This is a genomic window from Micromonospora sp. NPDC048999 (genome assembly GCF_040649295.1).
In the GTDB taxonomy this organism is placed as follows: domain Bacteria; phylum Actinomycetota; class Actinomycetes; order Mycobacteriales; family Micromonosporaceae; genus Micromonospora.
Genome location: NZ_JBEZFI010000001.1, coordinates 409,899 through 523,515, shown reverse-complemented (window position 1 = coordinate 523,515; position 113,617 = coordinate 409,899). Strand labels below are relative to the sequence as shown.

The following is a 113,617-nucleotide window of genomic DNA, read 5'->3' as shown; positions in this document are numbered from 1 at the left end:
CTGGTTGATCTTTGTTTGGAGTCGCCGGAACGCGCCGTTGGCCAGCAACCTCACCAGGTTGGCGGTGAGCAGGTCGGTCGGGGCGTCCAGGTTCCGTTCGATGAAGTCGGCCCGCTCCCACCGCCACAGGTTCCGGGCGTAGTCGACGAACCGCAGGTAGCCGTCGGCCTCGCGGGGGCCGCAGACCCGGGCGATCTCGGCGGCCATCCGGGTGGTGTCCGTGATGACGTCGAGCGTCGAGCCGTCCGGGTAGTACGCCCGGTACGCCGGGTCCAGCGGGGTCAGGTCGAGCCAGTCGGTCAACTCCTCGCCGACCGCGCCGAACGCCTCGGCGAGCAGATCGGGCATGGTGAGCACGGTCGGGCCGGTGTCGAACTCGTACCCGTCGACGCTGAGCCGCCCGGCCCGCCCGCCCGGCACCGGCTCCCGTTCCAGTACGGTCACCTGCCGGCCGCTGCCGGCCAGGTGCAGCGCGCAGGCCAGCCCGCCCAGGCCGGCGCCGACCACGACCACCCGGTCCGTGCGCCCGGTCACGATCCGCACGTGGCCACCCCCCTCATCCGCTCGTAACGGCGTCGTTGGCCATGGGGGCGAGCGTACCCTAGGGTTACGAGTTGCGTCGATAGCTGCGTCGATCTGAGGGAGGGCCGGTGGCGTACGCCGATCTCACCGCTGCCTATGACCGCTGCCGCGAGCTGCACAGACGCCACGGTCGGAGCTACTATCTCGCCACCCGGCTGCTGCCCGCATGGAAACGGCGGCACGTCCATGCTTTGTATGGATTCACCCGGTACGCCGACGAGATCGTCGACCGGACCGAGGAGATGCCGTCGGCCGAGCGCGCCGCCCGGCTGAAGGACTGGTCCGACCGCTTCGTCGCCGGGCTGCACGGCGGGCCGGTCGACGACCCGCTGCTCCCGGCGGTGCTGCACACCATCGCCGTCTTCGACCTGGACCGCGCCGACTTCGCGTCGTTCCTGCGCAGCATGGCGATGGACCTGACGGTCGCGTCCTACCCGAGCTATGCCGACCTGCTCGACTACATGGAGGGTTCGGCCGCCGTCATCGGCACCATGATGCTGCCGATCCTGGGCAGCTCCGACCCGGCCGCCGCCCGAGAACCGGCCCGGCAGCTCGGTTTCGCGTTCCAGCTCACCAACTTCATCCGGGACGTCGCCGAGGACCTGGACCGGGGGCGGACCTACCTGCCCGACGAGGACCTGGCCAGGTTCGATGTCACCCGGGACGACCTGCTCGCGGCCCGGGCGGCCGGTCACAGCACGCCGGCGATCCGCGAGCTGATCCGGTACGAGGTGGCCCGCGCCCAGACCCACTACGCGGCCGCCGCGCCGGGCATCCCCCTGCTGGCCGACACCTCGCAGTCCTGCATGCGCACCGCGTACGCGCTCTACGGCGGGATCCTCGACGAGGTGGCCGCCCAGGACTACGACGTCTTCGTGCGGCGGGCCCGCGTACCGGGGGGTCGGCGGTTGTCGGTGCTCGGGCGGGCCCTGCTCACCCCGCCCGGCACGCCGGTCGCCCTCCCCGGCCCGGCTGAAAGGAAGGGCCCGCTGCTAACGCCTGGCGTTGTATAGGGGCCCCCTTTAACACTCCATCGGCGGTAGGTGCTGGCTGCTGGCCCACCGGTACGAAATGCTGGCGGGATGGGGGAGCCGGAGCTGGTGGACGTGGTCGTGGTCGGGCTCGGGGTCGGCGGCGAGGAGGTGGCCGGGCGGCTCGCCGAGGCCGGCCTCACCGTTGTCGGGATCGAGCGGGACCTGGTCGGCGGCGAATGCCCCTATTGGGGCTGCGTGCCGAGCAAGATGATGATCCGGGCGGCGAACGCGCTGGCCGAGGCGCATCGGGTCAACGAGCTGGCGGGTTCCGCGCAGGTCCAGCCCGACTGGGCGCCGGTCGCCAAGCGCATCCGCGAGGAGGCCACCGACACCTGGGACGATCGGGTGGCGGTCGAGCGGTTCACCGGCAAGGGCGGCCGGTTCGTCCGGGGCAGCGGCCGGCTCGACGGCCCCGGCCGGGTACGCGTCGGCGATCAGGTTTTCCAGGCCCGGTACGGGATCGTGCTCGGCACCGGGACCCGCCCCTCGATCCCGCCGATCGACGGCCTCGCCGGCACCCCGTACTGGACCAACCACCAGGCGATTGAGGTCGAGGAACTGCCGGGGTCGCTGCTGGTGCTGGGTGGCGGCGCGATCGGGCTGGAGTTGGCCCAGGTCTTCGCCCGGTTCGGCGTCCAGGTGACCGTGATCGAGGCGGCCGAACGGGTACTCGCCATCGAGGAGCCGGAGGCGTCCGAGGTGGCCGCGACGGCGCTGCGCGCCGACGGAGTCGAGATCCACACCGGCGTTCGGGCCGGGCGGGTCGACCACGACGGCGTCACCTTCACCGTGCACGCGGACGGCATCGAGTTCACCGGTGAGAAGCTGCTGGTGGTTACCGGCCGCATGGCGCACCTCGACGAGTTGGGGCTGGACACCGTCGGCGTCGACGCCGCCCAGCGCTACCTGCCGGTGAACGAGCGGATGCACGTCACCGAAGCGGTCTGGGCGGTCGGCGACCTCACCGGCGAGGGCGCGTTCACCCACATCGCCATGTACCAGGCGGCGATCGTCGTCGCCGACGTGCTCGACCACATGCGACGGACCAGGGGCGGCCCGGACGCCAGCGGCACCGCCAGCGTGGTCGGCGGCGCGGCCGGGGTGGCCAGCGCGGTCGGCGGGGCGATGAGCGCCGGCGGGTCGACCGCCACACCCGGCAGCGTCCCGTACGCCGACTATCGGGCGCTGCCCCGGGTCACCTTCACCGACCCTGAGGTGGGCGCGGTCGGACTCACTGAGCAGCAGGCCCGCGAGCGTGGCGTCAACGTCCAGATCGGGTACGCGGACCTGACCTCCTCCGCCCGGGGCTGGATCCACAAGGCCGGCAACGCGGGCTTCATCAAGCTGGTCGCCGACGCCGACCAGGGCGTGCTGATCGGCGCCACCTCGGCCGGCCCGGCCGGCGGCGAGGTGCTGTCCGGGCTGGTGGTGGCGGTGCATGCGGCGATCCCGGTCAGCCAGCTCCGGCACATGATCTACGCGTACCCGACCTTCCACCGCGCCATCGAGGACGCGCTGCGTACGTTGAAGTGAGGTCTATTCCGCGGGCTCGCCGTGGCGGCCGGCGCCGGCGGTGAAGCGGTTGGCGCCCTTCACCCCGTCGGTGATCAGCGACTCGATGCCGAAGGCGAGTTCGGTGGCCATCGCCTCCGGCTCGGGCAGGCCGGCGTTGGTGAGCAGCGCCGCCCGGTCGTTGCGCAGGCAGGTCTGCGGGTGCCGGGCGACATCGGCGGCCAGCCGCTCCGCCGCCGCCCGGGCCTCACCCGGCGCGACCAGCCGGTTGACCAGGCCCATCGCGTACGCCTCCTCGGCGGGGACCGGGCGGCCGGTGAGAATCAGGTCCATGGCCCGGCTCTCGCCGATCAGTCGGGGCAGTCGGACCGTGCCACCATCGATCAGCGGTACGCCCCAGCGTCGGCAGAACACCCCGAGCGTCGCGTCCGACTCGGCGATTCGCAGGTCGCACCAGAGCGCCAACTCCAGGCCGCCGGCCACGGCGTACCCGGAGATCGCGGCGATGACCGGCTTGGACAGGCGCATCCGGGTCGGGCCCATCGGGCCGTCGCCCTCCGGCTCGACCCGGTTGCCGCGCGGCGTACCGATGGCCTTGAGGTCGGCGCCCGAGCAGAACGTGCCGCCGGCTCCCCAGAGCACGGCGACCGCCGCGTCCGGGTCGGCCTCGAAGGCGCGGAAGGCGTCCGCGAGCGCTCGGGCGGTAGGACCGTCGACGGCGTTGCGGGCCTCCGGCCGATCCAGGATCACGGTGGTCACCGGCCCGGCGTGCTCGACGCGTACTCCCATCGGGTCAGCATGCCCTCGACGGTGGCCGGCACGCCAGGCTGCCGGTGCCGGTGCCGGTGCCGGTGCCGGTGCCGCGGGTGGCGGGGTCCGTGCGGTGCGGGCCGTCGCGATACGGCGGGCGCGGCTACCGGTCAGCGCGCGCTGTCGAGCTGATGGCGTGAACGAATCACTCCGCGCGGGGGAGGCCCGCCTCCAGATCTTGGAGAGTTTCCGTCCGCCTCGAACGGTAACTTTCCAAGATCTGAAGAGTTCGGGCCGGGAGGATGGGTCAGGCGCGGGTGGGGGGTTGGGTGAGGAAGGTGCGCCAGGCGGTGGGGGTGAAGGCGAGGGCTGGGCCGGTCGGGTCCTTGGAGTCGCGGACTGCGACCAGGCCGGGGAGGTTGTCGGCGACCGGAACGACGTGGACGCGGATGTGCGGCTCCACGGCCCGGAGGAGGTTCCGCGGTGGCCGCTGATGCACGGATTTCCGCTGGTCACGCGCTTGAGGGTGGCGATGACTCACAGTTGCTGCCGCGACCAGCAATGGCCGCTGGTTAACCCGACACCTTCCGGGAAGTACCCGATGGGGTGATTCGCGGGGGCTGCCCGGTTTGGGACCTCGGATGCCGGGAAGTCGCACCAGGTGCGCGGACTATTGGTGAAACTCGAACAGGCCTCCCGACTCGACGGGATCGGTGACCGCCTTCAGCGGGCCGTCCAGGGCACCCTGCGGGGCCAGCGAATCCGGGACTTCCTGCATGGTGTCTGGCTGGGGCATCCGCTGCACCCGGCGATGGTGCAGCTGCCCGTCGGGGCCTGGATGAGTGCTGCGGTGCTCGACCTGATGCCCGGGCAGCGCCGGGCGGCGGCCACGCTGATCGGGATCGGCACGGTGAGTGCCCTGCCGGCCGTCGCGGCCGGGCTGAACGACTGGGCGGCCCTTTCCCGGGAACAGCGCCGGATCGGCCTGGTGCACGCCGGCGCGAACACCATCGGTCTGGCCTGCTACGCGGGCTCGCTGGTCGCCCGGCGCAACGGCCGGCACGGGCTGGGCAAGGCGCTGGCGTACCTGGGGCTGTCGGCGGTGAGCGGCGGGGCCTACCTGGGCGGGCACCTCGCGTACTCGCAGGGGGCGCAGGTCAGCCAGAGCATCTCGGAGCTGCACCGGATGAGCGAGGGATGGCACCCGCTGGGCGACATGGCCAGCCTGCCGCAGCGCCAGCTCCTCACCCGGGAGATCGATGACGTCGCGGTGATCCTCTACCGGCACGGCGACGACGTCACCGTGATGCTGGAGCGCTGCCCACACCAGAGCGGCCCGCTCGGCCAGGGCCAGGTGCAGGAGATCGACGGCCACGACTGCGTGGTGTGCCCGTGGCACGGCAGCACGTTCCGGCTCAACGGTGGCGAGGTGGTGCACGGGCCGGCCGCCAACGACCAGGTGCTCCTGCCAACCCGGGTCGTCAACGGCCGCCTCGAAGCCCGCCTACCCTGACCCGGGCCGCATCGGGCCGTCGGCCGTGGCGCCCCGTCAGCCTGCCGGGCTGACGTACACCTTGCGTAGCGTCTCGTGCACCGTCCAGGTGGTCCGGGTGCCGGCCTCCAGCACGCACAGGTCGCCCGGGGTCAGCTCCAGCGTCGGGCCGCCCTCGACGGCGACGCTCGCGCGGCCGGAGAGCACCACGAAGACCTCGTCGGCCTCCACGTCGGTGCTCACCCCGGGGCTGTGCTCCCACACCCCGACGTCCAGCCCGGCCACGGCGGGCACCGGGACGGCACCCGTGGTCGGGGTGCCCTCCCGTACCTGGTCGGCGGGGAGCGGCTCGTGCGGTACGTCCAGGCTGGTGGCGCGGACCACGTGCGTCGGCATGGCGACGACGGTAGCCGACCTGCTGGTCAGTCCCTCCGGTGGCGGCCGGCTGTCAGCGTCCGCCCGGCGGTCTGGGGAGCCGGCCGTCGGCGCAGGCCGAGTACCGCGCCGATCTGCGCGCCGACGATGCTCGCCACCGCCAACACCGCCGAGATCGCCAGCGGCCGGTTGAACCCGCCCTCGGCGGTGGCCCCGGACGCGCCAGCCATCGCCGGCGGCCCAGCCGGTTCCGTCGCCGTGGACCCCGATGCCTCGGTCTGTTTTGTAGCCTCCGGCGACGGCTTCGCGGTGGGTGCGGGCCCGATCTCCCCCGCCCCGCCGCCGCCCGGAGCCGTCGCTCCCGGTGTGGCGCCGGACGGAGTGGCAGCCGGCGTACGCGGGGCGGGCGCCGGACGGGGCGCCGGACTGACCAGCCGTCCCGTGGCGTGCCGGCGGACCCCGTCGTCCACCGCGCCCTCGGGAAGTTTGAGCAGTTGGCCGGGGCGGATCCGGTCCGGGTTGGCGAGCTGGTTCAGCCGGGCCACCTCCCGGTAGCGCTCGAAGTCGTCCAGATAGCGCTCGGCCACGTCGCCGAGGTAGTCACCCTTCGCGACCCGGTACACGGCCGGCTCGGCCGACCCCGCCCCGGCCTGGACCGGCGGCGCGGCCACCCGGGCTGCCGAACCGGCGGCTGGCTGCGGGACGGCTACAGCGGGCGCGGCGGCGACCGAGTGCGCGGTGGCGACCGAGTGCGCGGTGGCGACCGAGTGCGCGGTGGCGACCGAGTGCGCGGCGGCGATCGAATGTGGGGCGGTGGCCGGGTGCGGGGTGGCCAGGGCGGCGGCGCTCGCGGCGGCCGGGCTCGCCGCCAGGATCAGCGCCACCGAGCCGACCAGCGCGGCCGCGGCCCGCTGCTGCCGGTGCAGCCCAGGCAGCCGGGGGGCCGGCCGGCGCAGCGCCGCCGCCAGCAATTCCACCAGTACGGAGAACGCGAACGTCGCCCAGCCGAACCAGCCCACCACGGCCAGTGCCCGCAGGAAGAGTTGCCCGTCGTCGCGGCTGGTCAACGCGGTACCCGCCTCGGCGAGGGTGGGCAGATGGTCGGGGAGGGGGTTGCCGGCGAAGGCGAGGAGTGCGATCGGCCCGCCGGCCAGCACCGCGCAGAGCACCACGAGGGCGCCGAGCCCGGTGAGGAGCTGGCCGGTTCGCCGTACGGCGGAACGTCGGGGTGCGGCCATGGCTGCCTTCCCTTCCTACGGTGCCCCGGTGAGCGCCCGTGCGGTGGCCTCACCGGTGACGGTGACGGAATTCTTGAGGCCGAAGAGGCCGAGCAGGTTCCGGCGGTAGGTGATGCGGACGCGTACCTGGATCTGCCGCTCGCCGTTGACGACCGGGAAGCTGACGTCGTGGCCGGCGACCCCACCGGCGGCGCGCAGGTAGCTCGCGACGGCGCTCCGGGCGCTCGCCTCGTCGATCTTCTTCGGGCCGCCCTCGATGGCCTGGGCCCGATCGATCATCTGACCACCGCTGCGGGCCGCCTCGGCGGCGAGGTTGTCGGCGCGCTGCAGCGACCGCAACTGCCCGGCGCCGTCGTAGGCCAGGCTGATGATCACGAGTACGCCGGTCATCGCCACGGCGAGGAAGAGGCTCACCCGGCCGCTCTCCGACGCTCGCCTCCCGGTCATCCACGGCTCCGGTAGGTGTCCAGCGGGGAGGTGAAGCTCGCCGAGACGGTCTTGCTGGCCGGCACTCCGGGCAGCCCCGGCGCCCGTAGGTCGGCGAAGGAGACCTTGCAGGTCAGCGTGACGGTGACGGTCGCCGGCACCCCGGGCGGGCTGCGGTACGCGGCGGCGAAGGTCGTCGCCGTGCCCTGGACCGAGCCGGTGAAGGTCAGTGCCGGCTGGGCGGCGCAGTTCAGCCCCGACCAGTCGAGCTGCCGGCGGGCGGCATTGGTGGCCGCGGTCCGGCCGGTACGCGCGTCCCGCGCGATCGAGGCGGCCCGGGCGGCGTCGTGTGCGGCCGACTCCACCGCCTCGGCGGCCACGGCCGTCCGCCCGGCCACCCCGGCCAGCACCATCAGCATGATGAAGGCCGGGGCGAGCACCGCCACCTCGATCGAGACGGAACCGCGTTCGCGCACCACCCTCACCCCGTCGTCCAGCGCTCTACGGGCCCGTGCGCGGTCTGCCGGACCGAGAAGTTGACCCCCGGGATCACCGACAGGGAGCGCCCGCTGACCGTGCAGGTGACCTCGGTGGCGGTTCTTGTGCAGGTGGGGCCGGGGTTCCGCCAGCCGACCAGCCAGTCACCGCTGGCGCGCAGGAAGCTGGTGGCCCGGTCTCGGCCCGCGCCGGGCGGGGCCTGGAGCGCGCGTTGGGCGTTGACCCCGGACTGCGCCGCGTTGAGGGCGGTGGACCGGGCGACGAACCAGACACCGACCTGGATCGAGCCGAAGAGCAGCACCAGGATCGCCGGCATCACCACCGCCAGCTCGACCGGGTTGGCTCCCCGGTCCGCCCCGCTGGCGGCGAGCCGAGCACGGACGACTGCGCTGATCCGCCCCGGGCCGCGCAGGCCGGTGGACCGGCCGGCGAACGCCGGCCGGCTCCGGTCCGTACGGGCGGGGCGGGGCGTCACTTCGTCGGGTCCTTGTGGTCCGGGACGGCGTCCATCCACTCCTTGGCTTTCCCCGAAGCGGCCAGGGTGACCAACATGGCGACCATGACCAGGCCGAAGATGATCACGGCGGTCGGCACGGGGCTGTCGCCCCGCTCGGGGTCCCGCCGTAGCTGGGCCAAGCGGCTGCGCACTGCGACGTACAGGTAGGTGGAGAGGCGCATCGAGGTTCTCCTTCTCTGAAATGGGCGTCACAGACGGGCTAGGAACGGATAGATGGCGAAGCCGAGCAGGACGAAGACCAGCAACGAGCCCGGGATGTCCAGCCGGCTGGTCACCCCCTCGGCCCGAGCCAGGTTGTCGGTACGGATCTGATCGCGCAGCGAGTCGGCGCGGCTGCGCAACGTCTCGTGCACCTGGGCGCCCTCGCTGCCCGAGGCGCGCATGATCGCCCCCACGTCGCCCAGCTCCGGGATACCGATCCGGTCGGCCAGCTCCTGGAGCTCGTCCCAGGGCGAGTGCATCTGGAGCTGGGCGATTCGCAGCGCCTCCCGGATCCGGTCGAAGACCCAGCCGTCGCAGACCGCCGCCGCGCGTTCCAGCGACTGCACCGGGCCGTGCGCTGCGGAGAGCTGCAACGCGACCAGGTCGAGGTAGGTGCAGACCGCCTGGCGGAACTCCTCCCGCGCGGCGTTCGCCTTCGTCAGCACGTCGCGGTGCGCCATCAGGCCGGCGACCAGCGCCAACCCCAGGCTCCCCAGCACCGGTACGACCACCGGCAGCGAGAACCCGGCCAGGAAGAGCAGGGCCGACACCAGGGCCGGCGTGGCGAACCCGACCAGCGCGGAGAGCAGCACCGACATGGCGTACTGCTCGGGGGTGCGGTCGAGCAGGGCGAGCTGCCGGTGCGGCGGGCGCAGCCAGCGGGAGAAGCCGGCCAACCAGTCCGGCCCGCGCCGACCCGCCACCGCCTGGCCTGGCGGCTGGTGCAGCCGGCGCAGCGCCGGGCCGAGCGCCGGGGTGGCCGGCAGCGCCTCGCGTACCACCAGGAAGAGGCCGAGGCCGACGAAGGCCCCGCCCAGCACGGCGACGACGAGCTCCCAGTTGAGGATCAGGCTCATGCGATCACCTCCTCCGGGTCGGGGGCGGGCAGGAAGCGCGCCGGCCGGGGCGGCTGGCTCATCGAGCGCACCCAGATCAGCAGCCCGACGAACGCGGCACCGAGCACCGCCATCACCAGCTGCCCGAACGGTGTCCGGTACGGCTGGATGTACTCGGTGTTGATCAGCCCGTACGCGAGGGTGGCCAGGGTCATCCCGGTGAGGAAGCGGACCGCGAACCGGGGCTGCGTACGCTTCGCCTCGATCTCCCGCCGGGTGGCCACCTCGGCGGACGCGGCCGAGGCGATCGAGCCGAGCACGTCGCCGAGCCGCTCGCCCCGATCGGTCAGGTGCAGGATCAGCGCGGCCACCACCTGGTCGCAGACCGGGTCGCCGATCTCTTCGGCGAAGGCGAGCAGGGCGGACTTCGCCAGCCAGCCGGCCTGGAGCCGGGCGGCCAGGGTGCGTACCTCCTCCTGGATCTCCTCCGGGGCGGTGGCGATGGTGCCGATGATCGCCTGCTGGAGGCCCTGTCCGGTGCCGCAGATGTCCTTCAGCCGGCGGGTCCACTCGCCGACCGCCTCGATCCGGGCGATGGCCCGCTGCTCGGCCCGGCCGACCGCGAACAGCCACGGCACCCCGGGCACGGCCAGCGCCACCAGCAGCCCGACCACCGGCAGCCCGGTCAGCAGGAACGCCAGCGCCCCGGCCACCACCGCCGCGACGAGCAGCGCCCGGCGATTTCGCTGCTCGTGCTGGCCGGTCCCGGATCCGGTCAAGAGTCGACCCGCACCGGGGCGCGCGCCCGGCGCCGGCCCGGCGGGCCGGCGGGTACCGACCAGCGCGACCACGGTCAGCACGAGCCCGGCCACGAACGCCGCGCCGGAGAAGAGGGCGACCAGCTCGATCATCGACATGGTGGCTACCGCCGTCCGAGCCGGGTGCGCAGGGGCCGGCGCCAGGCGCCGGTGCCGGCCTCGATGAACCGGGTCAGCAGCCGGGCGTCGTAGCCGACCCGCAGCAGCTGAGCGCGGATCCGCTCGGGCAGGTGTCGGGGAACGGCCCGGCCGTCCGGCCCCGGCCCGAAGACCGTGGTGGTGGTGATCCGGTTGCCCTCACCGACCCCGATCACCTCCTCGACGTGGGAGACGAAGCGGTGCTTGCGGCCACCGATCGCGGTCTCGTCCTCGACGTTGACGTAGACGATCAGGTCGAGCGCGTTGCCTGCCATCCGGCGGGCCTGGTCGACCGTCATCTCCCGGCCGTGCGAGAGCGCCAGCTCGATGATTCGTTCGCTCACCCCCGCCGGGGTACGCGCGTGGATGGTGCACATCGACCCGCGGCTGGTGGTCATCGCCTGGAGCATCGGCACGATCTCCCGGGACCGGACCTCGCCGACGATGATCCGCAGCACGCCCATCCGCAGCGAGACCGGGATCAGGTCGGCGATGTTCACCTCGCCGGCCGGGCGGCCGTCCAGCCCGCGTTCGCCGTGCCCCTCCCGGGCCTCGAAGCTCATCACCGCCCGGTGCCGGTGCCCCCGGCGGGCCGGCAGCAGCTCGCGGCTCTCCTCCAACAGCACGTACGGCTCGTCCGCCGGGATCTCGTCCATCAGCGCCCGGATGACCGTGGTCTTGCCCGCCCCGGCCAGCCCGGCGACCATGATGTTCAGCCCGGCCCGCATCGACGCGCGCAGGAAGTCGCGCAGCAGCGGGTCGATCATCTCGTCCAGGTCGGGGCGGCCACCGGCGATGTCCTCCAGGCTCACCGCCAGGGTGTTGTGCTTGCGGATCACCGCGTACGGGCGGTGGCTGACCAGGAACACCGCGGCCAGCCGGCTGCCGTCGGGCAGTTGCAGGTCGAGCGTGGGCTTCGAGGTGGAGAGGGATCGTTCGGTGGCCCCCGCGCGGCGGGCCGCCGCCTGGAGGATCTCCACCAGCTCGTCGTCGCTGTCGGCGATCGGCTCGGACCAGTCGACACCGCCGCCGTGTCGGGTGATGCGTACCTGGTCGCAGCCGAGGATGTGCACCTCCTCGATGGTCTCGTCGACCAGCAGCGTCTGCAGCCGGCCCAGCCCCACCAGCTCGGCGGTCACCTGGTCGAGCAGCAGCCGTTCCTCGTCGGCGGCCATCGGCGTGCCGGACCGGCGCACCGAGTCCGCGTACGCGGAGACCACCGCGACGGCCAGCCGCGCCCGCTCCACCTCCTCGGCGTCCGCGTCGAACTCCCGGCCGCGCTGCCAGAGGGTGAGCCGTTCGCTCAGCTCCCGGCGCAGCTCGCGGACCACGGCGAAGTCCACCCGGGGACGCGGCGGCGGTGGGGGCGCCGGTGGCGCCACGGCCGCAGCCGGCGGGTGATGGCGGCCGTTCGGCGGGGCCAGCGGCGGCGCGGTGGAGGTGGCACCGGGTTGTTGCCCGCGCGGGTCGTGGGAGACCGGCTCAAACCGCACCGGGCACCCCCGGCGCGGCTGCCGTGGTCACCGCCTGCGGCTGCGCCGCTCCCGGCCAGGCCAGCCGGGCCCGCCGCCGATCCAGCAGTGCCCGGACCGGCACCTCCAGGGCGCCGGCCGCGCGCATCAGCGGCCGACCGGCGCGTACGGTGCCGCCGAGGCTGAGCACCGCCGCGGTACGCGGGTCGTGCGGCAGCCGGGCGATCACCGGCAGCCGTAGCGCCTTGCTGATCTCGCTGGAGGGGTGCCCGTCGCCGACCACCAGCAGCCGCAGCGTGCCCGGGGGCACCCGGTGCTCCGTGAGGTCCCGTTCGACGGCCCGGACGGCGGCTCGGGTGGCCGACAGGTCGGGCAGGTGCGCGCGGGTGACCAGCAGCACCACTGCGGCGGCGCGCAGCATCGCCCACGGTGGACTGGGCACCTGCAGCCGGCCACAGTCAATCAGCACGTCGTACGGGGGGATGCCCTTCTCCAGTCCGCCGAAGAAGTCGGCGAACCGCTGCCAGAGCGGGGTCACGCTGCCGGCCTGGGCCGGGTCGACCACGCCCGGCAGCAGCAGTCGCTCCCGCTTCGGCGCGTCCAGGTCGACCAGTTGCGACCAGAAGGCGGTGTCCAGGTTGCCGTCGCGTAGCTCCCCGACGGCCAACTCGCCGATGCCCCGGGGGCCGTCGAGCGCTCCGCCCAGATAGCCGGCGAGGATCGAGCCGCCCGCCGGGTCGCATTCGGCCAGCACCAGCCGCCGGTGCCAGGTCAGCGCGGCGGCCAGCGCGGACGTGGTGACGCCGGGCGAGCCCTTCGCCGAGAGCAGCGCGATGATCGCCATCAGGCCGCCTCGGTGAGCACGAGCGCGATCCGGTCGTCCGCGGCCAGCACCACCACCGCCGGCACGTCGCGTACGGCCAGGACCAGGTAGACCACCACGTCGCTGTTGTCCGGGGTGGCGGTGTCGATCACCGTGGCCTCGAACCGGGTGGCGCTGCCGCGTGCCCCGTCGTCGGCGTTCGCGCTGCGGTCCGGGGTGCTGATCAGCAGGACCTTGTCGCCGGGGTGGAGCGTACGGGCCGGCACCCGGCTCGGCCTGAGCCCGAGCGCGATCTGCTGCTGCCCGGGCCCGAGCAGCGGGGCGTCGGTGAGCTGGGCGTCGGTCAGCAGGGTGCCCGGGGTCAGCCGGACCGCCGCCCGCAGTTCCAGCACCTCGTCCAGCCGGCGGGTCGGTATCGGCCGCAGTTCCTGCCCGCCGGAGACCCGTACCGTGATCAGGTCGTCGGCGGTGAGCTGCTGGCCCACCTCGACGGGCCGGGCCACCGCCAGGTAGCTGCCGGTCGATCGGACCGAGTTGACCGCGAAGGCCGCGCCCAGCCCGCCGAGGGCGATCAGCAGCACCGCCAGGCCGAGCAGGCCGGGGCGTATCCGCCGCTGCCGGACCACCCGGGGCGGCGCCACCGGGGCGTCCGCCGAGATCCCGTTCCGGGTCGCCACACTCACTGTGCCATCTCCGTTCGCGACTGCGGGGCTCGCAAACCCGGCTCACTCCTCGCGCTCACCGGGTCACCACCTGAAGTTCGTTGATCTGCACCGGAACCGTGCCGCTCACCCGGCTCTGCGCGATGTCGCCGCTCGCACCCCCACCGGTGGTCCAGTGCACGGTCCAGTACGTGGTGGCGCTGACCTGGTAGGTGCCGGCCTTGGCATAGCCGCCGTTGTAGCCGCAGTCGGGGGAGGTTTTCCCGGCGCGTGGGCCGTTCGCCACGTACGCGGTGCCGGGCCCGGTGCAGGTGATCCGGGTGCCGTCGCCCATGGTCCACACGATCCGGGTCACCCGGGCGGTGATCCGGACCGTCAGCCCCCGGTCCGAGGCGGAGGCCCGCAGCGGGCCGAAGTACGAGGTCCCGCTGCTGGCCCACATCCAGACCGGCAGGCCGACCAGGCCCGGCCCCTTGCTCCGCCGGGGCGCGACCGCGATCCGGGGCGGCAGCAGCGAGATCGAGGCGAGGGCCCGGCGGGCCAACTCCTCCGGGTCGGGCGGCGTGCCGAACCCGGGTGGCGGGCTGTCCAGCAGGACCTCCGTCAGGGTGCCCAGGTCACCGCCGTTGCAGGTCCGCGTGTACCACTTCATGCCGGGTGGTGCCTCGGGCTGCGGCTCGGACAGCTTGTAGTAGCAGCCGTCGCCGTTGTTGAACCAGCCCAGGTGTTCGTCGTAGCAGGCGATCGCCCGGCCGTTCCACTGGCACTTCGGCGCAGCGCCGGGATCGCCGCCACCGGGGTTGCCGCCGCCCGGCCCGCCCGGTGTGCCCGGGTCGTCGTCCCAGACGTGGCAGTCGTTCTGCCCCGGCGGGCAGTTCCCGCCGCCGCGACCGGCCTGAGCGGGTACGCCGGTCAGCGTGAGCAGCAGCGCCAGGCCGGCCGCGAGCAGCAGCCGACGGAGTGTCCCGGCCCAGGTCGGGACACCCGCTCCTCCCCAGGTCAGCACGGCTGGTCCTGGTGTGCCGCGCCGCCGTTGATCAGCCACCGGCCGTCCGGGTAGCGGGCGGCGGTGGCCGTCGCCAGGTATCGCCCGCCGCCCGTGCCGGGCACCACCCGGTGGTCCTTGGCGTAGACGAGGCGGTAGTCGGTGGCGTCCAGGCAGTCCTGGATCTCCACGGTCGGCGGGTCGGCGACCAGGTCGACCGACACGACCGTGGGATCGGAAACGAGTCGTCCGGTACGCATCGCGCCGTGCTCCTTCGCCGTACGAATTGTCACCCGTACCCGGGTCAGCAGCGGATCGGCCAGGAATCGGGTCAGCTCGGGATGGCCGGGATCGCTCCGCGCGCTCGCCACCCGGGACGCCGCCAGATATCCGGAATAGGCGGCGAGTGCCGCTTTCCCGGCCGCCTGTTCGCTGGCGGTGAAATGTGCGGCCGGTGTGCCACCCGCCCTGATGAGTGGACGGGCGTCGGCCTCCGGCTCGGCGCCGCAGCCGGTGTTGGCTGCCAGCAGGGCCAGGCTGAGCAAGCAGATCAGTCGGCGGGAATGCCGTGTTCGCAACACCGCGCCCTCCTCGGTGGCGACCCGGAGCGGCTGTACCGCGCGTGCTCCGGGCATGCGGCAGCGCCCCCGGATGTCTTCGCCCGGGTCCCCAGTGGCTACCGCCGTATTTACGTCTGCAGATCTTCTGCTAATTCGAAACGTGATGTCTCCGGTCGGCCTCCGACGCCAATTGATCGGGGGTTGCGTCCCACCCAAGGGGCGAGCATAGGCTGACGCGAGCCGATGCAACAGAGGCAATTCAACTGATCACTTTGAGTGATTACAGGTGGTGGTGGCCGGTGGGTGTCCGAACGGCGACGTACGGCCGAGGGTCGGCCGGGCCGATGGCGGGAGTACCCTCGCCCTGTCAAGGGGTCCGGGGGCCCGCTCGGCCACCGCGCGGCGGGGGAATTGACGGCATCGATCCCTCTGGTCCGATCTGTTCCGTCGGCGTCGACGTCCGTCGGGGCCGGTCACGCGGCGGACGTCAACCCGCTGGCCGGGTCGACCGGAACGCCGTTTTCAGCGCCATCCGCTACCCGCCGAGGCGGTCAATCTCACTCTCCGTGTTCCATGTTGGGACCGTCCGCCATCGTGCCGGGGTGCCGGCGTGACCGCCGAACGGCTCCGGGCCGCCCCGAAGGACGCCGCCGTCCGGCGTCCGGTGGTACGCCTGCTGGCCGCCCTGGCGGTCGTACCGCCGATGCGGCTGGCCGTCGCCCGGTACGCCGTACCCCCCGACTCGGTTGACCGGGCCGGGTGCGACGGCTGCGGCGCTCCGATCGGCCTGGACCGGCCGCTGCCGGCGCTCGGGCCGACGGCCCGGTGCCCGGTGTGCCGGGCCCGGGTCGGCGCGGCACCCGGCGTGGTCGAGTTGGCGCTGGTCGCGGCGGTGGCGGTGCTCGCGCTGACCGGCGGCCCGGTCGGCGAGCGGCTGGCGGTGGCCGGGTGGCTCGCATTCGCGGTGCCGCTGGCCCTGATCGACGCCGCGGTGCACCGGCTCCCGGACCGGCTCACCTATCCGGCGGCGGCCGGCGTGTGGGTGCTGCTCGGGGCGGTCGCGCTGGCCGGCGCCGGACCGGCGCCCTGGCTGCGCGCCACCGCGGCCGGGCTCGCCCTCGGCGCGGGCTTCGCGGGGACCACCCTGCTGCTCGGCCGCCGCGGGTTCGGGCTCGGCGACGCCAAGTTGGCGCTGAGCGTCGGCGCGTTGCTCGGCTGGTACGGCTGGCCGGTGCTGGTGGTCGGGCTGATGCTGGCCGTCACCCTCTCCGCCCTGGTCGCCCTGGTGCTGCTGGCGATCGGCCGGGCTCGCTGGTCCAGCCACCTGCCCTTCGGCCCGTTCCTCGTCGTCGCCACCGCGCTGACCCTCGTACTCACTACCTGACCGAGATCCGCTCGACGACCTCCTCCAGCGCCTCGAAGGCGTACGCCCAGTTGTGGCACTTGAAGCTGCGCAGCCCCTCGATCGGAGTGCGGCAGTCGGTGCAGTGCACGCCGGGGATCGCGTCCGGGACCTCGGTGTTGACGTACTTGCGCTCGCCGAGGATCACCCGGGCGATCATCGCCGGGTCGTGCACCCCGTGCACCCCGTGCAGCGCGGAGGCGACGATGTCGTACCAGGTCGCCCGACGGCCGCACTTCCGGCAGTCCGGCTCGTCGCCGCTGACCCACAGCGGCGCGCCGATGCTGCGTGCTGGTATGCCGAGGAGCTTCTCCAACCGGCGTACGTCGTGCTCAGGCGTGGTCCACCGGTGCCGGCCGGGCAGCGAGGCCGGCGAGTCGTAGACGGCACGGAACACGGCCGGATCGACCTCCACGGTCTCCCGCCTGCTGGTCATCAGCTACCTCCTCGCCGTCGGTGCTCCCACCGTCGTACCAGGTGAATGCCGCCGGCAGCGGGATCACGGACCCGAGACGCCGGCGGCGTGTCGCCTGCCCGGGGGCGTGCCAGTGTGGACCTGCCCCCTGGGCGGAGCGAGCGCCGCACGCCGAGCCGGCAGGCGTCGGGTAACCTGATCGGTCGACGGGCCGTTAGCTCAATGGCAGAGCTGAGGACTTTTAATCCTTAGGTTCTGGGTTCGAGTCCCAGGCGGCCCACCAACCTTCCTGATCCTCAGGTGCCGGAAAGCTTACTGTCGGGTTCCCGGGCCGGGCATCCCCGGCGCGTACGCGCCGCTCCCGGCGGCCCAGCCTGCGGGGACCAGCGGGCCCACGGCGGCAACCCCGGTGATCCCGGAGGCATCCGCCACCCCCGAACCCGCTTAGTCCGGGCCGCTGCGGCCCGATCCCGGCCGTCCGCTCAGCAAGGCCCAGGCGCGCCGCCGCCGCGGTCAAGACAGTGCTGCCCAGAGGCTGGACCGCCCGACCTATCACCGACGGTGATCACCGGATCGACCCGCCAGCCTGCCGGCCGTTGGCCGAGGACGCCTACCTCGACCAACTCAACGCTGGACAGCGGGTACGAGAGCGGGCCCGATACACGACGACACCCGGGCCGGTCGGAACCGCCTCGACCGAGGTGGTGGTCGAAGTCCGGTCGCACACGATGCCGGTGCCCCCATCGGTATTGGCCGAAGCCGAGACAGCGCGGCGAACCTGCCCAGCCTTCACCGCCCGCAGCGGGAACAACCCACCAATACGCTTCAACGTCCACGCCGCCACCCCGCCAGCCCTCGGTCAACAGTCCTGGCGCGTGGACTACCACTTCGCTGCGGGCAGTGGGCCGATCCGAATCACCGGCCACTCCAGCTTCCTGATCGTCCGGGTCGGCCACAACCTGGTGACCCTCTACGTCACCGCCATCCGGGAGCCGATCGACGAGAAACTGGTGACAAAGATGGTCCGGGCGGCCGTGACGGCACTCGACACGTGACCTCCCCCGATCCTTCGGATCAGAGTTGGACGACGGCACCCACCGCGGCAGGTCATCGACGGACTGTCACGGATGCGCTGGTCGCGCGCCCGTCCAGGTGGCCGGTCCGCTTGGCGATCACCGTGACGGTGATCCGCTTGTTGCGCATCGAGGCCTTGAGCTTGAGTGACCTGCCGGCCGCACCCTTGATGATCTTGCCGTTCAGTCGCCACTCGTACCGGTAGGACGTGGCCGTGGGTGACCAGGTGCCGGGCGACGCCTGCAGGGTGCGGCCAACCTTCGCCGTACCCGTGATCTTGGGCTTCTTGGTGGCCTTGGGGGCCGAGCCCTTGGCGACGGCGCTGGTCGAGGCGGAGGTCGCGGACGTCGCAGTGTTGCCGGCGCGGGAAGCGGTCACCGTGACGGAGAGCCGCTTGCCGGCCAGCGACGCCGGGATCTTGTACGACGAGCCGGTCGCGCCGCTGATGGCGACGCCGTTCGCGTTCCATCGGTACGTGACCGATGTCGCTGCCGGCGACCAGGTGCCGGCCGTGGCCTGAATGGTGTCGCCGACCTTCACCGAGCCGCTGATCGCCGGTGCCTTCGTGAGCTCCAGCGCAGGCAGCGGTGCGACCGTGATGGCGTCGTTGAGGATTGCGTACAGCGTGCCGCCGTACGGTTTGACGGTCACTGAGGCGCGGCCCGGCGGCACTGCGGCGAAGTCGACCTCCACGACGGTCCGGGAGCCGGCCGGGTCGACGGACCTGATCGTCGCCGGAACGGGCAGCCGACCCGACGGGGTCACCTCGATGACGTCGCGCGGGTGCAGGAACATGCCCTCGATGGTCAGCGTCCGCTTCTCGCCGGTGGTCACTGTGGTCGGCGACACCGAGTCCACGTGGGCGTTCACGACGGCTACGGCGAAGTTCGCCGCCGCGATGCTGGACCGCTTCCCGTCGGCGGTGACGCTACGCACGTACATGGTGTGGCTGCCGGTGCGGTCCGGGGTCCAGGTCAGCGTCGCCTTGCCGTCCGGTCCGGCGGGCAGCGTCGCCCACTCCGGGCCGGTACCCCACTCGAAGGCCGTCGTCCCGGGCAGCCGCGCGGTGAAGGAGAAGTCCCCTGGAGCCTTGCGACCGTATTTGCCGAGCACGCCCAGCGGGAAGTCCGTGGAGGAGATATACGGGAAATCGAGGGCGTGCCAGACCACTTGACCCTTGGCGGTCGTCAGGCCCTTGGCGTTGCGGGCCGTCACGTAGACCCAGTTGGCCCCGGCGCGGGTCGGCGTGACCGAGAAGGTGGCGCTGCCGTCGGCGGCCGGTGTGATGCTCTGCTTCGTCGCCGGTTCGTCGTTGAACGTCACGTCGTACGCCACGACGCCCGGCATTTCCGTGCGAGCGGTGAAGGTCGCCAGCGTCCACACATCCTCACCGCCCGCCCGGGTCAACTGGGGCGCCGCCGGGTCTGGGCTGGCTCCCGCCATGCGGATCTCGGAGAGCTTGCCGTCGACGTCGCGACTCTGTACGAGCAACGCGATCATGCTGGTGTCGTGCATGTACCACTGGACGTCCGCGGTCCCGTCCGCCCGCGCCGGCACGGTCACCGTCTGCTCCGGCCGCTGCCCACCGCCGGTGTACGGCCAGACCAGGTACTCCTCGACGTTCGGCATCCGCGGGGTCAGGTGGAACGTGGGGGTGGCGCCCAGGTACACGATGCCCCCGGGGTCGCGCACGACCACCGGGCCGTCATCTACCAGGAACTCGTAGGCGTACTCGGCGTACTCGGTCCCGTCCCGGCCGACTGTGTGCACGGTGAGGAACTGCCTGCCGGCTCGCCGTGGGGCGATCGTCACGATCGCATCGCGGCCGGCGTCGGCGGAGACGGTCCCGGACTGCCCGTCGTCGGTCCGCCAGGCGAACGAGGCGGCGTCGGCGACGCGGGCGCGCAGTGTGAACACGCCCGGCACGCCGACGTTGTAGTTCAGGTTGGGCTCAAGATAGGGATGGCGGTAGGCGGCGGAGTCGACGATCGGCCGGGTGTCAACGTCGGCGGCCGCCGTGCCGGAGCCCAACGCGGCCGCGCCGGCCACCATCGCTGCGGCGGCAACCAGCGAGATCAAGCGCCGCAGAAGGCGCGGATGTGCAAGCATGCCTGATTTCTCCCCCAGGGCGGACCGTTGTTGATCTCCGCATGGATAAGGTTCGCATGAGAGCGCGGCAAAGTGCGAGCCCGTTGTCCTGCCGGGCCACCCGCCGTGGGCCCTCACCTCAACCCATGGCGGTCTGCTGCGGCAGAAGCGACAGTTCGAATTCGATCGTCTGCACCTGCTGCTCCGGGCTCACCGCTATCGGCTCAGGTCGTCCGGTCTGGTAGCCCTGGGCGAAGTCGACCCCACTGCTCTTCAGGAGTTCAATGGTCTCCTCGTCCTGGACGTACTCAGCAGCAACACGGATACCGAGTGTGTGACACAGCTCCACCAAATTCGACACGACGGCCTGGTCCGCCGGCGACCGGCAGAGATCGATGATGAACATTCCATCGATCTTGACGAGGTCCACCGGTAGGAACTTCAGATGGGCGAGGGCGGCGTATCCGGTACCGAAATCGTCGAGCGCCAGGCGGCAGCCGATCTGCCTGATCCCCGTGGCGAAGGCCAGGGCCTCGTTACGGTTCTCGATGAGAGCGGTCTCGGTTATCTCGAAGGTCAGGCATTCCGGTTTGACGTTGTGCCGATGGATCGCCTCAGTCACGTAAGTGAGCAGGCCAGGGTCGGCGAGGGACTTGCCGGAGATGTTGACCTGGTAGTGGGAAGTCTGCGCCCCCCGGCCGATCAGTTCCAGGGCATGGTCAATGACCCACTGGTCCACCGTGAGGATTTCGCCGACACGCTCGGCCATGTCGAGGAAAGCCCACGGTGCGACGGCATCGCCGGTATCGCTGCGAACTCGCAGCAGGATCTCGTGGCGAGTGACCTGATTGAGGTGAAGGTCCACGATGGGCTGGGCGTAGAGGGCGAACCTGTTGGCCGCGACCGCCCGCCGTACCCGGGACCGGCATCGGTCTGTCCGGTCCTTGTCCGCGACGGGCTGGTCGAGAACGGTGATCGGGGTGGCGTTCCGGCGCGCGTCGCGGGCCGCATGCTCGCCGTCGACGAGCAGGTCGAACCCGGTGGCGAGCACGCCGCTGCCGAAATGCACCAGGCCCGCCCAGGTGCTGAGGCGCATTGTCTTCTGCCGGACGCTGAACAGGTGGCTTCGGAACGTGTCGACGATCCGGGCCGCCAGGGTTTCGGCGGCTTCGGCGTGCTTGTCGGGCGGGGCGAGGAGAACGCCCCACAAGCCGGAGCCGACCAGCCCACAGGTCACCTCGGCTCCGACGATCGTGCGGAGAAGTTGGGCGACCGCCGCCGTCAACTGGTCCTGGTCTTCGTCGGTGAGCGCGTCGGGTAGCCGGGTGGCGGGTTCAGTCGCTAGGACGACAAGTGCGCCGCCGGTGCTACGGCGCGCTCGGTCGACCTCATCGGTGAGGTAGCTGCGGGTCGGCAGTCCGGTCACGGTGTCCTGCACGGCCAGGTCGGCACAGAGCATCTCGTCGCGGATGGCGAGTCGGCGGTGCTCTTGCCGGGCGAGCTCGAGCGCGGTGACATCCACTCCCGTGGCGATGATTCCCGACGGCTCGCCCTCGGTGGTGAGTATTTCGAGGTGGCAGTGCACGTGGCGGATGCTGCCGCCCGGTTGGATCACCCGGAAGCCGACCTCGTCGGGACGGCTCTCTTCCCACGCCGCCTTGACGGCCCCCCGAACCATCTCGACGTCTGCGGGATGTACGAGTTGGCCGAGTGCCTCGGGGGTCAGGCGCAGTGTCCCCGGCGCGTGCCCGAAGATTATTGCCATCTCGTCCGACCAGGCGAGGCGTCCGGAACCTTGGGTCTTGCCCCCGCCGGTCGTCCAGGTGATCGTGCCCAACTTCGCCAGCTGCGCGGCGCGCCCGACCCTGGTCGCCTCGTCGACATCGGCGGTCAGTGGGTCAACGAGATCGGTGTCGACAATGATTTCGTACCCCTTGGCGAGTGAGTGGTCGTACTGGCCCTGTGCCGCGCGCGCGACGCGGCGCGCGCGGGCCAGTTCCAGCGGACTGGGCTGGCTTGCCTCGGCCAGCGCCAGAATGTCATCGAGATCCACGACTTCCTCCCTGGCGCGAGCGGTCTTTCGACTCCGTGTAGCCGGCTGCCTCGGCCAGCTCGCGCAGCCGCTTTCTCGCGGCGACCTTGTAGGAGCGGACGCTGTTCTCGGTCAGCCCGAGGACGCGGGCGATCTCCTGGTTGGAGAACCCCTCCCGGGACATCTGGAACACCTCGGCGTGCCGCGACGGGAGCTGGTGCAGCCAGGCCCGTAGCGCCTCCTGCGCGGCCCACACGTCGGCAATGTCCGGGTGCGGCTCTGGCGGCAGGTCTTCCGGCGCCACCGGGGCTTCGCGTTGACGCCGTTCACCGTCCTTGCGAATCTTGTTCCGGGCCGTGGTGATGACCCAGCCGGCCCGCTTGGTGTAGGTGCGGATCTTGGGCCACTGGACTCGCCCGAGCAGGTACGCCTCGTTGAGAGCGTCCTGGACCACCTCACGGTCCCAGCATCCCGCCCTGAGAATGCGCTCCACCGTGTGGTAGGAATCCTCGACGAAATCGGCGAATTCCTGGTCGTGCTCGGCTTTCAGGCGCGCGGCCTCCGCCTTGCGGGCCGCCTCGCTGTCGGCCGGCTCCGGTGTCAGGGCGGCGGTGCCCTCGACCCCGATCACGCGGCTTCCCCGGGGGCATCACAGCTCAGCATGCTGCGGGCACCCAACTCCACCTCGCGATGCCCGTCACGATCACACTCCACGATCCGCACCACGTCGTGGTCGGCCTCGGCGAGCTTTATCAGCCCGGTCACCCGGGCTGCGGTACGTGTCGACGCCTCACGTTCCTCATGTAAGCGTGTCCGGTGCGCCACGTAAGCCCGTACCAACCCTGCCGCCGTTCCCGCGAGGGCTAGAGCCAAGGCCATCACCTGGTAGCCAGAGAGCGGCTCTGCCAGCGCTTCGGTCATCATTCCCCCTCGTCACTCTTGGTTGCCAATTACTATCCGTGGAGAGGAGTGAATGTAGGTGTCTCACCGTCCACAACTTTCGCGGAGATCAATGATCACGGTGTTCGCCTGGTAATACAGCGCAAAGTCGTGGGTGCGGGACGCTGGGCAAAGGGAGAATTGCCGGCGTCGTCACGTAACTTCCCCGCGAAGCTTGGCTACTCCTCGTAATCGATTGACCACTGAGACCCCTTGGTCGCGCCGACTGTCCATCGTCGGCCCGTTGGGTGTCGTACACCCAGCGTTCATGTTCGGTTCTAACGCGGTTCAAAGGCTGCTCTCAGGTTGAGCTGCTTTTGTCTCGTTCGTTCCCTGCCGTCTAGAGATAGGCGACGAGTATGCGATGGACGTTCCGACGCCGTGCCGTGCCGCCGGATCGCACTGCCGGCACCGCACCGCCGGACCCCGATCATCCGGCGTCGTCATCCGAAGAGACGCGAGACCGCAGCGAAGACAGCGGTCACGCGCTGCGGGCACCGAGCAAGCTGCACGCGTTCAACCGCTACGAGATCAAGTATTTGATGCCCAGCACCGCGCTGCCGGCGCTGCGCACCGAACTCGCCCGGCGACTCGACTTCGACAGCAACGGCGTCAGCGGCGGTTACGGAGTCTGGAGCGTCTATTACGACACCCGCGACCTCAGGTTCTACTGGGAAAAGGTCGAGGGGTTGAAGTTCCGCCGCAAGTTGCGGATACGCCACTACGGCGATCGGTCCACCATCGACGACGACACCACGGTGTACGTCGAGATCAAGCAGCGGGTCAACCGGGTCACCCAGAAACGCCGGGTCGCGCTGCCCTACCGCCTGGCCCGGGACCTGTGCGACCGCCGGATCATGGTCGAGCACGACCCGTCGCAGCGGGCGTTCCTGGAAGAGGTCCTGGAGTTGGTCTCCGGGCTGGACCTGCGCCCGGTCGCGATGACCGGCTACCAGCGCGAGGCGTTCGTCGGGCGCGACGCCGACGCCGGCCTGCGCGTCACCGTCGATCAGCGGATCCGCGGCCGGGACCGCGATTTCCACCTCGGCGCGGACGCCGAGAACCGCCTCATCGTCCCGGCCCGGCTCGCGGTGGTGGAGTTCAAGGCCAACGAACGCGTCCCGTACTGGCTCACCGACCTCGCCGCCGAACTCAACATGTCGGTGGTGCGCGTTTCCAAGTACTGCCAGAGCGTCGAGGCGGTCGGCCGCGCTCCCCGATCGATCTTCCACGTTCCCGATGAAGACCCCACCGGTGCCCCGGTACCAGCTTTCGCCGAGAGTGAGGCCTAAACCCCATGCCATTCGACGTTCAGGATCTGTCCGGCACGTTCAGCGTCGGTGACATCGCCATCGCGCTGTCGCTGTCGTTCCTGCTCAGCGCGATGATCGGCTGGGTCTACCGCTTCACGCACCGCAACGTTTCCGCGACGGCGACTACCAGCGGCTGCTCGACGAGCTCTGGCAGGACGGTGAGAAGAGCTTCCTCGAAGCCGATCTCACCATCGACGGCACCGACGTTCCCAGCGTCGGTATCCGCCTGAAGGGCAACTCCACCCTGGCCGGGCTCACGCGTAACGGCGAGGCCCGGTCGGGCGGATTCGGCCAGGGCCGCCCGCCGGGTGCCGGACAGGCCCCGCCGAACGGCGGCGGCCCCGCCGGCGGCTTCCCGGGCCGCGGCGCCCCGGACGGCGCCAGAGCAGGCGCGCCGGGAGGCAACCCGCCGGGCGGGGGTGCGCCGGGCGGGGGCGTGCCGGGCGGCGCCGGACCGGCCGGAGGATTCGGCCAGGCCTCGCTCAAGGCCGAGGAGCCCGAGACGCTGCCGTGGCTGATCCGCTTCGACGAGTTCGTCGACGGTCGCCGATACCAGGGTCACCGCGAACTCGCCGTACGGGTCGCCGGCATGGGAGGTGGCACGACGGTACTCAACGAGGCCGTGTCGCTCAACGTGCTGGCCGCGGCCGGGCTGGCCGCCGAGCGGTACGCGTACGCCGGCTTCACCGTCAACGATCGCCCCACCGTCGCCCGCCTCGTCGTCGAGCACCCCGACGAGGGCTTCGCCGATGCGCTGGGCGGCTCCGGCGTGCTCTACAAGAGCCTGGCCACCAGCCAGTTCACCGACCAGGGCGATGACCCCATCGACTACGCCGACGACTTCAAACAGATCACCAAGAAGGGCAGCCAGGACCTCCAGCCCGTCATCAACCTCATCAGGTGGGTCAACGCCAGCAGCGACGCCGAATTCGACCGTCACCTCGCCGATCACGTGGACGTGCCGGCCCTCGCCCGTTACCTGGCCGCACAGAACCTGCTGCTCAACTTTGACGACATGGCCGGCCCCGGCCGCAACTACTACCTCTGGTACGACCTGAGCACCAAGAAATTCACCGTCGTCGGCTGGGACTACAACCTCACCTTCGCCGGCAGCGCCACCCAAGGCCCCCACGACACAACCACCATGGGCGGCCGTTTCCCCCAGAACGGCGACGGGCCGCCGCAGGGCTTCCAACCACCTGACGGCATGCAACTGCCTGACGGCTTCCAGCCACCTGACGGCTTCCAGCCGCCCGGTGGTGACGACGCCGGCCGGCAGGGCCGGCCAGGCGGCTTCGGCGGAATGGGCGGCAACAAGCTCAAGGAACGCTTCCTCGCCAGCGCCGCGTTCAAGACGGTGTACGAGGACGCCTACCGCGACCTGTACCGCAAGTTCTACGCCAGCGGCACCGCACTGAACAGCCTCGACAGCATCACCGAGGTCCTATCCACCGCAGCCGGATACGACGAGTCAAAAACCACCGCCGACGTCGAACAACTGCGAACCCTGATCCGGCAACGTACCGAACACCTCGCCACGGACAGCGTCATCACCAGCCAGTAAATCCGACGCGGGCGACGAGGCCCCCAGGCGCTACGGCCGGCGGTGTGAGTGAACGTGCACCGCCGGCCACAGCCCGCTCAATCATCGTCGACCCGTCTGTCAGGGGTCGATGTCTGGGCGTGTCTCGGGCGAGGAGGCACCACCCTTGAGACAAATATGCCTCTGAGGCATACCGTCGCGGTCCGCCTCGACGAGCCGCCACGCCCCCTACCGTCATCGATGGGCCGGTAAGCTCCCGCATCGGGCTGTGCTGGTGCGGTGACGACAAGGAGCCACGGTCGGTATGTCATTCGCGTCGTCGCCACCAAGCAGCCGGCACTGGACGTTTACCGCCGTCGCCACCGGCCTCGTCTCACCGGCCCTGGTGTGGGCCGCTGAGCGGTCGTACCGGTCGTGGGACGGGTGTCTTCGCGCCCGCGGGGTCCGGCTCAGCGACCCCGGGGCGGAGATACCCGACGCCTGCCGGGACATCAACGGGCTGTTGGCGCTGGTGATGCTGGCCGCCGTCGTCTACGTCGCCGCGACGGCGATCACCGGCCTGTCCGTGGGGGCGGTGGAGGGACGGCGCCGGCGTGGCTTCGGCCGCCGCCGATGGGTCACCGTGACGGTCGTCGGGATCACCGCTCCGTGGGCGCTGGTGACGTACGCCGCCGGATATGGCATCGGTCGGCTCCTGCCACCCCCGGCCGTCGACAGGGCGTGGGCCGAGGGCCGCGACGCCGCGCTGCGGATCCTCGGGCTCCTCACCGCAGGCGGCCAGCCGAGCACCGTGCTCGCGCCGGGGTTCCTCACCGACGAACCGGTGCACCTGGACGCGCGGCTGCACTACGCGCGCCACTACGGCGCCACGGTCACCTACACCCAAACCTCGGCGGCGGCGGTCGGCTCGGCGGGCTTCGTGGCCGGCGCCATGGTCGCCAACGCCATCGGCAACAGCAGCGCCAAGTCCCGGGCCGAGCGTCTGGCCCGCCCGCAATGGCGCGAGCACCAACTCGCCAGAGTCGTCCTCACACCCACCAGAACCTGGTGCGGTGTCTCCGGGCGGTGGCTATCGTTCGACCACGCCGCCGTCATGGAGTACCACCTCGACAACTACGGTGCGGTGCTCACCTTCGCCGACTCCGAGCCGCTGCGAGTGAACGGGCCTGCGGCCTGGGCGCACGCCGTACTCTTCGGCTATTTCCGCTTCGGTGCCCACGCGTTGGCCACTCTTCCCTTCCTCGAACCGATCCGCGCCGCGCTGTCCGCACCGCCAAGCCCGGTGGATGGCTAGATGCCGAAGGGTTCAGCCGGCGGCGGTGACCGTGGTGGCGGTGACCGTGCCGTCCGCCGCCCGCTCGCCCTGCACGCTGACGGTCTGCCCGGCCTTGAGCTTCGCCAGTTCGCTCTTCCGGCTGGTCTGCACGGTGGTACGGTCGTCGGTCCGCACGGTGACCACGGTGCCGTCGTCCGTCTCCAGGTACAGCACACCGGCGTCGACGAGCTTCACCTTCCCGGTGGTGGCCGCCGCCGCGGCGGCGGTTGGGGCCGACCCACCACCGAACTCCCCGCGACCCGGGCCGCCCCCGGGGAACCCGCTGGGCAGTGCCCCCGGGAAGCCTCCCGTGCGGCCGGGCCATGCCGTCGCCGGGGCATCGCCCCAGCGCTGCTGGACCTGCACCCCGCCGAGGAAGCCGACCAGCACCAGCAGCAGCCCGGAGAGCACAATGGTGCTCCGGTTCCACCAGCGGCGCGGCGCGGCAGCCGCGAGCGCGGCGGAAAGGTCCCGGTCGGTCTCCGCCGGCTGGGTCGGCGACCCAGGTGACTCGTCTTTCACCCGCTCGAAGATGACGGTGTCGGTGGTGTCCATGTCCTCGTCTCTCCGGATGGCTACTCGTACCGCAGGGCGTCGATGGGGCGCAGCCGGGCTGCCCGGGCCGCCGGCAGGCCGCCGAAGAAGAGCCCGATCGCGACCGACACGCCGAGGGCCAGCACGACGGAGCTGGGCACGATCACCGGCCGTACGCCCACGATGGAGAACCGGGATCCGACCAGTGCGGTAGCCACTCCCAGCGCCCCGCCGATCAGGCTGAGCAGGGTCGCCTCCGTCAGGAACTGGACCAGTACGGTGCGGCGCCGGGCGCCCAGCGCCTTGCGGATACCGATCTCCCGGGTCCGCTCGGTGACCGTGACGAGCATGATGTTGGTGATGCCGATGCCGCCGACGAGCAGGCTGATCGCGGCGACCGCGCCGAGCAGGACCGTGAAGGTTTCGGCGGTTTCGGTCTGCGTCTGGAGCAGCTGCGCGGCGTTCTGGATCCGGTACGACGTGCCGCCGGTGCCGGTGCTCGGCAGGCGTTGGTCGAGCACCGTGGTGATCTGCGTCTGGACCGCTTGCACCTGCTCCGGGTTCTTCGCCTCCACCAGGATCGAGCTGAGCGCTCCGTAGCCGGCCAGCACCTCGCGTACCGCGCGCAACGGCGCGATCGCGGTGTCGTTGGCGTCCTGGAAGCCGGTCGTGGACTTCGGGGCCAGCACCCCGACCACGGTGAACAGCGCGCCGCCGACGGTGACCTGCTGCCCGATCGGGTCGACGCCGGGAAACAGCTCATCGGCGACGGTGCGGCCGATGACCACCACCCGGCGGCCCTGCGCCTCGTCGTCGGCGCTGAACGTCGCACCGCTGGCGACCGGCGAGTTCGAGGCGTCGAACCAGCTCGGCCGGGTGCCGACGAACTGGCCGACCTCGTGCTCCGCCCCCTGATAGGTGATGGTGGCGGAGGTGGTGACCAGTGGGGAGACCGATCGTACGTCGGGGGCGAGCACCGGGTCGACGAGCGCGTCGGCCACGTCCAGGGTGAGCCCGCCGGTGCCCGCGCCCCGCCCGGCGCCGGTCACCGTGAGGGTGTTGGTGCCCAGCGCCTCGATCCGGCTCGTGATCGCCTGGGCTGACCCGTTGCCCACCGCGACCAGCAGGATCACCGCGGCGACGCCGATCAGGATGCCGAGCATCGTCAGCGCCGAGCGCAGCTTGTTGGCGGCTATCCCGCGTAGGGCGAAGCGGAGCGTCTCGGCCAGCGTCACCGTGGCACCCCCGCCGCGTGCCGGCCCGGCGCGTCCTGCCGCTCATCGAACCGGACCTGACCGTCGAAGAGTCGCACCAGACGACGCGCCCGGTCACCGACCTCCGTTTCGTGGGTGATCAGCACGATCGTCCGTCCGTCGGCGTTGAGCTGGTCGAAGATGGCCAGGATGTCCTCGGTGGAGCGGCTGTCAAGGTTGCCGGTGGGCTCGTCGGCCAGCAGCAGGGCCGGCTCGGTGACCAGCGCCCGGGCGACGGCGACCCGCTGCTGCTGCCCGCCGGAGAGCTGGTTGGGGTGGTGGTCGGCCCGCTCGGCGAGCCCGACCGCGTCCAGCGCGGCCATCGCCCGCCGCCGTCGCTGCGTCGCCCGAACGCCGGCGTACGCCAGTGGAAGCTCCACGTTGGCCAACGCGCTGGTACGGGGAATCAGGTTGAACGCCTGGAACACGAAGCCGATCAGCCGGTTGCGGACCAGCGCGAGCTGCCGATCGGCGAGGCTGCCCACGTCCACCCCGTCGAGCAGGTATTGCCCGCCCGACGGCACGTCGAGACAGCCGATGATGTTCATCAGGGTGGACTTGCCGGAACCCGACGAACCCATGATCGCCACGTAGTCGCCCGCGTCGACCGAGAGGTCGATGCCGCGCAGCGCGTGCACCGCCGCGGCCCCTTCGCCGTACACCTTTGTCAGCCCGCGGACGTCCAGCACCGGACGGCGCGGCGCGCCTTGGAGGACCATCGGCCGCCTCAGCCTCCGACCCGTCGTACGCCCTGACCGCCGCCGGGGAACCCGCCGCCGCCCGGGAAGCCACCACCGCCGGGGAACCCGCCACCGCCAGGGAAGCCACCACCGCCGGGGAAACCTGCGCCACCCCGCATGCCGCCGCCGTTGCTGCCGGTCCCGGTGCTGGTCTCCGGCAGGACGACCCGGTCGCCCTCGGCCAGCCCGGAGGTGATCTCGTACGCCTGGTTGCCGACGAGCCCGACCTGCACCTGCCGGGTCTCCTGACCGGTCTCGGTGACCACGGTGACGCTGCGCCGGTCGCCGCCGCCGCTGACCGCGGCCGAGTTGACCATCAGTACGTCCTGGGCGGTGCCGGTGACCACGCTGACCGTGACCGTCTGCCCCGGCTTGGCGTCGGTGGGCAGGTCGTCCAGGCTGATCGTCACGCCGTAGGTGACCACGTTGTTGCTGTTGCTGGCCTGGGGGTCGATCGCCACCACCTTTCCGGTGGCCTGGGCACCGGACAGCGCGTTCCAGGTGACGGTGGCTGCCTGCCCGTCCTTGAGCCGGGTGGCGTCCGCCTCACCGACCGCCGCACGGACCTGCAGGTGGGACAGGTCGGCGAGGTCCACGAACCCCGAACTCGCGCTCGACGTGCCACCGCCCCCCTGCTGGCCGCCGGGGCTGCCGGACGACCCACCGCCGGACCCCCCGGACGAGCTGCCCACCGTGCCATTGACGGCGACCACCGTGCCGGCCATTGGTGCGGTGAGCTTCGTCCCGGCCACCGTGGCCTTGGCCTCGTCGACCGCGAGTTCCGCCTGGGTCACCGCGTTCTCGGCGGACGAGGTGTCGCTGTCGGCGGTCCGGGCGCGGTCCAGCGCGTCCTCGGCTGCGTCCAGGTTCGCCTGGGCCACCTTGCGCGCTCGCTCAGCGGCGGCCGGATCCACCGTCGCCAGCAACTGGCCCTTCTTGACGTGCTGGCCGACCCGTACGCGAACGTCGGTGACCGTGCCGGCGGTGACGAAGCTGGCGCTCGCCGTGGTGGCGCTCTCGACCGAGCCGTCCGCCGTGACCGTGGCGGTCACCGTTCCCCTCGACACCTGGACCGTCCGGGTGCCACGAGCCGGCTCCGCCCGAGCGGCGGAGTCGCCGGCCACCGATGACCAGGCCCAGTAGCCGCCGCCGGACAGCAGCAGAGCCAGTGCGGTGTTCACCGCCACGGTAGGTCGGTACAGGACAGCCGGCAGGCGGACTCGCATGGCCGACAGCCTCCACCGGTCGGCTGGGAGGAGGTTCCAGGCAAGCTCAGAGCTGGCTCGGAATTGCCGTCCACGACTCCGGCTGGTCGGCCGGCTCACCGTCGGCGGCGTGGAGCGAAGTGTCGGGACTCCCGGCGGCCCGGTCGGGCGCGGCGGGCAGCAGCACCCGGAAGGTCGTTCCCGTATCCGACGCGGTGTCCAGCTCGATGCAGCCGCCGTGGGCGTGGACGATCGAGGCGGCGATGGAGAGCCCCAGGCCGGAGCCGCCGCCGTTGCCCCGTCCGCGGCTGGGATCCACCCGGTAGAGCCGCTCGAACACCCGGCCGGCGTGCTCCGCCGGTATCCCCGGCCCGTCGTCGTGCACCTCCATCACCGCGAGCCCGCCGCCGGTCGTCGCCGGCGGCGGGGCGGACCGGACGACCGGGTGGGCCGGTGGTGTGGGCAGCCGCCCGACTCGGACGGTGACCCGCACGTCCGGCCCGGTGTGCTGGAGCGCGTTGCCGACCAGGTTCGCCGCGACCTGACGGAGCCGGTGCTCGTCGCCGAGCACACTCGGCGGCTCGAACGAGTCGTCGCGGTCGGTCAGGGGGGTCAGCCGGACAGGCCGCTCCGGCGTGCGGGCGTGCGCGTCGCGGATGGTGTCGGCGGCTATCTCCAGCAGGTCAACCGGGCGTAGCGCCGGAATCCGCTGCTGGTCCAGCCGGGCGAGCAGGAGCAGGTCCTCGACCAGCACACCCATTCGGGCCGCCTCGCCCTCGATGCGGCTCATCGTCTCGTTGAGCAGCGGCCCCGGCGGGGCGCCGCCGCGCCGGTACAACTCGGCGAAGCCCCGGATCGAGGTCAGCGGGGTACGCAGCTCGTGCGAGGCGTCCGCCACGAACTGACGTAGCCGCCGCTCGGAGGCGGCGCGGGCGGTCATCTCGGCGCCGATCCGATCCAGCATCAGGTTCACCGCCGCGCCCAGCCGGCCCGGCTCCGTGTGCGGGTCGGTCCCGTCGACCCGGTGGGTGAGGTCGCCCCCGGTGATACCCGCGACGATGCCCTCCATCCTGGTCAGCGGGCGCAGGCCCAGCCGGACCACCGAGGCAGCGAGCAAGCCCAGCCCGAGCAGCACGGTGCCGGTGACCGCCACATCGATGAGCAGCAACCGGTCGGCGGTCCGGTCCGCCTCGCCGAGTGACACGCCGAGGACCACGACCGCTCCGTCCTGCCCGACCGGCACGGCCAGCACCCGCCACCGGGCCGCGCCGTCACCGCCCGGAACGGTGTACGGCCGTCCGGTCGCCGCCCGCCCCGCCACCTCGGCGAAGGTGCCCGGATCCGGGGCTGTTGCCGTCGGCGTGCTGCTACGTTCGGTGTCCCGGGTGCCGTCCGCGCGGTAGACCAGGAACATCTGGTCCTGACCCAGGCGGGCGAAGCGCCCGGGCATGTCATGGGCGGGTTCCGGTTCCGCCCAGGGAGTCGGGCCCGTGGACGACGCGACGGCCTGCGGGATGGCCGGCGGTGTGGAGCCGCCGGGCCTGGGTGACGTCCCCGGCCTGGGGCCGATGCGTAGCAGGCGGGCCTGGGCGGTCAACTGGTCGTCGATCCGCTCCAGCAGATAGCCGCGGAGCAGGAAGAATCCGGCCGTGTTCGCGCCGATCAGGGCGAGCGTGGTGAGCGCACCGACCACGAGCACGAGCCGGGAACGCAGGGTCCAGTGTGCCCACGGGCGCACTCGCAGCAGGCGGTTCACTCGTCCCCGGTCGGAAGCCGGAGGGTGTACCCCACGCCGCGAACCGTGTGGATGAGGGGAGGGCCGAGCCGATCGATCTTCCGGCGCAGGTAGTACACGTACGACTCGACGATCCGCCCGTCGCCGCCGAAGTCGTAGTTCCACACCCGGTCGAGGATCTGCGCCTTGCTCACCACCCGGCCGGCATTGAGCAGGAGATAGCGCAGCAGCCGGAACTCGGTCGGCGACAGTTCCACCGGCTGGCCCGCCCGGCGTACCTGGTGCGCGCCGTCGTCGAGCTCCAGGTCGGCGTAGCGCAGCGTGGAACTCTCCGGCACCGTCGGCGACTCCGGTCGGCTGCGCCGCAGGATGGCTCGGATCCGCAGCACCACCTCTTCGAGGCTGAACGGCTTGGCGACGTAGTCATCCGCGCCGACGACCAGCCCGGTCACCCGGTCCTCCACCGTGTCCCTGGCGCTCAGGAAGAGCACCGGCACCGGCCGCCCGGCCGCGCGCAGCCGCCGGGCCACCTCGAACCCGTCGAGGTCCGGCAGCATCACGTCGAGAACGACCAGGTGGGGGTCGAACTCCTCGACGCAGGCCAGTGCGGCTCGGCCGGTGGCAGCTACCCGGGTGTCGTAGGTGACCAGGCGCAGCGCGGCGGCCAGCAACGTGGAGATGTTCGGCTCGTCGTCCACCACCAGTACCCGGGCGGTGCCGGTCGGGCCGCCGAGAGCTGGGGCCGGGCCCTCGCCCGGCGGCCGGAGGATGTCGGTTTGCACCGACTCTGCCTACCGGACCTGCCTCGAAGCGACCTGTGTGGAACCTGTGCCTCAGCTGTCACCACGACCGTAGGACGGTGTCGCCGGCCGCCAGCCCGTCGGTGACCTCGGTGTACTGGTCGCCGCGCAGGCCGACGGTGACCGTGCGCAACTCGCCGGCCTCGCCGAACCGCACGGTGCCGCGGCCGTCCGTCACATCGTGCACGGCAGTGGACGGCACGCGCAGCGCGTCGGTGACGGACCCGGTCCGTACGGTTACCGACGCGGTCTGCCCGGTCAGCATGTTCTCCGGGGCGTCGGTGAACGAGAGCACCACGCCGTAGCGGACCATGTTGCCGTCGGCGGTGCCGACCGGGTCCACCTGTACGACGGTCGCCGAAAACGTCTGGCCGGGTCGGTCGGCGAGGCCCACCGTGGCGGGCTGCCCGACGGCGACGGCCCCCGCATCCGCCTCCGGGAACTTCGCCTCGACCTGCATGCCGAAGGTGTCCGCCAGGGTGATGAAGGTGGCGCCTCGGCCGACCGTGCTGCCCACCTTCCCGGCGACGGCCAGGACGGTGCCCCGGATCGGCGCGGTGATGGTGGTGCCGGATTGCGCGCTCTCCGCCTCCGCGACCGCCGCCTCAGCCTGATTGACCCGGCGTTGCGCATCGAGGATCCGGTCACCACCGCCCTGGGGCCCGCGGGAGCAGGTGGTGTCGCCGGGTCCACGAGTCGTGTCGGGGGCCCCGGTCCGTACGGGGGCGGGGCGGGTGGGGGATGCGGGCGGCGTGCCCCCGGGGGGTGCGGGCGACGTACCGGGGGGTGCGGGCGGCGCGCTGCTGGGGGAGGTGGTCGGTGTCGTGGACGCCGACGGTGTCGGGTTCGCCGTCTCGGTGGCCTGCGGCGAGGTCCATGCGACGGGCCGGACGACGGCGGCCGGGCAGCTCGGTGCGGCGTCGGTCGACTCGCGCGCCTTGGCCAGCGCGTCCCGGGCATCCGCCAGATCCCGCTTGGCGCGGTCAACCGCGTCGGCCGCTGCGGCGACGTCCTCGTCGGAGAGCGTGGCGAGCCGCTGCCCGGCCCGCACCACGGTGCCGGGCCGCACGGCGACGGTCGCCACCGTGCCGGAACCGGTGAAGCTCAGCGCCCGGGTGCTCGCCGGCTGGACCGTGCCGATGGTGGCGACGTTGTTCTCGACCGGGCCCCGGTCGACCGCGACGGTGACGGGCCGGGCCGGCACCTCGCCGGCGTCCGCGGTGAACGCCCACGCCCCGGCGGCGCCGAGCACGAGCGCGGCACCAACGCCGGCGGCCCCCCAGCGGACCCGTCGGGTACGCCACAGTCGGGTCTGGCCGTCTTCCATGACGGGTCAGTCTGCCGACCGCTCCTCTCCAGCGGCTCGGTTCCAGCTGGGAGTTGCCTCAAAGCAGTGGGCGGCGCAGGGCCACCGCAGCTCCGAGGCAACTCCCAGCCCGGTCCGAGGCGACCCGGAGCTGTAGCCGGTTACCTGAGCGGGTTCCGCAAACGGCTGAGGAGTCTCCGTGTCGAAGACTGGAAGGGGTCGCCTGCTGGCGGCCGTCCTGACCGCCGCCGCGTCGGCGCTGCTGACCGCCTGCGGCTCGGACAGCACCCCTACCACTGCGGCGTCCGGTGGCGAAGGGAACAACCCCTTCGCCGCGTACCAGGACTGCCTGCGCGACAACGGCATCACCATGCCTTCGGGCGGCCCGTCCGGCTTCCCCGGCGGCCGGCCGTCCGGCTTCCCGGCGGGCCGCCCGTCCGGTTTTCCGACGGATCGCCCGTCCGGTTTTCCGACGGCTCGGCCCTCCGGCTTCCCGACGGATCGGCCGGCCGGTGGTGAGGGTCGGCGGTTCCCGGGGATGGGCCGGCCGGAAGGTGTCGACGAGGCCACCTGGCAGAAGGCGCAGGAGGCCTGTTCATCACTGCAGCCCACCGCATGGCCCGGGGGGCGGGGCGGGCGGCCCGGTGGCCCGGGCGCGCCGGGCGCCGATTCGGGCGACGGGCGTGACATGGCCTACCGCACCTGCCTCAGCGGACGCGGCGTCGATCTCGGCAGCCTTGACCCGTCAGACGCGAAGACGAAGGAGGCGCTGACCGCCTGCGCGGCGGTCAGCCCGGCACCGACGAACTGACGCCGTGTTGGGGCGAGTGCGGGTCAGCGGTGACGACCGGTGTGGGCGAGCGGACGGGTGCGTCGCTGCAGCACTTCGGCGATCGGGCGGGCGGCGAGCGGGGTGAGCAGCGCGCCGACGACGGCGCCGAGCAGCAGGCCGGCGGCCACGTCGTGCGGGTAGTGCACCCCGACGAAGGTGCGGGACGCGGCGGCGAGCACCGCCAACGGGACGGCCACCAGGCCGATCCGGCGGTGCAGCAGCAGGGTGGTGGCGGCCAGCGCCCCGGCGATGGTGGAGTGATTGCTGGGGAACGACCAGTCGCCGACGGGTGGGCAGTGCCCGGCAACGATCGCCAGATCGGCAAGGCCGCGGCAGGGCCGGTCCTCGGCGATCAGGCTTTTGAGCCCCAGGCTGGCGGCGTACGCGAGCAGCACCGTGACCGGCGTAGCCAGGACAAGCGCCCGGCCCCGGACGTCACTCCCGGACAGGCGGGTCACCGCCGCCACCACCAGCAGCACGCCGAGCAGCAGGAGCGCGCCCTCGGTGAAGTACGTGGCAAACCAGTGCACCGACTGCGGCGTGCTGTCGGCGAACTCGACGACATCGTGATACCAGTCGGCGCTGATATCCGGAATGTCGGTCGTAACGGCGTCAGTCATGAATCACCCTACCAACTGTTAATACTCTGTCCATTCGGCGGTTCCCTCAGCGCCACGTCCACGATGATTGTGCCTCGCGGTGGCGTTGCTGACGGCCAAGGCGCGGGAGCCCAGGGGCCCAGCGCGCGGGCGGTCAGGACAGGGTGGTGGCGGTCACGGTGGGCGGGTGGGCGCCGAGGAAGAAGATGCCGGGAAAGCCCCTGGTCTCGAAGCCCCGGCTCGGGTTGCGGCGCAGGGTCGAGTGCTCGATCCGCAGGGTGCCGGTGCGGTCGTTGCTGACGAAGAAGATCGCACCGCCGCCCTCGTTGGCGCGGTTGCCCTCGATGATTGTGCCGGCGATCCGTACCGTGAACTCGTTGCCGTCGCAGTAGATCGCGCCGCCGCTGCCGCCGCCGGAGGTGCCGTCCCGGGCCGGGTTGGCACCCGTGCCGACCGCCCGGTTGTCCCGGAAGACGCTGTTCAGCACGGTCCAGGAGACGCCGATGCTGCTTATCGCCGCGCCGTTGGCGCACACCCCGCCGGTGAAGGTGCTGTTCACCACGTACACCGGCTTGTTCTCGTACTGGCTGAGCACCCGCAGGGCCGCGCCGCCCAGATCCGGCCCGGTCCGGTCGCAGTGGTTGTCGACGAAGCGGGAGTTGACCACCTTGAACCGGCCGCCCCGTACGAAGATCGCACCGCCCCCGCCGCCCTCGGTCCGGTCGCCGGTCGAATCACCGTCGGCGAAGGTCAGGTTCTGCACGGTGAGCTGCGGGTGGTCCTGGTTCTGGCAGTGCGAGGTGGTCCAGCCCTGGGCCTGGTCACAGGTGTTCAGGTAGAGGATCCGGCGCTTGCCGCCGCCGCTCAGGGTGACCTTGCCGCCGCCGTCCAGCACGATTCGCGGCCCGTGTGAGTTGACCACCTTCGCGGTGGCCTTCATCTGGATGGTCACCGGTGCCGGCCCGCAGTCGAAGGTGATGATCCCGCCCGCCGCGACGGCCCTGACCACCGCGTCGGAGGTGCAGCTCGCCGCGGTGCCGGTGCCGACCGTACGGGTGGGGTGCGAGGTGTCCACTGCCCGTGCCTCGGCCGGCACGGCGGCACCCCCGTTCTGGGCGCCGGCGCGGAACGGGGACGCCGATGGTGTGGCGCTCGGTTTCGCGGCACCGAGACCGGTCCGCGCGGACGGCTCGGCCATCGGGGTGACCGCCGGCGCGTCGGCGGATTCGGCCGCGGTGACTGGCGCGGCGGCCGGTGCGGCGGCCGAGCCACACGCGGGCAGCCCGGCAACCCCCACTCCGAGGACGAACAGAAGAACGAGCGAATTCATACGCACCGACCGATGCTAGCCGGGAAGCCGGGCGGGCTCAGAAGTCGGCGAAGAGGTAGGGGAGGGCCCGGGGGAAGAGGCGGCGCAGCTCGGTGGCGGCGTCCGCCGGCACCTCGCCGAGCCCTCGGATGGCGACCTCGGCCGGGTCCAGCACCCCGTACGCCAGGGCGGAGAGCCCAGCGGCGGTGAGCGTCGCGGTGGGGACGGTGCTGACGACGGCGTCCCCTGGCAGCACCTCGAGCCGGCCGGTAGCCCCGTCGAGCAGGTGGGTGCCGGCCAGCCACCGGTCACCGACCAGCTCCACGGCGACCCGGCCGGCTCCGGCCGGTAGGCCGGCGAGCGCGTCCAGGCTGAGCAGCCGGGCCATCGGGGCGGGCGACCCGGGCCGGGACACCCGCGCCTCGACCTGCACCGCGAGGTCGGTGAGCCACAGCTCGGGCAGCTCGTCGGCGGGCAGGTGCAGGCGGATCCGCTCCACCTGGTCGACGTGGCGGGCGAAGAACTGGAGCAGCGAAGCCCGGGCGTACGGGTCGTCGGCGAGCAGGTCGTCGGCGATCAGCTCGCCGCCGTGGTCGTCGATCCGGTAGGTGACCGCGCCGACCGTCTCACCGTCGCGTACGGCGGTGAGCAGCCAGCGGTCGTCCCGGTCGCGCAGGCCGACCGCCCGGAAGTCGGGGAAGACCGCGAACCCGTGCCGCTCGTGCAGGCAACGCTCGGTGTACACGCGCCACGTCTGGTAGCCGGCGCCGACCCGCTCCCAGACCACCTCGCCGGGCAGCTCGGCACGGAGCAGCGGGGCCAGGTCGGCCGGGGAGAAGACCGCGGCACGCCGGGCGGGCAGCCCGACGTAGCCGAAGCGCTCGTAGAACGAGGCGCGGAAGGGATACAGCGCGGTCAGCGTGTGCCCCTCCTCCCGCATCTCGTCGAGGAGCTGGTGCAGCAGGGCCCGGACGTGCCCGCGTCGGCGGGCCAGCGGGTGGGTCGCCACCCCGGCGACGCCGGCCATCGGGAGGACGCGACCGCGCAGGTTCTGCCGCATCGGGATCGCCGTGGCGGCGGCCGCGGTGACGTCGTCCTCCTCGACGACCAGCGTCCGGTTGCCCGCGTGGTACGGCAGGTACGCGCGGAACTCGTCGACCCGGGACGCGGCCATCGGCGATGCCTCGAACGCGTAGGCCTGGAGCGGGAAGCTGTGGGTCAGCCGTTCCTCGGAGGTCAACCGACGGATGATCATCTGACCATCCCAGCCGCGTTCGGTGACCGGCGCAACCGGATTGCCGGATCAGGCCGCGGTGACGTCGGAGACCACGACGGTGACGTTGTCCGGCGCGCCGGCCTGGTGGGCGAGCTTGACCAACTGCTCGCCGCAGAGCTGCCGATCGGAGTACGTGCCGAGCACCGAAGCGATCGCCGCGTCCGCCACGTAGTCGGAGAGGCCGTCACTGCACAGCAGCAGCCGGTCGCCGGGGAAGACGGTGAGCATTCCGATGGCCGGCGGCGTGTCCGAACCCTGCACGGCGCGGGTGACCAGCGAGCGCTGCGGGTGATGCCGGGCCTGGTCGGGGGAGAGCGCGCCCTGGTCGACCAGTGCCTGCACGAAGGTGTCGTCCCGGGTGAGCTGCGTCAGCGCCCCGGCGCGCAGCAGGTAGCAGCGGGAGTCGCCGACCTGGGCGAGGACCAGGGCGTCGCCGGCGAGCAGGCCGGCGGTCAGCGTCGTACCCATGCCGTCGCGAGCCGGGTCCACCGTGATGGCGGCGCGGATGCGCTGGTTGGCGGTGCTCACCACGGCGCGCAGCGCGTCGGCGGCCTCGTCGGGGACGGTCGGCGGGGTCAGCTCGTCCAGGATCCGGATGACGATCTCGCTCGCCACCTCGCCGGCGGGCAGCCCGCCCATGCCGTCGGCCACCGCCACCAGGCGGTCGCCGGCGAGGGCGCAGTCCTCGTTGTTGGTCCGGACGAGGCCGACGTCGTTGCGGATGGCCGAGCGGAGGATGAGCGTCATGGGGTAAAGCTTGCCAAGAAGACCCGCCCCGCGTCTCTACCCACCGGGTATGCGTCCACGATGGTCAGCGGCGCGGGTAGCGCAGCAGCAGGCTGGCGCGTACCTCCTCGTCGCCGAGCGCGGCGTAGCTGTGCGGTACGTCGGAGGTCCAGCGCAGGTGGCCGCCGGCCGCGGCGGTCAGCGGGGCGTCCACCGGCCCGGCGCGCAGCACGCCGGCGAAGACGGTGATGTGCTCGGTCACCCCGGGTTGGTGCGCGGGGGAGAGCTGGCCTGGCCCGGGGGCGACCCGCAGCCGGTACAACTCGTAGGTCGCGTCGGTGTCGGTGAAGACCTCCAGCAGGGTGGCGCTGACCGCCGCGCCGCTGACCGTGGGTGTCGCCGCGGGGCCGGAGAGTACGGCGGTGAGCGGTACGCCGAGCTGCGCGGTGACCGCGTACAGAGTTTCCAGGGTCGGGTTGCGGTTGCCGTTCTCCAGCCCGGAGAGGGTGGCCTTTCCGACGCCGGCCAGCCGGGCCAGCGTGGAGAGGGACATCCCCCGCTCCTCGCGGAGGGCGCGGACCCGCTGTCCGACCGCCTCGGTGCCCGTGTCGGGGGATCGGTCCCGGTCCCGGTCCCGGTTTCGTGAGGCCGCTGCCATCCGGCTATCCTGCTACACCGTGCCGTTCCATAAACGGAACGATGTGGCCGTCGGAACGACGGCGCGGAAGGCAACCCCCCCAGGAGGATGGCATGGCCGGTCGGCTGCAACCCGTGCTGGCCGGGGTCGTGACGGCCCTCGTCGGCTTCGCCAGTTCGTTCACGGTCGTGCTCGCCGGGCTGCGTGCCGTGGGTGCCGACCAGGCACAGGCTGCCTCCGGGCTGCTCGCGCTCTGCGTCGCCACCGGCTGCTGCGCGGTCTGGCTCGGGCTGCGACACCGGCTGCCGCTGGCGATCGCCTGGTCCACGCCCGGCGCGGCGCTGCTGGTCGCCACCGGGCCGGTGCCCGGCGGCTGGCCGGCCGCGGTCGGCGCGTTCCTGCTGACCGGCCTGCTGATCGCCGCCGCCGGGCTGATCCCGGCGCTCGGCCGGGCGGTCGCCGCGATCCCCGCCCCCGTCGCCAGCGCCATGCTCGCCGGGGTGCTGCTGCCGCTCTGCACCGCGCCCGTCCGGGCCCTGGTCGAGGTGCCCCGGCTGGCCGGGCCGGTGGTGCTCGCCTGGCTGCTGCTGCACCGGTTCGCCCGCCGCTGGGCGGTGCCGGGCGCGCTGGCCGTGGCGGCGGTGGCGATCGCGCTGACCACGTCCGGGCCGGTCCGGGCACACCTCGCCCCGACCGTCGCGCTCACCGCGCCGACCTGGACGGTGCCCGCGGTGGTCGGGCTCGCCCTGCCGCTGTTCCTGGTCACCATGGCCGCGCAGAACGTGCCCGGGACGGCCGTCCTCGCCGGCTACGGCTACCGGGCCCCGCTGGGCTCCGCGCTCCGGGTGACCGGGCTCGCCACCGCGCTCGGTGCCCCCGCCGGCGGGCACGCGGTGAACCTGGCCGCGATCACCGCCGCCCTGGCCGCCGGCCCCGACGCCCACCCCGATCCGGAGCGGCGCTGGATCGCCTCGGTCACCGCCGGGATCGGCATGGCGCTGCTCGGCCTGGGCGCCGGCGTGGCGACCGCCCTGGTGCTGCTCTCGCCGCCGGTCCTGGTCGAGGCGGTGGCCGGGCTGGCGCTGCTCGGCGCGCTGGCCGGCGCGGTCTCGGCGGCCGTCGCCGAGCCGGACGCCCGCGAGGCGGCGGTGGTCACCTTCGTGGTGACCGCCTCCGGAGTCAGCCTGCTCGGCGTGGGCGGCGCGTTCTGGGGGCTGGTGGCCGGCTGGCTGATGCTCCTGCTCTTCCGCCGCCGCCCCACGGCCGCCCCGCCCTCGGCGGCCGAGGCCGAACGTGAGCTTGCCGGTTCCCGCCGCGGGCTTTAGTCATCCCCTGACGACGACTAAGTCTTTGAGAGCGATATGCCTCAGGGGCATAAATATGACTCAGAGGCATATCCTTCTTTCGCAATGTGTCGTCCGGACGGGCTTACCGGCTCACTCCTCCTCGGGCAGGTGCGCGGCCGGGACGTCGAGGCGTACCCCGTCGTCGGTGACGGCCGTGATCTGGTCGGCCAGTACGTAGACCGCGCCGGTTCGGGCCAGTTCGGTGGAGACCTTCAGGTAGCCGGTGCGCAGCAGCCGGGCGGCCAGGTCGGCGGGAACGTCCGGCTCCTCGACCGCCGCCGACTCGATCAACTCGTTCAGGCTGCTCCCCGGGTCCACCGGGGCGGGCGCCTGCACGGTCACCGCGTTCGGGTCGCCGCGCTGGACGAGATCCACGGTGCCGACCTCGGCGCCGGTCGAGTCGACCACCCGCATGCCGGTGGTGATCCGGTAAATGACCTGCTGGCTCATGCAGGCAGCGGTTCCCGGGGCGGCGCGGCGCTAAACGGGCGGGGCCCAGCCGCTCGGCGGGCGGGGGGAGAGTTCGCGCCAGGTGTCCGGCCCCTCCAGCAGCGCCCGGACCGTCTCCTCCGCCTCGTCCACGCTGCCGTACTCGTAGAACCGGGAGATCCCCTCGGCGCCGCCGGCGCGCTGCTCGACGTGCCAGCGGTCGCCGTCCACCCGGAGGAAGACGTCCCGCCGGGCCAGCCGCCCCCATTTCCCGTTCCACCAGTGCCTGCGCTGCTCCATGACCGGGACTCTATCGAACAAGTGTTCGAGAGATGCCGCCCCCTGCGGGAATCCCACGGGGGCCGGATGCGGGTGGTGCGTCAGCGCGGGGCGGGCGGCTCCGGCCGGCGGTCCAGCACGTCGTCCAGCGCGCCCCGCTGGGTCGGCGTGCCGTGGTTGCCGGCGAGCAGTGCGTCCCGGATCTCGGTGAGCAGCTTGACCTCCTCGCTCGGGGCCTGCGGCGGCGGCTCCTGGCCGCGCTTGCGCCGCTCGGCGAGCTTGTTCATCGGGTACACCACGAGGAAGTAGAGCACCGCGGCGGTGAGCAGGAAGGTGACCAGTGCGTTGAGGAAGTCGGCCCAGGTGACGAAGTTGCCTTCGCCGATCTCCCAGGAGCCCGCGAACTGATCCGCCCCGCCGCCCATGAACTTGATCAGCGGCTTCAGGAACGAGCTCGTGAAGGTTGTGACCAGGCCGGTGAACGCGGCGCCGATGACGACACCGACCGCCAGATCGACGACGTTGCCGCGCATGATGAAGTCTTTGAAGCCCTTGAGCATCCGTGCTCCCGTGCTGTCCGAATTCCGTCCGGGGCGCGAGCTATGCCCCGCTGGGGGCCTCAAGGAAAGCACCGGCCTCGATCGCCGCCCGCGCCGGGTCGCCGTCCCGGATCGCGTCGACCAGTCGGGCGTGGTCGACGTACCGCTCGGGCTCCAGCGCGCCGCACATCGCCTGGGCGACGGTGCTGCGCAGCGCGGCGCCGACCGACGCGTACAGCTCGGCCAGCATGGTGTTGTGCGCGGCGGCCACCACCGTGCTGTGCAGCGCGGCATCGGCCTCGACGAACTCGTCGACCCGGCCGGAACGCCACGCGGCCTCCCGGGCGGCGAGCGCCTCGTCGAGCGCCGTCAGGTCGGCGGGGGTACGCCGCAGCGCGGCGAGCCGGGCCGCCTCCACCTCGAAGGCGCGGCGGACCTCGACCACCTCGGCCATCCGGTCGTCGGTGAGCCGACGGGCCACCACCGGGGCCAGCTCGTCGGTCGACACGACGTACGTCCCGGAGCCCTGACGGCACTCGAGCACTCCGCCGTGCACGAGTGCGCGGACCGCCTCCCGGACCGTGTTGCGCCCGACGCCGAGCTCGGCGACGAGCTGCGGCTCGGTGGGGATGCGCCCGCCCACCGGCCACTCGCCGCCGAGAATCCGGGCCCGGAGCTGCTCGATGGTCTGCCGTACCCGCTGGCCGCGCGGGGGCACGGCGACCGAATCGAGGGTGGGTGTCATCGGTTACAACTCCTCCCGGAATTCATCCCATGATTGTAGGTTGGAGGTCATGACTTTGCCAGCCACCCGCACCGGACGCGCCCGCCGTCAACCAGCCAGCGGTGGCGCGCTGGTGCTGGTCGGCATGCTGTTGGTCGCGCTCAACCTGCGCGCGGCGGTGACCAGCCTGGGCGCCCTGCTCGACGAGATCCGCACCGGGCTGGGCCTCTCCGGCACCATGGCCGGCTTCGTCACCACCCTGCCCACCATCGCCTTCGCCGGGCTCGGCGCGCTCACCCCGTGGCTGGTCCGCCGCTGGCCGGCCGCCCGGGTGCTGGTGCTGGCCATGCTCGCCCTCGCCATCGGCCAGGTGCTCCGGGTGATCACCGACTCGGCGGCCGTCTTCGTGCTCACCAGTGCGCTCGCCCTGGCCGGCATCGCGATCGCGAACATCCTGCTGCCGATGCTGGTCAAGCAGCACTTTCCGCACCGCACCGGGCTGGTGACCGGGGCGTACACGATGTCGCTGACCATCGGTACGACGGTGGCCGCCGCCTCGGCGGTGCCGGTGGCGCACGCCTTCGGCTCCTGGCGGGCCGGGCTCGGCATCTGGGCCGGGCTGGCCGCCGTGGCCGTACTTCCCTGGGTGCCGCTGGCACTGCGGGCCCGATCGGCGCGGCGGACGGCGAGCCCCGCGGCGGTCGCCGCAGCCCCGGCGCGGGTGCGGCCGGCGCAGACCCGGCTCGGCTGGGCCATGGCCGTCTACTTCGGGGCGCAGTCGCTCAGCGGGTACGCGATCATGGGCTGGCTGGCCCAGCTCTTCCGGGACGCCGGCTACCGCGCCGAGACCGCCGGCCTGCTGCTCGCCGGGGTGACCGCGCTCGGCGTGCCGGTGGCGCTGGCGATGCCGACCCTGGCCGGCCGGCTGCCGACGCTGCGCCCGCTGGTGCTCTCGCTGACCGCCTTCTCCGCGGCCGCGTACGTCGGGCTGGCCGTCGCGCCGCACGGCCTCGCGCCGCTCTGGGTGCTGCTGATGGCCCTCGGTCAGGGCGCGTTCCCGCTGATCCTGACCACCATCGGGCTGCGGGCTCGGACCGCCGAGGGCACCGTCGCGCTGTCGGCCTTCGCGCAGAGCACCGGGTACCTCATCGCCGCGCTCGGTCCGCTGCTGGTCGGCATCCTGTACGAGACGACCGGGGGCTGGACCGCGCCGATCGGCTTCCTGCTGGCGGCCCTCGCGATGCAGACGGCGGCAGGCCTGGTCATCGCCCGTCCCCGCTACATCGAGGACGAGCAGTTGCGTGCCGAGCGTCAGGAGGAGGTCGGCGTGGGGGCGCCCGCTACCGCCTGGTCGACCGTCGGGTAGGTGTTCAGCACCTCGACGAGGCCGCTGACCTCCAGGATGCGAAGCACGCCGCGCTGCGGGGCGGCCAGTCGCACCACACCGCCGGCCTCGTCGCAGCTGTTCTTGGCGCGGACGAACACCGACAGCCCGGTCGAGTCGCAGAACGACAGGGCCGCCAGGTCGAAGACGAGGCGGCTGCGACCCTTGTCCACCAGGTCCGTGATCTGGTCCTGAAGCTGCGGTGCCGTGGCCATGTCCAGCTCGCCCGCGACCGACACGACGACCACGTCGCCACGCTGTTCCGTGTGCACCGTCAGGGACATTCGTCGACCTCCTGTGTTCGATGGAACGGTAACCCACAAAGCGGGTGGTACGCGGAACGGGAGCCGGCAGCGGTGTTGTCGATCATTTCCTTGCTCGGCGACAAGGACCCGGTGATAGAGTCCGCCCGGCCGAGGTTCAGGGGGGTCACCATCCGCAGCGACGAGGACGTGGTGCGGGTCCGGCGGGCCGAACTGCTCGCCGAGCGGCTGGCCGCACTGGCCGACACCACCGTGCAGATGCACGCCGCGCCGAACTTCGTCCGCCTGATCGAGGCGGCGGCGGCCGGTGCCGCGCGGATCTTCAAGAGCCCGGCGATGGTGGTGGCGGAGACCTTCGACGGCGACTGCCTGGCGGGGGCGGCCGCCGGGCCGGACGCGTCGCCGACGGTGGTGCCGTGGACGGTGGACGACGCGGGACTGCCGATCGGCACCACCGTGCGGGTGGACGAGCCGGGCAACTGGGGCCTGGTCGGTTGGCCGGCCGGGGAAAGCGTCACCGTGGCCGCCGCCCGACTGCGCGAGGACCGGGCCCCGCTCTACGTGGTGGTGCCCACCGCCACCCAGACCGTCCGTACGCCGGTGCTGGTGCAGCTCGCCCAGGCCATCGCGTCGGCGGTGGAGGCCCAGCGTTCCTTCGACGAGGAGCACCGGATCGCGGTGACCCTCCAGCGCAGCCTGCTGCCCCGTCGGCTGCCCGAGATCGCCGGCCTCGACCTGGCCGTCCGCTACGAGCCGGCGAGTGCCCGGACCGAGGTGGGTGGCGATTTCTACGAACTGGTGATGCTCGACGGCCAACTGCTGGTGGCGATCGGCGACGTGGCCGGGCACTCGCTGCACGCCGCCACCGTGATGGCCGAGCTGCGGCACGCGATGCGGGCGTACGCGGTCGAGGGGCACCCGCCGGGGGCGATCCTGGACCGGCTCAACGAGTTGATGCACGCCCTGCTGCCGAGCGAGTTGGCCACGATCTGCGTGCTGCTGCTCGACCCGGGCAGCGGGCTGGTCCGGCTGGCCAGCGCGGGGCACCTGCCGGCCCTGATCAGCAGCGCGGGGCGGGTGCGGTTCGTACAGCAGTCCGCCCCACTGCTCGGGGTCCGCGCGTCCCGCCCGCCGGACCTGGAGTTCGTGCTGCCGGCCGGGGCGACGCTGGTCCTCTACACCGACGGGCTGATCGAGCGCCGGGACGCCACGATCGACGAGGGGTTGGCGGCGCTGGGCGCGTTGGCCACCCGGGTGGACGACGACCTCGACCGGTTCTGCCAGCGGCTGCTGGTCGAGCTGGCGCCGCCGGAGATCCAGGACGACGTCGCGGTGGTTACCGTCCGCCGCCGCTGATTCGGGTGTGCGCCACGGTTCCGCCGTCGTCGCGCCCACGCTCGGCGCGCCGCGCGGGCCGTTCTTGACATTGCTATTCGCTGAATGAATAGTGGTCGCCGTGTCCACACAGCACGTACTGCTCGGGCTGCTCGCCGGCGGTGCTCGGCACGGCTACGAGCTGAAGCACGCCCACGACGAGCGGCTGCCCCGGGCCCGCCCGCTCGCCTTCGGGCAGGTCTACGCGACCCTCGCCCGGCTCCAGCGGGACGGCCTGGTGGTCCCGGCCGGGCAGGAGCGCGAGGGCGGTCCCGACCGCACCACGTATGCGCTCACCGAGGAGGGGTGGTTGGCGCTCGACCGCTGGCTCGCCACCGTCGAGCCACCCATGCCCCACGTGGCGAGCACCCTGTTCGCCAAGGTGGTGGTCGCGCTGCTGGTCGCCGACGCCGACCGGGCCCGGTCCTACCTCATCGCCCAGCGCCGGGCGCACACCGAGCGGCTCCGCGAGCTGACCGCGGTGAAGACCGCCCCCTCGGCCAGCCTCGACGACGTGATCGCGGCCGACTTCGCCATCAACCATCTCGACGCCGACCTGCGGTGGCTGCACACCACCCTGGAGCGGGTCGCCGACTGGCACCGGGAGGTGCACTCGTGACGCAGCTGGAGGCCCGCGGTGTGGTCAAGGCGTACGGCAGGACGCCCGCCCTGCGCGGCGTGACGCTCGATGTGGCGGAGGGGGAGATCGTCGCCATCACCGGGCCGAGCGGTTGCGGCAAGTCCACCCTGCTGCACTGCCTCGCCGGCATCCTGCGCCCCGACTCGGGCGAGGTCACCTGGCGGGGCGAGCGCATCGACACCTGGTCGGAGGCGGCCCGGTCCCGGCTGCGCCGCACCGATTTCGGGGTGCTCTTCCAGTTCGGTCAGCTCGTCGCCGAGCTGACCGCGGCGGAGAACGTCGCCCTTCCGCTCCTTCTCGCCGGCACGGGGCGGCGAGAGGCGCGGACGGCGGCGTTGACCTGGCTGGAGCGGCTGGGCGTGGCCGACGTCGCCGACGTCCGGCCGGGCGAGATGTCCGGCGGGCAGCAGCAGCGCTGCGCCACCGCTCGGGCGCTGGTCACCGAGCCCCGGGTGCTCTTCGCCGACGAGCCGACCGGCGCGCTGGACACGCTCACCGGCGAGCAGGTGCTCACCGAGTTGGTCCGGCTCGCCCGCGAGCAGCGCACCACCGTTGTGCTGATCACCCACGAGCCACGCATCGCCGGGTACGCCGACCGCGAGGTGGCGCTCCGCGACGGGGTGGTGGACCACTCGGGCCTGGGTCTGGACTCGTCGGTGCCGGGGGGCCGCCGGTGAAGCCGATCGTGATGCTCCGGCTCGCCCTGGCCGGCACTCGCACCGACACTGCCCGGGTGACCCTGACCGCGCTGAGCGCCGCCCTGGCCACCCTCGCCGGCCTGGCGGCGCTGACCGTGCTGGCCATCCCGACGCCGCCGGCCACCCCCGACAACGGAGGCCGCTGGTCGCAGCAGTACGCCAACCAGCTCCTGGTCGAGCCGGGGCTGCGTGGTGGCACGGCGTTCGCCCTGTTGCTGCTGGCCATCCCGGTGCTGGGGCTGGCCGGGCAGTGCGCCCGACTCGGCGCACCGGCCCGTGACCGTCGGCTGGCCGCGTTCCGCCTGGCCGGGGCCACGCCTGGGCAGGTCACCCGGGTCGCCACGGCGGAGACCGGGGTGGCGACCCTGTTCGGCACGCTGGCCGGGCTGGCCCTCTACCTGGTCGGCCACCAGCTGTTGCATCGACCGGACGAGCGCGGCCGGCTGCCGCTGCCCACCGACGTGTACCCGTCGACCGTCGGGATGGTCGCACTGGTGCTTGGGCTGCCGCTGGTCGCCGCGCTGGCCACCGCGCTGATGCTCCGCCGGGTGACAACCACTCCGTCCGGTGTGGTCCGGAAGGTGCGGACCCGGGCCCCCTGGCCCTGGCCCGGCCTGCTGATCATCCTGGGGCTGGCCGCTTTCGCCGCGTTCCGGCCGGTGGGGATCTGGTACGACCGGCGGCTCAGCCAACCGCCGTCCTGGCTACTGCCGACGCTGCTGGTCGGCGGCGGGCTGGCCGCCATGATCGGTGTGGTCACCGGCACCGGCTGGATCTCCCACACCGTTGGGCGGCTGCTGCACCGGTACGCCCGACGGCCCGCCGCGCTGCTGGCCGGGCGTCGGCTGATGGCCGACCCGTGGGCGGGCAGCCGCACCTTCGCCGCGCTGCTCGCCGCGCTCATCTTCGGGGCCGGGGCCGCCGGGTACCGCGCCTACTTCCTCGCGATGCTGGAACTTGAGGGCCGGACGGGCGGCGAGATGGTCGCTTCAGACGACTTCTATCTCGGCACGATGGATCTGGTCGACCTGGCGGTGGCGGTGGCGTTGGCCATCGCGGCGGGCGGGTTGCTGGTCGCCCTGGTGGAGGGGATCACCGCTCGGCGGCGGACGTACGCGGCGTTGGTCGCGACGGGGGTGCCGCGCGGCACGCTGGGCCGGTCCATCCTCGGGCAGTCGCTCGTGCCGGCGGTGCCTGCGATCGCCATCGCCCTGACCGTCGGTCAACTGCTCGTGCGGGGCGCGCTCGGTTCGCCGAGCAGCGGCGGTTCCTTGCAGGAGGTCTGTGACGCGGGTGCCACGCTCTGCAGCGACCCAGCCACGCGCGCCCAGTACGCCCGCACGGAGTGGATCCCGGAGATCACCGTGGCTCCGGACGTACCGGTGGAGCAGTTGGCGTGGCTCGCGGGCGGCGCCCTGGTCGCGGTGCTGGCGATCGTCGGCGTCGGTCTGCTCTTCCTGAGGTCCAGCACGGCGGTGGAGGAACTGCGGACGACCTGACGTGACGCGTCGGCGGGCTCAGCGGCCACCGAAGAGGCCGGCGGACCAGGAGACGGCCAGGCCGATCACCGCCGAGCAGCAGCAGACGAGCAGGGCGGCGGCGACCACCGCGAGGATCACCCAGGTCGGCCCGCGCCGGGCCGCCCCCGGTTCTGCTTCCGCCGAGGGTACGTCCGCCCCCGCCGGCTCCTCCTCGGCCTCGCTCACCCGGGCAGTCTAGGTGCCACACGGCTCGGGGCGGCGGGTGTGGCCGGGGTGGGGGCAGGATGGGTCGATGGAGCTGATCTCGATCGAGGACATCCGGGTCGCCGCCGACGACATCGCGGGGACGGTGGTGCGTACCCCGCTGTTGCGAGCGCCCTGGGACGACGAGCTGTGGGTCAAGCCGGAGAGCCTGCAACCGGTCGGGTCGTTCAAGCTGCGCGGCGCGACGCACGCGGTGGCCCGGCTCGACCCGGCCGCCCGGTCCCTGGGCGTGGTCACGCACTCGTCCGGCAACCACGGCCAGGCCCTCGCGTACGCGGCCCGGAGGTTCTCGGTGCCGTGCACAGTGGTCGTCCCGGAGGGGGCGCCGCAGGTCAAGGTGGACCGGATCCGGGCGCTGGGGGCGGAGGTACGGCTGGTCGCGCCCGCCCGCCGGCTGGTCGAGGCGGAGCGGATCGCGGCCGGCACGGGGGCCGCGCTGGTGCCGCCCTTTGACGACCCGCGAATCATCGCCGGGCAGGGCACCATCGGGCTGGAGATCGTGGCGGACCTGTCCGACGTGGACGTGGTGCTGGTGCCGGTGGGTGGCGGTGGGCTCTCCTCCGGGGTCGCCACGGCGGTGAAGGCGCTGCGCCCGTCGGCCGCCGTGATCGGGGTGGAGCCGGCGCTGGCCGCCGACGCCCGGGATTCCCTCGCCGCCGGTGAGGTGGTGGTCTGGGACGTCGAGCGGACCTACCGGACCAGCGCGGACGGGCTGCGTACCCACCTGTCCGCGCTGACCCTGGCCCACCTGCGGGAGCGCCTCGACGGCATCGTCACGGTGACCGAGGAGGAGATCGCCCTGACGATGGGCCGGCTGGCCCGCGAGGCCCGGCTGGTGGTCGAGCCGAGCGGTGCGGTGGCGGTCGCGGCACGGCTGTTCCGACGGGACGAGCTGCCGTCGGGGCGTGTCATCGCGGTGATCACCGGCGGCAACGTCGACCCGGCGGTGCTGGCGGCGGTGCTCGGTACCCCCGACGTCGAGCGTTAAGAAGGGGCCCCTGCTCGTTAACAGGGGCCCCTTCTTTTCACTTCAGGCGATCGAGGATCCAGGCGTTGATGAACGCCTCCTCGCGCCACGCGTCGTAGCGGCCGCTCGGGCCGCCGTGGCCGGCGCCCATCTCGGTCTTGAGCAGGTAGTCGCCCTGCGGGGCGACGGCCCGCAGGCGGGCGACCCACTTGGCCGGCTCGTGGTAGAGCACCCGGGTGTCGTTGAGGCTGGTCACCGCGAGGATGGCCGGGTAGTCGACCGGGGCCACGTTCTCGTACGGGGTGTACGACTTCATGTACGCGTAGACCTCGGGGTCGTCGAGCGGGTTGCCCCACTCCTCCCACTCGGTGACGGTGAGCGGCAGCGACGGGTCGAGGATCGAGGTGAGCGCGTCCACGAAGGGCACCTGCGCGACGATCCCGGTGAACGCGTCCGGGGCGAGGTTGGCGACCGCGCCCATCAGCAGGCCGCCGGCCGAGGCACCCCGGGCCACCAGGCGGTCGGTGGCCGTCCAGCCGGCCTTGACCAGGTGCCGCGCGCAGGCCACGAAGTCGGTGAAGGTGTTCTTCTTGGCCAGCAGCTTGCCCTCGTCGTACCAGCGTCGGCCCAGCTCACCGCCGCCCCGGATGTGCGCGACGGCGAAGATGACGCCCCGATCGAGCAGGCTGAGCCGGGCGATGGAGAACCACGGGTCCATGCTCGCCTCGTACGAGCCGTAGCCGTAGATGACGCAGGGGGCGGAGCCGTCGCGCGGGGTGTCCTTCCGGCAGACCAGCGAGATCGGCACCCGGGTGCCGTCGTCGGCGAGCGCCCAGTCCCGGTGCTGCTCGTAGTCGGCCGGGTCGTACGGCCGCCCGTCCGGCCCGGGGCGGACCGGCTTCTGCTTGCGCAGCACCATTTGCCGGGTGCCCAGGTCGTAGTCGTAGACGGAGTCCGGGGTGACCAGCGACGTGAAGCGCAGCCGCACCTCGCTGGTGCGGTACTCCGGGTTGGCGTCCAACCCGACGTTGTAGATCGGCTCGGGGAAGTCGATGTCGTACGGGTCGCTGCCGCCGACCGGCAGCACCCGCAGCCCGGTCAGCCCGTTGCTGCGCAGCGAGACGACCAGGTAGCTCTCGAACGCGTCGACTGACTCCAGCCGGGTGCCCGGCGCGTGCTCGATCAGCGGCGTCCAGTCGCCGGGCGTGTCCGCCGAGGTGAACGCCAGCGCGAAGTCCTCCGCGCCGTCGTTGTGCAGGATCAGGAACCGGTGCCCGTGGTGCTCCACCGAGTACTCGACGCCCTGTCGGCGGGGCGCGACGATCGCTGGCTCGCCGGTGGGGTTGGCGGCCGGGATGACCCGTACCTCGCTGGTGATCTTGCTGTGGATGTCGATGACCACGAACCGCTCGGAGCGGGTCAGCTCGACGCCCACCCAGAACCGCTCGTCGTCCTCCTGGTGGACCACCACGTCCTCACTCGACGGGGTGCCGACGGTGTGCCGCCAGACCCGGTACGGCCGCCAGGCGTCGTCCACGGTGACGTAGAAGAGCGTGGAGGCGTCGGCGGACCATGCGGTGCCGTAGAAGGTGTCGGGGATCTCGTCGGCGAGCACCTCGCCCGTGCTCAGATCCTTGATCCGCAGGGTGAACCGCTCGTCCCCGGCGAAGTCCGTCGAGTAGGTCAGCCAACGCCCGTCCGGGCTGACGTCGAACGCGCCGAGGGCGAAGAAGTCGTGCCCCTCGGCGAGCAGGTTGCCGTCGAGCAGCACCTCCTCGCCGTCGAGCGGGGCGCCGTCGGCGCTGATCGGGGGTGCGGTCTCGCCGGCTTGAACGGGCCGGCGGCAGTGCACGCCGTACTGCTGGCCCTCGACCGTGCGGGTGTAGTACCAGTGCCCGTCCTTGCGGGTGGGCACCGACAGGTCGGTCTCCTGGGTGCGCCGGCGGGTCTCCTCGAACAGCTGGGCGCGCAGCCCCTCCAGGTGTGCGGTGCGCGCCTCGGTGTAGGCGTTCTCCGCGGTCAGGTGGGCGATCGTCTCGGGGTCGTCCTTGGCCGCCAGCCAGGCGTACTCGTCCACGACGGTGTCGCCGTGGTGGGTCCGCTCGGCCGGGAGGCGCTTGGCGACCGGCACGGGGGTCTCGGTGGTCACGGCGTCACGTTACCGGCCTCCAGGCGTGCATTCCGGACGCAGACGCCGCTGGTGCTTGCACGTTTAAAACTGGACAACTAATATCCAGGATATGCGGATGAGCCAAGGGGTCGAGTGGGCGATGCACACCTGCCTCAATCTCACCTACGTCGAGTCCGGGCAGGCCGTGCCCACCGCGTCGCTGGCGAAGTTCTACGCGTTGCCGCCCGCCTACCTGAACAAGCACCTCCAGGCCCTGGTGCGGGCTGGCATCCTGTCGTCCACCCCGGGGCCTCGTGGAGGTTTCCGGTTGGCCCGCCGACCGGAGGCGATCAGCCTGCTCGACGTCGTGACTGCTATTGAAGGGCCGGGCGAGGCGTTTCCCTGCGACCAGATCCTGCGGGCGGGGCCCGGTGGTCGGGCGGACGTCGACTACCGGCAGGCCTGCGTGATCGCCGGCTCCATGCGTCACGCCGAACTCGCCTGGCGGCGGGAGCTCGCCGGCCGCAGCCTGGCCGACGTCCGGGCCGAGGTGGAGGCGCGCTACCCGGACACCCCGAAGAACACCCGCGAACGGTTCGCCGCCCTTCGCGGCTGACTTGGCAGCACGCCCCTCGGCGGAGGGGCTTTTTGCGGCCAAAATCCTGGATAAAAAACATCCAGATATTGCTCCCGGCGGCCCGCCGGGACGACTCGATCAGGAGGAACAAATGAGCAATACCATCCCCAAGCCGCCCGTTGTCGTCACCGCTGCCGAGGCGGCGGTCCTCCAGGATGGCCCCACCAGCCTCATCACCCTGCTCGCCGACGCGGACCAGACCGGCGGCGCGTTCACCGTCAACCGGTCCCACCTGCGGGCGGGTTCGCCCGGGGCGCCGCCGCACCATCACACCCGCGCCACGGAGAGCTTCTTCGTCCTCGACGGGGTCCTCCAGGTGCTCGCGGGGGAGCGGATCCTCACCCTGCGTCGGGGTGACCTGCTGGTCGTGCCGCCTCGCCTGCCGCACGCCTTCGCGCCGGCCCCTGGAGAGGAAGCCGACATCCTGGTGACCTTCACGCCGGGTCTGGCCCGGTTCGACTACTACCGCCTGCTGGAGCGGGTCTACCGGGGCGAGGCCGATCCGGCGGAGATCGCGGCCAGTTCCGAGGAGTTCGACAACCACTACCACGACAGTCCGATGTGGCGGGCCCGCGCCGCCGGCTGACCGGACTTCGGCCGCCTGGTTCGACCCCGCCTCCGCCCGCCTCAGTGGAGGCGGGGTCGGCAAACCGCCACCTCACGCTTTCGAACATGTGTACGATGACGGACATGGCGGCTGCAGCGAGTTCCACGAACCGATCCGGAGCCCTCGAGATCACCCGTCGACTGGCGGAGATCTGCGGCCCGTCGTTCGCCCGGTTCGCCGGCCCGGCCGACGAGGTGGCCGGCCGGACGGCCCGCTGGGTGGCGGTGCCGGGCGGCCCGCACGCCGCCGCCGAGGTGCTGCGGCTGGCTGCGGCGCACGACCTCACCGTCGTGCCCCGAGGGGCCGGCACGAAGATCGACTGGGGTGCCGCCCCGGCGCAGGTCGACATCCTGCTCGACACCGGCCGGCTCGCCGGGGTCTGGCACGAGCCGCAGGGCTCCCCGGTGGCCGAGGTCGGCGCCGGCACCCCGCTGCGTGCGGTCCAGGCGAGCCTGGACCGCGCCGGCCGGCGCCTGCCGGTCGACGCGCCTTCCCCCGGGGCGACCCTGGGCGGGGTGCTCGCCGCCGACGAGGCCGGCCCGCTCCGGCACCGGCACGGCAGTCCGTGCGCCCAACTCGTCGGCGTTCGCTACCTGGACGCCAGCGGCGAGCTGATCAGCATCGGCGCGGCCGGCACGGCGTCGTTGGGCCGGGCAGCGCCGACGGCTCGCGACCAGGCGGGCGGCGGCCGGGCGGTGCCCGCCGGCCTGGCGGCCGATGCCGGTCCAGGCGGCGGTGCCGGGCCGGGTGGTGATGCTGGGCAGGCTGGCGGCGCTGCGGCGCTCTTCGGCGCTGGCGACCTGCCGGGGCTTGATGTGGCCCGGCTGCTCTGCGGCTCGCAGGGCGGCCTGGGGGTGCTGGTCTCGGCGACCCTGCGGGTGCAGGCCGTGCCGGCCAGCCGGGTCTGGGTGTCCCGCCCGGTCTGGACCCCGTTGGAGGTGCACGACCTGGTCCGGGCGGTGCTCGCCGCCCGGCTCGATCCGGCGGCCGTCGAGCTGGACCTGCCGGTGCCGTTGCCGCGCCGGCGGGTGAACCCGTCGCATCCGTCCGTGTTCGGGCGGCCCGACCATCCGGCGGTGATCGGGTGGGCCACTCGGCCGGCCGCGGCGGGCAGCCTGGTGGTGCTCCTGGAAGGCGGCCGCGCGGACGTCGCCGAGCGGGCCGAGCGGCTCAAGGCCCTGCTCGGCGGCGACGCGGTCGCCAGCCATGCGCCACCCGACTGGTGGGGGCGCTACCCGTTCGGCCCCGGCGACACCGCGCTGCGGATCGAGGTGCCGATCAACGACCTGCACGCGGCGGTCTACGCGCTGCGCGACGCCGCGGGCACCCCGGTGCCGGTGCGCGGCTCGGCCGGGGTCGGGACGGTGCACGCGGTGCTGCCCGCCGCCCTGCCTCCCGACCGGGTGGCCTCGATCCTCGCCGCCGTCCGCGGGGTGCTCCTCGCCCGGCAGGGCCGCTGCGTGGTGGTGGCCGCCCCCACCCCGATCCGGCGGGTCGTCGACCTCTGGGGCGAGCTGCCCGCCCTGCCCCGCCTCCGCATGGCGAAGGCACACCTCGATCCCCACCACCGGCTGGCCCCCGGCCGCCTCCCCGGCGGCCTGTAGCCGGCGAGTGTCAGAGCGCGTCGTTGCGGAGAACCAGGATGGCGATGTCGTCGCGGGGCGCCTCCGTCGAGAAGCCGATCGCCGTGGCGCGCAGCCGGGCGGCCACCACGTCCGCGGAATAGCCGGCCAACGGCGCTGTCGACGCGCGTAGCCGTTCGGTGCCGAAGAGGTCCCGGCCCCGCCGACGTTCGGTGACGCCGTCGGTATAGAAGATCAGCGCGTCGCCCGGGTCGAGCGAGATCTCGGCCGCCGGCGTGGTGATCGCGTCGAGCAGCCCGAGTGCCGTACCGCCCGTGCCGACGAAGGCAGCCCCACCGCCGCCGCTCAGCAGCACCGGGCGGTCGTGCCCGGCCAGGTGCAGGGACACGTCGAGCTGGTCCCCGTCGCCCGGCCTGACCGCCGCCAACGCGAGCGTGCAATATCGGCCGCTGCCCCGTTCGACCAGTGTCTCGTTGAGCCGGACCAGCACCTCCGGCAGCGGCTTGCCGTCCCCGGCCAGCACCCGGATCACGTCCCGGACCAGGCCGGTCACCGCCGCCGCCTGCACCCCCTTGCCCGAGACGTCGCCGATCACCACCAGCCAGCCGCCGTCCGGCAGCGGCACCACGTCGTAGAAGTCGCCGCCGACCTCGGCGTCGCCGCCGGTCGGCACGTACTCGGCGGCGAAGCCGATGCCCTCGACCACCGGGAGCACCGGGGGCAGCAGGGACTGCTGGAGCGTCTGGGCGACTCGCCGCCGCTCGGCGTGAATGCGGGCGTTCTCGATGGCGAGGGCGGCCCTCCGGGCCACGTCCTCCAGCACCGAGACCTCGTCCGGATCGTGTCGGTGCCCCTGGTGGCGGCCGACGGCCAGGGTGCCGAGCCGCTGCCCGCGGGCGATCAGCGGTACGGCGAACCCCTCCATCGGTCCGCTGAGCGGCACCTGTGCCGCGCTCCGGGACGCCTCCCGCAGCCGGGCCTGGATCGAGTCCGGCCCGGTCTCCTGGAGCACCCGGTGCAGTTGCGGCAGCACCGACTCGTCGGCGTGGCTGGACGCGGCGAGCCGCAGCCGGCCCCACTCGTCGGTGGTGTGCACCACGCACCACTGGCCGAGCCGGGGCACCACCAGTTGCGGGATGAGCGCCATGGTCAGCTCGACGTCCAGGGACTGGGCGAGCAGCTCGCTCGCCTCGGCGAGGAAGGTCAGCCAGGTCGACCGGCGGACGTCCGCCCGGCGCAGCCGGTCGTTCTCCAGGTGCAGCGAGAGCCGTTCGGCGGCCAGCACCGCCAGCGGCCGGGCGTACGCCGAAGGTGCCGCGTCCAGCTCGAGCTCGCCGGCGTACGGTCGGTGCACGGCGAGCGGGACCAGGAGCAGCTCGTTGCTCTCCCGGGGCTGCCGGCCGTACCGGGCGAGCACCTGGCTGCCCTGCCCGTCGCCCCGGTCCAGCCGGATCACGCCGCCGGCGGCGCCCACCATCTCGGCGAGCCGGGTCAGCAGCCCGGTAGCGAACTCCGGCAGCGGATCGTCCGCGTACGGGTCGGGGTTGGCCTGCATCAGCTCGCTCATCGCGGCGACGCTCGGGGTGTCCTCGACCGGGCCCGAGGTGATGACCGCCGCGGGGGGCTCGGCCGTGACCGGCCGAGGCTCGCTGTCGTGCCGGTCCAGCCGGAACCAGATGCCCTTCCCGGTGGGCAGGTAGGTGGTGCCCCACCGGCTGGCGAAGTGGTCGACCAGCAGCAGCCCGCGCCCGCGCTCGGCCACCTCGGTGATGTCCGGGCTGACGTTGCGTACGCCGACCATCAGCTCCTCGACCGGGCCGGCCGCGAAGTCGGTGACCGTGACGGTCAGCCCCGCGGTGTCCGCCTCGACCTCGATGTCCAGCTCGGTACGCGCGTGTTCCACCGCGTTGGTGGTGAGTTCCGTGGTGAGCAGCAACGCCTCGTCGAGCAGTTCGTCCAGGTTCGCCTCGCCGAGGACGGACCGGACCAGCGCCCGGGCCGCAGCGGGGGTGCGCCGGTCGGCGGGGAGCCGGACCCGGCGGACGTGCTCGTCCGCGCCGCCGCCGTTCGTCGCCGGCCCCGACTTTGCTGACACCTTCGTATCCTCCACCGCTGCCGCCCTGGGTGCCAAACGACAAGCCTTGCCGTACCGCCGGTCAGATACGGATGAACCAGGGCGAAGCCGGCGTACTCGTAGGTCGTCGCCTCGACGTTAGGCAGGCAAAATGGTGGGATGTCGGCACGAGCCGGTTGGCCCCGAGCTGAGCGAGGAATGATGACCACGGCGAAAAAGTCGGTAGCCGCGGACCTGTCCGCGCCCGAGCACGAGGCGCTCCTCGGTGACCTGGTGGAGGCGCTGCGGCAGGTGCGCCGCGGCGACCTCAGGGTCCGGCTGCCCCGGCGGGCCGGCCTTGCCGGTGAGGTGGCCGACGCCTTCAACGACGTGGTGTCGCTCCAGGAGCGGCAGCACCTGGACCTGCGCCGGATCAGCCGGATCGTCGGCCGGGACGGCCGGCTCACCGAACGCCTCGACGACGAGGGGCTGGACGGCTCGTGGGCGGAGGGCCAGCGGGCGATCAACTCGCTCATCGACGACCTGGGCCGACCGACCACCGAGATCGCCCGGGTCATCGTCGCGGTGGCCGACGGTGACCTGTCCCAGCACATGGCGTTGGAAATAGACGGCCGCCCGTTGCGCGGTGAATATCTGCACATCGGGCGCACCGTCAACACCATGGTCGACCAGCTGTCGTCCTTCTCGAACGAGGTGACCCGGGTGGCCCGCGAGGTGGGCACCGAGGGCAAGCTGGGCGGCCAGGCCGACGTACGCGGGGTCGCCGGCACCTGGAAGGACCTCACCGACTCGGTGAACACCATGGCGTCGAACCTGACGTATCAGGTCCGGTCGATCTCGCAGGTGGCCGCGGCGGTGGCCAAGGGCGACCTGTCGCAGAAGATCACCGTGTCGGCCATGGGCGAGGTGGCCGAGCTGGCCCACACCTTCAACTCGCTGACCGACACCCTCCGGCTCTTCGCCGAGCAGGTGACCCGGGTGGCCCGTGAGGTGGGCACCGAGGGCAAGCTGGGGGGCCAGGCGGAGGTGCCGAATGTCGCCGGCACCTGGAAGGACCTGACCGACAGCGTCAACTCGATGGCGTCGAACCTGACCGCCCAGGTGCGCAACATCGCCCAGGTCTCCACTGCGGTTGCCCGGGGCGACCTCTCCCAAAAGATCACGGTGGCCGCGCAGGGCGAGATCCTGGAGCTGAAGGACACCGTGAACACGATGGTGGATCAGCTGTCGTCGTTCGCGGACGAGGTGACCCGGGTGGCCCGCGAGGTCGGCATCGAGGGCAAGCTGGGTGGCCAGGCCCAGGTACGCGGTGTCTCCGGCACCTGGCGCGACCTCACCGAGAACGTGAACCAGCTCGCCGGCAACCTGACCAGCCAGGTCCGCAACATCTCGCAGGTCTCCACAGCGGTGGCGAAGGGTGACCTGTCACAGAAGATCACGGTGGATGCCCGGGGCGAGATCCTGGAGCTGAAGTCCACGGTGAACACGATGGTGGATCAGCTGTCGTCGTTCGCGGACGAGGTGACCCGGGTGGCCCGTGAGGTGGGCACCGAGGGCAAGCTGGGCGGCCAGGCCCAGGTGAAGGGCGTTTCGGGCACCTGGCGGGACCTGACCGACAACGTGAACTCGATGGCGTCGAACCTCACCTCGCAGGTCCGCAACATCGCCTCGGTGACCACGGCGGTGGCGAAGGGTGACCTGTCGCAGAAGATCACGGTGGACGCCCGGGGCGAGATCCTGGAGCTGAAGTCCACGGTGAACACGATGGTGGATCAGCTGTCGTCGTTCGCGGACGAGGTGACCCGGGTGGCCCGTGAGGTGGGCACCGAGGGCAAGCTGGGCGGCCAGGCCCAGGTACGCGGCGTCGCCGGCACCTGGCGGGACCTGACCGACAACGTGAACTCGATGGCGTCGAACCTGACCGCTCAGGTGCGCAACATCGCCCAGGTCTCCACGGCGGTGGCGAAGGGCGACCTGTCGCAGAAGATCACCGTGGATGCGCAGGGCGAGATCCTGGAGCTGAAGTCCACGGTGAACACGATGGTGGATCAGCTGTCGTCGTTCGCGGACGAGGTGACCCGGGTGGCCCGCGAGGTGGGCACCGAGGGCAAGCTCGGCGGGCAGGCCCAGGTGAAGGGAGTTTCCGGCACCTGGCGCGACCTCACCGACAACGTGAACTCGATGGCGTCGAACCTCACCTCGCAGGTGCGCAACATCGCCTCGGTGACCACGGCGGTCGCCAAGGGCGACCTGAGCCAGAAGATCACCGTCGACGCGCAGGGCGAGATCCTGGAGCTGAAGTCCACGGTCAACACGATGGTGGATCAGCTGTCGTCGTTCGCGGACGAGGTGACCCGGGTGGCCCGCGAGGTCGGCATCGAGGGCAAGCTCGGCGGGCAGGCCCAGGTGAAGGGGGTTTCCGGCACCTGGCGCGACCTCACCGAGAACGTCAACCAGCTCGCCTCGACGCTCACCACCCAGCTCCGGGCGATCTCCCAGGTCTCCACCTCGGTGACCCGGGGCGACCTGACCCAGCGGATCGCCGTGAAGGCGCAGGGCGAGGTCGCCGAGCTGAAGGACAACATCAACCAGATGATCGTCACCCTGCGGGAGACGACCAAGAAGAACGCCGAGCAGGGCTGGTTGGACTCCAACCTGGCCCGGATCGGCGGCCTGCTCCAGGGCCAGCGCGACCTTGGCGAGGTCTGCCGCATGATCATGCTGGAGGTGACCCCGCTGGTCGACGCGCAGCTCGGCGCGTTCTTCCTGGTGGACAGCTCCGAGGGCAGCATGCGGCTGCGGCTCACCGCCTCGTACGGCTATGTGGCGCGAGGGCACGACGTCACCTTCGGGCCGGGCGAGGGGCTGGTCGGGCAGGCCGCCCTGTCCCGGCGGACCATCCGGGTCAACACCCAGCCCGACGGGCGCCTGGTGCTGCGCTCCGGGCTCGCCGAGACGCCCCCGGCCGACCTGGTGGTGCTGCCCGTGCTGTTCGAGGGCGAGTTGCTCGGTGTGATCGAGTTCGCCGGCGTGATCACCTTCTCCGAGCTGCACCTGTCGTTCCTGGAGCGGCTGGTCGGCACGATCGGCATCGCGGTCAACACCATCCAGGCCAACCGGCGTACCGAGGAGCTGCTGGCCCAGTCGCAGCGGCTGGCGCACGAGTTGCAGGAGCAGTCGGCCGAACTCCAGCGCACCAACGCCGAGCTGGAGGACAAGGCCAAGCTGCTCTCCGAGCAGAAGACCAACATCGAGACCCAGAACCGGGAGATCGAGCTGGCCCGGCTCGGCCTGGAGGAGAAGGCGCAGCAGCTCACCCGGGCGTCGGCGTACAAGTCGGAGTTCCTGGCGAACATGAGCCACGAGCTGCGTACGCCGCTGAACTCGTTGCTGCTGCTGGCCCGGCTGCTCGCCGAGAACCCGGAGCAGAACCTCACGGCGAAGCAGATCGAGTTCGCCCGCACCATCCACAGCGCCGGATCGGACCTGCTCTCCCTGATCGACGACATCCTCGATCTGGCCAAGATCGAGGCGGGCCGGATGGACGTCGAGCCGACCGAGGTGCGCTTCACCGAGCTGCGCGGCTACGTCGAGCAGGCGTTCGCGCCGCAGGCCGAGGAGAAGGGCCTCGACTTCCAGGTACGGGTCAGCAAGGACCTGGCGCCGGCGCTGGTCACCGACGCCCAGCGGTTGCAGCAGATCCTGCGCAACATGCTCTCCAACGCGGTGAAGTTCACCGACAACGGCGCGGTGACGCTGCGGATCGCACCCGCCGCCGAGAACGCCGTCTTCGACGTGCCGGCGCTGACCAACGCCCGACGGGTCATCGCGTTCACGGTGATCGACACCGGCATCGGCATCTCGGACGACAAGCTCTCGCTGATCTTCGAGGCGTTCCAGCAGGCCGACGGCACCACCAGCCGGCGGTACGGCGGGACCGGGCTGGGCCTGTCGATCAGCCGGGACCTGGCCCGCCTGCTCGGCGGCACGATCACCGTGTCGTCGGCGCCCGGGCAGGGGTCGACCTTCACCCTCTTCCTGCCGGACGTGCTGGCTCCGGACGCGGTGGTGGCCCCGGCGCCACCGTCGCCGAGCCGCGCGGGGCTGCCGTCGTCGTTGCTGATGCCGATGGAGCTGCCCCCGCCGCCGGAGACTCCGGCGACCCGGCGGCTGGAGGGCGTGACCGTTCTGATCATCGACGATGACGTTCGGAACGTCTTCGCGCTGACCTCAGCGTTGGAACTTCATGGGATGACCGTGTTGTACTCGGACAACGGGGCGGACGGCGTCCGCCAGCTGGCCGAGCATCCGGAGGTGGACATCGTGCTCATGGACGCGATGATGCCGGACCAGGACGGATACGAGACGACCCGGCAGATCCGCCGCAACCACCGCTTCACCGACCTGCCGATCGTCTTCCTCACCGCGAAGGCGATGCCGGGTGACCGGGAGTCGGCGATCACGGCCGGCGGCAGCGACTACATCACCAAGCCGGTGGACCTGGACCAGCTGATCGAGATGATGTCGTCCTGGATCGGCCGCAGCCGAGGCAAGGAGCTGTCATGACCCCTACCGCCAAGGCCCTGCTGGTGGACGACCGGCGGGAGAACCTGATGGCCCTGGAGGCGATCCTCCAGGGGCTTCCGGTGCAGTCGGTCGCCGTGGAGAGCGGCGAGGCGGCGCTGAAGCAGCTCCTGGTCGACGACTTCGCGGTGATCCTGCTGGACGCGCAGATGCCGGACATGGACGGCTTCGAGACGGCCACCCACATCAAGCGGCGGGAGCGGACCCGGCACGTACCGATCATTTTTCTCACCGCGGCGGACCGCGACGCCCAGCTCGCCCTGCGTGGCTACGCGGTCGGCGCGGTGGACTACCTGACCAAGCCGTTCGATCCCTGGGTGCTGCGGGCGAAGGTGTCGGTCTTCGTGGAGCTGTGGGTGAAGACCCGCCAGCTCGCCGCCCAGTCGGACCTGGTGCGGGAGCGGGACGCCCAGTGGCGGGTGCTCACCGACGCGGTGGACGAGGCGACGGCGCTGCTGCGCGCCGACGACGGCCCGGAGTCTCGGGAACGCGCGGTGGACCTGCTGGAGCAGGCCCGCTGGGGCCACCCGGCCTGACCTGTCAGCTGGCGCGGCCACCGTGTCCGGTCGCGGCGCGTCGGGCCCGCCACCGCTCGCCGAGGGCGTCGATCTCCTCCTGTACGAAGAGGAAGAAGTCCCGCATCTCGGAGACCCGTTCGCCGGCCGGGGTGTCCCGCCCGAGTAGTGCGTCGACACCGCCGTTGGCGATGTCGATGAAGTTCTTGTAGAGGCCGGTCTTGGTGATGGTGGCCTCGTACCACGGGTTGTCCGGCATCCGGTAGCGGTCCCGGCGGGAGCCTTTGACCGGCTCGCGGACCAGCATGCCGAACTGGGTCAGATAGCGGACCGCGCCGGAGACGGCCGCCGCGCTGACCCCGAGCCGCTCGCCGATCTCGGCGGCGGTGAGCGGGTCGTCCGCGCTCATCACGGTGAAGAGCGCCCGGCCGGCCATCCGGGGAAAGCCGACGTCCGCGAAGGCCATCGCCATCCGCTCGACGAAGAGGTGGATCTCTTCCTCGTTCCGAGTCGGGCGGTGGTCGTCAGGCATCGGCGTGGGCTCCCTCCGTTGGCAGTCGTGAAGCTGATGGTGCCTCAGCTTCCACTGTCTTCACAAGTTTATGAAACGAGCGTAGCTTCCAAAACATGGAAACCCCGATTGAGGTGTCCGGCCTGGTGAAGACCTTCGGCCGGACCCGAGCACTCGACGGACTCGACCTCACCGTCCGCGCCGGGGAGGTGCACGGCTTCCTGGGCCCCAACGGCTCCGGCAAGTCGACCACCATCCGGGTGCTGCTCGGACTGCTGCGGGCGGACGCCGGGGCCGTCCGACTGCTCGGTGGCGACCCCTGGCGGGACGCCGTCGCCCTGCACCGCCGCCTCGCGTACGTCCCCGGCGACGTCACCCTCTGGCCCAACCTCAGCGGCGGCGAGGTGATCGACCTGCTCGGCCGGATGCGCGGCGGGCTCGACCCGAAGCGCCGTGCCGAGCTGCTGGAGTCCTTCGAGCTGGACCCGCGCAAGAAGGGCCGCGCCTACTCGAAGGGCAACCGGCAGAAGGTCGGCCTGGTCGCCGCGCTCGCCTCCGACGTCGAGCTGCTCATCCTCGACGAGCCGACCTCCGGGCTGGACCCGCTGATGGAGGAGGTCTTCCAGCACTGGGTACGCCGAGCCAAGCGGGATGGCCGCACCGTGCTGCTCTCCAGCCACATCCTGGCCGAGGTGGAGGCGCTCTGCGACCGGGTGACGATCATCCGCAACGGCCGCGCGGTCGAGTCCGGGACCCTCGGCGACCTGCGCCACCTGCACCGCACCTCGATCGAGGCCGAGGTCGCCGCCCCGCTGGACGGGCTCGCCGAACTGCCCGGCGTGCACGACCTGCGGGTGGACGGCCACCGGGTCCGCTTCGACGTGGACACCGCCGCGCTGGACACCGCGCTGCGCCGGCTCACCGAGCTGGGCGTACGCAGCCTGGTCAGCCAGCCGCCGACGCTGGAGGAGCTGTTCCTGCGGCACTACGAATCGGCCTCCGCCGAGTCAGCCCCCGCCGAGGCGGTCCAATGAGCACGGTGACCGGCACTCGCCACCTGCTTCGGCTGATCCTGCGCCGGGACCGCCTGCTGCTTCCGCTCTGGGTGCTAGTGCTCGCCGTCCTGCCGATGAGCTACGCGGCCAGCTTCTTCGAGCTCCTCCAGACGGACGCGCAGCGGGCCGCGTACGTCACCGGCACCGCTCGGAACCCGTCGATCATCGCGCTGCTCGGCCCGCTCTACGGCGACAGCATCGGCGCGTTGACCGCCCAGCGTTCCGGGTTCCTGCTGGTGATCGTCGCACTGGCCAGCCTGCTCACCGTCATCCGGCACACCCGGACCGAGGAGGAGGCCGGCCGCCGGGAGTTGCTCGGCAGCACGGTGCTCGGCCGGCACGCCGGGCTGACCGCCGCGCTGCTCGTGACGTACGCGGCCGACCTGCTACTCGGCCTGCTCACCACGGCCGGGCTGATCGCCACCGGGCTGCCGGCGACCGGGTCGGTCGCCTACGGCCTGGCCGCCGGGCTGACCGGCGTCGTCTTCGCCACGATCGGCGGGCTGGCCGCCCAGCTCACCGAGACGGCGGGCGGTGGCCGGGGCATCGCGATCGCGGTCCTCGGGGGCGCCTTCGGGCTCCGGCTGGTGGGCGACACCGCCGCGCACGACTGGCCGAGCTGGCTCTCGCCGTTGGGCTGGGCTGCCCGGGTGCGGGCGTACGAGGGGGAGCGCTGGTGGGTGCTGGCGCTGCCGCTGGCCGCGACGGTGCTGGTCGCGGCGGTCGCGTACCCGTTGTCGGTACGTCGTGACCTGGGCGCCGGCCTGCTGCCACCCCGCCTCGGGCCGGCCACCGCCGGTCGAGCCCTCTCTGGGCCGTTCGGGCTGGCCTGGCGGCTGCACCGCGGGCAGATCCTCTGGTGGTCGGTCGGCTTCGGCCTGCTCGGGCTGATCCTCGGCGGGGCGGCGCAGGCCGCCGGCCGGTCCGTCGAGGGCAACCCGCAACTGGAGGAGATCATGGCCCGGATCGGGGGCGCCACCGGGCTGGCCGACGCGTACCTCGGCGCCACGCTGAGCGTGGCCGGCCTGGCGGCGACCGGGTACGGCGTGCAGGCCGCGCTGCGGATGCGGTCGGAGGAGATCGCCGGGCGGGCCGAGCCGCTGCTGGCGACCGGGGCCCATCGCTCGACCTGGCTGCTGTCCCACGTGCTGTTCGCGCTGCTCGGGCCGGTGGTGGTGCTGGCCGTGACCGGCCTGGCCGCGGGGCTGACCTACGGCCAGAGCGTGCACGACGTGTCGGGGCAGCTGCCCCGGATGGTCGGTGCCGGGCTGGCCCAGGTGCCTGCGGCCTGGGTGCTGGCCGGGCTGGCGGTGCTCCTCTACGGCCTGCTGCCCCGGCTGGCCTCGGCGGCCTGGGCGGTGCTCGCGGTCTGCGTGCTGCTCGGCCAGCTAGGCGCGGTCCTGAACCTGAACCAGTGGCTGCTGGACCTCTCCCCGTTCACCCACACCCCCCAGGTGCTCCGGGACACCTGGAGCCCCACCCCCCTCTACACCCTGCCCGCCGTCGCCCTAGCCCTAGCCCTGGCTGGCCTAACCACCTTCCACCACCGCGACGTCCCCACCACCTGACCCACCCCGCGTTGTTGATCAAGGAGTTTGCGTCAGAAATCCGGCCGCGGTAGACGCAAACTCCTTGATCAACGCGGAAGGGTGGGCCGTCAACGGGAGGGGGCGGTGCGGATCATCAGGGCGGAGCGGAGGCCGGTGATGTCCAGGACGCGGAGGAGGAAATCGCCCACGTTGCTCAGGACCAGCAGGCTCTGGGCGTGACTGGCCTTGCGGCTCAGCACCACTAGGGTGCCGAGGCCCTGCGAGTCGCAGAAGGTCACGCCGCCCAGGTCGAGCACGATGCGCGGCGGAGGATCGGCCAGCACCTCGTTGACGACGGTCGACAGCTGGGCGGCCGTGAGCATGTCGATCTCACCGGCGAGACGAAGCACCGCTTCGTCGCCCGTCCGATGCACCGTGATGGACAGTTCGGCACGATCCACTCGGTCAGCCTATCGCGATCTCGACCACGCGGCCCGTCGAGCCGGCCCCGGTCGCCAGCGGCCCGCCCGAGGAGCGATGTCCGCCAACCCGAGGAGCGATGCGCGAGCCCCGAGGAGCGATGCCCGCCGACCCCGAAGCGCGTGAGCCCGGTAACCACCGGTGCGGGGTGGCTGCCGGTCAGCCGTCCGACGCTGACACAATGGCGGCATCGTGAGCGATTCCATTTCCGCCGGAACCGGCCGCTACCCGGCCGACGCACCGGCCTCCGAGGCCCTGTTCGACCGCGCCAAGGCCGTCGTGCCCGGCGGGGTGAACTCCCCTGTACGCGCGTTCCGTGCCGTGGGCGGCACCCCGCGTTTCATGGTGCGGGGGGACGGTCCCTGGCTGTTCGACGCCGACGGTCGCCGCTACGTCGACCTGGTCTGCTCCTGGGGGCCGCTGATCCTCGGCCACGCCCACCCGGCCGTGGTCGAGGCGCTCCGGGAGGCCGCCGCGCTCGGCACCAGCTTCGGCACCCCGACCCCGCGCGAGGTCGACCTGGCGGACGAGATCGTCGCGCGTACCCCGGTCGAGCAGGTCCGGCTGGTCAACTCGGGCACCGAGGCGACGATGTCGGCGATCCGGCTGGCCCGCGGCTTCACCGGCCGCGCCAAGATCATTAAGTTCTCCGGCTGCTACCACGGCCACTCCGACGCGCTGCTCGCCGCCGCCGGCTCCGGCGTGGCCACCTTCGGCCTGCCCGACTCGCCCGGCGTGACCGGCGCCGCCGCCGGCGACACCATCGTGCTGCCGTACAACGACCTCCGCGCGGTGGAGGAGGCCTTCGCCGCCGAGGGGCCGCACATCGCCGCGATCATCACCGAGGCGGCCGCCGGCAACATGGGCGTGATCGCCCCGCGCGACGGCTTCAACCAGCAGCTCGCCCGGATCGCCCACGCGTACGGCGCGCTGCTCATCGTCGACGAGGTGATGACCGGGTTCCGGGTCTCCCGCGCCGGCTGGCACGGCCTCGACCCGTCCGACGCCGACCTGTGGACGTACGGGAAGGTCATGGGCGGTGGCCTGCCCGCCGCGGCGTTCGGCGGGCGCGCGGAGATCATGGCGAAGCTGGCCCCGGCCGGCCCGGTCTACCAGGCCGGCACGCTCTCCGGTAATCCCCTCGCGTGTGCCGCCGGCCTGGCCACGCTCCGGCTCGCCGACGACGCGCTCTACCGCAAGCTCGACGAGACGGCCGCCGTGGTGGGCAAGCTCGCCACCGACGCGCTGGCCGCCGCCGGGGTGCCGCACCGCCTCTCGTACGCGGGCAACATGTTCTCGATCTTCTTCACCGACGCCGACGTGGTCGACTACGACAGCGCCCGCACCCAGCAGGTGCCCGCGTTCAAGGCGTTCTTCCACGCGATGCTCGCCGCCGGGGTCTACCTCCCGCCGAGCGCGTTCGAGTCGTGGTTCGTGTCGGCGGCGATCGACGACGCCGCCCTGGAGCAGATCGCCGACGCGCTGCCCGGCGCGGCGACGGCGGCGGCGGGAGGATAGCGGTGAGCGCGAGGAGTGAGCCGGGTTTGCGAGCCCCGCAGTCGCGAACGAAGGGGGCACAGTCGTGAGCAAGACGGTGGTCCACGTGCTGCGGCACGGCGAGGTGCACAACCCGGACGGCATCCTCTACGGCAGGCTGCCCGGTTTCCGCCTCTCCGAGCTGGGCGTCCAGATGGCCAAGGCCGCCGCCCAGGCGCTCGCCGACAAGACCGTGGTGCACGTGGTCGCCAGCCCGCTGGAACGCGCCCAGCAGACCGCCGAGCCGATCGCGGCGCAGTTCGGCCTGCCGATCGGGGCGGACGAGCGGCTGATCGAGAGCGCCAACTGGTTCGAGGGCAAGAAGGTCTCGGTCGGCGACGGCTCGTTCCGCGACCCGCGCAACTGGTGGGTGCTGCGCGACCCGCTCACCCCATCGTGGGGCGAGGCGTACCGGGCCATCGCCGAGCGGATGTTCGCCGGCCTGCACGCCGCCCGGATCGCCGCCGAGGGGCGCGAGGCCGTGATCGTCTCCCACCAGCTGCCCATCTGGACGCTGCGCCGGTGGGTCGAGCGCAAGCGGCTCTGGCACGACCCGCGCCGGCGACAGTGCGGGCTGGCCAGCCTCACCTCGTTCCACTTCGACGGCGCCAAGGTCGTCGGCATCAGCTACACCGAGCCGGCGGCTCACCTGGTCGCGATGTCGGCGAGCGCCCGGACGGCCAAGGGGGCCTGATGCTCAGCCGGAGGCTCGCCGCAGCCCTGCTCGCCGCCGTCACCGCCGGTACGGCGCTGGTCGGCTGCACCTCCGGCAACAAGGAGAGCCTGTGCGCGAGCGACGGCCTCACCGTCACCTGCGCCCCCGACCAGCGGTCGAAGACCCCGAAGGTGAGCGGTGAGCTGCTCACCGGCGGCAGCTACGACATCTCCAACGACCGCGGCAAGGTGGTCGTGGTCAACTTCTGGGGCTCCTGGTGCGCGCCCTGTCGCGCCGAGGCCGACGGCCTGGAGGCTACGTACCAGGCCACCAAGGATTCCGGGGTGACCTTCCTCGGCATCAACGTGCAGGACAGCCGGGACAAGGCGGTCGCCTTCGAGGAGGGCCGGGTCACCTACCCGAGCCTCTTCGACCCGGCCAGTCGGCAGGCGCTCAACTTCGACATCCCGCCGAACAGCACGCCGGCGACCGTCATCCTCGACCGGGACGGCCGTATCGCGGTGGTGATCCGCAGAGCCGTCACCAAGGACGAACTGCGACCGATCGTCGAGAAGGTCGCCGCCGAGCAGCCAGCGCCCAACGGGTCCCGCTGATGGGCGAGACCTTCAGTCAGGTCGCCCAGTCCGGCCCGCTGCTGCTGGCCATCGGCGCGGCGGCGCTCGCCGGGCTGGTCAGCTTCCTCTCCCCGTGCGTCCTGCCCCTGATGCCCGGCTACCTCTCCTACGTCACCGGCCTGGCTGGCGCCGACCTGGAGGGGCGCGTGCGGGCGGTGACGCCGTCCGGCGGGACCGACGGCCCGGCCGGCGGCGGGGTGACCGTCGCCGCGCCCCCGGCCCGGCCGCCGGCCGCGGTGAAGGGGCGGGTGCTGGCCGGGACGCTGCTCTTCATCGCCGGCTTCACCGTCGTCTTCGTCACCACCGCGATCGTGGTCTCCGGCATCGGAAAGGCCTTCTACCAGCACAAACGCCCGCTGGAGATCGTCATCGGCGGGCTGATCGTGCTGCTCGGGCTCGGCTACCTCGGCCTGATCCCCGGGATGCAGCGCGAGTTCCGGATCCACCGGCTGCCCGCCGCCGGGCTGCTCGGCGCCCCGGTGCTCGGGGTGGTCTTCGCGCTGAGCTGGATGCCCTGCACCGGCCCGACGCTCGGCGCGGTGCTCGGCCTGGCCGCGACGGAGGGCAAGACCGACCGGGCGGTGCTGCTCGCCGTGGCGTACTGCCTCGGGCTGGGGCTACCGTTCATCGTCTTCGGGCTGGGCTTCCATCGCCTGCTCGGGGTGTTCCGCGCCGTCCGGCGCAACAGCCGCTGGGTCACCCGGATCGGCGGTGCCCTGCTGATTCTGATCGGCCTGGCGCTGGTCACCGGCGGCTGGCAGAACTTCGTGATCTGGTTGCAGACGCACGTGGGCGTGGGCGAGGTGAGCATCTGATGACGACGGTCGACGACCGGCCGGCGGCACCGCCCGCTCCGAGGCGACGGGTCAACCCGGTGGTCGCCCTGCTGCGCAACTCGTGGCGGCAGCTCACCAGCATGCGTACCGCGTTGGTCCTGCTCTTCCTGCTCGCGGTCGGCGCGATCCCCGGCTCGGTGCTGCCGCAGCGCGGGGTCAGCCCGGAGAAGGTCAACCAGTGGTACGTCGACCACCCCGACCTGGCCCCGCGGCTGGACCAGCTCGGCATGTTCGAGGTGTTCGGCTCGGTCTGGTTCTCCGCGATCTACCTGCTGCTGTTCACCTCGCTGGTCGGCTGCATCCTGCCCCGGGCCCGCGACCACGTCCGGGCGCTGCTGATGAAGCCGCCGGCCGCGCCGAAGCGTCTCGACCGGCTGCCGCAGCACGCGGTGCTGGAGGCGCCGGCCGCCGCCGACCCGGAGGCGATCGCGGCGGTGCTGCGCCGCCGACGCTGGCGGGTCGTGGTACGCGGCAACGAGGTCTCCGCCGAGAAGGGCTACCTCAAGGAGACCGGCAACCTGCTCTTCCACGTATCGCTGGTCGCCCTCCTGGTCGGGGTCGCGGTCGGCTCCTGGTACGGCTGGCACGGCAACAAGCTGCTGGTGGCGGGGGCGGAGAACGCCTTCTGCAACACCCGCCAGCAGTACGCCGAGGTCTCGCTCGGCCCCCGGGTGGACAGCGCCGACCTGCCGCCCTTCTGCCTCACCCTCGACCGGTTCGAAGCGGGGTACCTCCCCTCCGGGCAGCCGTCGCGTTACCAGGCCACGGTGACCGTGGACCACCTGGACGGCCAGCCGACGGAGACCGCCACCTTCTCGGTCAACTCGCCGCTGCGGCTCCGCTCGGCCAACGTCTACCTGCTCGGCCACGGGTTCACGCCGATCCTGAAATACACCGACAAATACGGTCGGGCGCAGACCAGCAACACCCCGTTCAAGACCATCGACGACGCCACCCTGACGGGGGAGGGCGTGGCCGTCTTCCCGGACGCGAACCTCGACCCGAAGACCGGCACGCGCGCCTCGGACCAGCAGGTCGCCTTCAGTGGGATCTACCTGCCCACCGCCCCGGACACCGGGCCGTTCGTCCGCTCCACCTGGCCGGAGGAGCGGAACCCGACTTTGAACCTGATCGCCTACCGGGGCAACCTGGGGATGGACGCCGGCATCCCCGGCTCGGTCTACGAGCTCGACCAGCGGCAGATCGACAAGGGCAAGCTCAAGCAGATCGACACCAAGGTGCTGCGCCTGGGCGAGAAGTGGACCCTGGACGACGGCAGCACGCTGGAGTTCGTGGCCACCCAGCCCTACATCGCCATCTCCATCCGGCACGCCCCCGGGCAGACGCTGATGCTCGGCGCCTGCGCGACGCTGTTGCTCGGCCTGATGGGCTCGCTCTTCGCCCGGCGACGGCGGGTCTGGTTCCGGGTTTCGGCCCCCGAGGGTGGATCTCCGACGAACGGTAGTAGCTTGGTGGCGGCCGGTGGGCTGCCGCGCACCGAGCATCCGGGGTTCGCCGACGAGTTCGCGCAGCTCGTCGCCGCAGTCAGCGACGACGGGCGAGACGACCGGCGGGCGCGAGAAGGAGACGAGTGATGTCCGCACTCTCCGACCAGCTGGTCACGTACGCGATCCTGGCGTACCTGGTCGCGATGATCAGCCACGCCGTCGAGTACGCGTTGGGCAACGCCCGCGCGGTGTCGGCGCGGACGGCCGCCCCAGCCCGGGAGTTGGTCGGCGCCGGTCTCGGCGTCGCGGGCGGCAGCGTCGACGCGCCCGCGACCCCGGCCGAGGTCGCACCCTCGGCTGTGGCCGAGGTCGCGCCCACGGCCCGGCCGAGTCGCTCGGGCGCGCGGGCCGCGCTGGCCGGGCGGATCGCCGCCTGGGTCACCGTGCTCGCCGTCGCGCTGCACCTGGGCGCGGTGGTCACCCGGGGCGTGGCCGCCGAGCGGATGCCCTGGGGCAACATGTACGAGTTCGTGCTGACGGGCACCTTCATCGGGGCCGCAGCCTGGCTGGTGGTGCTCTGGAAGCAGCCGTCGCTGCGCCGGCTGGGGCTCTTCCTGACCCTGGTCATGGTGCTGCTGTTGGCGTTCGCCGAGCTGAAGCTCTACGTGCAGGTCACCCCGCTGATGCCGGCGCTGCAGTCGTACTGGTTCATCATCCACGTGTCGACGATCATCTTCGCCTCCGGCATCTTCCTGCTGGGCGTGGTGCCGGCCGGCGCGTACCTGATGCGGGCCGGTTGGGAGCAGGGGCGGCGGAGCTTCCCGTACACGCTGGCCCGCCGGCTGCCGGCGGCGGCCGGCCTGGAGCGGCTGACCTTCGCGCTGCACGCCTTCGCCTTCCCGATCTTCACCTTCGCGGTGATCGCCGGGGCGATCTGGGCCGAGGCGGCCTGGGGTCGGGCCTGGGGCTGGGACCCGAAGGAGACCTGGGCGTTCATCTCCTGGGTGGTGTACGCCGGCTACCTGCACGCTCGGGCCACCCCGAGCATCAGGCGGAACGTGGCCACCTGGATCTCGATCCTGGGCTTCCTGACCATGCTGATGAACCTGTTCGGGGTCAACTTCTTCTTCACCGGCCTGCACTCGTACGCCGGCGTCAACTGATCCCCGCGCTACGGCGTCGACCGGTAAGCAGCCGGTCTACGCCGAGCGTCACCTGGTAGGCGATCTCGGGGACGTCGGCCAGCTCGATCCGCTCGGCCCGCAGGGCCAACTGGGCGTGCAGCTCCCGGGCGACCGCGTCCCGGATCTCCCGCAACAGCGGGGAGAGACCGTCCGGATCGCCCACCACGTACGCGTCACTCATCCCCGTATCGTCCTGCCACGAGGCAGTGAGCGGGGTGATCCACTCCATGCTGCGCACATGGTGGCATTCGGTCTCGCGGAGACCACCACATGCCGCACACCGAGTCGATCAAGGCCTGGTCGGCGCGGACGGGCCTGGAGGGCGCCAGCCACGCCCCGGAGCAAAATGTAGGACTACACTTCTAAGAACTGTAGTTCTACGAAGTGCGGTGACCGCAGGTGACTCAACTGGCGAAACCGAAGGGGATCTTCGACCGGGACGTCGAGTGGGCGGAGCTAACCCGCTTCGCCGCCGACGAGCGCCCGGGCGCGACCCTCGGGGTCGTCAGCGGCCGGCGTCGCCAGGGCAAGACGTTGCTGCTCTATGAGCTGGCTCGGGCCACCGACGGCTTCTACTTCGGGGCCACCGAGGCCACGGCTGCGGAGTCGCTTCGGCGGCTCGGCGAGGCGCTCGGCGCCTACACGGGCGCGCTGGGGCCGGTTCAGCTGGCCGACTGGGGCGCGGCGGTGGATGCGCTGCTCGCCCTGGCGCGGGAACGCCCGGTGACCGTGGTCATCGACGAGTTCCCGTATCTCGTGCGCGTGGCCCGCGACCTCCCGTCGATCATTCAGCACGCGCTCACGCCTGGACGGCCGGAACGCACGCAGTCCCAGACCCGTCTGCTGCTCTGTGGATCGGCCCTGTCCTTCATGGGTGGCCTGCTCGCCGGGTCCGCGCCGCTTCGGGGCCGGGCCGGCCTGGAGCTGCCGGTGCAGCCGCTGGACTATCGGGCCGCCGCCGCCTTCTGGGGCATCCAGGACCCGTTGCTGGCCGTGAAGGTCTTCTCCATCGTGGGTGGCACGCCGGCCTACCGGCGCGAGTACGTCCAGGACGATGCGCCAGACGGCCCGGAGGACTTCGACAGCTGGGTGGTGCGGGCGGTCCTCAACCCGGCACGCCCGTTGTTCCGGGAGGCGCGTTACCTGCTCGTCGAGGACCCCGATCTGCGGGACACCGCCCTCTACCACTCCGTGCTGGCGGCAGTCGCCGAAGGCAACGCCAGCCGTGGCGGGATCGCCGGCTACATCGGGCGCAAGGCGAACGACCTGCAACATCCACTGACCGTGTTGGAGGACGCCGGCCTGCTCGTGCGGGAACCGGATCCACTCCGGAGCGGACGCAGCAGTTACCGGATCACCGAACCGCTCATCACCTTCTACCAGGCCGTCATGCGACCCGCCTGGACCGCGCTCGAACAGCGTCGTGGGGGGGACGTCTGGCGCCGCTCGAAACGCCGCTACACCAGTGCCGTCCTCGGGCCCCGGTTCGAGGAGATCGTCCGGCAGTGGGCCATCCGCTTCGCCGACCTCGACGTCTTCGACGGCATCGTCGCGGAGGCCAGCGCCGCGACCGTAACGGACCCGTCCACCCGGACCAGCCACGAGCTGGATCTCGTCGCGCTCGGTGAGCCGCCGCTCGGTGACGGACCGCGCACGCTGCTCGCGATCGGCGAGGTGAAGTGGGGCCGGCGGCTGGGGCAGGCGGACCTGGAGCGGCTGCGGCGCGTGCGGGAGTTGCTCGTCCACCGCCCCGGGATTGACGCCAGCCGCACCCGCCTGCTGTTGGCGAGCGGGGAAGGATTTACCGACGATCTGCGGCGGGCAGCCGCGTACCGGCCCGACATCGTCCTCGTCGACGCGGCGCGGCTCTACTCGGACTGACGGACATCCCCGGACCGGGGCGGCGGGGCGGGTCGTTGAGGCCCAGGGGTCAGGTGCCGAACCAGCCGGGGACGTCGAGGCGGAAGAAGTTCGGCTGAGCGACCGTACGCAGGTCGTCCTCCAGCGCCGCGACCCGGTCAGCGCCGAGCGTTGCCGCCCAGCGGTCGCGGAGCTGGTCGAACACGACCGCCGAGCGGTGCAGCCCGTCCAGCCCTCGGTCGGTCAGCCGGACCAGCTTTCGCCGGGCGTCGGCGGGGTCGTCGGCGCGTTCCAGGTAGCCGAGCGTGACCAGCCGGTCGACGGTCTTGCCGGCCGCCTGCTTGGAGACGCCCAGGCGCTGGCCCATCTCGGAGGCGGTGGTGCCCTCGATGCCGACCGCCTGGAGGGCGAAGCCGTGCACCGGGCGCATGTCGGGGTGGCCCTGCCGGGCCAGCTCGGCGTGCAGGTCGTCGATGAGCGTGCGGAAGCCGGCGAGCAGCAGCAGGGGGAGCGCAAAGCCGGGGCGGTCAGGCGTTGCCATTTTCGACAACCACGTTTACTGTTTGGTCAACCACGTTGACTATCGTACCCGGGAGGTCCCGGCGTGTCCCGACGCGTCTTCACCGCACACACCCCCGACACCGCGCCTGTCGCCGCCCGCGCCACCATGGCGGGCGTCCACCGCAACCTCGGTCACCTGCCCGCCGCCGTCGGCCTGATGGCCGAATCCCCGGAACTGCTCAAGGGCTTCCTCACCGCCAACGCCATCTTCGAGTCCACCGACCTGGACCCGGTCGCCCGCGAGGTGGTGGTGTTCGCCGTCGCCACCCGCAACGAGTGCCACCTCTGCGTTGCCATGCACACCGCCGCGCTCGCCCGTCAAGGCGCGGATCCGAAGCTGATCGACGCCCTGCGGGCCGGTACGGAGCTGCCCGACGCCCGGCTGGAGGCACTGCGCCGGTTCAGCCTCGCCGTGCTCGACCACCGGGGCGCCGTGCCGGACCCCGAGCTGGACGCCTTCCTCGCCGCCGGCTGGCAGCCGCGGCACGCGCTGGACGTGGTGCTCGGCGTCGGGACGTACACCATCTCGACCTTCGCGAACCGGCTCACCGACGCCCCGCTCGATGCGCCCCTGACCGCGTACGCCTGGCAGCCCGCCGCCTGATGGCCCACGGGCCGCGAATGCGACTCGGACCGGGTCGCTTCCTCAACGTCCTCGAGGAATGTGCGGTCGTCGCGCAACATGTAACTCCCGACCGGATGAGATGGAGGAGACAGGTGACTACTGGTGGCTTCTCATCGAAACGGCTGGGTCGGGTGCGAGAGCTGATCGAGCGTCACGTCGACTCCGGCTTCGTCCCGGGTGGGGTGGCCGTCCTCGCCCGCCACGGCGAGGTGCACATCCAAGCAACAGGCAATCTCGCGTTCGAGGGCGCAGGGTCGACGACACCGATGGCAGGCGACACGATCTGTCGTATGGGCTCGATGAGTAAGCCGATCGCCGCCGCGTGTGCGATGACGCTCGTCGAGGACTGCACCCTCCGCCTCGACGACCCGGTCGACGACCTCCTCCCAGAGCTGGCGGAGATGACCGTGCTCGCCGATCCCAACGGGCCACTGGAAGACACCGTTCCGGCGAACCGCCCGATAACGCTGCGGGATCTGCTGACCTACACCCTCGGCACCGGCATGGTCCCTGCCGAGCCGGGAACGGTCCCGATCGCCGACGCGCTGAACACACTCGACGAACCCGCCCCGATGGCGAGCGGGTCGCGCAGCGCGCCTCTGGACGAGTGGATGCGCCGGCTCGGCACGCTTCCGCTCGTCCACCAGCCCGGCGAACGCTGGATGTACGACATCGCCGCCGACGTGACGGGCGTGCTCATCTCCCGGGCCACTGGCATGTCCTTCGGGGATGCCTTGCGTGAGCGGGTCTGCGCTCCGCTCGGGATGAAGGACACCGCCTTCAGCGTGGGCGGCGAGAGCGTCGGCCGGTTGGCGACGGCGTACGAGCGCGACAACGCCGCCACCGGTGAGCCGGTCGTCGAGGACGGCCCCGACGGGCAGTGGAGCCGGCCACCGGCGTTCGAAGGAGGTGGCGGCGGGCTCGTCTCGACCGCCGACGACTACCTCGCCTTCGCCTCGGCTCTGCTCGCGGGCGGCACCCATCGTGGCGAGCGGATGCTTTCGCGACCGTCGGTGACGCTGATGACGAGCGACCACCTGACCCCGGCGCAGAAGTCGGTCTCCGGATTCTGGCCGGGGTACTTCGACACCATGGGCTGGGGTTTCGGGATGTCGGTCCGCACCCGCCGTACGCACCTCGGCCCCTCGGTCGGGAGCTACGGATGGCCCGGCTTCTACGGCACCGCCTGGTACAACGATCCCGCCGAGGACATGACGACGATCTTCATCATGCAGCGGGCGCACGCGGGCGACCAGAGGCTGCCGATGTGGCACGACCTCTGGACCGCTGTCTATCAGGCGGTCGATGACTGATCGCCGAGGAAGGGCAGGAGCAGGGCGGTCAGCTTCGCCGGGCGCTCCTCGAAGAGCCAGTGACCGCAGTTGTCGACCACCTCGCCGGTGTCCGTGTCGGCGTACCGGTGGGCCTGCTCGGCCACTTGACCGCCGAGGCTCGCCTGCGCGCCGATGGCGAGCACCGGCATCGACAGCTTCGTGGCCCGGTAGGCCGCGTTGTCCGCGATGTCCTGCCCGAACGCCCGGAAGTAGCCGAAGCTGGCCCGCAGGTGCGCCTCGTCGCGCAGGTGGCCGGCGTACTCCTCGATGTCGTCCGGGCCGAGGCTGCCCTTGTTGATCATGATGGAGTCGGTGAAGCGGTCGACCCAGAGCGCCTCCCGGCCTGCGACGAGATGCTCGGGCAGACCGTTGGGGACGTTGAAGAAACCGAAGTTCCACACGGCCGGGCCGGCGGCGGTCAGCGCGGGGATCGTGTAGATGCTCTCGTCGGGGATCGGCGCCTCGGTGAGCACCAGCCGGCTCACCTGGTCGGGGTGGGCGGCGGCGTAGGCGTACGCGACCATGGTGCCCAGGTCGTGGCCGACCAGCCGGATGTCCGTGGTCAGGCCGAGGCCGGCGAGCAGCCCGTGCAGGTCGGCGGCGACGGTCTTCTTGTCGTAACCGGTCGGCGGGGCGTCGCTGCCGCCGAAGCCGCGCAGGTCGGGTGCGACCACGTCGTACGACCGGGCCAGCTCGGACAGCAGGTGCCGCCACATGCGCCAGCACTGCGGGTAGCCGTGCAGCAACACCAGCGCGGGCCCGGCGCCGCCCCGGACATAGTTGATCATGAGGTCGCCGACCTGTGCCCGCTGCTCGGTGAACCCCGTCGGAACCCGTCCGTCGCTCATCGCCGCCCCTCCGCCGCGCCTGGGCGGCTCGACTACCCGGCCGGCTTTCGTCCATGCCGCCCGCGTTAACCGCGAGCCCTGCTCTGCCGGAGGGCGTTAACAAGGGGCCCTTCCGTGCACCTCAGTACGGTGGGGGAGACTGGCGGTATGGCGGCTCGTGGCTTTCCGTACACCGATCTCAGGGACTTTCTCGTGGCGCTGGAGCGCGCGGGCGAGCTGCGGCGGGTGAACGTCCCGGTCGACCCGACGCTGGAGATCAGCGAGATCGTCACCCGGACCGTGCGGGAAGGCGGGCCGGCGCTGCTGTTCGAGCGGCCGACCCGGGGCGAGATGCCGGTGGCGATCAACCTGTTCGGCACCGAGAAGCGGATGGCGATGGCGCTCGGCGTCGACTCGCTGGACGAGATCGGCGAGCGGATCGGCGGGCTGATCAAGCCGGAGCTGCCGGTCGGCTGGTCCGGCATCCGCGAGGGCCTGGGCAAGGTCATGCAACTCAAGTCGGTGCCGCCCCGCAAGGTCAAGACCGCGCCCTGCCAGCAGGTGGTCTACCGGGGCGACGACGTCGACCTGGACCGGCTGCCGGGCCTGCAGGTCTGGCCCGGTGACGGCGGCATCTTCCACAACTTCGGGCTGACCCACACCAAGCACCCGGAGACCGGCAAGCGCAACCTCGGCTTGTACCGCCTACAGCAGCACAGCCGCAACACGCTGGGCATGCACTGGCAGATCCACAAGGACTCCACCGCCCATCACGCCGTCGCCGAGCGGCTCGGCCAGCGGCTCCCGGTCGCCATCGCGATCGGCTGCGACCCGGTCGTCTCGTACGCCGCCACCGCGCCGCTGCCCAGCGACATCGACGAATACCTGTTCGCCGGGTTCCTGCGCGGCGAGCGGGTCGAGATGGTCGACTGCCTGACCGTGCCACTGCAGGTGCCGGCGCACGCCCAGGTGGTGCTGGAGGGCTACCTGGAGCCCGGCGAGCGGCTGCCCGAGGGGCCGTTCGGCGACCACACCGGCTTCTACACCCCGGTCGAGCCGTTCCCGGTGCTGCACGTCGAGGCCATGACCATGCAGCGCGACCCGGTCTACCACTCGATCGTCACGTCCAAGCCGCCGCAGGAGGACCTCGGCCTCGGCAAGGCCACCGAGCGGATCTTCCAGCCGCTGCTCAAGCTGATGATCCCGGACATCGTCGACTACGACCTGCCGGCCGCCGGGGTCTTCCACAACTGCGCGATCGTGTCGATCCGCAAGCGCTACCCGAAGCACGCACAGAAGGTGATGAACGCGATCTGGGGCGCGCACCTGATGTCGCTGACCAAGCTGATCGTGATCGTCGACGAGGACTGCGACGTGCACGACTACAACGAGGTCGCGTTCCGTGCCTTCGGCAACGTCGACTACGCCCGCGACCTGATGGTCACCGAGGGGCCGGTCGACCACCTCGACCACGCGTCGTACCAGCAGTTCTGGGGCGGCAAGGCGGGCATCGACGCCACCCGCAAGCTGCCCAGTGAGGGCTACACCCGGGGCTGGCCGGAGGAGATGACCATGTCGCCCGAGGTGATCTCGCTGGTCGACAAGCGCTGGAAGGAGTACGGAATCTGATGGCCGCCGTCGCCGAGGCCCCGGTGCAGCACCCGGGCCGGGTCAAGTCCTTCCTCAAGCTGGTCGCGATCGAGCACTCGGTCTTCGCGTTGCCGTTCGCGTACCTGTCGGCGCTGACCGCGATGCGGGTCGACGGCGGGCACGTCCGCTGGCTCGACCTGCTGCTGATCACCGTGGCGATGGTCGGGGCGCGCACGTTCGCCATGGCCGCCAACCGGATCCTCGACCGGCGGATCGACGCCCGGAACCCGCGTACCGCCAAGCGGGAACTTGTTACCGGGGCGGTGAGCCTGCGGACGGCCTGGACCGGCGCGGCGGTCGCGCTGGTGGTCTTCCTGGGCGCCGCCGCCCTGCTCAACCCGCTCTGCCTGGCCCTCGCGCCGCTCGCCGTGGTGCCGCTGGTCGTCTACCCCTACGGCAAGCGGTTCACCAACTGGCCGCACGCCATCCTGGCGATCGCCCAGGCGGTCGGGCCGGTCGGCGCCTGGATCGCGGTCACCGGCACCCTCGCCGGATCCGGGCCGGCCTGGCTGCTCGGCGCCGCCGTGGGCCTGTGGATCGGCGGCTTCGACCTGATCTACGCCTGCCAGGACGCCGACATCGACCGGAAGATCGGGGTGCACAGCGTCCCCGCCCGGTACGGGCTGCGCTTCGCGCTGCACGCCTCCACCGTGGCGCACGTGGTGACCTTCGCGCTGTTCCTCTGGTTCGGCGCGCTGGTCGGCTTCGGCTGGCTGTGGTGGATCGGGCTGGCGCTGACCGCGCTCGCCTTCGGCTACCAGCACCTGGTGGTCAGCCCGACCGACCTGAGCAAGGTCAACCGGGCCTTCTTCACCGCCAACGGCTTCGTCGGCATCGCGCTGTTCGTCTTCGCCCTGCTCGACCTGGTGGTCCGCCTCGGCCTACGCCCCTGAGCCGGCCGGGTAGCGGGCGCTTTCCAGGGTCCAGTCGACGGTGCCGCGGATCGCGTTGGCCAGCCCGTCGAGGTGGGCGGTGACCGACTCGTCCAGCGCCGGCCCGAAGGACGGCACGGCGGCGCGCAGCGCCACGAAACGCGCCATCTCCGTACGCCAGCGCGCGGCGACCAGGTCCACCGCGGTCGCCACGGGCACGCTCCGCTCGGCGGCCACCGCCAGCACCAGGTTGTGCCCCCCGGAGGCTGCCTGGTCCCGGTCCAGCGAGGCGATGTCGTTGAACCAGGAGAGCAGGTCGTTGGCGAGGTCGCCGAGCCGGCGCAGCGCGGGGTGGTGGTAGACGGCGTCGGGCAGCGGCCGGCCGGTCGCGAACTCGATCAGCGGGTACGACACGTACGCCGCCGAGGTGGCCCGGCGCAGCTCGACGTACTCGTCGACCCCGGGTGGGCGGCCGGCGGCCCGGGCCACAGCCTCCCGCCAGGCGCCGTCGAGATGGTGGGCGACGGCGTCGACGAAGCGGAGCCGCCAACAGGCCGGCATCCGGCGCCGTGGCTCCCGCCACGCCTGCACCAGCAGCCGGCGCAACGGACCGGTGAAGCCGGGACGGTGGGCGCGGGGCCCCTCCCGGAGCAGGGCGAGCGCGCCGTCGCGCAGCGCCCGGATCTGGGTCGGGTCCGGCCGGTCCGGCCCGTCGCAGGCGTCGTCCACCAGGAAGAACCAGGTGAACAGCGCGGCCAGTACGCGCAGGTCGGGCCCGGTGGCGTCCGGGTAGAGCCGGCCGGCGTAGCGGGCGAAGCCGGCCCGGGCCACCCCCTCCCGGGCGACAGCGTCCGGCGGCAGGCCGAGGCGGTCGAGTTGATCGACCAACCACTCCTGCGTCGGCTCCGAGTGCGGGGATGATCGGGGCGCGATCGGGCAGTCGGACCGGAGTGACCGGAGCACCGCCTCCGCCATCACCGATCCCTCCCCTCAACGGTGGGCCGCAGACGGAAGCATGGCAGGTTGCTGGGATTCCCGTGGTCCCTCGGGGGTGCCTGTCCGGCTCCCCGGCCGACCAGGCACGCTTGACGGTATGCGCGAACCATGGGTGGTGGGCGTCTCCGGGGCCTCCGGCACGCCGTACCCGGCCGCGGTCGTCCGAGGCCTGCTAGACGCCGGTGAGGCGGTGGACCTGATCGTCTCCCGGGCCGCCCGATTGACCATCCTCGACGAGACCGGGCGTCCCTTCCGGGACGCGCACTGGGCCGACGACCTGGCCGTCTGGTTGGGGCGCGACCTCGCCGACGCCGACGTGCGGTTCTGGCCCGCCGGCGACCTCGCCGCCGGACCGAGCAGCGGCTCCTACCGGGTACGCGGGATGGCGGTCGTCCCCGCCAGCACGGCGGCCTGCGCCGGCATCGCGATCGGGCTGTCGAAGGACCTGTTGCAGCGTGCCGCCGAGGTGAACCTCAAGGAGCGGCGGCCGGTGGTGGTGGTGCCGCGGGAAACCCCGGTGACTCGCAGTCACCTGGAGCATCTCCTCGCGTTGCACGACGCCGGCGCCGTCGTGCTACCGGCCAGCCCCGGCTTCTACGGTGCCGGCGCGACGGCCTCCGCCGAGCAGTTGGTCGACTTCGTGGCCGGCAAGGTGCTGGACGCGCTCGGTGTGTCGCACACGCTCTTCCGACGCTGGTCCGGTGAGCTGGCCGCAGCCCGCCGGGACGCGGACCGCACCTGACGGCCGGCCCGCGCGCCGATCGGGTCAGTACATTCCGGCGTTCGCCGGCCCGGGGCCGGTCGGCGCGGCCGGGCCCACGTTGCGTGGCTTGCCCATGTCTTCCGCCTCGTCCAGCATGCCCTCCCCCTCAAGCAGGGCCCGCACCTCGGATTCCCGAAACCGGCGATGCCCGCCTGGAGTCCGGATGCTGCCTATCCGGCCGGCCGCTGCCCATCTCGTCACGGTTTTCGGATCAACCCGAAACAGCGCGGCGACCTCGCCCGGTGTCAGCAGGCGATCTCCAGTGTCCACAGCCCCCTCCTCGCGTCGACGAAGCCCCCGGCTGAACACACTGCCCCGGCCGGTGCGAGCCCAGAGCCGTCATGAGGGACGTATGGCAATTACAGCACCAGCGACCTGGCCTGTCCGCCAAACGCGAAAAACGCACACAGTGAGAAGTTAGTAAATGATAGCGGCTCGGAACTCCCCCGACCACGAGTTTGGGAGCCCATACCCGTCGTCATGTTCAATTGGTGCCAAGCGTCGGCCGTCGCCGCCGAACCGATAAGGTCACACTCCGTGGATGCGATCGACCTCAGCCTCGTGGAGTTGCTGCGCGGCAACGCCCGCCTGTCGTACGCCGAACTCGCCCGCCAGGTCGGACTCTCCGCCCCGGCGGTACACGAGCGGGTCGGGAAGCTGGAGTCGAGCGGGGTCATCCGGGCGTACCGGGCCGAGGTGGAGCCGGAGTCGATCGGGCTCAGGGTCACCGCGCTGATCGGCATCGTGGAAGACTCCACCGCCGACACCGACGGTGTGCTTGAGGCGTTCCGGCAGATGCCCGAGATCGAGTCCTGCTATTTCATGGCCGGGGTCGAATCCTTCCTGCTCAAGGCCCGGGTCGGCACCATCGCCGAGTTGGAGCGGCTGATCGTCCGGCTGAACCGGACGCCGGGGGTGGCTTCCACCCGTACCGGAATCGCCCTGTCGACCAAGTGGGAGAACCGCCCCCAGCCGATCGAACCGCCCGGCGCCTGACCAGGCGGGCGGACGCAGACGCGAGCCGACCTCGCTTGTAACGTTGCCGGCGTGACTCATCTCGACCGCTGTGACGAGGCCAGCCGGACCTGGGTGACCGAGGCGATCGCCACGGTCGAGGCGGACGCCAACCGCTCCGCGGACACCCACCTGCTGCCCTTTCCCCTCCCCAGGGAATGGGGGATCGACCTCTACCTCAAGGACGAGTCGGTGCACCCCACCGGCTCGCTCAAGCACCGGCTGGCCCGCTCGCTCTTCCTGTACGGCCTCTGCAACGGCTGGATCGGGCCGGAGAGCACGATCATCGAGGCGTCGTCCGGCTCGACCGCGGTCTCCGAGGCGTACTTCGCCCGGATGCTGGGGCTGCCGTTCATCGCGGTGATGCCCGCCGCCACCTCGGCCGAGAAGATCGCGCAGATCGAGTTCCAGGGCGGCCGCTGCCACCTGGTCGAGGATCCGGCCAAGGTGGTGGTCGAGGCCCGCTGGCTCGCCGAGGACACCGGCGGGCACTTCATGGACCAGTTCACCTACGCCGAGCGAGCCACCGACTGGCGAGGTAACAACAACATCGCCGAGTCGATCTACGCGCAGCTCGCGCTGGAGCGGCACCCGGTGCCGGCGTGGATCGTGGTGGGCGCCGGAACCGGCGGCACCAGCGCCACCATCGGCCGGTACGCCCGCTACCGCCGGCTGCCCACCAAGCTCTGCGTGGTCGACCCGGACAACTCCGCCTTCTTCCCGGCCTGGCAGGCCGGCGACTGGTCGGTGCGGACCGACCGAGGCTCCCGGATCGAGGGAATCGGCCGGCCCTGCGTGGAGGCGTCCTTCCTCCCGTCGGTGGTGGACCGGATGGCTCACGTGCCGGACGCCGCGTCCCTCGCCGCCATGCGGGCCGGTTCGGCGGTGCTCGGTCGCCGGGTGGGCGGCTCCACCGGCACCAACCTGTGGGGGGCGTTCGGGCTGATCGCGGAGCTGCTCGCCGCCGGGCGGACCGGGTCGGTGGTCACGCTGATCTGCGACGCCGGGGACCGCTACGTGGACACGTACTACGCCGACGAGTGGGTGGCCGCCCAGGGCCTCGACCTCGCCCCCCACCTCGCCACCATCGACCGCTTCCTCACCACCGGCGCCTGGCCCGTGTGAAGGAAGGGCGAGGGCGCGCGGGCCTCGGCCGTCGCGCGGGTCAGCGCGGGTCGATCCGTTCGGCCAGGCCGGGGTAGCGCACCACGAAGCCGTTCGGGTCGATGTCCAGGTCGGCGGTCAAGGTGCCGCTGGCGAAACGGACCCGACCCGGCCCGAGCGAGGTGTAGACCTGCTCGGCCGGGAGCACAGCCAGGCCGGGCAGCCGTACCCAGGCCACGCTGACCTGTCGGGCGTGGTCCGCCGGAGTCCGGCCCAGCCCGATCCGGCGTACCGGAGGGGTGTTGAACAGCGGGGAGCCGCTCAGGTCGACGTCGAGCGCGGCGGCCAGCCGGTCCGGTTCGTCGGTGCCCGGCAGCCCGGCCGGTGGGTGCCCGGCCGCCCGCAGCGCCGCGTCCAGGTCGCCCTCCTCGCCGGTGCGCACCCGCCATCCGTCCCCGGCTCGTTCCAGACGTACGCTCCGCGCCCAGCCGGCCCCCTCGACCTCGGCCTCAAGCAGGCTGGTGGACCAGTCCGCACCAACCGTCAGCTGGTACCGGCAGGTGTACGGGAGGGGGTCCACGGCCAGCACCACGCCCCGCGCGAGGAGGCCCTGACGATCGTCGAAGACGACCTGTTCGGACCCGGCGGTGTCGGTTCTGGACCAGAAGAGCGACTTCGGCATGGTCGGCATGAAGCGGACGTTACGCCACGCATCAGGCCTCGCGCTGAGAGATCTTGGAAGGAACGTGCCCTTATAGGGGCCGATTCCTTCCAAGATCTCCGCGCGATTCCGAAGTGCGGTCAGTGGGTGCGGGAGGTGTGGCGGTCGTCGCGGGGGCGGGCGGCGGTGCGGAAGGTGCTTCGGTGATCCGTCGGCCGATGGTCGCCGCCCCGGTCGCTGAAGCGCCGATCACCACGGCCGTCCCGGTCGCCGAAGCGCCGCCCGTCCTGCGGGCGATCCTCGTACCGGCGCTCGGTCCGGTCGCCGTAGTGCCGTGTGTCGCGCTCGCCGTAGCTCCGGTTGCCGCTCGGCCCGTCCCCGATCCGGCGCTCGCCGCCCCGGTCCTCGGCCCGTTCGCGCCGCTCCCCGAAGGGCCGGCCGGAGCGCCGTTCATCCCGATCCACGAAAACCCTGTCGCCACGGTCGCCGAACCGGCGCTCGCCCTGCCCGCCCCGGTCGAACGATCCGCGCTCGCCCCGGTCGAACGATCCGCGTCCGGCCGGTTCGAACGATGCGCGCTCGCGGCGCTCGCCACGCTCGAAGGGCCTGCGGTCGCCTCGGTCGAACGATCCGCGCCCACCTCGGTCGAACGATCCGCGCTCCCGCCCCTCGAAGCGACGCGGGCCGGACGACCGGCCGCCGTGCCGGTGCGGCTCGGGCTCGTCCCGGACCGGCACGCCGCTGGGCTCGCGGGCGCCGGTCAGCTCGGCCAGCGCCGCGTCGCCCGCGCGAACGCGGGTCTCGGCCGGCTCGACGCCGGCCTTCTCCAGCATGGCGAGGGTCGTCCGGCGCTGCTTCGGCAGCACCAGGGTCGCCACCGCGCCCGACTCACCAGCCCGGGCGGTACGCCCCGCCCGGTGCAGGTAATCCTTCGGGTCCTTCGGCGGGTCGATGTGCAGCACCAGCGACACCCCGTCGACGTGGATGCCCCGGGCCGCCACGTCGGTGGCCACCAGCACGTTCGTCCGTCCCTCGCGGAACTCGGCCAGGGTCCGGGTACGCATCCGCTGGGTCTTGCCGCCGTGCAGGCCGCCCGCGCGTACGCCCACCGCGGCGAGCTGCTCGACCAGCCGGTCGACGCCGAGCTGGGTACGCGCGAAGAGCATGGTGCGCCCGTCGCGGGCCGCGATGGACGCCGCGACGGCGAACTTGTCGTGCGGCGGGATCAGCAGCAGGTGATGGTCCATGGTGGACACGGCGGCGGTCGGCGGCGCGGTGGAGTGGGTGATCGGGTCGGTCATGAACCGGGCGACCAGGCTGTCCACGTCGTTGTCCAGGGTGGCCGAGAAGAGCAGCCGCTGGGCGTCCGCCGGCGTCTTCGCCAGCAGTTGGGTGACCTCGGGCAGGAAGCCCATGTCGGCCATCTGGTCGGCCTCGTCGAGCACGGTGATCTCGACGTCGTCCAGCCTGCACATGCCGCGCTCGATCAGGTCGCCGAGCCGCCCCGGGGTGGCCACGACGATCTCCACACCCCGGCGCAGCGCGTCGATCTGCCGGTCGTACGGAACGCCGCCGACGGCGGTCTTGAGGAAGATGCCGACGGCCTTGCCGAGCGGCATCAGCGCGTCGTTGACCTGCATGGCCAGCTCACGGGTGGGCACCAGGACGAGGGCGCGCGGGTGCAGCGGACGGGCCCGGTTGCGGTCGGCGAGCCGGGCGATCACCGGCAGGCCGAAGGCCAGCGTCTTACCCGAGCCGGTCTGGCCCCGGCCCAGGACGTCGCGGCCGGCGAGGGCGTCCGGGAGGGTGGCCCGCTGAATCTCGAACGGGGTGGTGATGCCCTGTCGGGCGAGCGCGTCGACCAGCCGCCGGGGCAGGCCCAGCGTGGCGAAGTCGGGAGCCTCGGCGGCCGGAAGCTCCGGCGTCGGAGCCTGGTCGGCGGACGGGGACGTGCCGGGGGCAGCAGAAATGGTCAAGAAATGCCTTCCGAGCGGGGCGCATCTTCGCGATGGCCCGCTGCAGCGCTGAACGCCACCGAATCGCCCGCAAGATCGCCCATGGGCGCGCGACGGGCGCGCCAGGTCAATGATCCCCGCAATTGTACGGCGTCGCGGTGCGGTTGCCACCGCACCGCGATGCCGTAGTGGGCGGGCTCACCCCGTCAACTGCTCGGCGTGTTGTCGGTCAGCCCGCTCAGCGCGTCGTTCGCCAGGAACACCACCAGCAGGCTGATCGCGATCAGCAGGCCCAGCGAGGCGGCCAGCACGATCACCACCTTGGTGGTGTTGGACCGGGTGGTCGGGGCGTCCTCCGCCCAGCCCTGGGCCAGGATGTGCCCGGTCAGGGAGCCGGAATTCTCCAGCGGGTTGCCCTGCGGGAACGAGACCGTGGTGGAGCCGGGTCCGGTGCGTCCGTGGCTCGGACCGGCCGGGCCGTTCCGGTGTTCGGTCGGGTTGGTCGACGGCGGCCAGGCGGGCAGCGCAGGTGCCGGCACCACCGGCGTCGACGGGCCCGCCACCGACGGGCCCGCCACCGGCGGGGCGGAAACCGGCGGAGCCGCCAACGGCGGAGCCGCCAACGGCGGGGGTGCCGGCGTCCAGGCCGGCGTGGGAGCGGGTGCGGGTGCGGGCAGCCCCGGCGGCGTGGCGAGCGGCACGCTGGCCCGGGCCGCCGACGTGGTCGAAGGCGTGGCGATGGGCCGGCCCGCCGAGAAGGCCGTTGCCGGGCCGGTCAGGGTTGCGCCCGTCGGGCTGGCCATGGCGGGCGGCGGCGGGAACGGCGGCGCCGGCATCGGGCCAGGCGGCGACGGAGGCGCGGGCACCGGTGGAGCGGGCGGTGGCACCGGCGGAACGGGTGGTGGCCCCGGCGGCCCGGGCAGCGGCGGGACTGGACCGGGCGGAGGTGCGGGCACCGGTGGCGTCGGCCTCGGCGGTGGTGCGGGCACCGGTGGCGTCGGCACCGGTGGTGGCGTCGGCCGGAACGGCGGCTCCGGCTCCGGCACGGGCGGTGCCGGTGACGGCGGGGTGGGACCCGGTACGGGCGTGGGCGCCGGCTCGGGTTCCGGCGTGGGCGGTGTCGGCGGCTGCGCCGGCTCGGGCGGCTCGGGCGGCTCGGGGTTGACCGGACCCGCGCGGTAGACCTTGGCGGTGCCGGCCTGCGCCACGGCCGCGGCACCGATCTCGTCCGGCGACACCCGGCTCAGGCCGGGTACGGCGGCGCTGGCCCGGGCCTGCCCCGCCTCGGCCCGCGGCGCCGGGGCCGCCTGCGTCGGCTGGGACACGAGGGCCGCCTGCGTCGGCGGCGGCGTGGGGGTCGCCCACGGTGCCGGGGCCGCCTGCGCCGGAGCGCCCGCCCGGTAGGTGGTGGCGGCGGCCGGTGAGCTCGGCACCCCGTCGGCCGGTGGTACGGCGGCACCGGCGACGCTGACCCGTGCCCGGGCGATCGCGGCCGGGGCGGCCTCGTCCGGGCGTGCACCGAGGGCCGGGCGTGCACCGAGGGCTGGTCCGGCCCCCGGCCCGGTGGGTTCGGGCGTGGATCCGGGGTGGACCGACTCCGCCGGAACCTCTTGCTCGCCCATGCTCGCCCCTCCGCGCCCGCGCTCGCCCCCGGACCGTGGCGTCGGCCAGGAGTGCCTGGGTCTCACCGTGCCACATTCCGGCCGGGGAGCACAGCCGGAGTGGACGGTTGGGGTCAGCTACCGGCGCTCGGGTTGGACGAGGTGGTGCTCGCCACGCTGTTCGACGGCTCGACGGCGCTGGTGGTCACGCTCGGCTCGGTGCTCGCCTCGTCGATCGAGGAGGGGCTCGGCGACTCGGGCGGGCGGGACGTCGGCGACCCCGTGAGCGAACCGCTCGGCGAGGTCGACGGGCTGGGGCTCGGGCTTGAGGTGGTGGGCACCGGCGTGGGAGTCGGGGTCGGCTTCGGGGTGGCCGTCTGGGTGGGGGTCGGCGTCGGGGTCGACTTCGGCGGCGGAGTCGTGCCGGTCGGGGTCGGCGTCGGGGTGGCCGGGGCGGGGACCGCGCCGAGCACCCGGGTCGCGGCGTAGAGCCGGGACCAGCGGACCACCGAGATCTTGACGACGTCGCCGCTCCGCGGCGCCTCGACCATCTTGCCGTCGCCGATGTACATGGTGACGTGGTGGATGGTCGTCCAACTGCTCCCCGAGGCGAAGAAGAGCAGGTCGCCCGGGAGCAGCGCGTCCGGGTCCACGGTGCGGGAGCGGGTGGCGTAGTACTGGTCCTTGGCGACCCGGGGCAGGCCGCGGTAGCCGGCCGAGCGGTACGAGGCGAGGACCAGGCCGGAGCAGTCGAAGCGGTCCGGCCCCTCCGCGCCCCACAGGTACGGGGCGCCGAGGTGGGCGAGGGCGTACTTCACGGCATCCTGCGCCCGAGGGTCGGCGACCAGCCCGTTGACGTTCTGGTTGACGACGTGCGAGCTGCCGATCTGCTGCTCGGCGGCGTCCTGGCGCTTCTCGATCTCGAGCAGCAGCGCGGCGTTGTCCTTGCGCAGCTTGAGCAGCGCGTCTTCCTGCTTGTGCAGCTCCGCCTCGATGCGGGCGTACTCGGCGGCCTTCTCGGTGGCACGCAGCTCCACCGCGTCGTACGCCTCGCGGGCGATCTTCTCGGCGGCGGTGGCCCGGGCGACCTCGCCGTCGACCGCGGTGGTGGCCCCCTCGGCCTTGTCGCCGCGCGTGATCCGCTGGAGGGCGTTGAGGTCACGCAGATCGGCGCCGATCTGCCCGGGTGGCAGGGCGGCGGCGGCCTTGACCGCGTCGGTGGCGGCGGTACGGGCGTTCTCCTGCGCCTGGGCGAGCGCCGCCTCGGCCTCCCCGAGCGCGGCCTTCTTGAGTTCGAGATCGGCCTGCGCCGCGTCCCGTTCTTCCTTAATCTGGATGAGCTGGTCACCGAGCTGTGCGACCAGGGCGTCGACCTGGTTGATCTGCGCGATCAGCGGCCCGTCGGCCGGGTCGTTGACGGCCGGGGTCTGGCCGGGCGCGGCGGTAGCCGTGCCGGGCAGCTGCAGCGGGCCGCTGTAGGTGGGCCGGGAGCCGGTGTTCGGGATCGTGTCGGGCAGCGGGTCGGCCCAGGCCGGGGTGGCGAGCGCCGCCGCCGCCACCGCGCCGAGCAGGGCGGACCAGAGCGCCGGGCGGAGGACCGGGGAGATCAGCGGGCCGTTCCGTCGTTGTCGTCTGCCCTGCCTGTTGTCGACCATTCCACTCCCCGTCCGGTCTGCTGTTCCCCGCGCCGGATGGGCGCGCTGAGCAGGGACGGCCCCGTTGTCCGTGTTCCGCCCCACCCTGTCTTACCTCACGGGCCCAGTTATGTCGATGCGCGGAGGGTGACGGCCGAACGGGCGGCCGGTGAATTCCGTCGCTGCGGTCGACCGGGTCGTCGGTTCGTCGGAGGACCGACGTACGCTCGACCGGGACCGCAGGCGGAAGGGACGTGGCTTTCGATGGACGCCGGACTCAAGCGTGAGCTCGAAGCGAAGGTCTACGCGGGGGAGCGGCTCACCCGCGAGGACGGGATCGCGCTCTACGAGTGCGACGACCTCGCCTGGCTGGGTCGGCTTGCCCACCACAAGCGCACCGAGATGAACGGCGACCGGGTGATGTTCAACGTCAACCGGCACCTCAACCTGACCAACGTCTGCTCCGCGTCGTGCGCGTATTGCTCGTTCCAGCGTAAGCCGGGCGAGAAGGACGCCTACACGATGCGCATCGACGAGGCGGTCCGCAAGGCCAAGGAGATGGAGGACGAGCAGCTCACCGAGCTGCACATCGTCAACGGCCTGCACCCGACCCTGCCCTGGCGCTACTACCCCAAGGTGCTGCGCGAGCTGAAGGCGGCGCTGCCGAAGGTGAACCTCAAGGCGTTCACCGCGACCGAGGTGCAGTGGTTCGAGAAGATCAGCGGCCTGAGCGCCGACGAGATCCTCGACGAGCTGATGGACGCCGGCCTGGAGTCGCTGACCGGCGGCGGCGCGGAGATCTTCGACTGGGAGGTCCGGCAGCACATCGTCGACCACGCCTGCCACTGGGAGGACTGGTCGCGAATCCACCGGCTGGCTCACTCGAAGGGCATGAAGACCCCGTCGACCATGCTCTACGGCCACATCGAGGAGCCCCGGCACCGGGTCGACCACGTGCTGCGGCTGCGCGAGCTGCAGGACGAGACGGGCGGCTTCCAGGTCTTCATCCCGCTGCGCTACCAGCACGACTTCGTCGACTCGGCGGATGGCAAGATCCGTAACCGGATCCAGGCCCGGACCACGATGGCCTCGCCGGCCGAGTCGCTGAAGACCTTCGCCGTTTCCCGGCTGCTCTTCGACAACGTCCCGCACGTCAAGTGTTTCTGGGTGATGCACGGTCTCTCGGTGGCCCAACTGTCGTTGAACTTCGGCGTGGACGACCTGGACGGCTCCGTCGTGGAATACAAGATCACCCACGACGCCGACGCGTACGGCACGCCGAACACGATGCACCGCGACGACCTGCTGCACCTGATCTGGGACGCCGGCTTCCGCCCGGTCGAGCGGAACACCCGCTACGAGACCGTCCGCGAATATGACGCGGCCCCGTCGCTGGCCGAGCGCCGCGCCGAGCCGCAGCAGGTCTGGGCCTGACGGCGCGCCGATGACCACAGAGGAGCAGCAGCGCACCTTCCCCCGGCGAGACGCCGAGGGGCGCATCCTGACCCTGGGTGACCTGCTCGGGGTGAGTCTCGCCGGCCTGGTGATCGGGGTGTTGGCGCTGGTGCTCTTCGAGTGGGCGTTCGCCACGATGGGTGCGGGCGCGTTCGGGCGTACCAACGGCTGGCTGGCGGTGATCCTGCCGGTCTGGCTCTTCTGGGACGACTTCCGGGCCTGGGACTTCGGCGCCGCCCGGGTGGTGGCGGCGCTGGCCGGCATCGCGGTCGGAGTCGTCGCGGGGCTGTTGGCGGCCGGCCTGGCCGCCGGGCTGCCGCCGCTGCTGTCCGGCGCGCTGGCTGCGGCGGTGTTCACCGTGGTCTACGCGGTGATCTGGTTTCCTGGCGTGCACTGGCTCGCCCGGCGTACGGGTTGAGGCCGCGCGAGCGGTGATGGAGCAGAACGGAGTGCGAACGTGAGCGCGGCGGTCAAGTACACGCTGGGCCGGATCGGGCTGTTCGTCGGCGTGCTGGCGGCCCTCTGGTTCGTCGAGATGAACATGTTCCTGCGCCTGATGCTGGCGCTGGCCGCTTCCGCCGGGCTCTCGTTCGTCCTGCTGCGTAGCTGGCGGGACGAGATGGCCGGGGAGATGGCCGAGGCGTCGGATCGGCGCCGCGCCGAGAAGGAGCGGCTGCGCTCGGCGCTCGCCGGGGACGACCAGCCGGAGCCGGCGGAACAGCGCCGCGAGGAGTAGCCCCCAGCACCGCGCGGCCACGAGCCGGGGCCCGAAAAGTGGACAGCGCGACCGGGCCGGGGCCGCTATGGTCCGCCGCTATGGGTATTCTGAGCAAGATCAATGGGTGGCGGACGAAGATCTTCGTCTGGATCGGTCTCCCGGTCATCGCCGTCGCCGGACTGATATTTGGCGCCCACGACCTCGCCCCCGCCTGGCAGGCGAAGAACGGTGGCGGAACCGAGGGCACCTTCACCGCGGTGCACGAGGAGTGCGGCCGACGCAACTGTGAGTGGCGCGGGACCTTCGTCGCCGACAAGGGCGGTGCCGAGCGCACCGACGTGATCCTCTACGACGCGCCGGATGGGCTGACCACGGGCACCACTGCCCCGGCCCGTGACACGGGCGCCCGTTCCGGCGTCTTCTCCACCGCCGGCGGGTCGACGTATCTGCTGGTCACCGGGCTCACCCTGGCTGGCGCGGCGGCAGCGGTGGCCTGGGTGGTGATCATCGTACGGGCGATCCGCCGCCGTGCGGGAGCGGCCGAGCCGTCGACCCCGCCGACGTCGTTCGCCCCGTCGGCGTAACGCGACCGGCAACGGTATTGCCGGGCCCGGCACGGTGGCCGTGCCGGGCCCGTCCCGTCACCAGTTGGTCGAGCCCGGTACGACCGGCCAGGGCCGGTTCGCCGGCTTGATCAGGTACGCGATGCCGCCCGAGCCGCCGGCCACCGTGCCGTTCGCCCGGTACCGCTTGGTCCGCAGCCAGATCTGCTCGAACTGCTCCCGCTTGTAGACGTTGCGCACCTCGGCGTCGGACGACGAGGCGGGGTCGTTGATGATCACGTCACCCTGGGCGGTGAACCCGACCACCACGAACAGGTGCCCGGAGGTGCCGTAGTTCGCCCCGTCCAGCTCCTCTGCGAGGAAGGACTGCGAGGTGACGACCGGGATGCCGGCCTTGATGAAGCGTTCCACCTCGTCGAGCGAGTGCAGCCGGGTGACCCGCGCGTCCATGTCCGGGAAGCTGGCCGCGTACGCGGTGTTGAACGGCCAGTTGCCGGCGCCCTCGTACTCGTAGTCGTAGGTCATCCGGGCGGCGTGGTCGACGGTGGGGTCGGCGTAGCTCGGGTTGACCCAGGCGATGTCCGCGGCCGAGGGCTTGCGGCCCCAGTACTCGACCACCATCTCCGTGGAGGTCGGCGAGCACCAGGCCTCGCCACCGTTGTCGTACTCCGGATACTCGCCTCGGTGGATGTTCTGCGAGTAGCGCGGGACGGGCAGCTCGATGCCCCAGGCGATCCGGCCCCTGCTCGGCGTGACGTTGAACCGGTCCGGCACGTTCGAGCTCATCGCGCCGAGCATCCAGACCCGCGGCGAGGCGGCCTGCCCCGGTGCCCGGTAGAGGGTCAGCCGAAGCTGGTACGACCGCAGCAGCACGCCCTTCGCGGCGTTGTCGATGGAGAAGGTGTCGGTCCAGATGGTCGACCAGGGGTCGCCCTGACCGTCCAGGGTGGCCCGCTTGATGTCCTGGTCCCCGGAGGCCCAGCGGCCCATCACGTACCAGGGAGTCTGCTGGCCGGTGTTGTAGGTGCCGTGCAGCTCGACCTGGATCCAGGTGCCGGCCGGGGTCTCCGCGTTCCACGAGGCGACCAGTTCGGTGGCGTCGAAGCCGATCGCCTGCTCCGGGGAGGTCCAGGTGGCGTACTCCCAGGTGCGGGTGGTGCCGCCGTGCGGGTCGGTGAACCGGGTGGTGCCGACCGGCCGGTCGATGGTGATTCCGGTGCGGTGTCCGGGGATGGCCCGCGTCCCCTGGTGGGTGCCGGTACGCCAGTCCGGGTGCTTCGACCACTCCTGGAAGGTGATCTGCTCGTCGTGCGGACCGGCCGGGAGGTTGTTGCCCGCCTGGGCGGGCGCGGTGGTGGCGAGGAGGGCGAGCGCGGTGACGCCGGCGAGGGCGGCCGCGCGCAACGGTTTCGTGATCATGGGCAGCTCCCAGATGAGAACGCATCGTTGCCGTTCACTGTCGCTCCTGACGGGAATTTTCGCCAGAGCTCGGCATGTGGAAAATCTTTGCCGGCGGAAGCGCGGGGGGTCACACCCACATGTCCCATCCGGGCGATCTTCGCTGGTCGTGCGCTACGGTGCTACCGGCCAAACCGCAGCGAAGCTGGTGCGAAACCGGCGCTGTCCCGCAACTGTGATGCCCCGCTCGCGGCGGGGACGAGCCAGGCCGCCTGCGGCACGGTCGCGACACGCGCTCTCGAGGAAGGGCGCCTCGCGGACGGGTACGCCCAGGCGCTCCCTGTCGGCGAAGCACCACGCTCCTCGACCGACAGGAGGACCGATGTCCAGACGTACCCCCCGGCTTTTCGCCGCCGCCCTCGCGGTCGGCGCTCTCCTGCTCGGCGGCTGCGCCGAGAAGACCTCGACCGACACCCCCGCCGCCGGCGGTAGCTCCGCCGCGTCCTTCCCGGCCACGGTCGGCAAGCTGACCCTGGACAAGCGCCCGGAGAAGATCGTCTCGCTGTCGCCGACCACGACCGAGATGCTCTTCGCCATCGGCGCCGGCGAGCAGGTCACCGCCGTCGACGACCAGTCGAACTACCCGCCGGAGGCGCCGAAGAGTGACCTCTCCGGCTACCAGCCGAACGCCGAGGCGATCGCCGGCAAGAGCCCCGACCTGGTGGTGCTCTCCAACGACCTGAACAAGATCGTTGACCAGCTCACCACGCTGAAGATCCCGGTGCTGCTCACCCCGGCCGCGGCCACGCTGGACGACACGTACCAGCAGATCGCCGACCTGGGCACGCTCACCGGCCACTCGGGCGAGGCGGCGGACCTGGTCAAGAAGATGAAGGACGAGATCACCGCGCTCACCGGCAGCCTGCCGCAGCGGGCGGAGAAGCTCACCTACTTCCACGAGCTGGGCCCGGAGCTCTACACCGCCACCAGCAAGACCTTCATCGGCTCGATCTACGCCCTCGCCGGGTTGGAGAACATCGCCGACCCGTCGGACGCCGACGGCAAGAACGGCGGCTATCCGCAGCTCTCCCAGGAGGTCATCGTCCAGGCGAACCCGGACTTCGTCTTCCTGTCCGACACCAAGTGCTGCGAGCAGACGGCGGCGACGGTCAAGGCCCGCAGCGGCTGGGCCGGCGTCACGGCGGTGAAGAACAGCCAGATCGTCGCCCTCGACGACGACATCGCCTCGCGCTGGGGCCCGCGCGTGGTCGACCTGCTCCGGGTGATCGTCGAGGCCACCGCCAAGGTCCCGGCGTGACCTGTCGGTGAGCGTGCGACCAGCGGACACCGCCGGCCCGTCGGCCGGGACGCCCCGAGCGTCCCGGCCCGCCGGCGTACGCAGGGCCGGGCCGGTGCCCCCGGCCCGGCCGGCCGGGCTGCGCAAACGCTGGCTGGCAGCCGGGATCGGCGCGGTACTGGTCGCGCTGGTCGCCGGGGTGTCCCTCGGCCCGGTCAGCCTGCCGCCCGGCAGCGTCGCCGCCGAACTGCTCAACCTGCTGCCCGGGGTGCACCTGGACAGCGGGCTCACCGAGCGCGAGATCGCCATCGTCACCGAGCTGCGGCTGCCCCGGGTCGTGCTCGGCCTGCTCGTCGGCGCGCTGCTCGCCCTGGCCGGCGGCTGCTACCAGGGCGTCTTCCGTAACCCGCTGGCCGACCCGTACCTGCTGGGCGTGGCGGCCGGAGCCGGGCTCGCGGTGACCGCGGTGATCGCGCTCGGCGTCGGGGCGGGCGGCGCAGTCAGCGGCATGCCGCTGGCCATCCCGCTCGCCGCGTTCGTCGGGTCGCTCGGCGCGGTCGCCCTGACGTACCTGCTCGGCGCGGCCGGCGGGCGCGACCGATCACCCGCCGCGCTGATCCTGGCCGGGGTGGCGGTCTCGGCGTTCCTCGCCGCCGGGCAGACCTACCTGTTGCAACGGCACGCCGAGAGCCTCCAACAGGTCTACTCCTGGCTGCTCGGCCGGCTGGCCACCGCCGGCTGGCACGACGTCCGGCTGGTCCTGCCGTACTTCCTGTTCACCTCGGTCGTGGTGCTGCTGCACCGGCGCGAGCTGGACGTGCTCTCCGTCGGCGACGACGAGGCCACCGGCCTCGGGCTGCACCCGCAGCGCTCCCGGTACCTGCTGATCGCCGCCGCCTCGCTGGGCACCGCCGCCGCGGTCTCCGCCTCGGGGCTGATCGGCTTCGTCGGCATCATCGTGCCGCACACCGTACGGCTGCTCGCCGGGTCCAGCTACCGGGTGATCCTGCCGCTGTCGATGCTCTTCGGCGGGGCGTTCCTGGCGCTGACGGACGTTGTCGCCCGGACCGCCGCCGCCCCCGCCGAGATCCCGATCGGCGTGGTTACCGCGCTGCTCGGCGGCCCGTTCTTCGTCCTGGTGCTGCGGACCGCCCGCCGGGTGTTCACATGAGCGAGGTGGTCGCATGAGCGCCGTGGAGGTTCGGGGCCTGCGGGTCGAGCTGGGCGGCGCGTCGATCCTGGCCGGCGTGGACCTGACCGTCGCCGTGGGCGAGTGGGTCACCGTGATCGGCCCGAACGGCGCGGGCAAGTCGACCCTGCTGCGCGCCGTCGGCGGCCTGCTGCCCGCTCCGGGCGCGGTCTCCCTCTTCGGTACGCCGATCCAGGCGCTCCGCCGTCGCGACCGGGCCCGGGTCGTCGCCACCGTCGCGCAGTCCCCGGTGATACCGGTCGGCATGTCGGTGTTCGACTACGTGCTGCTCGGGCGTACGCCGTACATTCCGGCGCTCGGCCGGGAGTCGGCCGCCGACCTGGCCGCCGTGCACGAGGTGCTGGACCGGCTCGACCTGGGCGGGTTCGCGCACCGGGAGCTGGCCACCCTCTCCGGCGGGGAGCGGCAGCGGGTGTTCCTGGCCCGCGCCCTCGCCCAGGGCGCCACCCTGCTGCTGCTCGACGAGCCGACCAGCGCGTTGGACATCGGCCACCAGCAGGAGGTGCTGGAGCTGGTGGACCAGCTTCGCCGCGAGCACGGCCTGACCGTGCTCGCCACCATGCACGACCTGTCGATCGCCGGCGAGTACGCCGACCGCCTGGTGCTGCTCGCCGACGGCCGGGTGGCGGCCGCCGGCCCCCCGCACGAGGTGCTCACCGAGGACCTGCTCGCCACCCACTACCGCGCCCACGTCCGGATCGTCCAGGGCGACCACGGCCCCCTCGTCCTCCCCGTCCGCTGGAAAGGAGGGGCGGCGGCTACGCCGTAGCGCGGCGTACGGGTCGGGGAGCGAGAGTGGAGAAGATGGCGCCCTGCGGGTCGCGGAGGGCGGTGAGCTGACCCTTCGGGGTGTCCCGGGGCGGAACCAGGACGGTCGCGCCCAGCTCGGTGGCGCGGGCTGCGGTCACGTCGGCGTCGGCCACCGCGAACCACACCGACCAGTACGCCGGCAGATCGGCCGGCAGCTCCGCCAGCGGCCGCGTCATCCCGCCGACGATCACCGCGCCGCACCGCCACCCGGTGTACGGGTACGGCTCGCCCGGCTGCTCCTCCGCGTGCCAGCCGAAGACCAGTGCGTAGAAGTCCCTGGCCCCCTCCGGATCGGGGGTGACCAGCTCGTTCCAGCACATCGACCCGGGCGCGTTGAACAGCTCCGCGCCGCGCATCGCCATCGGCTGCCAGACGCTGAACACCGCCCCGGCCGGATCGGAGAGGACCGCCATCCGGCCCTGGTCGAGGACGTCGAAGGGAGCCACCACCACCTGGCCGCCGGCCGCCTCCACGCGGGTGGCCACCAGGTCGGCGTCGTCGGTCGCCACGTACGTCGACCAGATCGGCACCTGGTCCGGGGAGGCCGGCGGGCCCACCCCGGCCACGGCCCGGCCGTCCTTGAGGAACACGGTGTAGCCGCCGGCCGCGGGCTCCGGGGAGACCCGGCCGGTCCAGCCGAACAGCTCCGAGTAGAACCGCCTCGCGTCCGGCAGCCCCGGGGTCGCCAGGTCGGTCCAGCAGGGCGTGCCGGGTTCCACGCCGTTCACGGTGGCCCCTCTCGCCGGGGGCGGCCCCGCTGGCACGCCCTGCCGGCATCGTGGCACCGTCGCGTCCGTGGCGGGCCGAAATCGGGCAGAACGTCAGGTGAAGAGGCTTCCTCCGTACTGCTGGGAGTCGCCTGGTGATCACGCGTCGCGGTGAAGCGATAGCGGGTGGACGGTCAGTCCTGAATGGATATTCAACGGAGGGTCCGTTGCCTGAAACTTATTAGCATTGGCAGATACCGATGCCGAGTGCATCGGCGATGGGTGTCGTGTGAGGGAGGAAGCGGTGCAGGGATCCGGCGAGTACACCTTTCCGGCATCCTCGGCTCAGGAATGGATCTGGCTGGCCGGTCAGGTCGACACCGAATCCGCCGCCTACAACCTGCGTGCCTACGCCTCGCTCCCGGCGCGGATCGACGCCGACGTCGTACACGCCGCGCTGGCCGAACTCGTCCGGCGGCACGAGCCGTTGCGCACCGCGCTGCGGTCGCACGACGGCACCCTCACCCAGGTCGTGCACGCCGAGGTGCCCGTCGAACTCGCCCACCTGGACGTCGCCGACCTGCCCGAGGCGGAGCGGGTACGCCGGCTGGCCGAGGCCAGAGACGCCGACCTGGGCGAACCGTTCGCGCTCGACCAGGCCCCGCTGTGGCGAGCCCGGCTGATCCGCATGCCCGGGCAGAGCGGACTGCTGTTCGTCGCCCACCACTCGATCTTCGACGGCAACTCGGTGCCGATCCTGGCCGCCGAGATGCGCGAGCTGTGCGAGGCCGCCGTCGAGGGCCGGCCGGCCCGGCTGCCCGAGCTGGAGATCCAGTACGCCGACTACGCCGCCTGGCAGACCGAGCGGCTGCGTACCGGCGCCGGCGACGCGGACCTGGCCTACTGGCGGGATCGGCTGGCCGGGGTGCCGGTCGTACACGGCCTGCCCACCGACCGCCCGCGCACCGCCGAGCCGGGTCGCCCCGGCGCGGAACTTGTCTTCGACCTTCCCGAGGAACTGCATACCGAACTCGGTGCCCTCGGCCGCCGGCACGCGGCGAGCCCCGCCATGGTTCTGCTCGCCGGCTACGCGGCGCTGCTGCACCGACTCTCCGGTGACGCCACGGTGCTGGTCGGCCTGCCGGTGGCCGGTCGGGACCGGCCCGAGCTGGCGCCGCTGATCGGCATGTTCGTCAACACCCTGGTGCTGCGCATCGACACCACCGGCGACCCCGGCTTCGGCGAACTCGTCGAGCGAGTGCGGGACACCATGCTGTCCGCCCTTGAGCATCAGGAGCTGCCGCTGCCCCGGCTGGTCGAGGCGCTGTCACCGCCCCGTACGCCGGGGGTGCAGCCGCTCTACCAGCTCGGCTTCAACTACCTGGGCAAGGTGAAGCTGAGCACCAGCAACGGCAGCGCGCACGAGGAGCTGCTGCTGGAGTTGAACGAGACACAGGGGCGGCTGGAGTACCGCAGCGACCTGTTCGACGCCAGCACCGCCGAGCGCCTGGTGCACCGCTACCTGAGCCTGCTGGGCGCCGCGCTGGCCGCGCCTGATGCCAGCCTGTCGGCGCTGCCCCTGCTGGACGAGGCGGAACGGCTGCTGCTGGCCGGGTGGACCACCGGCGGCCTCGCGGAGTCGCCCGGCGGCACGGTCGTCGACCTGATCCGGGCTCGGGCCGCCGAGCGCCCGGCGGCGGTCGCCCTGCGCGACGGCGTCACCTCGATCACGTACGCGGAGTTGGACCGGCGGACCGCCCGGCTGGCCGCGCGGCTGCGGGCCGCCGGCGTCGGCCCCGAACAGCTCGTCGGCGTCGCCCTGCCCCGCTCCGCCGACGTAGTCGTGGCGATGTTGGCGGTGCTCAGGTCCGGCGCGGCGTACGTCCCGCTGGATCCGGCCTCCCCGGCGCAGCGGCTGGCGTACCTCGTCGACGACGCGGCCGCGTCGGTGGTCGTCACCGCGACCGGCCTGCGGCCGGCCCTGCCGTCGGGGCCGTACACCGTGCTCTGCGTGGACGACCCCGACCCGGATCCGGCCGGGGCGGACGGCCCCGAGCCGGCCGTCCTCGCCCCCGGCGATCTGGCGTACGTCATCCACACCTCCGGCTCGACCGGCCGTCCGAAGGGCGCGATGGTCGAGCACCGGTCCCTCGCCGCGCACGCCGTCTGGTTCGCCCGGCGGCTCGACGTCACCCCGGCCGACCGCCTGCTCGTCCTCACCTCGCCCAGCTTCGACGTCTTCGGTCAGGAGGTCTACCCGGCTCTCGTGGCCGGCGCGACCCTGGTCATCGCCCCGCCGGACGGCGCGTTGGATGCGCCCGCCCTGCTGGACACCGTGCGGCGGGAGGAGGTCACGCTGCTGTCCTGTGTGCCCACCGTGCTCAAGCACCTGGTCGCCGAGCCGGGCCTGGCCGACTGCCGGAGCGTACGCCGGGTCACCTGCATCGGCGAACAGCTCACCGGTGACCTGGCGGCCGAGCTCGCCGCGGTCCTGGCGGTGCCGCTGCACAACCTGTACGGGCCGACCGAGACCACCATCGCGGTCTCCGCCCATTCGGTGCCGGCCGGCGAGCGCGTCGCCGGGCCCGTGCCGATCGGCGTACCGATGCCGGGTTGCTCGTTGCACGTGCTGGACGAGCGCGGCGAGCCCACGCCGGTCGGAGTGCCCGGGCACCTGCACATCGCGGGCGTCCCGGTCGGCCGGGGCTACCTGCGCCGGCCGGCCGAGACCGCGGCGGCCTTCGTCCCGGACCCCTTCGGCCCGCCCGGCTCCCGGCTCTACCGCACCGGCGACCGCTGCCGTTGGCGACCGGACGGCGCGCTGGAGTTCCTCGAACGCCTCGATCGCCAGGTGAAGGTCAACGGCCTGCGGGTGGAGCTCGGCGAGGTCGAGACCGCGCTGCGCGCCCAGCCGGGGGTGCGGGAGGCCGCCGTCGTGGTGCACGCCGATCCGCGCGGGCAACGCCTCATCGGGTACGTCGTCGGCGACGCCGAGCCGGACGCCCTGCGGTCGGCCCTGCGCACGATCCTGCCCGCGGGCCTCGTCCCGGCCGCCGTCATCGGACTGCCCGCGCTGCCGACGCTGCCCAGCGGCAAGCTGGACACCGCCGCGCTGCCCGCCCCCGCCGACGCGGCGCCGTCGACGTCGACGCCGCCGAGCACCGCCGCGGAGGAGATGGTCGCCTCCGTCTGGGCGGAGGTGCTCGGCACCGCGATGGTGGACGTGCACGCCAACTTCTTCGACCTGGGCGGGCAGTCGCTGCTGGCCGGCCAGGTGATGGCCCGGCTGGCCGACGCGCTCGACCTCAAGCTGCCGATCCACGTGCTGTTCGCCCGTCCCACCGTGGCCGGGCTCGCGGTCGAGCTCGAACGGCGGCTCGTCACCCGGCTCGACCAGCTCTCCGACGACGAGGCAGCCGAACTGCTCACCGCCCGCGAGAGGTGACCCAGATGCCCCCAGCACCGGACTCGGCCACCCGGGACGTCCGGCTCTCCGCGACCAAACAGGCACTCCTGGAACGGATGCTGCGCCCCCGCGCGGCCGCCGGCCCCCGCGTCACGACGCGGCCACCGGACCAGCCGCGCGTGCTGTCGTACGCGCAGGAGCGGCTCTGGTTCGTCGAACAGCTCGGCACCGGCGCGACCGCGTACCACGTCTCGGTGGGTGTCTGGCTGGACGGCGACCTCGACCCCGACACGCTGCGGGCGGCGCTCGACGAGGTGACCGCCCGACAGGAGAGCCTGCGGATGAGCTTCCCGCCGGACGCCGACGGGCAGCCGTCCGTCGCCGTCGCCGCGGCGCTCTCCGTACCGTTCCAGCTCGTCGAGGTGACCGCCGCCGACCCGGCCGACGCCCGCCGGCAGGCCCTGGACCTCGCCCGCGCCGAGGCCGCCGCCCCCTTCGACCTGACCGCCGGCCCGCTGGTCCGGGCCCGGCTGATCCGGTACGGCGAGCAGGCCCACCTGCTGTCCCTGGAGACCCATCACATCGTCAGTGACGGATGGTCCATCGACGTGCTGGTCGGCGACCTGCTGACCGCGTATCGGGCCCGGCGGGACGGGACGGAGCCGGCCTGGCCGCCGCTGCCCGTGCAGTACGGCGACTACGCCCACTGGCAGCGCCAGGACGCCGAGAGCGAGCGGGGGCTGGCGTACTGGGTCGAGCACCTCGCCGGCGTGCCCACCCTGGAGCTGCCGACCGACCGCACCCGGCCGCCGACCCAGCGCTTCGACGGTGCCAGCCACCGGTTCGAGATCGACGCGGAGCTGACCACCGCCGTCACCGAGCTGGCCCGCCGGCACGACGCCACGCTCTACATGACCCTGCTCGCCGCCTACGAGGTGCTCCTCGGCCGGTACGCCGGGCAGGACGACTTCGCGGTCGGCTCCCCGGTGGCCGGGCGTGGCCACCCGGAGTTGGAGGGCCTGGTCGGCATGTTCGTCAACATGCTGCCGATGCGGGCGCGGCTGGATGACGCCGAGTCGTTCGCCGGCCTGCTCGCCCGTACCCGGCAGACGGTCCTCGACGGGCTCACCCACGAGCGGGTGCAGTTCGAGCAGATCGTCGCCGAGCTGGGCGTGCCCCGCGACGTCAGCCGCGCGCCGCTGTTCCAGGTCACCTTCGCGCTGCAGAACTACCAGATGCGCGACCACGCCGACGGGGCAGCCGGCGGTGGCCCGGCCGCCCGGTGGGAGGTCCTGGACCTGTCGGCCACCCGCTTCGACCTCGAGCTGCTCGCCATCCAGACGCGTGAGGGGCGGCTGTGGTGCGAGTTCAACTACAACGTCGCGCTGTTCGACGCCGCGACGATCGAGGCGCTGAGCCGTCACCTGAGCCAGCTGCTGCGCGTGGTGACCGCCCGTCCGGACGCCCCGCTTCGCGAGGTCGACCTGCTCGACGACGACGAGCGGGCGCTGATCGTCGGCGAGTGGGCCGGCGGCACGGCGCGGCACCCCGTGGAGCAGACCCTGCACGGGCTGTTCGAGGCGCAGGCCGCCCGCCGACCCGACGCCGTCGCGGTGGTCTGCGGCGCGACCGAGGTCAGCTACGCCGAGCTGAACCGGCGGGCCGACCGGCTCGCCCGTCGGCTGCGCCGCCTCGGGGTCGGTCCGGACACGCTGGTCGCCCTGCACCTGGAGCCCAGCGTGGCGACCGTCGAGGCGATCCTCGGCGTGCTCAAGGCGGGCGGCGCGTACGTGCCGCTGAACCTGGCGTACCCCCGGGAGCGGCTGGAGTTCATCCTCGCCGACACCGGCGCGTCGATCCTGATCACCGAACGGGAGCTGGGCGACCAGCTGCCGAGCCACGCCGGCCAGGTGGTCTGCCTGGACGACGACGAGCCGGACCAGCCCGAGGACGTCACCTCGCAGCGGGCGGCGGTCACCCCCGCCCACCTGGCGTACGTCATCTACACCTCCGGGTCGACCGGCACCCCGAAGGGCGTGCTGATCGAGCACCGGCAGGTGGTGCGCCTGCTCACCACCACCGAGGCGCACTTCGACTTCGACGACACCGACGTCTGGGCGATGGTGCACTCGTACGCGTTCGACTTCTCCGTCTGGGAGATGTGGGGCGCGCTGGCCTACGGGGGCCGGCTCGTCGTCGTCCCCGCCGACGTCGTACGCGACCAGGAGCAGTTGCTCGACGTCCTGGCCGAGCAGCGGGTGACCGTGCTCAACCAGACCCCCGCGGCGTTCCGGGGCCTGCGGGCCACCCTCACCGAGACCGACCGGTCCTTCGCCGACCTCGACGTGCGCACCATCGTCTTCGGCGGCGACGCGCTGCACGTGCGGGAGTTGCGGCACTGGCTGAACCAGTACGGCGACGACCGGCCGGCACTGGTCAACATGTACGGCATCACCGAGACCACGGTGCACGTGACCGCTCAGCGCATCCGCCGCGCCGACGTCCGCCGCAAGGTCTCCTCGCCGATCGGCCGCACCCTGGACGACCTGCGCGGCTACGTCCTGGACCGCAACCTCAACCCGGTACCGGCCGGCGTCCCCGGCGAGCTGTATGTCGCCGGCGCGGGCCTGGCCCGTGGCTACCTCAACCGGGCGGGCCTGACCGCCGAGCGGTTCCTGCCCGAGCCGTTCAGCGGCACCCCCGGCGCCCGGATGTACCGCACCGGAGACCGGGTGCGCTGGCTGGCCGACGGGACCCTGGAATACCTGGGCCGGGTGGACCGGCAGGTCAAGATCCGGGGGTACCGGATCGAGCTCGGTGAGATCGAGACCGCCCTGCAGACCCACCCGGGCGTACGCACGGCAGTGGTGCTGGTCGACGAGGACGCCGGCGGCGACCGGCGGTTGGTCGCCTACGTCGTACCGGCCGACGACGGCGACCGGCCGACCGCCGGCCACCTGCGCGACCACCTGGGGCGCAGCCTCGCCGACTACCTGGTGCCGGCGGTGTTCGTGCTGCTCGACGCGCTGCCGCTGACGCCGAACGGCAAGCTCGACCACCGCGCGCTGCCGAACCCGGACCTGGCCCGGGAGGCCGAGCAGGAGTTCGCCGAGCCGCGTACCCCGTACGAGCGGTTGATCGCCGGGATCTGGGCCGAGCTGCTGAAGCTGGAGCAGGTCGGCATCGACGACGACTTCTTCCTCATCGGCGGGCACTCGCTGCTGGCCACCCAGGCCATCACCCGGATCCGGCGCGGCGTCGAGGCGGCCGGCGGCAGCGGCTCCGTCTCGCTGATGGACCTGTTCCGCTGTCGGACGGTCCGCGAGCTCGCCCGGCAGCTCGACGAGCCGGCCGGCGAGGCTGCCCCGGCCCGGCTGCTGCACGAGCTGACCCGGCCGGTGCCGGCCGACGAGTTGGTGTCGTCGTTCGTCTGCGTGCCGTACGGCGGTGGCAGCGCCGCGATCTACCAGGCGCTGGCCGAGGCGATGCCGGCCGGGCACCGGCTGTACTCGGTGGCCATCCACGGCGAGGAGGCCGGCGGCTCGCAGGACACCACGGAGTTCGCCGAGCTGGTCAACGGCTGCGTCGACGAGATCCTCCGCGACGTGGCGGGCCCGCTGGTCCTGTACGGGCACTGCGGCATCGGCAGCGCCCTCGTGGTCGAGGTGGCCCGCCGGCTGGAGGCTGCCGGCCGGGCGCTCGACGCCGTGTACGTCGGCGGGATCTTCCCGTTCGCCCGGCCCCGGGGGATCCTCAGCAGGCTGTCCCGGCTTGCCGAGATGGAGCCGCTGCTCAGCAACCGGACTTTCATCAACCGCCTCGTCGGCCGGGGCGTCGACATCGAGGAACTCGGCCTCGACGAGGTGAACCGGATCATCCGTAACATGCGGCACGACACGCGCAGCGCGGAGGATTACTACGGCGGGCTGCTGGACCAGCGCATCGCCAAGATCAACGCCCCGGTGATCTCCGTCATCGGTGAGCAGGACCCGGCCACCGACTACTACGAGGAACGCTTCCGCGAGTGGGACTTCCTCTCCGACACCTGCGTGCTCGTGGTGCTGGACGAGGGCGGCCACTACTTCAACCGGTACCGGGCCACCGAGCTGGCCGAGATCGTCACCACCACCCATCGGGCCGTCGCCGAGGACGACGGGGCCGCGCTGACCCTGGCCAGCCGTGGCCCGGACAGCGACTGGTGGCTGCACGGCGTGCACCGAACCGACCGGCCCGACCCCGCCACGGCGGCGCGTCGGGCGGACCCCGCTGAGCCGGCCGATGCCGCCGACCGGGCCGCCGCGCCCGCCCCGGCCCGGCGCCGCCGGCCGGCCGAGCCGAGCATGGGCCGCTTCCTCGCCGCCGCCTCCGGCCAACTGATCTCCCTCATCGGCTCGGCCTTCACCGCCTGGGCCATCCCGATCTGGATCTACCTCAACACCGGCTCGGTCACCCGGCTCGCGGTCTTCGTCACGCTGGGCCTCGTGCCGGGGTTGGTGGTCGCGCCGCTGGCCGGCGCGGTCGTCGACCGCGCCAACCGCAAGCTCGTGCTGCTCGGCGGCGATATCGCGGCCTGGGCCCTCCAGCTCACGCTCGGCGTCCTGCTGTGGACCGACACCCTCCAGTTGTGGCACCTGTACGGCCTGATGGTCGGGCTGTCGGTGGCCACCGCCTTCCAGCGCCTCGCGTACGTCGCGTCCGTGCCGCAGCTCGTGCCGAAGCGATACCTGCGGCACGCCATCGGCGTGGTGGAGATGGTCAACGGCTTCGGCACCCTGTTCGTGCCGCTGGTCGCGGCCGGCATGCTGGCCACGATCGGGCTGGGCGGCATCCTGGCGCTCGACATCGTCAGCTACTGCGTCGCCATCGTGGTCACCGCGGCAATCCGCTGGCCGGCGATGTTGGGCTGGCACCGGCGGGAGACCCTGGTCGCCGAGATCGCCAACGGCTTCCGGTATTCCTGGGGGCATCGGCACCTGCGCGCGATGCTGATCTTCTTCCTGGTGTTGAACCTCTTCCTGGCCCCACCGTTGATCCTGACCAGCCCGCTGGTGCTGTCCTTCGGAACGCTCGGCGACGTGGCCCGGGTGTCGTTCCTGTCCGGGCTGGGCGCCACGGTCGCCGGGCTCGTGGTCGCCATCTGGGGCGGGCCGGCCCGCCGCCCGATGCGCGGCGTGCTGTTGTCCGTCCTGACCATGGCGCTCTCCTGCGTCCTGGTCGGACTGCGCCCGGACCTGGTCACGGTGGCGGCCGGCGCCTGCGGCATCGCGGCGGGGCTCACCCTGACCACCGGCATCTACCGCGCGATCGTGCAGGTGAAGATCCCTCAGCGGTACCACGGCCGGGCCGCCGCTCTGAACCAGATGATCTCGTGGTCCACGCTGCCGCTCGGCTTCGCGGTGTTGGCCCCGGCCGCGACGGCGTTCTTCGAGCCGAAGCTGATGCCCGGTGGGGCGTTCGCCTCGACCGCGGGCCGGCTGGTCGGAGTGGGCCCGGGCCGCGGCATCGCCCTGGTGTACGTGCTGGCCGGGCTCGCCATCGCCGTCCTCGTCCTGGTGGCGTCCCGGATCAACGCGGTGGCCCGGTTCGACACCGAGGCGCCCGACGCCATCCCTGACGATCTCGTCGGCGTGCAGTCGCTGCAGCACCGGCGGGACCCGGCGGCGGACGGGCCGGTGGCCGCGTCCCGGCCGAGGGCGGCGGTCGGCGCCGGGGAACGGTCGTGACGGCCCTGGCCGCGTCGGTCGGGCCGGTCGAGGTCGAGGTCATCGTCGCCACGGCCGACCGGCAGCGGATCCTCGGCCGGCGCGACGGCGACGCCCCCGTCCCGCCCCGGCTGCGGCTGGGCGCCGCCTGGCCACCGCCGAGCAGCCAACTGCCGGGTGCGGTGGCCGCCGCGACCGGGGTGGCGGTGGCGCTGGTCGAGCCGCTGGACGCCACGCTGTTCGTGGCGGAACCGCTGGACGGCGAGCCCACCGGCGGGTACGCCTGGTTCGACGCCGACACGTTCGGCCCCGGCATCGTCCGCGACTGGCTCGACCGGCCCACGGCCGGCACAGGTCCAGCGTGGTACCGGCCCGGCTGGTACGCCCGCGCGGTCGACTGGCTCGACGCCGCGCTGGCCGGGCAGGGCGTGCGGCGGACCGGACCGGCTGCCCAGATCCGGCACTGGACCACGTCTTGCGTGCTGTGCGCCCCGACCACCGTCGGTCGGGTGTTCCTCAAGGCGGGGCTGGCGCACCTGGCGCACGAGCCGGAGCTCATCGGCCACCTCGCGCGCACCTGGCCGGACGCGGTGCCCCGGGTGCTCGCCTCCTCGCCCGAGGACGGCTGGTGGCTGAGCGCGGATTTCGGCGCCCAGCCGCCGGTGCGGGATGCGGCCGGTGCCCTGCGGACGCTGGCCCGCATCCAGGCCGGCACCGTCGGCCGGACGGCGCCGCTGATCGAGTTGGGCTGCCCGACGTTGACGCTGGACGACCTGGCCGGCCGGGTGCCGGCGCTGCTGCGGCAGCCGCGGCTGTGGCAGCCGTCCGGTGAGCCGGACCGGGCCCGGTTGACCCGGGTCGGGATGTGGTTGCAGGACCGCTGCGCCGAACTGGACGACTTCGACCTGCCCGAGAGCCTTGTGCACGGGGATTTTCACCAGCACAACGCCGCCGATGGGCCCGCCGGCCCGCTGCTGTTCGACTGGAGCTTCGCCGCGGTTTCCCACCCGCTGCTCGACCTCGGCGGCTGGCTGCACGCCGTCGCCGAGCCGGACGCCCGCCGCCACGTCGCGGCGTACCTGGAGGGCTGGCGGCACCTCGCGCCGCCCGGCGTGCTCCAGGAGGCGTGGCCGGCGGCCCGGCCGGTCGCCGCGCTGTTCGAGCTGGTCAAGTTCGCCGACCTGGCCGACCGGATGGGGCCGGCGTACGAGTTCGACTACCTGCCGATGGCCTACCTGTGGGCTCGGCGGGTGCAGGACGCGTACGCCGGCCGGGGCACCGACCTGACCGGCTGGCCGGACTCTCGCTGACCGGCCGCCCCCGCCCGCTTGATCAACTCAGTGTGCGGCATGTGGTGGTCTCCGCAGCCGGGGAGACCACCACATGCCGCACATCGACTTGATCAAGCGGATTCAGCCGGCCAGGGGTGCGGGGAGCGGGTCCCGGTGCAGCACCGCGAGGCGGGAGACCGCCCGGGTCAGCACCACGTAGAGGCGGTGCAGACCGCGCGGCTCGGCGGCCACGATCGCGGCCGGCTCGACGACCACGACGTGGTCGTACTCCAGGCCCTTGACCAGGGTCGCCGGGACGACGGTGACCCGCGCCGCAGTCTCGACGTCGTCGGCGGTCGCGGTCTCGACGCCCGCCGCGGCGAGCGCCGCGCGTAGCGGTTCCACCGCGTCGTCGGCGGCGATCACGCCGATCGAGCCGTCGTGCGCGAGCGCCGCGCGCACCTCGGCCACCGTCGCCGCCGTCAGGTCGTCCACGGTACGCACATCCAGCGTCCCGTCGCGGCGCAGCGACTCGGCCGGGGGTACGTCGACCGCGAGCGCGGGCAGCAGCCGGTTCGCGAACGCGACCACCGCCGCAGGCACCCGGAAGCCGACGCTCAACGGCACCACGGCCGCGCCCGGCTTGCCCAGGTGGGCCAGGGACTCCCGCCAGTCGGTGGCCGCCCACGGCGCGGTCCCCTGGGCCAGGTCGCCGAGCAGGGTGATCGAGCCGTGCTCGCTGCGGCGGGCGATGGCCCGGCACTGCATCGGGGAGAGGTCCTGCGCCTCGTCGACCACCACGTGCCCGAAACCGCCGGGCCGCTCGATCAGCCCGGCCGCCTCGTCGATCAACGTGGCGTCCGCAGCGGTCCACTTCGTCGCCTTCGGGGTACGGCCCAGCGCCGTGCCGGCCCGGTTGGGCCGTCGCCCGGTCGCCGCCGCGCTCCCGGTCGCCGCCGCGCTCCCGGTCGCCGCCGCGCTCCCGGCTGCCGGGGCGAGCAGCGCGGCCTGCTCCTCGGCGGTGAACAGGCTGTCGGCCGCCGCGGCGAGGGCGTCGGCGTCGGACCAGAGTCGGTGCAGCAGCCCCTCCGGGGTGAGCGCCGGCCAGACCGCGTCCAGGAAGGCGGTGATCGGCTTGACCTTGCCCATCCGGCGCAGCCAGGCGTCGCTGGGCGACTCCGCTCGGTGGGCCTCGGACTGCCGTTGCAGCAGCCCCACCACCCGGGCCCGGACGCGTTCCCGGCCGGTGGCGTAGGGCAGCCCTTCCTGTCGGGTCTCCTCGACCACGCGGTGCAGGGGGTCGAGGCCGATCCGCCAGCGGAACGAGCCGTCCGACACAATGATCGGCTCGGTGGGCGTACCGATGTGGGCGTCGACGGCGCGGCGCAGCACCTCGGCCATCCGGACGTCGTGCTTCAGTGTGGCGACGGCCGGGTCGTCGACCGCGCGTACCGGCACCCGGGCGACCAGGTCCTCCACCGTGGCCTGTTCGACCTCGACCTCGCCGAGCGCCGGCAGCACCGCGGCGATGTACGACAGGAACGCCCGGTTCGGCCCGACGATCAGCACGCCGGACCGGCGCAGCCGTTCCCGGTGCAGGTAGAGCAGGTACGCCGCGCGGTGCAGCCCGACCGCAGTCTTGCCGGTGCCCGGCGCGCCCTGCACGCAGATCGAGTCGGCCAGGTCGGCCCGGACCAGCTCGTCCTGCTCGGGCTGGATGGTGGCGACGATGTCCCGCATCGGGCCGACGCGGGGGCGCTCGATCTCGGCGGTGAGGATCCGGCTGGCCGTGCCCAGCTCCTCGCCCCGGTCAAGGCGCTCGTCCTCGAAGCTGGTCAGCAGGCCGGCGCTGAACCCGAACCGGCGTCGGACGGCGACGCCCTGCGGGTCGCGCGCGCTGGCCCGGTAGAACGACCGGGAGACCGGGGCCCGCCAGTCCAGCACCAGTGGCTCGCCCAACTCGTCGGTGACGTGTCGCCGCCCGACGTGGTAGTCGCGCCCAGCGTGGTCCGGGTCGTGTTCGCCGAAGTCGAGCCGGCCGAAGAAGAGCGGGGTGGTGGGGTCGTCGGCCAGTTCCTTGACCCGCCGGGCCATGTGCCGGCCCAGTTGCTCGGCGGTGTACGCGTCCCCGGCGACCTTGTCGCCGGTGGCGAAGAGGGCCTCGGCGCGCTCGCGCATCCGGCGCAGCGCCGCGCGGGAGGTGTCCAGGTGGGAGCGTTCGGCGGTGAGCTCGGCGTCCAGGGTCTGAACGGGCGGGTGTGGGGTCTGTTCTTGGGCGTGCAGGGTCATCCACGTACCTCTCGTCACGGGAAAAACGCTGCCGCTCGCGTTTCCGACGTCGGTCGGCGCGGGGACGTCCTGTGCGGTGCTACTCACCACGGCCGTCGGGCGGGACAAAGCAGCTTACTCCGCTCGACGAGCCGGACAACCGAATTTCGCCGAGCCGTCGCGGGGGCGGGATCATGGGGGCATGACCGAGGCGCGCCCCGAGCAGCGCCGGGTGACGATCAGCGACCCGCAGGTGATGCGGGCCCTCGCCCACCCGGCCCGTATGGCGATCATGGAACACCTCAGCACGGTGGAGGGCGGTGCGACAGCCACGGAGTGCGCCGAGATCGCCGGCCTCTCCCCGAGCGCGACCAGCTACCACCTGCGGGAGCTGGCGAAGTTCGGGCTGATCGAGGAGGCCCCGAGCCGGGGTGACGCCCGGGAGCGGGTCTGGTTCAGCCCGTCGTACTACGTCGAGTCGGGTCCGGATGCCGACTCCGAGGCCCGCGCCGCCGAGCTGGCCCTGGTCGACGCGCACCTGGCCCGGGACAGCCAGCGGGTCCGGGACTGGATCCGGCGGGCCCCGGACGAGCCCGGCGAGTGGTACGAGGCTGCCTGGTTCGCCGACAGTGTGCTGCTGCTTACCGCAGAGGAACTGACCGGGCTCAACAACGCGATCCATGAGCTGCTCGGCCCGTACCGGCGGCGGGTGCGGACCAATCCCCCCGAAGGGGCCCGAAGCGTCGCGGTGCAATACCGGTCGTTGCCCCTCGACTGACATTTCGGGGTTGAGCGAACCAGGTGTGAAGGATTATTTTCGAAGTATGTCCTTCGTATCTGGTCCGTCGCGCTGGTCCGACGTCTGGCTGGTCACCGCCGCCCGGGGCACCTCCGCCTGCGGGGACTTCCTCGCCGCGGCCACCCTCACGCTGGCCCTCCAATCCGCCGGGGCGGGCGGCCTCGCCGTGTCCGGGCTGATGCTTGCCGCCACCCTGCCGCTGGTGGTGCTCGCCCCGCTGACCGGCCGCCTCGCCGACCGGGTGGACAGCCGGCTCCTGCTGGTCGGGGCCGGTCTCGCCCAGGCCGCCGTCTGCCTCGCCCTCGCGTACGCCGGGCACCCGGCCGTGGTCATCGCGCTGGTGGCGCTGCTCGCCTCCGGCCTGGCGGTCACCCAACCGGTGCTCTCCGCGCTGGTGCCGATCATGGTCCGGGCCGAGGACCTGCCCCGGGCCGCCGCGCTCAACCAGACCGCCGGGACGCTCGGCGCGCTCGCCGGTCCGGCGCTGGCCGGGGTGCTGGTCGGCGGGTTCGGCACCCGGCTGCCGCTGCTGTTGGACGCCGCCAGCTACCTCGCGCTGGTCGTCGCGGGGCTGCTGATCCGGACCCGCCGGGGCGGTAGCCGCCGACCGGCCGCAACGATGTCCCCCGGTACGGCCGCACCGGACGCCGGCTGGCGGTTGCGGGAGGACCCGCTGCTGGTCGCCATGATCATCACCATCGCCGGGGTGATCGCCGCAGTCGGCGCGATCAACGTGGTCGAGGTCTTCTTCATCCGGGAGACCCTGGGCAGCTCCACCACGATGTACGGGCTGGTCACCGGCTCCTGGACGCTCGGCATCCTGATCGGGGCCTGGCTGTTCGCCCGCCTCGCCCGGCGGCTGACCGACGACGGTCGGATGCTCGGCGGCTACCTGGCCCTGATCGCCGGCTGCTGCCTGATGATCCTGCTCTCCGCCGCGGTGCCCACCGCGCTGCTGCTGGTGCCCGTCTGGCTGCTTGGCGGCGTGAGCAACGGCGGCGCGAACGTCTTCGACAACGTGCTGCTGGCGCGGCGGGTGCCCGAGGCGGCGCGCGGTCGGGCGTACGCGGCACTCAGCGGGTGCGTCCAGGGCGCCTCGATGGTCGGCTTCCTGCTCGGTGGCCTGCTGCTGGCGGTGGCCACCCCGCGCTCCCTGGTCGCCGGCTGCGGGGCCGTCGGGCTGCTGGTGGTCGCGCTGGTCGTGCCGCCGGTCATCCGGGCCATCCGGACCGAGCGGGCGGTCGCCGAGGACCGCCCGGCCGAGGATGCGGAGTTGGCCACTCCGGGTCCCACCCGCTGAACCGGCGCCACCGGGCGGGGATACGGTCAGGTCATGGCTGACCGCATCGCCCGCCCCCGGGTCGGGCACATCCAGTTCCTGAACTGTCTGCCGATCTACTGGGGGCTGATGCGGTCCGGCGCGCTGATCGACGTCGACCTGCACAAGGACTCACCGGACCGGTTGAGCGCCGCGCTGGTCGCCGGTGACCTGGACATCGGGCCGATCTCGCACGTGGAATACCTGCGGCACGCCGACGAGCTGCTGCTCCTGCCGGACCTGGCGGTCGGCAGCGACGGCCCGGTGCTCTCGGTCAACGTGGTCTCCACCCGGCCCCTCGACGAGCTGGACGGGGCTCGGGTCGCGCTCGGCTCGACCTCGCGTACCGGGGTGCTCCTGGCCCAACTGCTGCTCGGTGAGCGGTACGGCGTGCGGCCGGAATACTTCCGCTGCCCGCCCGACCTGACCCAGATGCTGCTGGAGGCCGACGCCGGCGTGCTGATCGGCGACGTGGCGCTGCGGGCGCTCTACGAGGCGCCCCACAAGGGCCTTCAGGTGACCGATCTCGGGCAGGCATGGCGAGAGTGGACCGGCCTGCCGATGGTCTTCGCCGTCTGGGCGGTACGCCGGGACTTCGCCGCCGCTCATCCCGGTCTGGTCAAGGAGGTGCACGAGGCGTTCCTACGCTCGCGTGACCTCTGCCTGGCGGAGCTGGACCAGGTGGCCGAGGCCGGGGCCCGCTGGGAACCGTTCGACGCGGCGACGCTGGCGACCTACTTCCGTACCCTCGACTTCTCGCTGGGCGAGCGGCAGGTGGCCGGGCTGCGCGAGTTCGCCCGGCGGGTCGCCGCGATCGGCGAGGCCCCCGCCCTGCCGACGGACGGGCCACGGTTCTTCGCCGGCTGACCGCGTCGGCTG

General features: G+C 72.4%; 106 protein-coding genes, 1 tRNA gene and 1 riboswitch (1 of these 108 running past the window's edge). Of the genes, 52 read left to right on the top strand and 55 right to left on the bottom strand.

Annotated features, from left to right (window positions below; translation table 11 throughout):
- Positions 1-543 carry the 5' end (the start) of a phytoene desaturase family protein gene (gene crtI, locus AB0C02_RS02525; protein ID WP_357540310.1) on the bottom strand. Its footprint begins 939 nt before the window's first position, so only the first 543 of its 1,482 coding nucleotides appear in the window; the start codon lies at positions 541-543; its stop codon lies beyond the left edge, outside the window.
- A 107-nt stretch (positions 544-650) separates the two neighbouring features.
- Between crtI and AB0C02_RS02520 the strand changes: the two genes are divergently transcribed.
- Complete coding sequence (locus AB0C02_RS02520) at positions 651-1,595, top strand: phytoene/squalene synthase family protein (protein WP_357540308.1); 945 nt, start codon at positions 651-653, stop codon at positions 1,593-1,595.
- 69 nt (positions 1,596-1,664) lie between these two features.
- On the top strand, positions 1,665-3,149 hold the full coding sequence (locus AB0C02_RS02515; protein ID WP_357540306.1) for an FAD-dependent oxidoreductase: 1,485 nt from the start codon (positions 1,665-1,667) through the stop codon (positions 3,147-3,149).
- Between the two features lie 3 nt (positions 3,150-3,152).
- Here AB0C02_RS02515 and AB0C02_RS02510 read toward each other — a convergent pair whose 3' ends face one another.
- Positions 3,153-3,917, bottom strand: coding sequence for a crotonase/enoyl-CoA hydratase family protein (locus AB0C02_RS02510; RefSeq protein WP_357540304.1), 765 nt, complete (start codon positions 3,915-3,917; stop codon positions 3,153-3,155).
- Positions 3,918-4,185: 268 nt separating this feature from the next.
- Positions 4,186-4,341: a DUF397 domain-containing protein gene (locus AB0C02_RS02505; protein ID WP_357540302.1), complete on the bottom strand. Its 156-nt coding sequence runs from the start codon at positions 4,339-4,341 to the stop codon at positions 4,186-4,188.
- A gap of 198 nt (positions 4,342-4,539) precedes the next feature.
- On the opposite strand from AB0C02_RS02505, the gene AB0C02_RS02500 reads away from it, so the two are divergent.
- Positions 4,540-5,391, top strand: a complete 852-nt coding sequence (locus AB0C02_RS02500) for a Rieske 2Fe-2S domain-containing protein (RefSeq protein WP_357540300.1) — start codon at positions 4,540-4,542, stop codon at positions 5,389-5,391.
- Between the two features lie 36 nt (positions 5,392-5,427).
- Here the strand turns inward: AB0C02_RS02500 and AB0C02_RS02495 are convergent, their stop codons facing one another.
- From AB0C02_RS02495 to AB0C02_RS02435, 13 genes are all read right to left on the bottom strand, one after another.
- Positions 5,428-5,766, bottom strand: a complete 339-nt coding sequence (locus AB0C02_RS02495) for a cupin domain-containing protein (protein ID WP_357540298.1) — start codon at positions 5,764-5,766, stop codon at positions 5,428-5,430.
- Between the two features lie 26 nt (positions 5,767-5,792).
- Complete coding sequence (locus AB0C02_RS02490; RefSeq protein ID WP_357540296.1) at positions 5,793-6,983, bottom strand: LysM domain-containing protein; 1,191 nt, start codon at positions 6,981-6,983, stop codon at positions 5,793-5,795.
- Between the two features lie 15 nt (positions 6,984-6,998).
- Positions 6,999-7,430: a hypothetical protein gene (locus tag AB0C02_RS02485; protein WP_357540294.1), complete on the bottom strand. Its 432-nt coding sequence runs from the start codon at positions 7,428-7,430 to the stop codon at positions 6,999-7,001.
- Positions 7,427-7,888 (bottom strand): TadE/TadG family type IV pilus assembly protein, encoded by a 462-nt coding sequence (locus AB0C02_RS02480; RefSeq protein WP_357541000.1) that lies wholly within the window; start codon positions 7,886-7,888, stop codon positions 7,427-7,429. The genes AB0C02_RS02485 and AB0C02_RS02480 overlap by 4 nt, the downstream gene beginning before the upstream one ends.
- A 2-nt stretch (positions 7,889-7,890) precedes the next feature.
- Positions 7,891-8,301 carry a TadE family protein gene (locus AB0C02_RS02475; RefSeq protein WP_357540998.1) on the bottom strand — a complete coding sequence of 137 codons (411 nt, stop codon included), beginning with the start codon at positions 8,299-8,301 and terminating at the stop codon, positions 7,891-7,893.
- Between the two features lie 77 nt (positions 8,302-8,378).
- Positions 8,379-8,585, bottom strand: a complete 207-nt coding sequence (locus AB0C02_RS02470; protein ID WP_357540292.1) for a hypothetical protein — start codon at positions 8,583-8,585, stop codon at positions 8,379-8,381.
- Positions 8,586-8,612: 27 nt separating this feature from the next.
- Positions 8,613-9,482, bottom strand: coding sequence for a type II secretion system F family protein (locus AB0C02_RS02465; RefSeq protein ID WP_357540290.1), 870 nt, complete (start codon positions 9,480-9,482; stop codon positions 8,613-8,615).
- On the bottom strand, positions 9,479-10,378 hold the full coding sequence (locus tag AB0C02_RS02460) for a type II secretion system F family protein (protein ID WP_357540288.1): 900 nt from the start codon (positions 10,376-10,378) through the stop codon (positions 9,479-9,481). The genes AB0C02_RS02465 and AB0C02_RS02460 overlap by 4 nt, the downstream gene beginning before the upstream one ends.
- A 5-nt stretch (positions 10,379-10,383) precedes the next feature.
- Complete coding sequence (locus tag AB0C02_RS02455) at positions 10,384-11,910, bottom strand: CpaF/VirB11 family protein (RefSeq protein ID WP_357540286.1); 1,527 nt, start codon at positions 11,908-11,910, stop codon at positions 10,384-10,386.
- Entirely contained in the window at positions 11,900-12,733 is an 834-nt protein-coding gene (locus AB0C02_RS02450; protein WP_357540284.1) for a ParA family protein, read from the bottom strand. The genes AB0C02_RS02455 and AB0C02_RS02450 overlap by 11 nt, the downstream gene beginning before the upstream one ends.
- Positions 12,733-13,395, bottom strand: a complete 663-nt coding sequence (locus tag AB0C02_RS02445; RefSeq protein WP_357540282.1) for an SAF domain-containing protein — start codon at positions 13,393-13,395, stop codon at positions 12,733-12,735. Before AB0C02_RS02445 ends, AB0C02_RS02450 begins: the two co-directional genes overlap by 1 nt.
- A gap of 55 nt (positions 13,396-13,450) precedes the next feature.
- Positions 13,451-14,380, bottom strand: a complete 930-nt coding sequence (locus tag AB0C02_RS02440; RefSeq protein ID WP_357540280.1) for a hypothetical protein — start codon at positions 14,378-14,380, stop codon at positions 13,451-13,453.
- Positions 14,374-14,937, bottom strand: a complete 564-nt coding sequence (locus AB0C02_RS02435) for a hypothetical protein (RefSeq protein ID WP_357540996.1) — start codon at positions 14,935-14,937, stop codon at positions 14,374-14,376. The genes AB0C02_RS02440 and AB0C02_RS02435 overlap by 7 nt, the downstream gene beginning before the upstream one ends.
- A gap of 592 nt (positions 14,938-15,529) precedes the next feature.
- On the opposite strand from AB0C02_RS02435, the gene AB0C02_RS02430 reads away from it, so the two are divergent.
- Positions 15,530-16,303, top strand: a complete 774-nt coding sequence (locus AB0C02_RS02430; RefSeq protein ID WP_357540278.1) for an A24 family peptidase — start codon at positions 15,530-15,532, stop codon at positions 16,301-16,303.
- On the opposite strand, the gene AB0C02_RS02425 is transcribed toward AB0C02_RS02430, so the two are convergent.
- Positions 16,296-16,757: a hypothetical protein gene (locus AB0C02_RS02425; RefSeq protein ID WP_357540276.1), complete on the bottom strand. Its 462-nt coding sequence runs from the start codon at positions 16,755-16,757 to the stop codon at positions 16,296-16,298. The genes AB0C02_RS02430 and AB0C02_RS02425 overlap by 8 nt on opposite strands.
- 187 nt (positions 16,758-16,944) lie before the next feature.
- Between AB0C02_RS02425 and AB0C02_RS02420 the strand changes: the two genes are divergently transcribed.
- Together AB0C02_RS02420 and AB0C02_RS02415 are read left to right on the top strand one after the other, a co-directional pair.
- Positions 16,945-17,019: transfer RNA gene (locus tag AB0C02_RS02420), tRNA-Lys, on the top strand.
- Between the two features lie 313 nt (positions 17,020-17,332).
- Positions 17,333-17,791 (top strand): hypothetical protein, encoded by a 459-nt coding sequence (locus AB0C02_RS02415; RefSeq protein ID WP_357540274.1) that lies wholly within the window; start codon positions 17,333-17,335, stop codon positions 17,789-17,791.
- Positions 17,792-17,843: 52 nt separating this feature from the next.
- Here AB0C02_RS02415 and AB0C02_RS02410 read toward each other — a convergent pair whose 3' ends face one another.
- From AB0C02_RS02410 to AB0C02_RS02395, 4 genes are all read right to left on the bottom strand, one after another.
- Positions 17,844-19,889 carry a hypothetical protein gene (locus tag AB0C02_RS02410; protein ID WP_357540272.1) on the bottom strand — a complete coding sequence of 682 codons (2,046 nt, stop codon included), beginning with the start codon at positions 19,887-19,889 and terminating at the stop codon, positions 17,844-17,846.
- 148 nt (positions 19,890-20,037) lie between these two features.
- A complete protein-coding gene (locus AB0C02_RS02405) occupies positions 20,038-21,951 on the bottom strand; it encodes an EAL domain-containing protein (RefSeq protein WP_357540270.1) in 1,914 nt (637 codons plus the stop codon).
- Entirely contained in the window at positions 21,938-22,561 is a 624-nt protein-coding gene (locus AB0C02_RS02400) for an RNA polymerase sigma factor (RefSeq protein WP_357540268.1), read from the bottom strand. The genes AB0C02_RS02405 and AB0C02_RS02400 overlap by 14 nt, the downstream gene beginning before the upstream one ends.
- Complete coding sequence (locus tag AB0C02_RS02395) at positions 22,558-22,695, bottom strand: hypothetical protein (RefSeq protein WP_357540266.1); 138 nt, start codon at positions 22,693-22,695, stop codon at positions 22,558-22,560. The genes AB0C02_RS02400 and AB0C02_RS02395 overlap by 4 nt, the downstream gene beginning before the upstream one ends.
- A 533-nt stretch (positions 22,696-23,228) precedes the next feature.
- On the opposite strand from AB0C02_RS02395, the gene AB0C02_RS02390 reads away from it, so the two are divergent.
- From AB0C02_RS02390 to AB0C02_RS02375, 4 genes are all read left to right on the top strand, one after another.
- On the top strand, positions 23,229-24,161 hold the full coding sequence (locus AB0C02_RS02390; RefSeq protein WP_357540264.1) for a polyphosphate polymerase domain-containing protein: 933 nt from the start codon (positions 23,229-23,231) through the stop codon (positions 24,159-24,161).
- Positions 24,162-24,166: 5 nt separating this feature from the next.
- A complete protein-coding gene (locus AB0C02_RS02385) occupies positions 24,167-24,412 on the top strand; it encodes a hypothetical protein (protein ID WP_357540262.1) in 246 nt (81 codons plus the stop codon).
- 206 nt (positions 24,413-24,618) lie between these two features.
- The gene (locus tag AB0C02_RS02380) at positions 24,619-25,746 is read left to right on the top strand and encodes a CotH kinase family protein (protein WP_357540260.1); all 1,128 of its coding nucleotides are present in this window, start codon (positions 24,619-24,621) and stop codon (positions 25,744-25,746) included.
- Positions 25,747-26,029: 283 nt separating this feature from the next.
- The gene (locus AB0C02_RS02375) at positions 26,030-27,019 is read left to right on the top strand and encodes a hypothetical protein (protein ID WP_357540258.1); all 990 of its coding nucleotides are present in this window, start codon (positions 26,030-26,032) and stop codon (positions 27,017-27,019) included.
- Positions 27,020-27,031: 12 nt separating this feature from the next.
- Here the strand turns inward: AB0C02_RS02375 and AB0C02_RS02370 are convergent, their stop codons facing one another.
- The 7 genes from AB0C02_RS02370 to AB0C02_RS02340 form a co-directional block, all read right to left on the bottom strand.
- On the bottom strand, positions 27,032-27,595 hold the full coding sequence (locus AB0C02_RS02370; RefSeq protein ID WP_357540256.1) for a hypothetical protein: 564 nt from the start codon (positions 27,593-27,595) through the stop codon (positions 27,032-27,034).
- A gap of 20 nt (positions 27,596-27,615) precedes the next feature.
- Positions 27,616-28,809 carry an ABC transporter permease gene (locus tag AB0C02_RS02365; protein WP_357540254.1) on the bottom strand — a complete coding sequence of 398 codons (1,194 nt, stop codon included), beginning with the start codon at positions 28,807-28,809 and terminating at the stop codon, positions 27,616-27,618.
- Positions 28,806-29,546, bottom strand: a complete 741-nt coding sequence (locus AB0C02_RS02360; protein ID WP_357540252.1) for an ABC transporter ATP-binding protein — start codon at positions 29,544-29,546, stop codon at positions 28,806-28,808. The genes AB0C02_RS02365 and AB0C02_RS02360 overlap by 4 nt, the downstream gene beginning before the upstream one ends.
- An 8-nt stretch (positions 29,547-29,554) precedes the next feature.
- On the bottom strand, positions 29,555-30,748 hold the full coding sequence (locus AB0C02_RS02355) for an efflux RND transporter periplasmic adaptor subunit (RefSeq protein WP_357540250.1): 1,194 nt from the start codon (positions 30,746-30,748) through the stop codon (positions 29,555-29,557).
- 91 nt (positions 30,749-30,839) lie between these two features.
- Entirely contained in the window at positions 30,840-32,528 is a 1,689-nt protein-coding gene (locus AB0C02_RS02350; RefSeq protein WP_357540248.1) for a HAMP domain-containing sensor histidine kinase, read from the bottom strand.
- Positions 32,525-33,277 carry a response regulator transcription factor gene (locus tag AB0C02_RS02345; RefSeq protein ID WP_357540994.1) on the bottom strand — a complete coding sequence of 251 codons (753 nt, stop codon included), beginning with the start codon at positions 33,275-33,277 and terminating at the stop codon, positions 32,525-32,527. The genes AB0C02_RS02350 and AB0C02_RS02345 overlap by 4 nt, the downstream gene beginning before the upstream one ends.
- A 70-nt stretch (positions 33,278-33,347) precedes the next feature.
- The gene (locus tag AB0C02_RS02340; RefSeq protein ID WP_357540246.1) at positions 33,348-34,634 is read right to left on the bottom strand and encodes an efflux RND transporter periplasmic adaptor subunit; all 1,287 of its coding nucleotides are present in this window, start codon (positions 34,632-34,634) and stop codon (positions 33,348-33,350) included.
- A gap of 178 nt (positions 34,635-34,812) precedes the next feature.
- Between AB0C02_RS02340 and AB0C02_RS02335 the strand changes: the two genes are divergently transcribed.
- Positions 34,813-35,424: a hypothetical protein gene (locus AB0C02_RS02335; protein WP_357540244.1), complete on the top strand. Its 612-nt coding sequence runs from the start codon at positions 34,813-34,815 to the stop codon at positions 35,422-35,424.
- Positions 35,425-35,447: 23 nt separating this feature from the next.
- Here the strand turns inward: AB0C02_RS02335 and AB0C02_RS02330 are convergent, their stop codons facing one another.
- From AB0C02_RS02330 to AB0C02_RS02310, 5 genes are all read right to left on the bottom strand, one after another.
- On the bottom strand, positions 35,448-36,065 hold the full coding sequence (locus AB0C02_RS02330; protein ID WP_357540242.1) for a phosphatase PAP2 family protein: 618 nt from the start codon (positions 36,063-36,065) through the stop codon (positions 35,448-35,450).
- 133 nt (positions 36,066-36,198) lie between these two features.
- Positions 36,199-37,374 (bottom strand): hypothetical protein, encoded by a 1,176-nt coding sequence (locus tag AB0C02_RS02325; RefSeq protein WP_357540992.1) that lies wholly within the window; start codon positions 37,372-37,374, stop codon positions 36,199-36,201.
- Between the two features lie 37 nt (positions 37,375-37,411).
- Positions 37,412-38,608: a GNAT family N-acetyltransferase gene (locus AB0C02_RS02320; protein WP_357540240.1), complete on the bottom strand. Its 1,197-nt coding sequence runs from the start codon at positions 38,606-38,608 to the stop codon at positions 37,412-37,414.
- A 48-nt stretch (positions 38,609-38,656) separates the two neighbouring features.
- A complete protein-coding gene (locus AB0C02_RS02315) occupies positions 38,657-39,376 on the bottom strand; it encodes a protein phosphatase 2C domain-containing protein (RefSeq protein ID WP_357540238.1) in 720 nt (239 codons plus the stop codon).
- Between the two features lie 64 nt (positions 39,377-39,440).
- Positions 39,441-40,013, bottom strand: coding sequence for an XRE family transcriptional regulator (locus AB0C02_RS02310; protein WP_357540236.1), 573 nt, complete (start codon positions 40,011-40,013; stop codon positions 39,441-39,443).
- A gap of 92 nt (positions 40,014-40,105) precedes the next feature.
- On the opposite strand from AB0C02_RS02310, the gene AB0C02_RS02305 reads away from it, so the two are divergent.
- Complete coding sequence (locus AB0C02_RS02305; RefSeq protein ID WP_357540234.1) at positions 40,106-41,317, top strand: benzoate/H(+) symporter BenE family transporter; 1,212 nt, start codon at positions 40,106-40,108, stop codon at positions 41,315-41,317.
- A 111-nt stretch (positions 41,318-41,428) separates the two neighbouring features.
- Here AB0C02_RS02305 and AB0C02_RS02300 read toward each other — a convergent pair whose 3' ends face one another.
- The 4 genes from AB0C02_RS02300 to AB0C02_RS02285 form a co-directional block, all read right to left on the bottom strand.
- The gene (locus AB0C02_RS02300) at positions 41,429-41,788 is read right to left on the bottom strand and encodes a hypothetical protein (RefSeq protein WP_357540232.1); all 360 of its coding nucleotides are present in this window, start codon (positions 41,786-41,788) and stop codon (positions 41,429-41,431) included.
- 30 nt (positions 41,789-41,818) lie between these two features.
- A complete protein-coding gene (locus AB0C02_RS02295) occupies positions 41,819-42,067 on the bottom strand; it encodes a hypothetical protein (RefSeq protein ID WP_357540230.1) in 249 nt (82 codons plus the stop codon).
- 80 nt (positions 42,068-42,147) lie between these two features.
- A complete protein-coding gene (gene mscL, locus AB0C02_RS02290; protein ID WP_357540228.1) occupies positions 42,148-42,606 on the bottom strand; it encodes a large conductance mechanosensitive channel protein MscL in 459 nt (152 codons plus the stop codon).
- A 40-nt stretch (positions 42,607-42,646) separates the two neighbouring features.
- Entirely contained in the window at positions 42,647-43,330 is a 684-nt protein-coding gene (locus AB0C02_RS02285) for a FadR/GntR family transcriptional regulator (protein WP_357540226.1), read from the bottom strand.
- 49 nt (positions 43,331-43,379) lie between these two features.
- Here AB0C02_RS02285 and AB0C02_RS02280 point away from each other — a divergent pair, with 49 nt between their 5' ends.
- On the top strand, positions 43,380-44,675 hold the full coding sequence (locus tag AB0C02_RS02280) for an MFS transporter (RefSeq protein ID WP_357540224.1): 1,296 nt from the start codon (positions 43,380-43,382) through the stop codon (positions 44,673-44,675).
- Here the strand turns inward: AB0C02_RS02280 and AB0C02_RS02275 are convergent.
- Entirely contained in the window at positions 44,621-44,977 is a 357-nt protein-coding gene (locus tag AB0C02_RS02275) for an STAS domain-containing protein (RefSeq protein ID WP_357540222.1), read from the bottom strand. The genes AB0C02_RS02280 and AB0C02_RS02275 overlap by 55 nt on opposite strands.
- A 75-nt stretch (positions 44,978-45,052) precedes the next feature.
- Between AB0C02_RS02275 and AB0C02_RS02270 the strand changes: the two genes are divergently transcribed.
- The 4 genes from AB0C02_RS02270 (at position 45,053) to AB0C02_RS02255 (ending at position 49,167) form a co-directional block, all read left to right on the top strand.
- Positions 45,053-46,312, top strand: coding sequence for a PP2C family protein-serine/threonine phosphatase (locus AB0C02_RS02270; protein ID WP_357540220.1), 1,260 nt, complete (start codon positions 45,053-45,055; stop codon positions 46,310-46,312).
- Positions 46,313-46,412: 100 nt separating this feature from the next.
- Positions 46,413-46,949, top strand: coding sequence for a PadR family transcriptional regulator (locus tag AB0C02_RS02265; protein ID WP_357540218.1), 537 nt, complete (start codon positions 46,413-46,415; stop codon positions 46,947-46,949).
- Positions 46,946-47,647 carry an ABC transporter ATP-binding protein gene (locus tag AB0C02_RS02260; RefSeq protein ID WP_357540216.1) on the top strand — a complete coding sequence of 234 codons (702 nt, stop codon included), beginning with the start codon at positions 46,946-46,948 and terminating at the stop codon, positions 47,645-47,647. Before AB0C02_RS02265 ends, AB0C02_RS02260 begins: the two co-directional genes overlap by 4 nt.
- Positions 47,644-49,167 (top strand): FtsX-like permease family protein, encoded by a 1,524-nt coding sequence (locus AB0C02_RS02255; RefSeq protein WP_357540214.1) that lies wholly within the window; start codon positions 47,644-47,646, stop codon positions 49,165-49,167. The genes AB0C02_RS02260 and AB0C02_RS02255 overlap by 4 nt, the downstream gene beginning before the upstream one ends.
- Positions 49,168-49,185: 18 nt before the next feature.
- On the opposite strand, the gene AB0C02_RS02250 is transcribed toward AB0C02_RS02255, so the two are convergent.
- Positions 49,186-49,374, bottom strand: a complete 189-nt coding sequence (locus tag AB0C02_RS02250; RefSeq protein ID WP_357540212.1) for a hypothetical protein — start codon at positions 49,372-49,374, stop codon at positions 49,186-49,188.
- Between the two features lie 67 nt (positions 49,375-49,441).
- Here AB0C02_RS02250 and AB0C02_RS02245 point away from each other — a divergent pair, with 67 nt between their 5' ends.
- On the top strand, positions 49,442-50,401 hold the full coding sequence (locus AB0C02_RS02245) for a threonine/serine dehydratase (RefSeq protein ID WP_357540210.1): 960 nt from the start codon (positions 49,442-49,444) through the stop codon (positions 50,399-50,401).
- A 37-nt stretch (positions 50,402-50,438) separates the two neighbouring features.
- Here AB0C02_RS02245 and AB0C02_RS02240 read toward each other — a convergent pair whose 3' ends face one another.
- A complete protein-coding gene (locus AB0C02_RS02240) occupies positions 50,439-52,529 on the bottom strand; it encodes a S9 family peptidase (RefSeq protein ID WP_357540208.1) in 2,091 nt (696 codons plus the stop codon).
- Positions 52,530-52,626: 97 nt separating this feature from the next.
- Here AB0C02_RS02240 and AB0C02_RS02235 point away from each other — a divergent pair, with 97 nt between their 5' ends.
- The 3 genes from AB0C02_RS02235 (at position 52,627) to AB0C02_RS02225 (ending at position 55,338) form a co-directional block, all read left to right on the top strand.
- The gene (locus AB0C02_RS02235; protein ID WP_357540206.1) at positions 52,627-53,106 is read left to right on the top strand and encodes an Rrf2 family transcriptional regulator; all 480 of its coding nucleotides are present in this window, start codon (positions 52,627-52,629) and stop codon (positions 53,104-53,106) included.
- Positions 53,107-53,218: 112 nt separating this feature from the next.
- On the top strand, positions 53,219-53,713 hold the full coding sequence (locus tag AB0C02_RS02230; protein ID WP_357540204.1) for a cupin domain-containing protein: 495 nt from the start codon (positions 53,219-53,221) through the stop codon (positions 53,711-53,713).
- 104 nt (positions 53,714-53,817) lie between these two features.
- Entirely contained in the window at positions 53,818-55,338 is a 1,521-nt protein-coding gene (locus AB0C02_RS02225; RefSeq protein ID WP_357540202.1) for an FAD-binding oxidoreductase, read from the top strand.
- 10 nt (positions 55,339-55,348) lie between these two features.
- On the opposite strand, the gene AB0C02_RS02220 is transcribed toward AB0C02_RS02225, so the two are convergent.
- Positions 55,349-57,412 carry a SpoIIE family protein phosphatase gene (locus tag AB0C02_RS02220; RefSeq protein ID WP_357540200.1) on the bottom strand — a complete coding sequence of 688 codons (2,064 nt, stop codon included), beginning with the start codon at positions 57,410-57,412 and terminating at the stop codon, positions 55,349-55,351.
- Positions 57,413-57,592: 180 nt separating this feature from the next.
- Between AB0C02_RS02220 and AB0C02_RS02215 the strand changes: the two genes are divergently transcribed.
- Positions 57,593-61,957, top strand: coding sequence for a HAMP domain-containing protein (locus AB0C02_RS02215; RefSeq protein ID WP_357540198.1), 4,365 nt, complete (start codon positions 57,593-57,595; stop codon positions 61,955-61,957).
- Positions 61,954-62,511 carry a response regulator gene (locus AB0C02_RS02210; protein WP_357540196.1) on the top strand — a complete coding sequence of 186 codons (558 nt, stop codon included), beginning with the start codon at positions 61,954-61,956 and terminating at the stop codon, positions 62,509-62,511. Before AB0C02_RS02215 ends, AB0C02_RS02210 begins: the two co-directional genes overlap by 4 nt.
- A gap of 4 nt (positions 62,512-62,515) precedes the next feature.
- On the opposite strand, the gene AB0C02_RS02205 is transcribed toward AB0C02_RS02210, so the two are convergent.
- The gene (locus AB0C02_RS02205; protein ID WP_357540194.1) at positions 62,516-63,022 is read right to left on the bottom strand and encodes a MarR family transcriptional regulator; all 507 of its coding nucleotides are present in this window, start codon (positions 63,020-63,022) and stop codon (positions 62,516-62,518) included.
- Between the two features lie 95 nt (positions 63,023-63,117).
- On the opposite strand from AB0C02_RS02205, the gene AB0C02_RS02200 reads away from it, so the two are divergent.
- Together AB0C02_RS02200 and AB0C02_RS02195 are read left to right on the top strand one after the other, a co-directional pair.
- Positions 63,118-64,035 (top strand): ABC transporter ATP-binding protein, encoded by a 918-nt coding sequence (locus AB0C02_RS02200; RefSeq protein ID WP_357540192.1) that lies wholly within the window; start codon positions 63,118-63,120, stop codon positions 64,033-64,035.
- Complete coding sequence (locus AB0C02_RS02195) at positions 64,032-65,624, top strand: ABC transporter permease (protein ID WP_357540190.1); 1,593 nt, start codon at positions 64,032-64,034, stop codon at positions 65,622-65,624. The genes AB0C02_RS02200 and AB0C02_RS02195 overlap by 4 nt, the downstream gene beginning before the upstream one ends.
- An 89-nt stretch (positions 65,625-65,713) precedes the next feature.
- On the opposite strand, the gene AB0C02_RS02190 is transcribed toward AB0C02_RS02195, so the two are convergent.
- Positions 65,714-66,046 (bottom strand): STAS domain-containing protein, encoded by a 333-nt coding sequence (locus tag AB0C02_RS02190; protein ID WP_357540188.1) that lies wholly within the window; start codon positions 66,044-66,046, stop codon positions 65,714-65,716.
- Positions 66,047-66,257: 211 nt separating this feature from the next.
- Between AB0C02_RS02190 and hemL the strand changes: the two genes are divergently transcribed.
- The 6 genes from hemL to ccsB all read left to right on the top strand — a co-directional run bounded on the left by hemL (position 66,258) and on the right by ccsB (position 72,338).
- Positions 66,258-67,583, top strand: coding sequence for a glutamate-1-semialdehyde 2,1-aminomutase (hemL, locus tag AB0C02_RS02185; RefSeq protein WP_357540187.1), 1,326 nt, complete (start codon positions 66,258-66,260; stop codon positions 67,581-67,583).
- A 64-nt stretch (positions 67,584-67,647) separates the two neighbouring features.
- The gene (locus tag AB0C02_RS02180) at positions 67,648-68,295 is read left to right on the top strand and encodes a histidine phosphatase family protein (RefSeq protein WP_357540186.1); all 648 of its coding nucleotides are present in this window, start codon (positions 67,648-67,650) and stop codon (positions 68,293-68,295) included.
- A complete protein-coding gene (locus tag AB0C02_RS02175; RefSeq protein WP_357540184.1) occupies positions 68,295-68,870 on the top strand; it encodes a TlpA disulfide reductase family protein in 576 nt (191 codons plus the stop codon). Before AB0C02_RS02180 ends, AB0C02_RS02175 begins: the two co-directional genes overlap by 1 nt.
- Positions 68,870-69,706, top strand: coding sequence for a cytochrome c biogenesis protein CcdA (locus AB0C02_RS02170; RefSeq protein WP_357540183.1), 837 nt, complete (start codon positions 68,870-68,872; stop codon positions 69,704-69,706). Before AB0C02_RS02175 ends, AB0C02_RS02170 begins: the two co-directional genes overlap by 1 nt.
- The gene (locus AB0C02_RS02165) at positions 69,706-71,322 is read left to right on the top strand and encodes a cytochrome c biogenesis protein ResB (protein WP_357540181.1); all 1,617 of its coding nucleotides are present in this window, start codon (positions 69,706-69,708) and stop codon (positions 71,320-71,322) included. Before AB0C02_RS02170 ends, AB0C02_RS02165 begins: the two co-directional genes overlap by 1 nt.
- Positions 71,322-72,338 carry a c-type cytochrome biogenesis protein CcsB gene (ccsB, locus tag AB0C02_RS02160; RefSeq protein ID WP_357540179.1) on the top strand — a complete coding sequence of 339 codons (1,017 nt, stop codon included), beginning with the start codon at positions 71,322-71,324 and terminating at the stop codon, positions 72,336-72,338. The genes AB0C02_RS02165 and ccsB overlap by 1 nt, the downstream gene beginning before the upstream one ends.
- Here ccsB and AB0C02_RS02155 read toward each other — a convergent pair.
- Positions 72,331-72,540 (bottom strand): hypothetical protein, encoded by a 210-nt coding sequence (locus tag AB0C02_RS02155; RefSeq protein WP_357540177.1) that lies wholly within the window; start codon positions 72,538-72,540, stop codon positions 72,331-72,333. The genes ccsB and AB0C02_RS02155 overlap by 8 nt on opposite strands.
- Before the next feature lie 218 nt (positions 72,541-72,758).
- Between AB0C02_RS02155 and AB0C02_RS02150 the strand changes: the two genes are divergently transcribed.
- Positions 72,759-74,240, top strand: coding sequence for an ATP-binding protein (locus AB0C02_RS02150; RefSeq protein ID WP_357540175.1), 1,482 nt, complete (start codon positions 72,759-72,761; stop codon positions 74,238-74,240).
- 49 nt (positions 74,241-74,289) lie between these two features.
- Here AB0C02_RS02150 and AB0C02_RS02145 read toward each other — a convergent pair whose 3' ends face one another.
- Entirely contained in the window at positions 74,290-74,760 is a 471-nt protein-coding gene (locus AB0C02_RS02145) for a MarR family transcriptional regulator (protein ID WP_357540173.1), read from the bottom strand.
- Positions 74,761-74,823: 63 nt separating this feature from the next.
- Between AB0C02_RS02145 and AB0C02_RS02140 the strand changes: the two genes are divergently transcribed.
- Both AB0C02_RS02140 and AB0C02_RS02135 read left to right on the top strand, forming a co-directional pair.
- Entirely contained in the window at positions 74,824-75,384 is a 561-nt protein-coding gene (locus AB0C02_RS02140; RefSeq protein ID WP_357540171.1) for a carboxymuconolactone decarboxylase family protein, read from the top strand.
- A 113-nt stretch (positions 75,385-75,497) separates the two neighbouring features.
- Entirely contained in the window at positions 75,498-76,718 is a 1,221-nt protein-coding gene (locus tag AB0C02_RS02135; RefSeq protein ID WP_357540169.1) for a serine hydrolase domain-containing protein, read from the top strand.
- On the opposite strand, the gene AB0C02_RS02130 is transcribed toward AB0C02_RS02135, so the two are convergent.
- Positions 76,700-77,587, bottom strand: a complete 888-nt coding sequence (locus AB0C02_RS02130; RefSeq protein ID WP_357540167.1) for an alpha/beta hydrolase — start codon at positions 77,585-77,587, stop codon at positions 76,700-76,702. The two genes, AB0C02_RS02135 and AB0C02_RS02130, sit on opposite strands and share 19 nt — an antisense overlap.
- A 147-nt stretch (positions 77,588-77,734) precedes the next feature.
- Between AB0C02_RS02130 and AB0C02_RS02125 the strand changes: the two genes are divergently transcribed.
- Both AB0C02_RS02125 and mqnP read left to right on the top strand, forming a co-directional pair.
- On the top strand, positions 77,735-79,195 hold the full coding sequence (locus tag AB0C02_RS02125; protein WP_357540165.1) for a menaquinone biosynthesis decarboxylase: 1,461 nt from the start codon (positions 77,735-77,737) through the stop codon (positions 79,193-79,195).
- On the top strand, positions 79,195-80,109 hold the full coding sequence (mqnP, locus tag AB0C02_RS02120) for a menaquinone biosynthesis prenyltransferase MqnP (protein ID WP_357540163.1): 915 nt from the start codon (positions 79,195-79,197) through the stop codon (positions 80,107-80,109). Before AB0C02_RS02125 ends, mqnP begins: the two co-directional genes overlap by 1 nt.
- On the opposite strand, the gene AB0C02_RS02115 is transcribed toward mqnP, so the two are convergent.
- Positions 80,098-81,063, bottom strand: coding sequence for a terpene synthase (locus AB0C02_RS02115; RefSeq protein WP_357540161.1), 966 nt, complete (start codon positions 81,061-81,063; stop codon positions 80,098-80,100). The genes mqnP and AB0C02_RS02115 overlap by 12 nt on opposite strands.
- 118 nt (positions 81,064-81,181) lie before the next feature.
- On the opposite strand from AB0C02_RS02115, the gene AB0C02_RS02110 reads away from it, so the two are divergent.
- Positions 81,182-81,826, top strand: coding sequence for a UbiX family flavin prenyltransferase (locus tag AB0C02_RS02110; protein ID WP_357540160.1), 645 nt, complete (start codon positions 81,182-81,184; stop codon positions 81,824-81,826).
- A 24-nt stretch (positions 81,827-81,850) separates the two neighbouring features.
- On the opposite strand, the gene AB0C02_RS02105 is transcribed toward AB0C02_RS02110, so the two are convergent.
- Positions 81,851-82,117: a BldC family transcriptional regulator gene (locus tag AB0C02_RS02105; protein WP_357540159.1), complete on the bottom strand. Its 267-nt coding sequence runs from the start codon at positions 82,115-82,117 to the stop codon at positions 81,851-81,853.
- 267 nt (positions 82,118-82,384) lie between these two features.
- Here AB0C02_RS02105 and AB0C02_RS02100 point away from each other — a divergent pair, with 267 nt between their 5' ends.
- Together AB0C02_RS02100 and AB0C02_RS02095 are read left to right on the top strand one after the other, a co-directional pair.
- Positions 82,385-82,843, top strand: coding sequence for an Lrp/AsnC family transcriptional regulator (locus AB0C02_RS02100; protein ID WP_357540157.1), 459 nt, complete (start codon positions 82,385-82,387; stop codon positions 82,841-82,843).
- A gap of 51 nt (positions 82,844-82,894) precedes the next feature.
- The gene (locus AB0C02_RS02095) at positions 82,895-83,986 is read left to right on the top strand and encodes a PLP-dependent cysteine synthase family protein (RefSeq protein ID WP_357540155.1); all 1,092 of its coding nucleotides are present in this window, start codon (positions 82,895-82,897) and stop codon (positions 83,984-83,986) included.
- A gap of 40 nt (positions 83,987-84,026) precedes the next feature.
- Here the strand turns inward: AB0C02_RS02095 and AB0C02_RS02090 are convergent, their stop codons facing one another.
- The 4 genes from AB0C02_RS02090 to AB0C02_RS02075 form a co-directional block, all read right to left on the bottom strand.
- Positions 84,027-84,647: a putative glycolipid-binding domain-containing protein gene (locus AB0C02_RS02090; protein WP_357540990.1), complete on the bottom strand. Its 621-nt coding sequence runs from the start codon at positions 84,645-84,647 to the stop codon at positions 84,027-84,029.
- Positions 84,648-84,766: 119 nt separating this feature from the next.
- Complete coding sequence (locus tag AB0C02_RS02085; RefSeq protein ID WP_357540988.1) at positions 84,767-86,509, bottom strand: DEAD/DEAH box helicase; 1,743 nt, start codon at positions 86,507-86,509, stop codon at positions 84,767-84,769.
- A gap of 278 nt (positions 86,510-86,787) precedes the next feature.
- On the bottom strand, positions 86,788-88,203 hold the full coding sequence (locus tag AB0C02_RS02080) for a hypothetical protein (RefSeq protein ID WP_357540153.1): 1,416 nt from the start codon (positions 88,201-88,203) through the stop codon (positions 86,788-86,790).
- 113 nt (positions 88,204-88,316) lie between these two features.
- Positions 88,317-89,837, bottom strand: a complete 1,521-nt coding sequence (locus AB0C02_RS02075) for a C40 family peptidase (RefSeq protein ID WP_357540151.1) — start codon at positions 89,835-89,837, stop codon at positions 88,317-88,319.
- Positions 89,838-90,080: 243 nt separating this feature from the next.
- Here AB0C02_RS02075 and mqnE point away from each other — a divergent pair, with 243 nt between their 5' ends.
- The 4 genes from mqnE to AB0C02_RS02055 all read left to right on the top strand — a co-directional run bounded on the left by mqnE (position 90,081) and on the right by AB0C02_RS02055 (position 92,573).
- The gene (mqnE, locus tag AB0C02_RS02070; protein ID WP_357540149.1) at positions 90,081-91,250 is read left to right on the top strand and encodes an aminofutalosine synthase MqnE; all 1,170 of its coding nucleotides are present in this window, start codon (positions 90,081-90,083) and stop codon (positions 91,248-91,250) included.
- Positions 91,251-91,260: 10 nt separating this feature from the next.
- Positions 91,261-91,689 (top strand): hypothetical protein, encoded by a 429-nt coding sequence (locus AB0C02_RS02065; RefSeq protein ID WP_357540147.1) that lies wholly within the window; start codon positions 91,261-91,263, stop codon positions 91,687-91,689.
- A 39-nt stretch (positions 91,690-91,728) separates the two neighbouring features.
- Positions 91,729-92,007, top strand: a complete 279-nt coding sequence (locus AB0C02_RS02060) for a DUF4229 domain-containing protein (protein ID WP_357540145.1) — start codon at positions 91,729-91,731, stop codon at positions 92,005-92,007.
- Positions 92,008-92,087: 80 nt separating this feature from the next.
- A complete protein-coding gene (locus tag AB0C02_RS02055; RefSeq protein ID WP_357540143.1) occupies positions 92,088-92,573 on the top strand; it encodes a hypothetical protein in 486 nt (161 codons plus the stop codon).
- 57 nt (positions 92,574-92,630) lie between these two features.
- Here AB0C02_RS02055 and AB0C02_RS02050 read toward each other — a convergent pair whose 3' ends face one another.
- Complete coding sequence (locus tag AB0C02_RS02050; RefSeq protein ID WP_357540141.1) at positions 92,631-93,971, bottom strand: C39 family peptidase; 1,341 nt, start codon at positions 93,969-93,971, stop codon at positions 92,631-92,633.
- 126 nt (positions 93,972-94,097) lie between these two features.
- Positions 94,098-94,241: riboswitch (cobalamin riboswitch) on the top strand.
- Positions 94,242-94,332: 91 nt separating this feature from the next.
- Between AB0C02_RS02050 and AB0C02_RS02045 the strand changes: the two genes are divergently transcribed.
- From AB0C02_RS02045 to AB0C02_RS02035, 3 genes are all read left to right on the top strand, one after another.
- Positions 94,333-95,268, top strand: coding sequence for an ABC transporter substrate-binding protein (locus AB0C02_RS02045; RefSeq protein ID WP_357540139.1), 936 nt, complete (start codon positions 94,333-94,335; stop codon positions 95,266-95,268).
- 94 nt (positions 95,269-95,362) lie between these two features.
- Complete coding sequence (locus tag AB0C02_RS02040) at positions 95,363-96,418, top strand: iron ABC transporter permease (protein ID WP_357540986.1); 1,056 nt, start codon at positions 95,363-95,365, stop codon at positions 96,416-96,418.
- Between the two features lie 13 nt (positions 96,419-96,431).
- Entirely contained in the window at positions 96,432-97,226 is a 795-nt protein-coding gene (locus AB0C02_RS02035; protein ID WP_357540137.1) for an ABC transporter ATP-binding protein, read from the top strand.
- Here the strand turns inward: AB0C02_RS02035 and AB0C02_RS02030 are convergent.
- The gene (locus AB0C02_RS02030) at positions 97,216-97,995 is read right to left on the bottom strand and encodes a VOC family protein (protein WP_357540135.1); all 780 of its coding nucleotides are present in this window, start codon (positions 97,993-97,995) and stop codon (positions 97,216-97,218) included. The genes AB0C02_RS02035 and AB0C02_RS02030 overlap by 11 nt on opposite strands.
- Before the next feature lie 283 nt (positions 97,996-98,278).
- Here AB0C02_RS02030 and AB0C02_RS02025 point away from each other — a divergent pair, with 283 nt between their 5' ends.
- Genes AB0C02_RS02025 through AB0C02_RS02015 form a run of 3 tightly spaced genes read left to right on the top strand, consistent with a single transcriptional unit; the run spans position 98,279 to position 108,392 of the window.
- Positions 98,279-101,419 (top strand): amino acid adenylation domain-containing protein, encoded by a 3,141-nt coding sequence (locus tag AB0C02_RS02025; protein WP_357540133.1) that lies wholly within the window; start codon positions 98,279-98,281, stop codon positions 101,417-101,419.
- A gap of 5 nt (positions 101,420-101,424) precedes the next feature.
- A complete protein-coding gene (locus AB0C02_RS02020; protein WP_357540131.1) occupies positions 101,425-107,103 on the top strand; it encodes an amino acid adenylation domain-containing protein in 5,679 nt (1,892 codons plus the stop codon).
- Positions 107,100-108,392, top strand: coding sequence for a phosphotransferase (locus tag AB0C02_RS02015; RefSeq protein ID WP_357540129.1), 1,293 nt, complete (start codon positions 107,100-107,102; stop codon positions 108,390-108,392). The genes AB0C02_RS02020 and AB0C02_RS02015 overlap by 4 nt, the downstream gene beginning before the upstream one ends.
- 102 nt (positions 108,393-108,494) lie before the next feature.
- Here the strand turns inward: AB0C02_RS02015 and AB0C02_RS02010 are convergent, their stop codons facing one another.
- Positions 108,495-110,642, bottom strand: a complete 2,148-nt coding sequence (locus AB0C02_RS02010; RefSeq protein ID WP_357540984.1) for an AAA family ATPase — start codon at positions 110,640-110,642, stop codon at positions 108,495-108,497.
- Between the two features lie 181 nt (positions 110,643-110,823).
- Between AB0C02_RS02010 and AB0C02_RS02005 the strand changes: the two genes are divergently transcribed.
- Genes AB0C02_RS02005 through AB0C02_RS01995 form a run of 3 tightly spaced genes read left to right on the top strand, consistent with a single transcriptional unit; the run spans position 110,824 to position 113,605 of the window.
- Positions 110,824-111,399, top strand: coding sequence for a winged helix-turn-helix domain-containing protein (locus AB0C02_RS02005; protein WP_357540127.1), 576 nt, complete (start codon positions 110,824-110,826; stop codon positions 111,397-111,399).
- 46 nt (positions 111,400-111,445) lie between these two features.
- Positions 111,446-112,720, top strand: a complete 1,275-nt coding sequence (locus tag AB0C02_RS02000) for an MFS transporter (protein WP_357540125.1) — start codon at positions 111,446-111,448, stop codon at positions 112,718-112,720.
- Positions 112,721-112,753: 33 nt separating this feature from the next.
- Positions 112,754-113,605 (top strand): menaquinone biosynthesis protein, encoded by an 852-nt coding sequence (locus AB0C02_RS01995; RefSeq protein ID WP_357540123.1) that lies wholly within the window; start codon positions 112,754-112,756, stop codon positions 113,603-113,605.
- Positions 113,606-113,617: the final 12 nt, after the last annotated feature.

Coding starts and splice junctions, on each gene's coding strand:
- AB0C02_RS02515 (WP_357540306.1), top strand. CDS start 1,665: ATGGGGGAGCCGGAGCTGGTGGACGTGGTCGTGGTCGGGCTCGGGGTC.
- AB0C02_RS02510 (WP_357540304.1), bottom strand. CDS start 3,917: ATGGGAGTACGCGTCGAGCACGCCGGGCCGGTGACCACCGTGATCCTG.
- AB0C02_RS02495 (WP_357540298.1), bottom strand. CDS start 5,766: ATGCCGACGCACGTGGTCCGCGCCACCAGCCTGGACGTACCGCACGAG.
- AB0C02_RS02490 (WP_357540296.1), bottom strand. CDS start 6,983: ATGGCCGCACCCCGACGTTCCGCCGTACGGCGAACCGGCCAGCTCCTC.
- AB0C02_RS02485 (WP_357540294.1), bottom strand. CDS start 7,430: ATGACCGGGAGGCGAGCGTCGGAGAGCGGCCGGGTGAGCCTCTTCCTC.
- AB0C02_RS02470 (WP_357540292.1), bottom strand. CDS start 8,585: ATGCGCCTCTCCACCTACCTGTACGTCGCAGTGCGCAGCCGCTTGGCC.
- AB0C02_RS02465 (WP_357540290.1), bottom strand. CDS start 9,482: ATGAGCCTGATCCTCAACTGGGAGCTCGTCGTCGCCGTGCTGGGCGGG.
- AB0C02_RS02460 (WP_357540288.1), bottom strand. CDS start 10,378: ATGTCGATGATCGAGCTGGTCGCCCTCTTCTCCGGCGCGGCGTTCGTG.
- AB0C02_RS02450 (WP_357540284.1), bottom strand. CDS start 12,733: ATGGCGATCATCGCGCTGCTCTCGGCGAAGGGCTCGCCCGGCGTCACC.
- AB0C02_RS02425 (WP_357540276.1), bottom strand. CDS start 16,757: ATGACCAGCAGGCGGGAGACCGTGGAGGTCGATCCGGCCGTGTTCCGT.
- AB0C02_RS02390 (WP_357540264.1), top strand. CDS start 23,229: ATGCGATGGACGTTCCGACGCCGTGCCGTGCCGCCGGATCGCACTGCC.
- AB0C02_RS02385 (WP_357540262.1), top strand. CDS start 24,167: ATGCCATTCGACGTTCAGGATCTGTCCGGCACGTTCAGCGTCGGTGAC.
- AB0C02_RS02375 (WP_357540258.1), top strand. CDS start 26,030: ATGTCATTCGCGTCGTCGCCACCAAGCAGCCGGCACTGGACGTTTACC.
- AB0C02_RS02370 (WP_357540256.1), bottom strand. CDS start 27,595: ATGGACACCACCGACACCGTCATCTTCGAGCGGGTGAAAGACGAGTCA.
- AB0C02_RS02360 (WP_357540252.1), bottom strand. CDS start 29,546: ATGGTCCTCCAAGGCGCGCCGCGCCGTCCGGTGCTGGACGTCCGCGGG.
- AB0C02_RS02340 (WP_357540246.1), bottom strand. CDS start 34,634: ATGGAAGACGGCCAGACCCGACTGTGGCGTACCCGACGGGTCCGCTGG.
- AB0C02_RS02330 (WP_357540242.1), bottom strand. CDS start 36,065: ATGACTGACGCCGTTACGACCGACATTCCGGATATCAGCGCCGACTGG.
- AB0C02_RS02325 (WP_357540992.1), bottom strand. CDS start 37,374: ATGAATTCGCTCGTTCTTCTGTTCGTCCTCGGAGTGGGGGTTGCCGGG.
- AB0C02_RS02320 (WP_357540240.1), bottom strand. CDS start 38,608: ATGATCATCCGTCGGTTGACCTCCGAGGAACGGCTGACCCACAGCTTC.
- AB0C02_RS02315 (WP_357540238.1), bottom strand. CDS start 39,376: ATGACGCTCATCCTCCGCTCGGCCATCCGCAACGACGTCGGCCTCGTC.
- AB0C02_RS02310 (WP_357540236.1), bottom strand. CDS start 40,013: ATGGCAGCGGCCTCACGAAACCGGGACCGGGACCGGGACCGATCCCCC.
- AB0C02_RS02305 (WP_357540234.1), top strand. CDS start 40,106: ATGGCCGGTCGGCTGCAACCCGTGCTGGCCGGGGTCGTGACGGCCCTC.
- AB0C02_RS02300 (WP_357540232.1), bottom strand. CDS start 41,788: ATGAGCCAGCAGGTCATTTACCGGATCACCACCGGCATGCGGGTGGTC.
- AB0C02_RS02295 (WP_357540230.1), bottom strand. CDS start 42,067: ATGGAGCAGCGCAGGCACTGGTGGAACGGGAAATGGGGGCGGCTGGCC.
- mscL (WP_357540228.1), bottom strand. CDS start 42,606: ATGCTCAAGGGCTTCAAAGACTTCATCATGCGCGGCAACGTCGTCGAT.
- AB0C02_RS02285 (WP_357540226.1), bottom strand. CDS start 43,330: ATGACACCCACCCTCGATTCGGTCGCCGTGCCCCCGCGCGGCCAGCGG.
- AB0C02_RS02280 (WP_357540224.1), top strand. CDS start 43,380: ATGACTTTGCCAGCCACCCGCACCGGACGCGCCCGCCGTCAACCAGCC.
- AB0C02_RS02275 (WP_357540222.1), bottom strand. CDS start 44,977: ATGTCCCTGACGGTGCACACGGAACAGCGTGGCGACGTGGTCGTCGTG.
- AB0C02_RS02245 (WP_357540210.1), top strand. CDS start 49,442: ATGGAGCTGATCTCGATCGAGGACATCCGGGTCGCCGCCGACGACATC.
- AB0C02_RS02235 (WP_357540206.1), top strand. CDS start 52,627: ATGAGCCAAGGGGTCGAGTGGGCGATGCACACCTGCCTCAATCTCACC.
- AB0C02_RS02230 (WP_357540204.1), top strand. CDS start 53,219: ATGAGCAATACCATCCCCAAGCCGCCCGTTGTCGTCACCGCTGCCGAG.
- AB0C02_RS02225 (WP_357540202.1), top strand. CDS start 53,818: ATGGCGGCTGCAGCGAGTTCCACGAACCGATCCGGAGCCCTCGAGATC.
- AB0C02_RS02215 (WP_357540198.1), top strand. CDS start 57,593: ATGACCACGGCGAAAAAGTCGGTAGCCGCGGACCTGTCCGCGCCCGAG.
- AB0C02_RS02210 (WP_357540196.1), top strand. CDS start 61,954: ATGACCCCTACCGCCAAGGCCCTGCTGGTGGACGACCGGCGGGAGAAC.
- AB0C02_RS02205 (WP_357540194.1), bottom strand. CDS start 63,022: ATGCCTGACGACCACCGCCCGACTCGGAACGAGGAAGAGATCCACCTC.
- AB0C02_RS02200 (WP_357540192.1), top strand. CDS start 63,118: ATGGAAACCCCGATTGAGGTGTCCGGCCTGGTGAAGACCTTCGGCCGG.
- AB0C02_RS02195 (WP_357540190.1), top strand. CDS start 64,032: ATGAGCACGGTGACCGGCACTCGCCACCTGCTTCGGCTGATCCTGCGC.
- AB0C02_RS02175 (WP_357540184.1), top strand. CDS start 68,295: ATGCTCAGCCGGAGGCTCGCCGCAGCCCTGCTCGCCGCCGTCACCGCC.
- AB0C02_RS02170 (WP_357540183.1), top strand. CDS start 68,870: ATGGGCGAGACCTTCAGTCAGGTCGCCCAGTCCGGCCCGCTGCTGCTG.
- AB0C02_RS02165 (WP_357540181.1), top strand. CDS start 69,706: ATGACGACGGTCGACGACCGGCCGGCGGCACCGCCCGCTCCGAGGCGA.
- ccsB (WP_357540179.1), top strand. CDS start 71,322: ATGTCCGCACTCTCCGACCAGCTGGTCACGTACGCGATCCTGGCGTAC.
- AB0C02_RS02155 (WP_357540177.1), bottom strand. CDS start 72,540: ATGAGTGACGCGTACGTGGTGGGCGATCCGGACGGTCTCTCCCCGCTG.
- AB0C02_RS02145 (WP_357540173.1), bottom strand. CDS start 74,760: ATGGCAACGCCTGACCGCCCCGGCTTTGCGCTCCCCCTGCTGCTGCTC.
- AB0C02_RS02130 (WP_357540167.1), bottom strand. CDS start 77,587: ATGAGCGACGGACGGGTTCCGACGGGGTTCACCGAGCAGCGGGCACAG.
- AB0C02_RS02125 (WP_357540165.1), top strand. CDS start 77,735: ATGGCGGCTCGTGGCTTTCCGTACACCGATCTCAGGGACTTTCTCGTG.
- mqnP (WP_357540163.1), top strand. CDS start 79,195: ATGGCCGCCGTCGCCGAGGCCCCGGTGCAGCACCCGGGCCGGGTCAAG.
- AB0C02_RS02115 (WP_357540161.1), bottom strand. CDS start 81,063: ATGGCGGAGGCGGTGCTCCGGTCACTCCGGTCCGACTGCCCGATCGCG.
- AB0C02_RS02110 (WP_357540160.1), top strand. CDS start 81,182: ATGCGCGAACCATGGGTGGTGGGCGTCTCCGGGGCCTCCGGCACGCCG.
- AB0C02_RS02090 (WP_357540990.1), bottom strand. CDS start 84,647: ATGCCGAAGTCGCTCTTCTGGTCCAGAACCGACACCGCCGGGTCCGAA.
- AB0C02_RS02080 (WP_357540153.1), bottom strand. CDS start 88,203: ATGGGCGAGCAAGAGGTTCCGGCGGAGTCGGTCCACCCCGGATCCACG.
- AB0C02_RS02075 (WP_357540151.1), bottom strand. CDS start 89,837: ATGGTCGACAACAGGCAGGGCAGACGACAACGACGGAACGGCCCGCTG.
- mqnE (WP_357540149.1), top strand. CDS start 90,081: ATGGACGCCGGACTCAAGCGTGAGCTCGAAGCGAAGGTCTACGCGGGG.
- AB0C02_RS02065 (WP_357540147.1), top strand. CDS start 91,261: ATGACCACAGAGGAGCAGCAGCGCACCTTCCCCCGGCGAGACGCCGAG.
- AB0C02_RS02055 (WP_357540143.1), top strand. CDS start 92,088: ATGGGTATTCTGAGCAAGATCAATGGGTGGCGGACGAAGATCTTCGTC.
- AB0C02_RS02050 (WP_357540141.1), bottom strand. CDS start 93,971: ATGATCACGAAACCGTTGCGCGCGGCCGCCCTCGCCGGCGTCACCGCG.
- AB0C02_RS02045 (WP_357540139.1), top strand. CDS start 94,333: ATGTCCAGACGTACCCCCCGGCTTTTCGCCGCCGCCCTCGCGGTCGGC.
- AB0C02_RS02035 (WP_357540137.1), top strand. CDS start 96,432: ATGAGCGCCGTGGAGGTTCGGGGCCTGCGGGTCGAGCTGGGCGGCGCG.
- AB0C02_RS02020 (WP_357540131.1), top strand. CDS start 101,425: ATGCCCCCAGCACCGGACTCGGCCACCCGGGACGTCCGGCTCTCCGCG.
- AB0C02_RS02010 (WP_357540984.1), bottom strand. CDS start 110,642: ATGACCCTGCACGCCCAAGAACAGACCCCACACCCGCCCGTTCAGACC.
- AB0C02_RS02005 (WP_357540127.1), top strand. CDS start 110,824: ATGACCGAGGCGCGCCCCGAGCAGCGCCGGGTGACGATCAGCGACCCG.
- AB0C02_RS02000 (WP_357540125.1), top strand. CDS start 111,446: ATGTCCTTCGTATCTGGTCCGTCGCGCTGGTCCGACGTCTGGCTGGTC.
- AB0C02_RS01995 (WP_357540123.1), top strand. CDS start 112,754: ATGGCTGACCGCATCGCCCGCCCCCGGGTCGGGCACATCCAGTTCCTG.